At 69.7% G+C, this 110,550-nt stretch carries 113 protein-coding genes, 2 pseudogenes and 2 riboswitches (1 of these 117 only partly in view); of the genes and pseudogenes, 36 read left to right on the forward strand and 79 right to left on the reverse strand.

The window, feature by feature from the left end; translation table 11 throughout:
• The 5 genes and pseudogenes from ACQFZP_RS16435 to ACQFZP_RS16455 all read right to left on the reverse strand — a co-directional run.
• Positions 1-244 (reverse strand): annotated as a pseudogene (locus ACQFZP_RS16435) (sugar phosphate isomerase/epimerase); the annotation flags it as partial.
• Between the two features lie 3 nt (positions 245-247).
• Complete coding sequence (locus ACQFZP_RS16440; protein WP_249312678.1) at positions 248-1,480, reverse strand: Gfo/Idh/MocA family protein; 1,233 nt, start codon at positions 1,478-1,480, stop codon at positions 248-250.
• 86 nt (positions 1,481-1,566) lie between these two features.
• Positions 1,567-2,640, reverse strand: a complete 1,074-nt coding sequence (locus ACQFZP_RS16445) for a substrate-binding domain-containing protein (protein ID WP_211892106.1) — start codon at positions 2,638-2,640, stop codon at positions 1,567-1,569.
• Positions 2,641-2,733: 93 nt separating this feature from the next.
• Entirely contained in the window at positions 2,734-3,828 is a 1,095-nt protein-coding gene (locus ACQFZP_RS16450) for an ABC transporter permease (protein ID WP_211892107.1), read from the reverse strand.
• Positions 3,825-5,354 carry a sugar ABC transporter ATP-binding protein gene (locus ACQFZP_RS16455; protein ID WP_104310319.1) on the reverse strand — a complete coding sequence of 510 codons (1,530 nt, stop codon included), beginning with the start codon at positions 5,352-5,354 and terminating at the stop codon, positions 3,825-3,827. The genes ACQFZP_RS16450 and ACQFZP_RS16455 overlap by 4 nt, the downstream gene beginning before the upstream one ends.
• 174 nt (positions 5,355-5,528) lie before the next feature.
• Here ACQFZP_RS16455 and ACQFZP_RS16460 point away from each other — a divergent pair, with 174 nt between their 5' ends.
• The gene (locus ACQFZP_RS16460) at positions 5,529-6,716 is read left to right on the forward strand and encodes an ROK family protein (protein WP_179555910.1); all 1,188 of its coding nucleotides are present in this window, start codon (positions 5,529-5,531) and stop codon (positions 6,714-6,716) included.
• A gap of 21 nt (positions 6,717-6,737) precedes the next feature.
• On the opposite strand, the gene ACQFZP_RS16465 is transcribed toward ACQFZP_RS16460, so the two are convergent.
• The 12 genes from ACQFZP_RS16465 to ACQFZP_RS16520 all read right to left on the reverse strand — a co-directional run bounded on the left by ACQFZP_RS16465 (position 6,738) and on the right by ACQFZP_RS16520 (position 16,715).
• Positions 6,738-7,301: a pyridoxamine 5'-phosphate oxidase family protein gene (locus ACQFZP_RS16465; RefSeq protein ID WP_211892108.1), complete on the reverse strand. Its 564-nt coding sequence runs from the start codon at positions 7,299-7,301 to the stop codon at positions 6,738-6,740.
• A complete protein-coding gene (locus tag ACQFZP_RS16470; protein WP_179555908.1) occupies positions 7,298-8,092 on the reverse strand; it encodes an SDR family NAD(P)-dependent oxidoreductase in 795 nt (264 codons plus the stop codon). The genes ACQFZP_RS16465 and ACQFZP_RS16470 overlap by 4 nt, the downstream gene beginning before the upstream one ends.
• A 41-nt stretch (positions 8,093-8,133) precedes the next feature.
• Positions 8,134-9,714, reverse strand: a complete 1,581-nt coding sequence (locus ACQFZP_RS16475) for a CYTH and CHAD domain-containing protein (protein WP_211892109.1) — start codon at positions 9,712-9,714, stop codon at positions 8,134-8,136.
• Between the two features lie 48 nt (positions 9,715-9,762).
• On the reverse strand, positions 9,763-10,170 hold the full coding sequence (locus ACQFZP_RS16480) for a DoxX family protein (RefSeq protein ID WP_211892110.1): 408 nt from the start codon (positions 10,168-10,170) through the stop codon (positions 9,763-9,765).
• A 78-nt stretch (positions 10,171-10,248) separates the two neighbouring features.
• On the reverse strand, positions 10,249-11,052 hold the full coding sequence (locus ACQFZP_RS16485) for an alpha/beta fold hydrolase (RefSeq protein WP_307852947.1): 804 nt from the start codon (positions 11,050-11,052) through the stop codon (positions 10,249-10,251).
• 73 nt (positions 11,053-11,125) lie between these two features.
• Positions 11,126-12,412 (reverse strand): adenylosuccinate synthase, encoded by a 1,287-nt coding sequence (locus ACQFZP_RS16490; protein WP_104310313.1) that lies wholly within the window; start codon positions 12,410-12,412, stop codon positions 11,126-11,128.
• Between the two features lie 146 nt (positions 12,413-12,558).
• Entirely contained in the window at positions 12,559-12,996 is a 438-nt protein-coding gene (locus tag ACQFZP_RS16495; RefSeq protein ID WP_104310312.1) for a DUF3151 domain-containing protein, read from the reverse strand.
• Positions 12,997-13,088: 92 nt separating this feature from the next.
• On the reverse strand, positions 13,089-13,532 hold the full coding sequence (locus tag ACQFZP_RS16500) for a PaaI family thioesterase (RefSeq protein WP_249312679.1): 444 nt from the start codon (positions 13,530-13,532) through the stop codon (positions 13,089-13,091).
• Between the two features lie 131 nt (positions 13,533-13,663).
• Positions 13,664-13,849: a hypothetical protein gene (locus ACQFZP_RS16505; RefSeq protein ID WP_146080686.1), complete on the reverse strand. Its 186-nt coding sequence runs from the start codon at positions 13,847-13,849 to the stop codon at positions 13,664-13,666.
• Between the two features lie 77 nt (positions 13,850-13,926).
• Entirely contained in the window at positions 13,927-14,490 is a 564-nt protein-coding gene (locus ACQFZP_RS16510) for a MarR family winged helix-turn-helix transcriptional regulator (protein ID WP_211892111.1), read from the reverse strand.
• A gap of 165 nt (positions 14,491-14,655) precedes the next feature.
• Positions 14,656-15,042 carry a hypothetical protein gene (locus ACQFZP_RS16515; RefSeq protein WP_211892112.1) on the reverse strand — a complete coding sequence of 129 codons (387 nt, stop codon included), beginning with the start codon at positions 15,040-15,042 and terminating at the stop codon, positions 14,656-14,658.
• Positions 15,043-15,077: 35 nt separating this feature from the next.
• Positions 15,078-16,715, reverse strand: a complete 1,638-nt coding sequence (locus tag ACQFZP_RS16520; RefSeq protein ID WP_211892113.1) for an AAA family ATPase — start codon at positions 16,713-16,715, stop codon at positions 15,078-15,080.
• 223 nt (positions 16,716-16,938) lie between these two features.
• Here ACQFZP_RS16520 and ACQFZP_RS16525 point away from each other — a divergent pair, with 223 nt between their 5' ends.
• Entirely contained in the window at positions 16,939-18,309 is a 1,371-nt protein-coding gene (locus ACQFZP_RS16525; RefSeq protein WP_211892114.1) for an NAD-dependent succinate-semialdehyde dehydrogenase, read from the forward strand.
• Positions 18,310-18,412: 103 nt separating this feature from the next.
• Positions 18,413-19,579, forward strand: a complete 1,167-nt coding sequence (locus tag ACQFZP_RS16530) for an AAA family ATPase (protein ID WP_211892115.1) — start codon at positions 18,413-18,415, stop codon at positions 19,577-19,579.
• A gap of 18 nt (positions 19,580-19,597) precedes the next feature.
• Here ACQFZP_RS16530 and ACQFZP_RS16535 read toward each other — a convergent pair whose 3' ends face one another.
• Positions 19,598-21,232, reverse strand: coding sequence for a bifunctional 3'-5' exonuclease/DNA polymerase (locus ACQFZP_RS16535; protein ID WP_211892116.1), 1,635 nt, complete (start codon positions 21,230-21,232; stop codon positions 19,598-19,600).
• Positions 21,233-21,339: 107 nt separating this feature from the next.
• On the opposite strand from ACQFZP_RS16535, the gene ACQFZP_RS16540 reads away from it, so the two are divergent.
• The 3 genes from ACQFZP_RS16540 (at position 21,340) to ACQFZP_RS16550 (ending at position 23,446) form a co-directional block, all read left to right on the forward strand.
• Entirely contained in the window at positions 21,340-21,981 is a 642-nt protein-coding gene (locus ACQFZP_RS16540; RefSeq protein ID WP_211892117.1) for an SRPBCC domain-containing protein, read from the forward strand.
• Between the two features lie 74 nt (positions 21,982-22,055).
• Positions 22,056-23,069 (forward strand): LLM class flavin-dependent oxidoreductase, encoded by a 1,014-nt coding sequence (locus ACQFZP_RS16545; protein ID WP_211892118.1) that lies wholly within the window; start codon positions 22,056-22,058, stop codon positions 23,067-23,069.
• A 47-nt stretch (positions 23,070-23,116) separates the two neighbouring features.
• Complete coding sequence (locus tag ACQFZP_RS16550) at positions 23,117-23,446, forward strand: DHCW motif cupin fold protein (RefSeq protein WP_211892119.1); 330 nt, start codon at positions 23,117-23,119, stop codon at positions 23,444-23,446.
• Between the two features lie 33 nt (positions 23,447-23,479).
• On the opposite strand, the gene ACQFZP_RS16555 is transcribed toward ACQFZP_RS16550, so the two are convergent.
• Positions 23,480-23,764, reverse strand: coding sequence for a hypothetical protein (locus ACQFZP_RS16555; protein WP_104310301.1), 285 nt, complete (start codon positions 23,762-23,764; stop codon positions 23,480-23,482).
• A gap of 125 nt (positions 23,765-23,889) precedes the next feature.
• Here ACQFZP_RS16555 and ACQFZP_RS16560 point away from each other — a divergent pair, with 125 nt between their 5' ends.
• Positions 23,890-24,387: an SRPBCC family protein gene (locus ACQFZP_RS16560; RefSeq protein WP_104310300.1), complete on the forward strand. Its 498-nt coding sequence runs from the start codon at positions 23,890-23,892 to the stop codon at positions 24,385-24,387.
• 20 nt (positions 24,388-24,407) lie between these two features.
• On the opposite strand, the gene ACQFZP_RS16565 is transcribed toward ACQFZP_RS16560, so the two are convergent.
• Positions 24,408-25,346 carry a LysR family transcriptional regulator ArgP gene (locus tag ACQFZP_RS16565; protein WP_211892120.1) on the reverse strand — a complete coding sequence of 313 codons (939 nt, stop codon included), beginning with the start codon at positions 25,344-25,346 and terminating at the stop codon, positions 24,408-24,410.
• Positions 25,347-25,416: 70 nt separating this feature from the next.
• Between ACQFZP_RS16565 and ACQFZP_RS16570 the strand changes: the two genes are divergently transcribed.
• Complete coding sequence (locus tag ACQFZP_RS16570) at positions 25,417-26,031, forward strand: LysE/ArgO family amino acid transporter (RefSeq protein ID WP_211892121.1); 615 nt, start codon at positions 25,417-25,419, stop codon at positions 26,029-26,031.
• Here ACQFZP_RS16570 and ACQFZP_RS16575 read toward each other — a convergent pair.
• Positions 25,991-26,452, reverse strand: coding sequence for a GNAT family N-acetyltransferase (locus ACQFZP_RS16575; RefSeq protein ID WP_211892122.1), 462 nt, complete (start codon positions 26,450-26,452; stop codon positions 25,991-25,993). The two genes, ACQFZP_RS16570 and ACQFZP_RS16575, sit on opposite strands and share 41 nt — an antisense overlap.
• Positions 26,453-26,556: 104 nt before the next feature.
• Between ACQFZP_RS16575 and ACQFZP_RS16580 the strand changes: the two genes are divergently transcribed.
• Positions 26,557-26,703 (forward strand): hypothetical protein, encoded by a 147-nt coding sequence (locus ACQFZP_RS16580; protein WP_167516425.1) that lies wholly within the window; start codon positions 26,557-26,559, stop codon positions 26,701-26,703.
• A gap of 173 nt (positions 26,704-26,876) precedes the next feature.
• Entirely contained in the window at positions 26,877-27,182 is a 306-nt protein-coding gene (locus ACQFZP_RS16585) for a hypothetical protein (protein ID WP_179555886.1), read from the forward strand.
• On the opposite strand, the gene ACQFZP_RS16590 is transcribed toward ACQFZP_RS16585, so the two are convergent.
• From ACQFZP_RS16590 to ACQFZP_RS16620, 7 genes are all read right to left on the reverse strand, one after another.
• On the reverse strand, positions 27,179-27,880 hold the full coding sequence (locus ACQFZP_RS16590; RefSeq protein WP_179555885.1) for a response regulator: 702 nt from the start codon (positions 27,878-27,880) through the stop codon (positions 27,179-27,181). The two genes, ACQFZP_RS16585 and ACQFZP_RS16590, sit on opposite strands and share 4 nt — an antisense overlap.
• Positions 27,877-30,447 carry a sensor histidine kinase gene (locus ACQFZP_RS16595; RefSeq protein WP_211892123.1) on the reverse strand — a complete coding sequence of 857 codons (2,571 nt, stop codon included), beginning with the start codon at positions 30,445-30,447 and terminating at the stop codon, positions 27,877-27,879. Before ACQFZP_RS16595 ends, ACQFZP_RS16590 begins: the two co-directional genes overlap by 4 nt.
• 3 nt (positions 30,448-30,450) lie before the next feature.
• Positions 30,451-31,119 carry a potassium-transporting ATPase subunit KdpC gene (gene kdpC / locus ACQFZP_RS16600; RefSeq protein ID WP_211892124.1) on the reverse strand — a complete coding sequence of 223 codons (669 nt, stop codon included), beginning with the start codon at positions 31,117-31,119 and terminating at the stop codon, positions 30,451-30,453.
• A gap of 39 nt (positions 31,120-31,158) precedes the next feature.
• A complete protein-coding gene (gene kdpB / locus ACQFZP_RS16605; RefSeq protein ID WP_211892125.1) occupies positions 31,159-33,276 on the reverse strand; it encodes a potassium-transporting ATPase subunit KdpB in 2,118 nt (705 codons plus the stop codon).
• A gap of 2 nt (positions 33,277-33,278) precedes the next feature.
• The gene (kdpA, locus tag ACQFZP_RS16610) at positions 33,279-34,946 is read right to left on the reverse strand and encodes a potassium-transporting ATPase subunit KdpA (protein WP_374100775.1); all 1,668 of its coding nucleotides are present in this window, start codon (positions 34,944-34,946) and stop codon (positions 33,279-33,281) included.
• A 14-nt stretch (positions 34,947-34,960) separates the two neighbouring features.
• Positions 34,961-35,050: a potassium-transporting ATPase subunit F gene (locus ACQFZP_RS16615; RefSeq protein ID WP_104310291.1), complete on the reverse strand. Its 90-nt coding sequence runs from the start codon at positions 35,048-35,050 to the stop codon at positions 34,961-34,963.
• Positions 35,051-35,265: 215 nt separating this feature from the next.
• Complete coding sequence (locus ACQFZP_RS16620; RefSeq protein WP_211892127.1) at positions 35,266-36,510, reverse strand: MFS transporter; 1,245 nt, start codon at positions 36,508-36,510, stop codon at positions 35,266-35,268.
• A 22-nt stretch (positions 36,511-36,532) separates the two neighbouring features.
• Here ACQFZP_RS16620 and ACQFZP_RS16625 point away from each other — a divergent pair, with 22 nt between their 5' ends.
• The gene (locus ACQFZP_RS16625) at positions 36,533-37,123 is read left to right on the forward strand and encodes a TetR/AcrR family transcriptional regulator (RefSeq protein ID WP_211892128.1); all 591 of its coding nucleotides are present in this window, start codon (positions 36,533-36,535) and stop codon (positions 37,121-37,123) included.
• Positions 37,124-37,137: 14 nt separating this feature from the next.
• Here ACQFZP_RS16625 and ACQFZP_RS16630 read toward each other — a convergent pair whose 3' ends face one another.
• Complete coding sequence (locus ACQFZP_RS16630; RefSeq protein ID WP_211892129.1) at positions 37,138-37,764, reverse strand: biotin transporter BioY; 627 nt, start codon at positions 37,762-37,764, stop codon at positions 37,138-37,140.
• A 69-nt stretch (positions 37,765-37,833) separates the two neighbouring features.
• Here ACQFZP_RS16630 and ACQFZP_RS16635 point away from each other — a divergent pair, with 69 nt between their 5' ends.
• Positions 37,834-38,484, forward strand: coding sequence for a TetR family transcriptional regulator (locus ACQFZP_RS16635; RefSeq protein WP_211892130.1), 651 nt, complete (start codon positions 37,834-37,836; stop codon positions 38,482-38,484).
• Here the strand turns inward: ACQFZP_RS16635 and ACQFZP_RS16640 are convergent.
• Positions 38,481-39,128: a TrmH family RNA methyltransferase gene (locus ACQFZP_RS16640; RefSeq protein WP_211892131.1), complete on the reverse strand. Its 648-nt coding sequence runs from the start codon at positions 39,126-39,128 to the stop codon at positions 38,481-38,483. The genes ACQFZP_RS16635 and ACQFZP_RS16640 overlap by 4 nt on opposite strands.
• Positions 39,129-39,203: 75 nt before the next feature.
• Between ACQFZP_RS16640 and ACQFZP_RS16645 the strand changes: the two are divergent.
• The 6 genes and pseudogenes from ACQFZP_RS16645 to ACQFZP_RS16670 all read left to right on the forward strand — a co-directional run.
• Positions 39,204-39,845: pseudogene (locus ACQFZP_RS16645) on the forward strand (NUDIX hydrolase); the annotation flags it as partial.
• A 78-nt stretch (positions 39,846-39,923) separates the two neighbouring features.
• Positions 39,924-41,222, forward strand: coding sequence for a quinolinate synthase NadA (gene nadA / locus ACQFZP_RS16650; RefSeq protein WP_211892221.1), 1,299 nt, complete (start codon positions 39,924-39,926; stop codon positions 41,220-41,222).
• A gap of 1 nt (position 41,223) precedes the next feature.
• Positions 41,224-43,038 (forward strand): L-aspartate oxidase, encoded by a 1,815-nt coding sequence (locus tag ACQFZP_RS16655; protein ID WP_211892132.1) that lies wholly within the window; start codon positions 41,224-41,226, stop codon positions 43,036-43,038.
• Positions 43,038-43,925 carry a carboxylating nicotinate-nucleotide diphosphorylase gene (nadC, locus tag ACQFZP_RS16660; RefSeq protein WP_211892133.1) on the forward strand — a complete coding sequence of 296 codons (888 nt, stop codon included), beginning with the start codon at positions 43,038-43,040 and terminating at the stop codon, positions 43,923-43,925. Before ACQFZP_RS16655 ends, nadC begins: the two co-directional genes overlap by 1 nt.
• 1 nt (position 43,926) lies before the next feature.
• Positions 43,927-45,111, forward strand: coding sequence for a cysteine desulfurase family protein (locus tag ACQFZP_RS16665; RefSeq protein WP_211892134.1), 1,185 nt, complete (start codon positions 43,927-43,929; stop codon positions 45,109-45,111).
• A gap of 41 nt (positions 45,112-45,152) precedes the next feature.
• Positions 45,153-45,797, forward strand: coding sequence for a DUF805 domain-containing protein (locus ACQFZP_RS16670; RefSeq protein ID WP_211892135.1), 645 nt, complete (start codon positions 45,153-45,155; stop codon positions 45,795-45,797).
• A 44-nt stretch (positions 45,798-45,841) separates the two neighbouring features.
• On the opposite strand, the gene ACQFZP_RS16675 is transcribed toward ACQFZP_RS16670, so the two are convergent.
• On the reverse strand, positions 45,842-46,765 hold the full coding sequence (locus ACQFZP_RS16675) for a DNA-methyltransferase (protein ID WP_211892222.1): 924 nt from the start codon (positions 46,763-46,765) through the stop codon (positions 45,842-45,844).
• Between the two features lie 117 nt (positions 46,766-46,882).
• Between ACQFZP_RS16675 and ACQFZP_RS16680 the strand changes: the two genes are divergently transcribed.
• Entirely contained in the window at positions 46,883-47,461 is a 579-nt protein-coding gene (locus ACQFZP_RS16680) for a sugar O-acetyltransferase (protein ID WP_374100772.1), read from the forward strand.
• A gap of 17 nt (positions 47,462-47,478) precedes the next feature.
• Positions 47,479-48,129 (forward strand): TMEM175 family protein, encoded by a 651-nt coding sequence (locus ACQFZP_RS16685; protein ID WP_211892136.1) that lies wholly within the window; start codon positions 47,479-47,481, stop codon positions 48,127-48,129.
• Here ACQFZP_RS16685 and ACQFZP_RS16690 read toward each other — a convergent pair.
• The 3 genes from ACQFZP_RS16690 to ACQFZP_RS16700 are packed head-to-tail and all read right to left on the reverse strand — an operon-like array spanning position 48,126 to position 50,843.
• Positions 48,126-49,313 carry a mandelate racemase/muconate lactonizing enzyme family protein gene (locus tag ACQFZP_RS16690; RefSeq protein ID WP_307852952.1) on the reverse strand — a complete coding sequence of 396 codons (1,188 nt, stop codon included), beginning with the start codon at positions 49,311-49,313 and terminating at the stop codon, positions 48,126-48,128. The two genes, ACQFZP_RS16685 and ACQFZP_RS16690, sit on opposite strands and share 4 nt — an antisense overlap.
• Positions 49,259-50,188: a dihydrodipicolinate synthase family protein gene (locus ACQFZP_RS16695; protein WP_211892137.1), complete on the reverse strand. Its 930-nt coding sequence runs from the start codon at positions 50,186-50,188 to the stop codon at positions 49,259-49,261. The genes ACQFZP_RS16690 and ACQFZP_RS16695 overlap by 55 nt, the downstream gene beginning before the upstream one ends.
• On the reverse strand, positions 50,181-50,843 hold the full coding sequence (locus ACQFZP_RS16700; protein WP_104310278.1) for a GntR family transcriptional regulator: 663 nt from the start codon (positions 50,841-50,843) through the stop codon (positions 50,181-50,183). The genes ACQFZP_RS16695 and ACQFZP_RS16700 overlap by 8 nt, the downstream gene beginning before the upstream one ends.
• A gap of 121 nt (positions 50,844-50,964) precedes the next feature.
• Here ACQFZP_RS16700 and ACQFZP_RS16705 point away from each other — a divergent pair, with 121 nt between their 5' ends.
• The 4 genes from ACQFZP_RS16705 (at position 50,965) to ACQFZP_RS16720 (ending at position 55,571) form a co-directional block, all read left to right on the forward strand.
• Positions 50,965-52,290, forward strand: a complete 1,326-nt coding sequence (locus ACQFZP_RS16705) for an ABC transporter substrate-binding protein (protein ID WP_181026844.1) — start codon at positions 50,965-50,967, stop codon at positions 52,288-52,290.
• 101 nt (positions 52,291-52,391) lie between these two features.
• On the forward strand, positions 52,392-53,264 hold the full coding sequence (locus tag ACQFZP_RS16710) for a carbohydrate ABC transporter permease (protein WP_211892138.1): 873 nt from the start codon (positions 52,392-52,394) through the stop codon (positions 53,262-53,264).
• A 1-nt stretch (position 53,265) separates the two neighbouring features.
• A complete protein-coding gene (locus ACQFZP_RS16715; RefSeq protein ID WP_104310275.1) occupies positions 53,266-54,177 on the forward strand; it encodes a carbohydrate ABC transporter permease in 912 nt (303 codons plus the stop codon).
• The gene (locus ACQFZP_RS16720) at positions 54,174-55,571 is read left to right on the forward strand and encodes an aldehyde dehydrogenase family protein (RefSeq protein ID WP_211892139.1); all 1,398 of its coding nucleotides are present in this window, start codon (positions 54,174-54,176) and stop codon (positions 55,569-55,571) included. Before ACQFZP_RS16715 ends, ACQFZP_RS16720 begins: the two co-directional genes overlap by 4 nt.
• Before the next feature lie 347 nt (positions 55,572-55,918).
• Here ACQFZP_RS16720 and ACQFZP_RS16725 read toward each other — a convergent pair whose 3' ends face one another.
• The 11 genes from ACQFZP_RS16725 to ACQFZP_RS16775 all read right to left on the reverse strand — a co-directional run bounded on the left by ACQFZP_RS16725 (position 55,919) and on the right by ACQFZP_RS16775 (position 63,698).
• Positions 55,919-56,986 (reverse strand): ABC transporter substrate-binding protein, encoded by a 1,068-nt coding sequence (locus ACQFZP_RS16725; protein WP_211892140.1) that lies wholly within the window; start codon positions 56,984-56,986, stop codon positions 55,919-55,921.
• Positions 56,987-57,042: 56 nt separating this feature from the next.
• On the reverse strand, positions 57,043-57,852 hold the full coding sequence (locus ACQFZP_RS16730) for an ABC transporter permease (RefSeq protein ID WP_211892141.1): 810 nt from the start codon (positions 57,850-57,852) through the stop codon (positions 57,043-57,045).
• Positions 57,853-57,953: 101 nt separating this feature from the next.
• Positions 57,954-58,080: riboswitch (FMN riboswitch) on the reverse strand.
• Between the two features lie 75 nt (positions 58,081-58,155).
• Complete coding sequence (locus ACQFZP_RS16735) at positions 58,156-58,353, reverse strand: hypothetical protein (protein ID WP_104310271.1); 198 nt, start codon at positions 58,351-58,353, stop codon at positions 58,156-58,158.
• 43 nt (positions 58,354-58,396) lie between these two features.
• On the reverse strand, positions 58,397-58,585 hold the full coding sequence (locus tag ACQFZP_RS16740) for a hypothetical protein (protein ID WP_146080684.1): 189 nt from the start codon (positions 58,583-58,585) through the stop codon (positions 58,397-58,399).
• 98 nt (positions 58,586-58,683) lie between these two features.
• Positions 58,684-59,109, reverse strand: coding sequence for an SRPBCC family protein (locus ACQFZP_RS16745; protein WP_104251467.1), 426 nt, complete (start codon positions 59,107-59,109; stop codon positions 58,684-58,686).
• Between the two features lie 39 nt (positions 59,110-59,148).
• Positions 59,149-59,691, reverse strand: a complete 543-nt coding sequence (locus ACQFZP_RS16750; RefSeq protein ID WP_211892142.1) for a septum formation family protein — start codon at positions 59,689-59,691, stop codon at positions 59,149-59,151.
• 11 nt (positions 59,692-59,702) lie between these two features.
• Positions 59,703-60,251: an orotate phosphoribosyltransferase gene (pyrE, locus tag ACQFZP_RS16755; RefSeq protein ID WP_179555858.1), complete on the reverse strand. Its 549-nt coding sequence runs from the start codon at positions 60,249-60,251 to the stop codon at positions 59,703-59,705.
• A 29-nt stretch (positions 60,252-60,280) separates the two neighbouring features.
• On the reverse strand, positions 60,281-60,484 hold the full coding sequence (locus ACQFZP_RS16760) for a hypothetical protein (RefSeq protein WP_211892143.1): 204 nt from the start codon (positions 60,482-60,484) through the stop codon (positions 60,281-60,283).
• A 303-nt stretch (positions 60,485-60,787) separates the two neighbouring features.
• Entirely contained in the window at positions 60,788-61,624 is an 837-nt protein-coding gene (locus tag ACQFZP_RS16765; protein ID WP_211892144.1) for an alpha/beta fold hydrolase, read from the reverse strand.
• Between the two features lie 116 nt (positions 61,625-61,740).
• Positions 61,741-62,832 (reverse strand): GNAT family N-acetyltransferase, encoded by a 1,092-nt coding sequence (locus ACQFZP_RS16770; protein ID WP_211892145.1) that lies wholly within the window; start codon positions 62,830-62,832, stop codon positions 61,741-61,743.
• Complete coding sequence (locus ACQFZP_RS16775) at positions 62,829-63,698, reverse strand: DUF1684 domain-containing protein (protein WP_211892146.1); 870 nt, start codon at positions 63,696-63,698, stop codon at positions 62,829-62,831. Before ACQFZP_RS16775 ends, ACQFZP_RS16770 begins: the two co-directional genes overlap by 4 nt.
• 232 nt (positions 63,699-63,930) lie before the next feature.
• Here ACQFZP_RS16775 and ACQFZP_RS16780 point away from each other — a divergent pair, with 232 nt between their 5' ends.
• From ACQFZP_RS16780 to ACQFZP_RS16790, 3 genes are all read left to right on the forward strand, one after another.
• Positions 63,931-65,199 (forward strand): ammonium transporter, encoded by a 1,269-nt coding sequence (locus tag ACQFZP_RS16780; RefSeq protein ID WP_104310262.1) that lies wholly within the window; start codon positions 63,931-63,933, stop codon positions 65,197-65,199.
• Between the two features lie 141 nt (positions 65,200-65,340).
• Entirely contained in the window at positions 65,341-65,919 is a 579-nt protein-coding gene (locus ACQFZP_RS16785) for a hypothetical protein (protein ID WP_211892147.1), read from the forward strand.
• 70 nt (positions 65,920-65,989) lie between these two features.
• Positions 65,990-66,316, forward strand: a complete 327-nt coding sequence (locus tag ACQFZP_RS16790; RefSeq protein WP_249312680.1) for an ATP-dependent DNA ligase — start codon at positions 65,990-65,992, stop codon at positions 66,314-66,316.
• Here ACQFZP_RS16790 and ACQFZP_RS16795 read toward each other — a convergent pair.
• The 3 genes from ACQFZP_RS16795 to ACQFZP_RS16805 form a co-directional block, all read right to left on the reverse strand.
• Positions 66,313-66,975, reverse strand: a complete 663-nt coding sequence (locus ACQFZP_RS16795) for a lytic transglycosylase domain-containing protein (RefSeq protein ID WP_104310259.1) — start codon at positions 66,973-66,975, stop codon at positions 66,313-66,315. The genes ACQFZP_RS16790 and ACQFZP_RS16795 overlap by 4 nt on opposite strands.
• Positions 66,976-67,399: 424 nt before the next feature.
• Positions 67,400-67,762, reverse strand: a complete 363-nt coding sequence (locus tag ACQFZP_RS16800) for a DMT family transporter (RefSeq protein WP_211892148.1) — start codon at positions 67,760-67,762, stop codon at positions 67,400-67,402.
• Positions 67,763-67,764: 2 nt separating this feature from the next.
• Positions 67,765-68,079 carry a DMT family transporter gene (locus ACQFZP_RS16805; protein WP_211892149.1) on the reverse strand — a complete coding sequence of 105 codons (315 nt, stop codon included), beginning with the start codon at positions 68,077-68,079 and terminating at the stop codon, positions 67,765-67,767.
• Between the two features lie 10 nt (positions 68,080-68,089).
• Positions 68,090-68,156: riboswitch (guanidine-III (ykkC-III) riboswitch) on the reverse strand.
• A gap of 172 nt (positions 68,157-68,328) precedes the next feature.
• On the opposite strand from ACQFZP_RS16805, the gene ACQFZP_RS16810 reads away from it, so the two are divergent.
• Together ACQFZP_RS16810 and ACQFZP_RS16815 are read left to right on the forward strand one after the other, a co-directional pair.
• Complete coding sequence (locus ACQFZP_RS16810) at positions 68,329-69,669, forward strand: APC family permease (protein WP_211892150.1); 1,341 nt, start codon at positions 68,329-68,331, stop codon at positions 69,667-69,669.
• Between the two features lie 129 nt (positions 69,670-69,798).
• A complete protein-coding gene (locus ACQFZP_RS16815; protein WP_179555848.1) occupies positions 69,799-70,752 on the forward strand; it encodes a manganese catalase family protein in 954 nt (317 codons plus the stop codon).
• Positions 70,753-70,901: 149 nt separating this feature from the next.
• On the opposite strand, the gene ACQFZP_RS16820 is transcribed toward ACQFZP_RS16815, so the two are convergent.
• A complete protein-coding gene (locus tag ACQFZP_RS16820; protein ID WP_211892151.1) occupies positions 70,902-72,359 on the reverse strand; it encodes an HNH endonuclease signature motif containing protein in 1,458 nt (485 codons plus the stop codon).
• A gap of 113 nt (positions 72,360-72,472) precedes the next feature.
• Here ACQFZP_RS16820 and ACQFZP_RS16825 point away from each other — a divergent pair, with 113 nt between their 5' ends.
• Positions 72,473-72,973, forward strand: coding sequence for an MSMEG_6728 family protein (locus ACQFZP_RS16825; RefSeq protein ID WP_179555846.1), 501 nt, complete (start codon positions 72,473-72,475; stop codon positions 72,971-72,973).
• On the opposite strand, the gene ACQFZP_RS16830 is transcribed toward ACQFZP_RS16825, so the two are convergent.
• The 8 genes from ACQFZP_RS16830 to ACQFZP_RS16865 form a co-directional block, all read right to left on the reverse strand.
• Positions 72,909-74,459, reverse strand: coding sequence for a PepSY-associated TM helix domain-containing protein (locus ACQFZP_RS16830; RefSeq protein ID WP_211892152.1), 1,551 nt, complete (start codon positions 74,457-74,459; stop codon positions 72,909-72,911). The genes ACQFZP_RS16825 and ACQFZP_RS16830 overlap by 65 nt on opposite strands.
• Positions 74,456-75,721: a Dyp-type peroxidase gene (locus ACQFZP_RS16835; RefSeq protein ID WP_211892153.1), complete on the reverse strand. Its 1,266-nt coding sequence runs from the start codon at positions 75,719-75,721 to the stop codon at positions 74,456-74,458. The genes ACQFZP_RS16830 and ACQFZP_RS16835 overlap by 4 nt, the downstream gene beginning before the upstream one ends.
• Positions 75,721-76,326, reverse strand: a complete 606-nt coding sequence (locus tag ACQFZP_RS16840) for a copper chaperone PCu(A)C (RefSeq protein WP_211892154.1) — start codon at positions 76,324-76,326, stop codon at positions 75,721-75,723. Before ACQFZP_RS16840 ends, ACQFZP_RS16835 begins: the two co-directional genes overlap by 1 nt.
• A 117-nt stretch (positions 76,327-76,443) precedes the next feature.
• Positions 76,444-77,148: a copper resistance CopC family protein gene (locus ACQFZP_RS16845; protein ID WP_211892155.1), complete on the reverse strand. Its 705-nt coding sequence runs from the start codon at positions 77,146-77,148 to the stop codon at positions 76,444-76,446.
• A gap of 140 nt (positions 77,149-77,288) precedes the next feature.
• Positions 77,289-78,101, reverse strand: a complete 813-nt coding sequence (locus tag ACQFZP_RS16850) for a hypothetical protein (protein ID WP_211892156.1) — start codon at positions 78,099-78,101, stop codon at positions 77,289-77,291.
• A gap of 48 nt (positions 78,102-78,149) precedes the next feature.
• Positions 78,150-79,370 (reverse strand): glycosyltransferase, encoded by a 1,221-nt coding sequence (locus tag ACQFZP_RS16855; protein ID WP_211892157.1) that lies wholly within the window; start codon positions 79,368-79,370, stop codon positions 78,150-78,152.
• Complete coding sequence (locus tag ACQFZP_RS16860) at positions 79,367-80,068, reverse strand: lysophospholipid acyltransferase family protein (protein WP_211892158.1); 702 nt, start codon at positions 80,066-80,068, stop codon at positions 79,367-79,369. The genes ACQFZP_RS16855 and ACQFZP_RS16860 overlap by 4 nt, the downstream gene beginning before the upstream one ends.
• Before the next feature lie 54 nt (positions 80,069-80,122).
• Positions 80,123-80,656 carry a hypothetical protein gene (locus ACQFZP_RS16865; protein WP_211892159.1) on the reverse strand — a complete coding sequence of 178 codons (534 nt, stop codon included), beginning with the start codon at positions 80,654-80,656 and terminating at the stop codon, positions 80,123-80,125.
• A gap of 170 nt (positions 80,657-80,826) precedes the next feature.
• Here ACQFZP_RS16865 and ACQFZP_RS16870 point away from each other — a divergent pair, with 170 nt between their 5' ends.
• Positions 80,827-81,891, forward strand: a complete 1,065-nt coding sequence (locus tag ACQFZP_RS16870; RefSeq protein ID WP_307852956.1) for an alpha/beta hydrolase — start codon at positions 80,827-80,829, stop codon at positions 81,889-81,891.
• A 69-nt stretch (positions 81,892-81,960) separates the two neighbouring features.
• On the opposite strand, the gene ACQFZP_RS16875 is transcribed toward ACQFZP_RS16870, so the two are convergent.
• The 4 genes from ACQFZP_RS16875 to ACQFZP_RS16890 form a co-directional block, all read right to left on the reverse strand.
• Complete coding sequence (locus tag ACQFZP_RS16875; RefSeq protein ID WP_211892161.1) at positions 81,961-82,983, reverse strand: ABC transporter substrate-binding protein; 1,023 nt, start codon at positions 82,981-82,983, stop codon at positions 81,961-81,963.
• Positions 82,984-83,058: 75 nt separating this feature from the next.
• A complete protein-coding gene (locus tag ACQFZP_RS16880; protein ID WP_211892162.1) occupies positions 83,059-83,877 on the reverse strand; it encodes an amino acid ABC transporter ATP-binding protein in 819 nt (272 codons plus the stop codon).
• Positions 83,874-84,986, reverse strand: coding sequence for an amino acid ABC transporter permease (locus tag ACQFZP_RS16885; RefSeq protein ID WP_374100773.1), 1,113 nt, complete (start codon positions 84,984-84,986; stop codon positions 83,874-83,876). Before ACQFZP_RS16885 ends, ACQFZP_RS16880 begins: the two co-directional genes overlap by 4 nt.
• 232 nt (positions 84,987-85,218) lie before the next feature.
• Positions 85,219-86,709, reverse strand: a complete 1,491-nt coding sequence (locus ACQFZP_RS16890) for a hypothetical protein (RefSeq protein ID WP_211892163.1) — start codon at positions 86,707-86,709, stop codon at positions 85,219-85,221.
• Between the two features lie 136 nt (positions 86,710-86,845).
• Here ACQFZP_RS16890 and ACQFZP_RS16895 point away from each other — a divergent pair, with 136 nt between their 5' ends.
• A complete protein-coding gene (locus ACQFZP_RS16895) occupies positions 86,846-87,889 on the forward strand; it encodes a Gfo/Idh/MocA family protein (protein WP_211892164.1) in 1,044 nt (347 codons plus the stop codon).
• An 89-nt stretch (positions 87,890-87,978) separates the two neighbouring features.
• Positions 87,979-92,757 carry an NAD-glutamate dehydrogenase gene (locus ACQFZP_RS16900; RefSeq protein ID WP_211892165.1) on the forward strand — a complete coding sequence of 1,593 codons (4,779 nt, stop codon included), beginning with the start codon at positions 87,979-87,981 and terminating at the stop codon, positions 92,755-92,757.
• A gap of 171 nt (positions 92,758-92,928) precedes the next feature.
• Here the strand turns inward: ACQFZP_RS16900 and ACQFZP_RS16905 are convergent, their stop codons facing one another.
• The 11 genes from ACQFZP_RS16905 to ACQFZP_RS16955 all read right to left on the reverse strand — a co-directional run bounded on the left by ACQFZP_RS16905 (position 92,929) and on the right by ACQFZP_RS16955 (position 100,573).
• Complete coding sequence (locus ACQFZP_RS16905; RefSeq protein ID WP_104310231.1) at positions 92,929-93,690, reverse strand: GOLPH3/VPS74 family protein; 762 nt, start codon at positions 93,688-93,690, stop codon at positions 92,929-92,931.
• A gap of 45 nt (positions 93,691-93,735) precedes the next feature.
• The gene (locus ACQFZP_RS16910) at positions 93,736-94,374 is read right to left on the reverse strand and encodes a hypothetical protein (RefSeq protein ID WP_104310230.1); all 639 of its coding nucleotides are present in this window, start codon (positions 94,372-94,374) and stop codon (positions 93,736-93,738) included.
• An 85-nt stretch (positions 94,375-94,459) separates the two neighbouring features.
• On the reverse strand, positions 94,460-94,774 hold the full coding sequence (locus tag ACQFZP_RS16915; RefSeq protein ID WP_104310229.1) for a hypothetical protein: 315 nt from the start codon (positions 94,772-94,774) through the stop codon (positions 94,460-94,462).
• Between the two features lie 66 nt (positions 94,775-94,840).
• Entirely contained in the window at positions 94,841-95,791 is a 951-nt protein-coding gene (locus ACQFZP_RS16920) for a hypothetical protein (RefSeq protein WP_179555829.1), read from the reverse strand.
• Positions 95,792-95,922: 131 nt separating this feature from the next.
• Entirely contained in the window at positions 95,923-96,525 is a 603-nt protein-coding gene (locus ACQFZP_RS16925) for an ATP-binding cassette domain-containing protein (protein ID WP_179555828.1), read from the reverse strand.
• Positions 96,516-97,610 carry a peptidoglycan-binding domain-containing protein gene (locus tag ACQFZP_RS16930; protein WP_211892166.1) on the reverse strand — a complete coding sequence of 365 codons (1,095 nt, stop codon included), beginning with the start codon at positions 97,608-97,610 and terminating at the stop codon, positions 96,516-96,518. The genes ACQFZP_RS16925 and ACQFZP_RS16930 overlap by 10 nt, the downstream gene beginning before the upstream one ends.
• Before the next feature lie 175 nt (positions 97,611-97,785).
• Positions 97,786-98,538, reverse strand: a complete 753-nt coding sequence (locus tag ACQFZP_RS16935; protein WP_211892167.1) for an ABC transporter permease — start codon at positions 98,536-98,538, stop codon at positions 97,786-97,788.
• A 5-nt stretch (positions 98,539-98,543) separates the two neighbouring features.
• A complete protein-coding gene (locus ACQFZP_RS16940) occupies positions 98,544-98,828 on the reverse strand; it encodes a hypothetical protein (protein WP_307852958.1) in 285 nt (94 codons plus the stop codon).
• On the reverse strand, positions 98,777-99,544 hold the full coding sequence (locus ACQFZP_RS16945; protein ID WP_307852960.1) for an ABC transporter ATP-binding protein: 768 nt from the start codon (positions 99,542-99,544) through the stop codon (positions 98,777-98,779). Before ACQFZP_RS16945 ends, ACQFZP_RS16940 begins: the two co-directional genes overlap by 52 nt.
• A gap of 1 nt (position 99,545) precedes the next feature.
• A complete protein-coding gene (locus tag ACQFZP_RS16950) occupies positions 99,546-99,851 on the reverse strand; it encodes a winged helix-turn-helix domain-containing protein (RefSeq protein ID WP_211892168.1) in 306 nt (101 codons plus the stop codon).
• Positions 99,848-100,573 carry a hypothetical protein gene (locus ACQFZP_RS16955; RefSeq protein WP_211892169.1) on the reverse strand — a complete coding sequence of 242 codons (726 nt, stop codon included), beginning with the start codon at positions 100,571-100,573 and terminating at the stop codon, positions 99,848-99,850. Before ACQFZP_RS16955 ends, ACQFZP_RS16950 begins: the two co-directional genes overlap by 4 nt.
• A gap of 96 nt (positions 100,574-100,669) precedes the next feature.
• Here ACQFZP_RS16955 and ACQFZP_RS16960 point away from each other — a divergent pair, with 96 nt between their 5' ends.
• The gene (locus tag ACQFZP_RS16960) at positions 100,670-101,506 is read left to right on the forward strand and encodes an exodeoxyribonuclease III (RefSeq protein WP_211892170.1); all 837 of its coding nucleotides are present in this window, start codon (positions 100,670-100,672) and stop codon (positions 101,504-101,506) included.
• A 218-nt stretch (positions 101,507-101,724) separates the two neighbouring features.
• On the opposite strand, the gene ACQFZP_RS16965 is transcribed toward ACQFZP_RS16960, so the two are convergent.
• The 3 genes from ACQFZP_RS16965 to ACQFZP_RS16975 all read right to left on the reverse strand — a co-directional run bounded on the left by ACQFZP_RS16965 (position 101,725) and on the right by ACQFZP_RS16975 (position 103,773).
• Positions 101,725-102,444 carry an NUDIX hydrolase gene (locus ACQFZP_RS16965; protein WP_374100774.1) on the reverse strand — a complete coding sequence of 240 codons (720 nt, stop codon included), beginning with the start codon at positions 102,442-102,444 and terminating at the stop codon, positions 101,725-101,727.
• Positions 102,445-102,652: 208 nt separating this feature from the next.
• On the reverse strand, positions 102,653-103,186 hold the full coding sequence (locus ACQFZP_RS16970) for a ferritin (protein WP_104310218.1): 534 nt from the start codon (positions 103,184-103,186) through the stop codon (positions 102,653-102,655).
• Entirely contained in the window at positions 103,183-103,773 is a 591-nt protein-coding gene (locus tag ACQFZP_RS16975; RefSeq protein ID WP_211892172.1) for a hypothetical protein, read from the reverse strand. Before ACQFZP_RS16975 ends, ACQFZP_RS16970 begins: the two co-directional genes overlap by 4 nt.
• A gap of 101 nt (positions 103,774-103,874) precedes the next feature.
• Here ACQFZP_RS16975 and ACQFZP_RS16980 point away from each other — a divergent pair, with 101 nt between their 5' ends.
• Both ACQFZP_RS16980 and ACQFZP_RS16985 read left to right on the forward strand, forming a co-directional pair.
• A complete protein-coding gene (locus ACQFZP_RS16980; protein WP_179555821.1) occupies positions 103,875-104,534 on the forward strand; it encodes a helix-turn-helix domain-containing protein in 660 nt (219 codons plus the stop codon).
• Between the two features lie 77 nt (positions 104,535-104,611).
• The gene (locus tag ACQFZP_RS16985; RefSeq protein WP_211892173.1) at positions 104,612-105,349 is read left to right on the forward strand and encodes a GOLPH3/VPS74 family protein; all 738 of its coding nucleotides are present in this window, start codon (positions 104,612-104,614) and stop codon (positions 105,347-105,349) included.
• A gap of 1 nt (position 105,350) precedes the next feature.
• Here the strand turns inward: ACQFZP_RS16985 and ACQFZP_RS16990 are convergent, their stop codons facing one another.
• From ACQFZP_RS16990 to ACQFZP_RS17005, 4 genes are all read right to left on the reverse strand, one after another.
• The gene (locus tag ACQFZP_RS16990; protein WP_211892174.1) at positions 105,351-107,846 is read right to left on the reverse strand and encodes a YhgE/Pip domain-containing protein; all 2,496 of its coding nucleotides are present in this window, start codon (positions 107,844-107,846) and stop codon (positions 105,351-105,353) included.
• A 14-nt stretch (positions 107,847-107,860) separates the two neighbouring features.
• Positions 107,861-108,535, reverse strand: coding sequence for a TetR/AcrR family transcriptional regulator (locus tag ACQFZP_RS16995; protein ID WP_211892175.1), 675 nt, complete (start codon positions 108,533-108,535; stop codon positions 107,861-107,863).
• Positions 108,536-108,714: 179 nt separating this feature from the next.
• The gene (locus tag ACQFZP_RS17000; protein ID WP_211892176.1) at positions 108,715-109,959 is read right to left on the reverse strand and encodes an FAD-binding protein; all 1,245 of its coding nucleotides are present in this window, start codon (positions 109,957-109,959) and stop codon (positions 108,715-108,717) included.
• Between the two features lie 61 nt (positions 109,960-110,020).
• Positions 110,021-110,550: the end of an alpha-N-arabinofuranosidase gene (locus tag ACQFZP_RS17005; protein WP_104310211.1), read on the reverse strand. 985 nt of this gene lie beyond the right edge of the window; 530 of the gene's 1,515 nt are visible here — the last part of the coding sequence; the start codon falls outside the window, past its right edge; it ends in the stop codon at positions 110,021-110,023.

The raw sequence follows: 110,550 nt of genomic DNA on the forward strand, positions 1-110,550 counted from the left end.
GGTCGTCGCACACCACCTGCCCCTTGAGGTGGTTCGAGATCGTCCACACCTGCAGACCATTGCGCTCCAGCACTTCCAGCTTGGAAGCCACGTACTCGGCGTCATCCCACCGCCACGGATCCAGGTGATCACCCCAGCAGGCGATCTCCAGACCGTCATACCCCCACTCCCCCGCAAGACGCGCAACCTCCTCGAACGGCAGATCGGCCCACTGACCGGTGAACAACGTGACAGGACGAGACATGCGCTAGCTCCTCTGGAGTTCTGGTTCGACGGGTGTCGGTGCTGAGGTGGCAGACACGGGGATCGCGACCCACGAGCTGCCGTTCGCCGAGCTCTCCTCGACGGCCGCGAGCACTCGCTGCACGGCGAGGCCGTCCGCGAAGGAAGGCGCGGGTGCCCGGTCGGCCGCGATGTCCTCGACGAGCTCGACAGCCTGGTGCGTGAAGGCGTGCTCGTACCCGAGGCCGTGGCCGGCGGGCCACCAGGCCTTGATGAAGGGATGGTGGTCGGGTTCGGTGACGATGATGCGCGTGTAGCCGGCGGTCGCCTGGTCGCCGGTCGCGTCGAAGTACTCGAGCACGTTCATGTCCTCGAAGTCGAAGGCGAGCGAGCCCTTGGTGCCGTTGATCTCGAGGCGGATGGCGTTCTTCCGTCCGTACGCGAAGCGCGTCGCCTCGAACACGGCGATGGCTCCGCTCTGCAGGCGTCCGAAGAAGACCGCGGCGTCGTCGACGGTGACCGGTCCCCGCTCGCTGCCGCCAGTTCCGGAGAGACCGGCGAAGTCGTCGGCGATGGGCCGCTCGTTCACGAACGTCTCCACGAGCCCGGAGACTCCGCTGAGCTGCTGCCCCGTGATGAAGTGGGTGAGGTCGACGATGTGCGCGCCGATATCGCCGAGGGCTCCGGAACCGGCCTTCTCCTTGTCGAGGCGCCACGATAGCGGCGCGTTCTCGTCGGCGAGCCAGTCCTGCAGGTACTGCGCCCGCACCTGCCGGATGTCACCGATGCGGCCGTCCGCGACGAGCTGCTGCGCGAGGCGGATCGCCGGCACTCGGCGGTACGTGAAGCCGACCATGGCACGCACGCCGCGTGCCTCCGCGGCGATGGCCGCCGCGTTCATCCGCTCAGCCTCTTCGACCGTGTTGGCGAGCGGCTTCTCGCAGAGGACGTGCTTGCCCGCTTCGAGCGCTGCGATCGCGATCTCCGCGTGCGTGTCACCGGGCGAGCAGATGTCGACGAGCTGCACGTCGTCGCGTGTCAGCAGCTCACGCCAGTCGGTGGTGCTCGACGCCCAGCCGAGCTTGTCGGCTGCCTTGGCCGCTTTCTCGGCGTTGCGACCCGCGACGACACGCATCCGAGGTGCGAGCGGCAGGTCGAAGAACCGGGGCGCGTTGCGCCAGGCCTGCGAGTGTGCGGCACCCATGAAGGCGTAGCCGACCATCCCGATGCCCAGTTCCGGCTGTGCGTCTTGACTCATTGTTCACTCTTTCGTTCAGGAGGCCGACGCGGGGTGGAGTCAGAGAGGAGGAGAACTCCACCCGCGTGGACAGTGTGGGCGTCTGGTTACGACTCGAACGCCGCGTCGATGTACTCGTCGACGTTCTCGCTCGTCACGACGGGCGCGTAGAGCTGCACGAGGCGCGGAACGCTCTGCGACGTGAGGTCGCCGAGCGAGCGGTCGTGCGCGATGAGGCGGGCCAGCTTGATGCCGTCGGCCGCCTGCGTCGACGGGTAGATGACGGTCGCCTGGACGACGCTGTCGCCCTCCTGGATCTCGCGCATCACGTTTGCCGAGCCCGCGCCGCCGACGAGGAAGAACTCGTCGCGATTGGCGTTCTCGATGGCCGAGAGGACACCGACACCCTGGTCGTCGTCGTGGTTCCACATCGCGTCGATCTTCGGAGCGGCCTGGAGGAGGTTCGTGGCCGCCTGCTCGCCGCCCTGCACGGTGAAGTCAGCCGCGACACGGTTCGAGACCTCGAGACCGCAGTCGCCGAGTGCATCCGCGAAGCCCTGGCTGCGCTCCTGGGTGAGCGGCAGCGAGTCGATGCCCGCGATCTCAGCGACCACGGCGTCCGGCTTGTCGGCGAGCTCCTCGCACATGTAGGTGCCTGCGCTGACGCCCATGCCGTAGTTGTCGCCGAGCACCGTGGTGCGGGCGGCGAAGGGACTCGTGAACTCGCGGTCGACGTTGATGACCGGGATGCCGGCCTCCATCGCCTTCGTCGCGACCTCGGTGAGGGCGGCGCCGTCGAAGGGCAGCAGCACGATGGCGTCGACGCCGTCGTTGATGAAGCCCTCGATCTGGCTGATCTGCAGGTTCACGTCATTCGTGCCCTCTGCGACGCGCAGCTCGACGTCCTCGTACTTCGCGGCTTCCGCCTCGGCAGCCGAGGTGATGGCGCCCATCCAGCCGTGGTCGGCCGCGGGGGCCGAGAAGCCGATGACCAGCGGCTCGCCGGCCGCGTCGTTGTCGGACGCCGTGGCGTTGCCGCCGGCTGGCGCTTCGCCCTCCGCCGCCGGCGGGGTGTTCGAGAGGCAGCCGGTGAGCAGCAGCAGCGCCGAAGCGGCCGTTGCACCTGCTGCGAGGATCCGGCGCTTTCGGGAAGCTGTCTTCCTGAAGGAACTCGTGGACATGGGGATCTCCTTTGATGCTGTCCTACTGGTGGGGATTGGGTCTGGTGAGGTTCGGTGAGCTCGGGGATGCAGGGCTCGCGCCCGTCGCGGAGGCTAGGACGTCTTGGCCCGCGACGAGAAGCGCTGCTGGAGCAGGACGGCGATCACGATGATCGCGCCCTTGGCGATGGCCTGGACGGAGCTGTCGAGGTTCGCCTGGATGAAGATGTTCGTGAGGGTGGCGAAGATGAGGACGCCGAGGACGGTGCCGACGATCGTGCCACGGCCGCCGACGAGGAGGGTGCCGCCGACGACGACCGCCGCGATCGCGTCCAGCTCGTAGAGCATGCCGTTGGTGGAGGAGCCCGCCGTCGTGCGGGCGAGCATCATGATGGACGCGATGCCAGCGGTGAGGCCCACCAGCGCGTAGAGGTACATCGTGTGGCGCTTCACCTTGATGCCGGCGAGGCGCGCAGCCTCGGGGTTGCCGCCCACGGCGACCGTGCGGCGGCCGAACGTGGTGCGGTTGAGGAGGAACCATCCGCCGATGGCGACGAGCACGAAGATCCACACGATGACGGGGATGCCGAGGAGGTCGCCGCGGAACGTCTCGAGGAACGAGTCGACGTTGACGATCTGCGTGCGGCGGCCCGCGATGAGCTCGGCGAACCCGCGGGCGGCGACCATCATGGCGAGCGTGGCGATGAACGCGACGACCTTGCCGTAGGCGATGAGGACGCCGTTGACGACGCCGGCGCCGAGGCCGACGAGCAGCGAGGTGAGCACGATGACCCACCATCCCCAGGCTTCGGCGTAGGCCTGCGTGGAGAGCGTCGTCGCCCAGACCGACGCGAGCCCGAGCACCGAGCCCACCGACAGGTCGATGCCGCCCGCCGTGATGACGAAGGTCATGCCGATGGAGAGGACGCCGATGATGGAGGCCTGGCTCAGCACGACCATGAGGTTGTCGACGCTCGCGAACCGCTCTCCCGCCGAGACCGTGCCCGCGATGCAGAGCACGACGAGCGCCAGGATGAGGCCGAAGTTGCGGGCCGAGCTGCCCCGGAAGAAGCCGCCCCGCTTGGCGTTGTCGCTCGCGACCTCGTGCTCGACGCGGAGGCTCTCGTCGGCCGCCGGGGCAGCGATCGCTTCATCGTCGTACGGGGAGCCGCCGTTCGGGGCAGAGGACTGGGGAGTCTGAGTGCTCATGCTGCGCTGCTTTCCATAACCATGTCGAGTACTGCGTGCTCATCGAGAGCGGATGCTGGGCCCTGGTGCACGACCTGTCCTTCGGAGACGACGAGCACCCGGTCGGCGAGGCCGAGGACTTCCGGGATCTCGCTGGAGACGACGACAACCGCCGCCCCTTCGTCGGCGAGCTTGCGGATGAGGGCGTAGATCTCAGCCCTGGCCCCCACGTCGACACCTCGCGTCGGCTCGTCGAGCAGCAGCACGCGGCAGCCGTGCACGAGCCAGCGGGCGAGCATCGCCTTCTGCTGGTTGCCGCCGGACAGCGTGCGGATATCGCGCTCGACGCCAGCAGGCCGCAGGTCGAGGTACTCGGCCTGCTCTTTTGCCGCCCGGCGCTCGTCGCTCTCCTTCAGCCAGGAGAACGAGGCGAAGCGCTGGAAGGTCGAGAGGGTGATGTTGCGGTAGACGGGCTCGTCGAGCAGGAGCCCCTGGCTCTTGCGCTCCTCGGGGGCGAGGCCGATGCCCGCGTTCACCGCGGCGGTGACGGAGCCGCGCTTAAGCGCCTTCCCTTCCACCGTGACCGTGCCGCTCGTCGCTGTGCGAGCCCCGTAGATGGTCTCCATGATCTCGCTGCGCCCAGCCCCGACGAGCCCGGCGAAGCCCACGATCTCGCCGGCCGACACCGTGAAGGAGACGTCCGAGAAGGTGTCTGCGAGTGCAAGGTCACGCACATCGAGCAGCACGGGTGCATCCGCTGGCAGCTCAGGCGACTCCGGGAACAGGTACTCGACCTTGCGGCCGGTCATGAGCGTGATGAGCTCGGAGGTCGGCGTCTCGCTGACCGGGAGGTTCTGCGCGACCGTGCGGCCATCCTTGAGCACCGTGATGCGGTCGCCGATCGTGCGGATCTCCTCCAGACGGTGGGAGATGTAGATGATCGCGACGCCCGCCTTGGTGAGCTCCTCGACGACTCGGAAGAGGTTCGCGACCTCCTCGGAGTCGAGCACGGCGGAGGGCTCGTCCATGACGATGATGCGCGCGTCGTGCGAGAGCGCCCGAGCCATGGAGACGATCTGCTTGCCGGCGGCGGACAGCTCGCCGACCTCGGTCGACGGCGAGATCTCCGAGTGGCCGAGGCGCGCCAGGATCTCCCTGGTGCGCTGCTTCGCCTCGGCACGCCGCGAGACGCCCGCCGTGTCGAGCTCGTGCCCGAGGTAGACGTTCTCGGCGACGGTCAGGCCGTCGACGACGTCGAGCTCCTGGTACATCGTCGCGATGCCGAGGCCGAGGGCCGCGACGGGGTTCGGGATCGTGATGGGCTCGCCGTCGAGGAGCAGCTGCCCCTCGGTCGGCTGGTGGGCGCCGGCGAGCACCTTGATGAGGGTCGACTTGCCCGCGCCGTTCTGGCCGAGCAGGCAGTGGACTTCGCCGGGGAGCACGTCGAGGTCGACACCGTCGAGCGCCCGGGCACCGGGAAACTGCTTGACGATGCCGCGCATCTGCAGCAGGGGGGATGGACCCGAGATGGGGTCTTCGTTGACCATGTGTCGAAAGCTACGCGCACTTTTGTCGACGGTCAAGCAAAAGTCTCACGTCTGTTGCACAATTGAGATACGCCGCCACACAGAAGCGTCGCAGTCGACGTCGACTCGCCGCGGGGTAACGTGGCGAAGTCGGTTCGGTTCCCACCGGCCGCCGATTCGAGAAGGGAGACGCCGATGGTCATCGAGCAGCTGCCGAAGCCGGTGTCGCGCCAGCCAGGACCTGGGGAGCTCTTCCAGATGCTGCGAGACGGGGCGCCGCGCACACGTGCTGAGCTCGCATCCGTCACCGGACAAGCCCGTTCCACGGTTGCCACTCGCATCGACATGCTCATGACGGCAGGCCTCATCGTGACGGTCGGCGAGGCCCACTCGACAGGCGGCAGGCCGCCTGCGGTCTTCGCGTTCTCCCCCGAGAGCCGGGTTGTCCTCGCCATCGACCTGGGTGCCACCCACGCGCGGATGGCCCTCACCGATCTGGCCTCGAACATCATCGCCGACTCAGAGGACAAGCTGCCCATCGACCTCGGTCCGGACACAGTGCTCGCGTGGGTCTGCGAGAAGGGTGACGAGATGCTCGCCGCCTCCGGGCGTGGGCGACGCGAGCTCGTGAGCGTCGGCGTCGGCCTCCCCGGGCCAGTGGAGTTCAGCTCGGGCCGCCCCATCAACCCGCCCATCATGCCCGGGTGGGACGACGCCGATGTCGCGGGACGCCTCGGCGCCCACTTCGACGCGCCCGTGCTCGTCGACAACGACGTCAACATCATGGCCCTCGGCGAGCACCGCAGCGAGTGGCCGGACGTCTCCGACCTGCTCTTCGTGAAGGTCGCCACCGGCATCGGATCCGGCATCATCGCCGACGGCTCCCTGCGACGCGGAGCGAGAGGAGCCGCGGGTGACATCGGCCACATCGCGGTGCCAGGAGCAGAGGACACCCCCTGCCGGTGCGGCAACCTCGGCTGCCTCGAGGCCGTCGCCGGCAGCGACGCCATCGCCCGCCGGCTTCGCAGGGAGGGCGTCGAGGTGTCCGGCAGCGCCCAGATCGTGGCGCTCGTGCGCTCGGGCGACCTCGATGCTGCGCGCGCGCTGCGTCAGGCCGGTCGCGACGTCGGCACGGTCCTCGCGGCGTGCGTCAGCATGCTCAACCCGTCCATGATCGTCATCGGCGGCAGCATCGCCGAAGCCGGTGAGCAGCTCATGGCTGGCATCCGCGAGGTCGTCTACTCGCGCTCCCTTCCGCTCGCCACGCAGCACCTGCGAGTCGTGGCCTCGCGTGCCAGAGGCGAGGCCGCCATCCTGGGGGCCAGTGCCCTCGCCATCGACCACGTGCTCTCGGCGGAGGCCATCGACGCCGCGCTCGCCTAGCGCCCCTGCCCGTCGCGCCTGCTAGGGAACAAGCCGTGTGCTGACCCAGCGGTCCGAGCGCCGCGAGTGCAAAACGCGTGCGTGCTCGACCCCGGACAGGTCGATGGCGTCGACCGCGTCAATCACGACGCGGACCCACGCGAAGCGCTCGAACGCCGCCCCGTCACCCCCACCCAGGCCGTCGGAGACGACATCGGCGAGAGACGTGGCCGGCACCAGCGGCTTGTCGTACAGCCGCTTCGACCCCTCCCCGAGCCCGTCCCAGGCCGCACGCCGCGCGTCCGCATCTCGGACGACCTCCCCAGTGCCCTCGAGACGAAGCTGCACGTCGCGATCGGGGTCGTAGAAGGTGACGGCGACCCGAGGATCCCGCCCCAGCTCCCGCACCTTCGCGGTGCGAGCATCCGTCGCGAATGCCACCGTGCCCGCCCGCCCATCGACCTCGCGCAGGATCACCGCACGGACACGAGGCTCCCCCGCCGCCCCGACCGTCCCGAGGTAGCCGAGCGTGAACGGGGTACGCGTCTCAGTCGCCGCTTCGAGCACGCCCCACAGGTCTTCGACCGTTCCGATGTCGAGGCTCACGGCAGGATCGAATCCACGTAGCCGCCATCGGCGCGCAACGCCCCACCCGTCGTCGCCGAGGCGAACGGCGACGCCAGGTAGGTGACCAGGTGCGCGATCTCCTCGGGCTCGATGAGGCGCTCAAGCAGCGACTGCGGACGGTGACGACGCATGAACTCACGCTGCGCCTCATCCCAGGGGAGCTCATCCCCGACCATCTCGGCGACGAACCCCTCGACTCCCCCCGTGTGCGTGGGGCCGGCGATGACGGCGTTGACCGTCACGCCGGTGCCCTTCACCGCCTTCGCGTACCCGCGAGACACTGCGAGGAGCGCCGTCTTGCTCATGCCGTAGTGGATCATCTCCTCGGGAATCACCACCGCTGAATCGCTCGCGATGGAGATGACCCGACCCCAGCCGCGTGCCGTCATGCCCGGCAGGTACTCGCGCATGAGGCGCGCCGCCGACAGCACGTTCACCTCGAAGTAGCGACGCCATTCGTCGTCGCTGATCTCCAGGGCCGGCGTGCTGCCGAAGATGCCCAGGTTGTTGACGAGGATGTCGATGTCCGGAAACGCCGCCATGACGGTGGACGCGCCTTCCGCCGTCGCGAGGTCCGCGGCCACCCCCTCGATGGTCGCGTCCGGCAGGCGACCCCGAAGCTCGGCGACCGCGTCGGCCACCCCGTCCGCACCGCGCCCGTTCACGACGACGGTGGCGCCGGCGGCGGCGAGGTCCGCGGCTATCGCCAGTCCGATGCCCTGCGTTGAACCGGTCACGAGGGCGGTGCGATTCGACAGATCGATGTTCATGGCAGCGATCCTGGCACCACCGCCTGACCGCGTCATGCAGCTCAGGTCACGTCGTCGAGCGCGTCGCGAGCGGTGTCGAGGCCCTCGCCCCGGCGACGCCGGACACGCTCGCGCACCTCCTCGAGGACGGCGACCGTTTCCGCGCCGGCGTCGCCCTGCTCGCGTTCGTGATCGGCGTCGAGGTTCTGGATGATGACGGCGAGCTCCGCGTCGAGCATCGCGGCGTCCTGGGGCTCGCCGAACGCCTGCGCGAGGTGCTTCCACTCCTTGCGCTGCTTCTTCGCCTTCGCATCCGGCAGCTCGTCGATGGCCTCGTACCCGTAGCGAACCGACTTCACCGCCTTGCGGACGTCATGCCACCGCTCGAGCTTCCTCGGCTTCTTCCGCGCCCGCTCCGCACGCTGCTCGACCGTGACGATCGCCCCGCGGGTCAACCGCCGCATCGCGCCGAGGGCACGTCGATCGGCGTCATCCGTGAACGGCGGCGCCGTGATGAACGAGACCAGACGATCGTGGAGGGAATCCCAGCGGTCCGAGTCGACCTCGGCCCTGAACGACTCGAGGGCGGCGTCGTGGCGCTCCGCGAGCACCTGCTCGAGGCGAGTTCGAGCTCGCTCCACGGCCTCGAGCCCCGCGTCGAGATCATCCTCCGCGTCGAGCTCCGCCAGGACCAGCTCACGAAGCACCTCGGCATCGCGGGGCGCTCCGAGCACTCCGCCAGCCCATTTCAGCTCGGCGGCAAGCGGCTTGACCGCGTCAGCTTCGAAGAGGGAGCCGAAGACCTTCAGCAGGCTGCGCAGTCGACGCAGCGCGACCCGCGCCTGGTGGACCGCATCCGGGGCATCTCGCCGAGCCCCGTCCTCGTGGGCCTGGAACTCCCCGAAGCGGCCCGCGATCGCGAAGACCACGGCCTCCCCCGCTGTCGCCTGCCCCGTGGGCGCCTGCGCGGCCTCGACTCCGTCGAGCGTGCGCACGAGCTTCGACGTGTGCACGGACGGCGTCAGGCCGGCGTCGAAGAGCACCGCCTCGATCTCGTCGAAGACCCGAGTCGAGGCGCCCTCAGCCAGCTCGACCTCGAACTCCCGCCACTCCAGCGTTCGCTCATCGCCGATGCGAAGGACTCGCGCGCGCACGACGTCCTCGCAGATGAGGGCGGCGAGCGCGTCGTCGTCATCTCTGGCGCCTCCGGCGGACCATGCGCCTCCGCCGCGGACCTCGGTGGTCGTGCGAATCGTCGTCAACTCGACGAGCGGGAGCACGGGTCGCTCGCCGATGAGCTCGGCGAACTCGGCGCGGAGCTCAGGCGGGATGCGTCGCGGGGCACCGACGGGCGCGTGGACCTCGATGCGCTCGTCTCCGCTTCGCGGTCGCTTCAGATGCCAGCCCTCGTCGTCCCCGCCGGTCCGGCGCCGCAGCACGCAGCGGGCGCCGAGGATGGCGAGCTCTGGGGTGTCGACGTACTCGGCGACGAGCGTCTCGGTGCTGGCTCCACCCGCGCGCAGTCCAGCGCCGAGCTTCGACAGCTCAGGTTCGCCAGCCCCCTCGGGGATGTCGTACTTCCGCTCGATCTCCCGCTGCTCGGAGGGCGTCCTGACCCGCTCGCTCTGCGCTTCGATGCTCATTCGAAAAGGCTAGCGCGCTCAACTTGCGAGGAGTCGGACTCGAGCGCGTCAGCGCAGCGCGGCCTTGATCAGCGGGATCTGCAGTGGCAGGCGCGCGACGGAGATCGCGAACGCGGCGAACGAGGATGCGTTCCTCTTGCGGAGCGCGCGACGCCCGAGGTCGACGCTCATCTGCATGTTCGCGGGCCAGACCGCCAGCAGCACGGCCGCGCTCGCGAGGCCGGCGAGGGGTCGCGTCGAAGGATGCAGGAGCCCGGCCGCGCAGGCGAGCTCGGCGGCCCCCGATGCGACGACCAGCTCGCGTCCGCGCGCTCGCAGCGGCTCCGGGATGATCGGCTCGAAGACCGCGGGCTTCACGAGGTGGATGACACCGGAGATGGCGAAGGGCAGGACCACGATCCATGGGATCGACCTGTCAGGCCTGGTGGTGCGACGCGTGAGTGACGTGGGCGACATGCCCGCATCCTGCCCGCCACGGCCGAGAGGCATCCCAGACGCCGTGCGGCGCCGTCGGCTACGTGCCGCGGAGGGCGGTCAGCTCTCCTCTGCGAGGAAGGCGAGGGCCGCCGCCCGGAAGTCACGCGAGCCGGGTGCGTTGAAGTGGTGACGCTCGGGGATCTCGAAGAAGCGAGCCTGTGGCGTCGCGGCCGAGAGCGCCTTCGACCCCTCGATGATGCCGTCGAGCGATCCTGTCGCGAACAGGACCGGCTGCTGCGGGACGCGGCCGAGGTCCGGGTCTGCCTTGCCGGAAGCGCGCATCCCCTCGGCGATCGCGAGGAGCGCACGGAGGTCGTTGCCGCCGACCCGCTCCGTCAGGGCGAGGTAGTTCTGCGTCACCGGGTCCTGCACGGGGGTGCCGCTGTCGATGAGCTCGCGTACCTGGGTGATGTCGAGGCGCCCCAGTGGAACGCCGTCGGGAACCCCACCGAGGACGACCCGCGGGATACGGTCGGCGAAGTCCTGCGCGACCTCCCAGCCGACGCGCGCACCGAGCGAGTAGCCGACGTACAGGGCGGTGTCGACGAGGTAGGCGTCGAGCACTGCTTCGACGTCCGAGGCGAGCGTGCGGATGTCGTAGTCGCGGCCCTCGTGGGGCTTGTCGCTCTGCCCGTGCCCACGCTGGTCGAGGCCGAGCACCCGGTAGCCGGCGCGCAGCAGGTCCCGCACCCAGCCCGTCGCGACCCAGTTGTCCTTCGTGCTGGATGCGAAGCCGTGCACGACGATCACGGTCGGCGCATCCGTGTCACCCCACGTGTAGGTGGCGATGCGGTGGCCGTCGCCGACCATCACGAACTGGGGGTCAGGAAGCACGGTCAGGGCGGCGGGAACGCTAGTCACGTCGTCGATTGTCTCAGGCCGCGAGAGCCCCGCCGCGCACGCCCGCAACGTGGCGACTCGCCGCCGGCTGAGGTCAGTCGATGAGGTCGTGGATCTGGATGATCTCGTCGCGCTTCGGGCCGACGCCGATGGCGGAGATGCGGGCGCCGGAGAGACGCTCGAGCGCCTGTACGTACAGCTGAGCGTTCTGGGGCAGCTCGTCGAAGGTGCGGCAGCCGGAGAGGTCTTCGGTCCATCCGTCGAAGTACTCGTAGATGGGCTTCGCGTGGTGGATGTCCGACTGCGAGACGGGCATCTCGTCGAAGCGGACGCCGTCGACGTCGTAGGCGACGCAGACGGGGATGCGCTCGATGCCGCTGAGCACGTCGAGCTTCGTCATGACGAGGTCGGTGACGCCGTTGATGCGTGCCGTGTAGCGGGCGACGGGCACGTCGTACCATCCGGTGCGACGCGGGCGGCCCGTGGTGGTGCCGAACTCGCCGCCGCGAGTGCGGAGCAGCTCGCCCCACTCGTCGAACAGCTCGGTCGGGAAGGGGCCAGCGCCGACGCGCGTGATGTACGCCTTGACGATGCCGATGATGCGGTTGATCTGGGTCGGGCCGACGCCTGCACCCGTGGACGCACCTCCCGCGGTCGACGAGGACGACGTCACGTACGGGTACGTGCCGTGGTCGACGTCGAGCATCGTCGCCTGGCCGCCCTCGAAGACGACGTTGCGGCCCGCGTTGAGGGCGTCGTACAGCTCGAGCGACGTGTCGCCGACCATGGGGCGGAGGCGCTCGGCGTGGACGAGGAGCGCATCCACGATCTCGTCGACCGTGATCGCGCGGCGGTTGTAGACCTTGACGAGGAGGTGGTTCTTGCCGAAGAGCGCGGCTTCGACCTTCTGGCGGAGGATGTTCTCGTCGAAGAGGTCCTGCACGCGGATGCCGATGCGGTTGATCTTGTCAGCGTAGGCCGGGCCGATACCGCGGCCCGTCGTGCCGATCTGGCGCTTGCCGAGGAACCGCTCGGTGACCTTGTCGAGGGTCGTGTGGTACCCCGTGATGAGGTGCGCGTTCGCGGACACACGCAGCTTCGAGGTGTCGACACCTCGTGCCTCGAGGTGGTCGATCTCGTGGAAGAGCACGTCGAGGTCGATGACGACGCCGTTGCCGATGACCGGGGTCACACCCGGCGTGAGGATGCCAGAGGGCAGCAGGTGCAGCGCGTACTTCTCGTTGCCGATCACGACCGTGTGGCCGGCGTTGTTGCCGCCGTTGAACTTCACGACGTAGTCGATGCGGTCGCCGAGGAGGTCGGTCGCCTTGCCCTTGCCCTCGTCGCCCCACTGACCGCCGATAATCGCTACGCCTGGCATGTGTGCCCCTGTTCTCTGTCGGATCGGCGCAGCTCGCGCCTGTCGTGTGCGTGGCGTCAGCCACGCGGTCGGGATGACCGGCTCGACGGCCCCGCCCTGTTCCCTGCTGGTGTTGCCGTGACTCGAGCTGTCGCGCCGGTGGGCGCCTAGCTGGCCGCGTGCATCCGCTCGATCTCGGTGATCGCCTGAGGGTCGGCGTCGTGCAGCAGGTCGGCGAGCCGCTCTGGCTCACCTTCCTCCCCGATCTCCGCCGCGCTTCGCCGAAGCGCGTAGAACGCACGGAGGACTCCCCGGTTGGGCTCGTGCGACCACGGCACCGGGCCCTGCCCGCGCCAGCCCGCCTTGCGGAGGGCGTCGAGGCCGCGGTGGTAGCCGACCCGCGCATACGCGTAGGAGGCGATGGTGCTGCCGTCGGCGTGCGCCGCATCCGCGAGGGCCGCCCAGGCCAGCGAGGACGCCGGGTGCTTCTCGACGATGGCCGCGAGCGCGGCCTGGTCGTGAGGCAGGTTCGAGAGGTCGTCGACGACCTCTGGCTCAGCAGCGAGGCGTGTCTCGGGGATGCCGAGGAGATTCGTTCCGGTCACGGGCCCGATTCTATCCTGTGGATGTTTCGGGGCGCGGTCGGGGCGGATTGCTGTGGAGAGCGCGCTCCGCTCGCCCAGCGGATCGCCGCGTCTCAGCTCACCGGGAAGATCGCGCAGGTGCTGGTCGCGGTGGCGAGGAGCACGTCTGTCGAGTCTCGAAGCTCCGCCTCGACGAACGCCGCGCGCGCTCCGGACTTCACGACCCGACCGCGAACGCGCACGGGCCCGGTATCCGCCGTCATGGGCCGCAGGAAGCTGACCTTGATCTCCAGCGACGTGTAGGCCTGGCCTGGGCGGAGGGTCGTGTGGACAGCGGTGCCGCAGGCGGAGTCGAGCAAGGTGGCGGCGAAGCCGCCGTGCACGGTCCCGATCGGGTTGTAGTGCGTTCGGTCGGGCACCCCCTCGAAGACGACCTCGCCCGCGGCGAAGCTCACGACGGTCATGCCGAAGTGCTGGGCGATGGGAGCGATCTCCGCACCGCTGGCGAGGTGCGCCTGCAGCTGCTCGAGTCCGCTCAACGTTCTTGGGTCGGTCATGTCGCTCCTCTGCGCCATCGCACCCAGGCGGATGCACACAGGGAGCCTCGCACCGATCCGTCAGCCGAACCAGCCGATTGTGCCGAACATCCAAGCGGCCGGGAGCACGCTCACGACGGTCCTGCGCCTGGCTACCAGGGCATGAAGGCGAAGAAGGACACGGCGACGCCGATCGAGATCGTGGCGCCCACGAAGCAGAGGGCGAGGAGCTCACCTGGCATGACCGTCCGCTGGTAGACATCCCAGTAGCGGTCTTCAGCGCGTCGTCGAGCGTCGGCTACTGCAGTGCGGGTGAGCCTTCGTCGTTGTCCGAGCATATATGTAGCTTATTTAACTAAATAAGATCTGCTCAAGGGTTGACGCCCGCTCATGCGACGGGTATCCCGCGAGCCGATTAGGAGCGATGCACGACCATGACGGGCGCCGGATCCGCCACACCGTCGGCCGTCGGGGCATCGTGAGCGGCGGGCGCTTCGACCGACCCCACCATGCCAGAGAGGAACTTGGCGACACCATCGAGTTCCTCGGTGCTGAGGGAGTCGACCACCGCGATCATCCGCTGGTGCATGACCCCCAACGTCTCTCGGACTTCGCGGTCGGACTCGACTGTCGGGGCGATGATCGAGGCCCGACGGTCCGTGGGGTGCGGGCGACGCTCGACATGCCCGCTCTTCACGAGTCGGTCCACGAGACCGGTCACCGACGCAGAGGAGATGTTGAGGCGCTGCCCCAGGTCCTTCTGCACCACGACCTTGCCGTGGCGCTGCTGCTGGAGGAGGAAGCGGAGAGCCAGGAGGTCGTTCTCGTTCATGCGCATCGACGACCGCGTCCGCGCACGCATCTTCGCCTCAGCCTCACGGTATTCACGGAGCAGGTTCAGCACGTCGACCGACGTCGCGTGCTGCCCTCCCGTCGGGTACCAGTACCCGGACGAGTGCTCGGCTGGCTTCTGCGCCATGATCCTCCTCGTGCTGGCGCACCGAACGCCAGGAAGCTAGTTCATCAAACTAGCAAAGACCGACGCGCGACCGGAAGCAAAACAGCGTCCGGCCCGCACATCGGTGTTCTCGCAGGACACCAGCCGGCCGGAGCGGCCGCTCGAAGACGTCGCGGAGCAGCAGCATCAGTCGATGCAGGGGCCCTCATGATCGAAGTGGACCCCGCGCAACTGGCACGACGCCGCCTCCTGGTCGACACGGTCGATGCCCGTCTTGCCGGCGAAGTCCATCACGATGAAGTGCGACTGCGCGCCGTCGGCGAGCCCTTCGGCAAACTCGGTGGCCTCGTCTCGCGTCGCGAAGCGGTAGTAGTCAGCCTGGTCCGTCGACCATGCTTCGACGCAGTCGACCTCGTCGCCGCAGGCCGACTCCGTGATCTCCGCGGGGTTGCTGGCGTAGTCCGGGCCCGTGTACTCCGCGTCAATCACCGCTTGCCTGATCGTGAGCCCGTACTGCGGGATGAGGATCGAGCATCCGCTCATCGCGAGCAGCGCGCCGACGCCGACGCACACGGCTCCGACAGATCTGCCCCTGACGGCCACCGCGTTCACGCTCCGTCCGTCCGCTGCGTATCCGGATGCTTCGTGTCCGGATGCTCCGGCCCCGATGGCACGCTCGTCGCCCCTGGCTGGTAGCTGTCGCCCGAGGCGGGCACATGCGCGGTCCAGCCGAAGTCGGGCTGGACGCCGAGCGGAACGTACGTCGTCGAGTACCGCCCCGGCCCCGTGCCCTCGAACAGCGCCGCCCGCGCCTGAGCCGCTGCGACTGACATCCCACCCTCGTCGTCACTGCCGTCGCCGATTTCGTCAGGCTCGCTGCCGTCGCCGAGGAGCCGACGCGTGAGGGCGGACTGCGCCGACATGAGCTCGTCGAGTTCGTGGAGCAGGATGTCGTCGTCGACCTCGACACCCTTCCTCGCCGCGGTGAGCACTGCCCGCCGGACCAGCTCCTTCGAGAACGAGCCGGTGGTCTGCTCGGCGCGTTGCGCCGCCTCAGCCAGCGCCGCCTCGCTGAACGGCAGCCCCGCCGCGTACTTCTCGAGCAGGCGGAAGCGCTCCGGCCCGCCGGGCAGCGCGATCTCCACGGCGAGGTCGACGCGACCGGGCCGGGAGACGAGAGCACGCTCGAGCACCTGCACGCGGTTCGTCGTCATGATGAACGCGACGTCGGCGTCGCCGTCCAGCCCGTCAAGCGCGTCAAGCACTTCGAACAGCAGCGGCTGCGGCGAGGCGTGCCGTTCCATGGCGACGAGGTCGATGTCCTCGAGCACGACGATCGATGGTTGCAGGGTGCGGGCCAGTTCCGCGGCCGCGCTGATGTGCTGGATGCTCGACCCGGTCAACAGCACGGCGGTCACCCCCTCCGTGCGGCTGAGGAGGTGCCTGACGGTGAGCGTCTTGCCGGTGCCGGGCGGACCGTAGAGCAGCACGCCGCGTTTCAGGTGCTGGCCCGCGGCGAGCAGGACCTCGCGCTGGCGCCCGATTTCGATGACGTGTGCGACCACGGACTCGAGCACGCCGAACGGCAGGATGACATCGCCCTCGGCGACGTCCGGCCGCTCCAAGAACGTCGCACCGGCATCCATCCGGAAGTCGCTGCTCTCGAACGCCAGCACCTTGCCGCGAAGGACGCTGCGCTCGACCATGAGCGAGCGCACCTCACCGAGCAGCTCGGAGACGAGCGCCGGCTCGGCGGCGGTGAGCACCTCGAGCTGGCTCTGCGGCCGCCCCATGTCGGGACGGGATGCGCGCTGCATGATGACGACCCGCGCCCCGCGGTAGGAGAGGAGTCGGGCACCGAAGCTCACGACCTGCCTGGTGGTCTCCGGCCCGGTCGCCTTCTCGGCGAACTCGGCCGGGCCCGGCTTGAAGGGGAGGTGAGGGCTCGAGATGAGCTCGGCGAGTCCGGCGTGCGCGTGGGCCGAACCACCCGCGACACCGACGAGGCGGGCCTCCCCGCGGCCGGCGATCTCCTCGAGTGCGATGTCGGCGTCGACGATTCGGTAGCTCGCGAACTCCTCGACGACCACAGGGAGCGCCTCGGCATCCGCACCGAGGAAGTCGCTCAGCTCCTCGCCGAACGGCGTTCGCTGCACCCTCGCGTCTGGCGGCGTCTCGTTGACCCGCTCGAGGAACCGCTTGAAGGAGCGGTAGAACTGCTCATCGGCGACCTGCGTCTCGCTCATGTCATCCCCTCGCCGGCGGGCGCGTCCCGCCGATCGCGAGCCTAGGACGACGCCGCTGGAAAAGGCACGCTCGGCGCCGCTCCTCGGCGCTGACCATCCCACATCTCGTAAATGAACGAGATTCAGTTAATTCGGCGCGAACCCTGGGTTTCCAAGGCCACATCTCCTAGGCTTCACCCAATCGCGCGATGCTGCGCGCACGCATCCAATGTCTGGAGTGAGTTTGAGCACCTACGTAGTTGTGAACCCAGCGACCGGCGAGCAGGGAGAGGAATTCCCGCTCGTCACCGAGGACGGCATCGAGACTGCGCTGCAGAGCCTCGATACCGCGTACCGCACGTGGTCGAAGCCCAGCACCGTCGCAGAGCGCGCCGCCCTCATGCGCCGTGCCGCCGAGCTGCACCGCGAGCGCCGCGAGGAGCTCGCCCAGATCATCACCCGCGAGATGGGCAAGCCCATGGAGCAGTCCTACGGCGAGGTCGACTTCAGCGCCGACATCCTGCAGTACTACGCCGACAACGCGGAGAACTTCCTGAAGGACGCCCCGATCGAGCTGCTCGGCGGCGAGGGAACCGCCCTCATCCGGCGCTCCGCCATCGGGCCCCTCCTCGGCATCATGCCCTGGAACTTCCCCTACTACCAGGTCGCCCGCTTCGCCGGCCCGAACCTCGTGCTCGGCAACCCGATCCTGTTGAAGCACGCCGGGCAGTGCCCCGAGTCGGCAACCGCGCTCGAGCAGATCTTCGCGGACGCGGGCTTCCCGACGGGCGCGTACGTCAACATCTTCGCCACCAACGAGCAGATCGCCGACATCATCGCCGACGACCGCATCCACGGCGTCTCCCTGACCGGTTCCGAGCGTGCCGGGGCGGCCGTCGCCGAGATCGCAGGGCGCAACCTCAAGAAGGTCGTGCTCGAGCTCGGCGGGTCCGACCCGTTCATCCTGCTCAGCACCGACAGCGTCGACGAGGCCGTCGAGGCCGCGGTCGCCGCCCGCCTCGACAACTCCGGACAGGCCTGCAACGGCGCGAAGCGCATGATCGTCATCGACTCGCTCTACGACGAGTTCGCCGAGAAGTTCACGGCCGCGATGACCTCGGTGGCCCCCGTCGACCCGACCAAGGACGACGCCGAGCTCGGCCCGCTCTCCTCGGCGCCAGCCACGAAGAACCTCGCGGAGCAGGTCGAACGCGCGGTCGCTCAGGGCGCGCAGCTGCTCGCAGGCGGCGGTCACGACGGCAACTTCTTCGAGTCGACGGTGCTCGCCGGCGTCACGCCAGACAACGACGCCTACACGGAGGAGTTCTTCGGCCCCGTCGCGGCGCTCTACAAGGTCAGCAGCGAAGAGGAGGCCATCGAGCTCGCCAACGCGACCCCGTTCGGCCTCGGCTCGTACCTCTTCACGACCGACCAGGAGCAGGCACAGCGCGTTGCCGACGCCATCGAAGCCGGCATGGTCTACATCAACGGCGTCGGCCTCGACAGCCCGGAGCTGCCGTTCGGCGGCGTGAAGCGCTCGGGCTTCGGCCGCGAGCTCGGCTCGCTCGGCATCGAGGAGTTCGTCAACAAGAAGCTCATCCGCCAGGTCAAGTAGTCCTGGTCGATCGGGAGCCCCTCGGGCCGGAGCTCACCTCCGCCCGAGGGGCTCTTCCGCTCCCTCAAGCGACATTGTCGGTGGCACCTCCTAGCGTGTGAGCATGCTTGAACTCCTCGCCATCGAGAACTACCGGTCCATCAAGAGCGTCACGGTGGCACTCGAACGCCTCAACGTCATCACCGGCGCGAACGGCAGCGGCAAGTCGAACCTGTACCGAGCCCTGCGCCTGCTGCACGACATCATCCGCGAGGGCGCCCTGTCGTCGCTCGCGATGGAAGGCGGGCTGCGGGCAGCGCTGCACGCGGGCAAGCGCTCCCGTGGCACGCCCGTCACCCTCAAGCTCGGCCTCCGCACCTCGACCGCCTCGTACGCGACCGACCTCGGCATGCCGCCTCACGAGCGCCCCGACTCAAGGCCCCTCCAGAACTTCGCGATCGACCTGGGCATCCCTGTCCTCTCCGACTTCCCGTTCGATCCGGTCGTGAAGAGCGAGCTCGTCTGGTCGAGCGAGCTGCTGCGCCCCTCAACGACACTCGTCGAACGGCGCGGCAACCTCGTCAAGGTGCGCGACGCCGACTTCAAGCTGGTGCGCGCCGAGTGGAGCGTGCGCGAGGCCGAGTCGATGCTCGCCACCCTCGCCGACCCGTCGACGGCGCCCGAGCTCTACGCGCTCCGCGAGTCGGCGCGCGGCTGGCGCTTCCTCGACTACCTCCGCACCGACGCGGCAGCCCCGGCGAGGCTGCCGAGCCCAGCGACCTTCACCCCAGTGCTGCCGGATGACGGCTCGCGCCTCCCCGCGGCCCTCGCGACGGTGCAGCGGGTCGGCAACGCGAGAGCCTTCCACGCCGCCATCGATGCCGCCTTCCCCGGTTCCCGGGTGGGCATCGAGGAAGACGCGTCCGGCATGGCGCGGCTCGTCATGTCGCAGCCCGGCCTCGCAAGGCCGCTCGACGCCCGCGAGCTGTCCGACGGCACGCTGCGGATGATCCTCCTCGCCACCGCCCTGCTCTCGCCCCGCATGCCCGAGCTGCTGGTGCTCAACGAGCCAGAGGCAAGCCTCCATCCGAGCCTCCTCCCGACGCTCGCGGGCCTCATCCGCAGCGCATCCGAGCAGACGCAGGTCATCGTCGTCACGCACTCGCAGCCGCTCGTCGAGGGCCTCCGCGACGACGCGAACGTCATCGAGCTCGAGAAGGAGGCGGGCTCGACGAGCATCCGCGGCCAACTCCAGTTCGAGGGTCCGCAGTGGGTGTGGCCGAAGCGCTGAGCGCGCTCCTTCGCTCAGCTACTTCGCCTCGCCGTAGCTGTCGACGACGTGCGCCACCACGGGGAAGGTGACCTGGCTGCCCGAGAAGAGGAGTCGTCCGGCCTCGGCGGCTGCCGCGACGACCTCAGCCGCTGCACGGTCTGCCAGCTCGGCGGGCGCGTGCACCACTACCTCGTCGTGCAGGAAGTACGCGAGGTGCGGGCTGCGCTCGAGCGGCGCATCCACAACCGATCCAGCTCCGAGTCGGGCCAGCCGCTGCCGGATGCCTGCCATCCAGGTGAGCGCCCACTCGGCGGCCGTGCCCTGCACGATGAAGTTGCGGGTGAAGCGTCCGAAGTCGCGCGGCGAGAACTCGGCGGGCGGCCACGGAGACGTTCGTCCGAGCCAGGTGTGCACCTGCTGTCCCCGTTCCCCAGAGCGGGCGGCCGAGGCGACGAGCGCCATCGCGTGCGGGTAGGCGCGCTCGAGGCCCGGCAACAGGATCGCGCTCTGCCCGCTCGTCGCGCCGTACATCGCGCCGAGCATCGCCACCTTCGCACTGTCGCGGTCGGGTACGACGCCCCGATCGACGAACGCGGTGTACATGTCGCGCTGCGCGCCCGCTCTTGCCATGGCCTCATCGCCGGACATGGCTGCAAGGATGCGCGGCTCGAGCTGCGCCGCATCGGCCACGATGAGCTTCCAACCCGGGTCAGCCACGACCGCGCTGCGGATCTCCTTGGGGAGCTGCATGGCCCCGCCGCCGCTGGTCGCCCAGCGTCCCGTCACGACGCCACCCGGAACGTAGTCGGGCCGGAAGCGTCCGCCATGGATCCACTCGTCGCGCCAGGTCCATCCGTTCGCCGTGAACAGCCGATGCAGACGCTTGTAGTGCAGGAGCGCCTCGACAACCGGATGGTCCTTGCCCCACAGCTCCCACTTGCTGGTGCTTGCCACGTCGAGCCCGGCGCGGCGCAGCGCAGCGAGCAGGTCCTTGGGAGAATCGACGTTGAGGGTCGGCTCGTCCAGCGCGGAACGCACCACCGATGCCGCGGCCTCGAGCTTCGCGGGCCTGCCGCCAGCGCCCCGCGGCCCCAGCGCCTCCACGAGGACACGCTCGTGGCGCCCGACGCTGAACGGCATGCCAGCAGCCCGGAGCTCCGCCGCGACCAGAGCTCCCGCGCTCTCGACCCCGACGAGGAACGCGAGCGCACCCTTCCGGGATCCCCCGTGGTTCGCGGCCTCCAGGGCCGCGAGCTGCGCCTCGAAGAGCTCTCGGGTCGCGGCGGGCGTGCCCGGGTTCTCGGCGTCGAGGTCGAAGAGGCCCTCGCCCGGGTGAGACCCGCCTCGCGCGTCCGCCACATCGAGGCTCGCATCGAGATAGCCGGCTGTGATGAGGATGCGGCCCGCGAGCCGAAGGTCGTGGCACCGGCCCACCCGCACCCCGTGGGCGAGCAGCCGGGGCACGATGTCCTGGCTGTTCCACACCCAGCGAATCGGGTCGCCTGCTGGGGCCGACCGCTCGCACTCGGACACCAGCTGCGCGAGCCCGATGGCGTCAGGGACGATCCGCACGCGAGGGGCGTGCGAGGAAGCGGCGTCGGCGGTGGGTGCGGCGTCGCGTCGATCTTCGAGCGCGAAGCCGCGCTCGAGCGACGTGACCAGGATGTGCATCCGTTCATTGTGCGGCAGGCCACGGACAAGATCCGCCTCGAAGCCGGACCCTTGCGCAATTCCCCGGGTCTGCGCCATTCCACAACAACGCCAGGCACGCTGACCACATGGAAACGAAACCGGTGTCCCCCGCCGGAGCGTCGACCGAGAGCCTTAAGAACGTCACGCGCAGCGTCGCGCGAGACGGCACGAGCTACGTCGTCACGCTCGAGCGCACCTTCCCGAACTCGCCTGAAGCCGTGTGGACGTCGTGCACAACACCAGAGGGCCTCTCGCGCTGGTTCGAACCCGTCGACGGCGAGCTCGCCGAGGGCGGGAGGTACCGGCTGACCGCCAGCGGCACATCCGGCACCATCGAGCACTGCCAGCCGCACACGGAGCTCCGCGTGACGTGGGAGTACGACGGCGATGTCAGCCGAGTCCGCCTGACACTCGACCCCGCCGGACCGGGCACTCGCCTGACGCTGCACCACACGGTGCCGGACAACGAGCACTGGGCTCAATACGGCCCGGCCGCCACCGGCATCGGCTGGGACGGCGCCCTCCTCGCCCTCGCACTCGCTCTCGGCGACTCCGGCACCGACGTGCAGGTGGCTCTCTCCGCCTTCAACGACACTGCGGAGGGCAAGCGCTTCATCGAGTCCGCGGCCGACCGCTGGTGCACCGCCCACCTCAGCGCCGGTGCCGACCCCGACGACGCACACGACTCCGCGGCCCGCACCGCCTCCTTCTACCTGGGCGACGAATAGCCACACGGGCTGCGCACGACACGCGACCGCCCGCCGGTGGGAACACCTGACGGGGCTCGTCGGTTGCATCCAAGGTGACTGTTCCTCTCTCCATCCTTGACCTCGCCCCCATCGCCCCTGGCCAGACCGTCAGGGAGAGCTTCCAGGCGAGCGTCGAGCTCGCCCAGGCCGCCGAGCGATCCGGGTACCGCCGCGTCTGGTACGCCGAGCACCACAACATGCCCACGATCGCGTCGAGCGCGACGAGCGTCCTCATCGGGCACATCGCGTCGCAGACCTCCACGATCCGGCTCGGGGCCGGCGGCGTCATGCTCCCCAACCACTCCCCGCTGGTCATCGCCGAGCAGTTCGGCACCCTCGCGACCCTGTATCCGGACCGCATCGACCTCGGACTCGGGCGCGCCCCCGGCAGTGACCAGGCGACGTTCCGGGCCCTGCGCCGCTCCCCCGCGTCCGCGAACGAGTTCCCGCAGGACGTTCTCGAGCTGCAGGCCTTCCTCCGCGGTGAGTCGACCATCCCGGGTGTGCAGGCAGTGCCAAGTGGGGGCACGAACGTGCCCCTCTACATCCTCGGATCCAGCCTCTTCGGCGCGCAGCTCGCGGCGCAGCTCGGACTGCCGTACGCGTTCGCGTCGCACTTCGCGCCAGACCAGCTCTTCCAGGCCGTGGCCCTGTATCGCGAGCGCTTCCAGCCGTCGGAGCAGCTCGAGGCACCCCACCTGATCGTGGGCGTCAACGTCGTCGCGGCACTCGACGCAGCTGAAGCGCAGGAGCAGTTCACTCGCTCCAGGAGGTCCCGCCTTCGCAGCGTTCTCCTCCGAGGACCCAACTCCGACTTCACGGACGAGCAGATGGACCAGATCCTGGCGAGCCCCCAGGGGCAGCAGATCGCGAACATGATGCGCTACACGGCTGTCGGCACCGGGCCGGAGGTGCGGGACTATCTCACGGAGTTCGCCGAGACGACCGGGGCTGACGAGCTGATCATCGGACACGGCGCGCTGCAGAGCGCCGACCGCGTCCGGTCGCTCGAGATCACCGCGGAGGCGATGCGCGCATCCCAGCCGCTCGAGAACGCCGACAGGTAGCCCGACCGGCGGTGCGGGGCGGCTGCGCAGGGCGGTAGCGTCGAGCCATGGATCTTCTCGGGCACGCCTTCACCACCACCGACTGGGCCTCGCTGGAGCCGACCGTCCACACGGGCACCACGGGCGACGCGCGGTGGCGGACCCAGCAGATCGGTGAGACTCGCATCCGGATGGTCGACTACTCTCCCGGCTACCTCGCCGACCACTGGTGCTCACGCGGACACGTGCTATTCGTGCTCGACGGCACGCTGGTCACCGAGCTCGACGATGGCCGCCTGGTGACGCTGAGCGCTGGCCAGAGCTACCAGGTCGGGACCGACATGGAGGCCCACCGCTCGCGCACGGAGGCCGGCGCGCGGTTGTTCATCGTCGACTGATCGAAGACGGCCGGGCCTGACCCGTGCGACTCGTCAAGCCCCGGCGCGGCGCGCGCCGCCAGTGCCACCGGTGCCGTCGTCGTCAGGGTCCGACGGCAACGTGCCGTCGGCCGTCGCGGTCGCCGACGAGGCGTCGGAGAGCTTCCCGAACGCGAGCACGTTCGCGAGCTTGCCCACAGCCCCGAGCACGTCGCCCCTCTCACCGGCCGGCTCCGCGCCCGACTTCTCCTCGCTGGCAGTCAGGTCCGCGGGGTCTCCGATCGGATCTCCCTGGATCGAGTCCCCGAGTCGCTCGTCGCTGTGCTGGTTGTCCTTCATGGTTGCTCCCGCCGTTTGCGTCCGTCAGCCACCAGGCAAGCACGTCATCCTCCGCGAACCTGACAAGACGGCGCATCCGTGAGCGCCTCCGCACGTCCCGGGATGGCCCCGTGTGACGATGGGGCATGCCCGTCGTCGAGTCCCGCTGCGTTGTCCCCGTCGACCCCGCGACAGCCTTCGCCGTGTCCCAGACGACCGGCGACGTGCGACTGCGATGGGACCCGTTCATCCGCCGCCAGCGCTTCCTCGACGGAGCCGAGCGGCCGGCGAAAGGGGTGCGCACCTTCACCGTGCACCGTCTCGGGTTCCGAATGATCAGCGAGTACGTCTCCTACAAGCCGCCGTCGAACGTCGGCATGAAGATGACACGAGGATCCTGGTTCTTCGAACGACTCGGCGGGGGTTGGCGGTTCAGCCCCGCCGAGGACGAGTCCGGCGACGGCAGACCCGCGACACTCGCCGTCTGGCGGTACAACTTCGCCTGCAGGCCGAGATGGCTTGCCCCGCTCGCCGAGCGCATCGGCGGGGCGATCCTGCAACGCGACATCGACCGTCGCATCCGCGGATTCGCCCGAGGATGCGCGGACCCGGTGGTGCTCGCGGCGGTCGCAGCGGGCCGCTGACGTGGGCTGCCAGTGAGGCGTCAGACGGATGCCCGTAGGGCCACGCGTGCGGCGGCGGACACGGTTGCCGCCGTCCGCCCGAGCGCTTGCGTGTGCAGCTGCCACTGCTGCCAGAACAGGGGCACGTCGACCCAGCCCCGAGGGTCGATCCGCACCAACGAAGGTTCGTCCTCGAGCTGCTGCTCCGGGACGAGCCCCCAGCCGAAGCCGAGGCGGATGGCCGTGACGAAGTCGGCGGACGACGGCACGTAATGGCAGGGCGGGCTTCCGGGGTCGACCCCCACGGCCTGCAGGTAGCGGTCCTGCAGCGTGTCGGCTCGGTCGAAGACCACGACCGGGGCGCCATGCAGGGCATCCGTCAGCGTCTCCCCTGGAGCCTCGAACCAGCGCGCGGCGAAGCCGGGAGACGCCATGGGCACGTAGCGCATGGCGCCGAGCAGCACCGAGGTGCAGCCCTGGACGGGCGCCGGGTCGGCGGTGATGGCCGCCGTCACCGTTCCTCGCCGCAGCAGTTCCGTGGTCTGCGTCTCGTCGGCCCGGCGCAGCTCGAACGCGATCTCGTCGGCGAGCGGCGCGATCGCGGGCAGCAACCACGTGGCGAGCGAGTCGGCGTTGACGGCGATGGGGAGGCGCTCGAGGGCGGGTCTCGCGTGGTCCGCGACCGTGCCGGTTCCGGGACCGGCCCCCACGCGGCCGAGGATGCTCGATGCCTCCCGTCCGAGCGCATCGAGCTGCCTGGCGAGGCGCAGGAGCACCTCACCGGACTCGGTCGGCGCGACGGGTTTGCTGCGCTGCAGCAGCACCCGGCCCGTCTCGCTCTCGAGCGCCTTGATGCGCTGGCTGATCGCGGACGGGGTCACGCGCAGTTCGCGGGCGGCGGCTTCGAAGGTGCCCGTCTCGACGGCGGCGCGGAGCGCGGCGAGACGTTGGGGGTCGAACGCAGACGCAGCAATTGGCATGAAGCAATGCTAATGATTGCCAAGGAAAATGAGCTGGACCCGGATATTCAACGCGCCATATCGTCGCGGCATGACCCTGGACCTGCTCACCCCACTCGCCGGCTTCGGCTTCGGCCTGTCGCTCATCGTCGCGATCGGCGCGCAGAACGCGTTCGTGCTTCGGCAGGGGCTCCTGCGGAAGCACGTGCTCGCCGTCGTCGCCGTCTGCGCGCTCTCCGACGCGCTCCTGATCCTGCTCGGCGTAGGCGGAGCCGGCATCGTCTTCACCGCGCTCCCCTGGCTGACCACCGTCGTGCGCATCGCCGGGGCAGCGTTCCTGCTCGGCTACGCGCTGCTCGCGGCCCGCCGGGCGATGACGCCGAAGGCGATGGATGCGGACAGCCCCGCGGCATCCTCTGCCCTGCTGCCGACCGTGCTCACGTGCCTCGCGCTCACCTGGCTGAACCCGCACGTGTACCTCGACACGGTCGTGCTGCTCGGGTCGGTCGCGAACACACACGGCGAGGCGCGATGGCTGTTCGGTGCAGGCGCTGCTGTCGGAAGCGTCGTCTGGTTCGCCGCCCTCGGCTTCGGCGCGCGCCTCCTGCAGCCGGTGTTCGCGAAGCCCGTCGCCTGGCGTGTCCTCGACGCCATCATCGCCGTCGTCATGGTCGGCATCGCGGCGTCGCTGCTGCTCGGGCTGTGAGGTGGAGGATCGGGAAGGGCCGCCCCTCGCCATCGGTCTCGGAGCGACCGACCTCGACGAACCCCCGGCGCGCGTAGAACGCACGCCCCGCCGAGTTCTGTTCGTTCACGTCGACCCGGGTGAGAGCTCGCCCCGCGAGCACGGCGTCGAGCAGCGTGCTCCCGACACCGGTGCCCTGCGCATCCGCATCCACGAACAGCATCTCGATGACGTCACCCTCGAGTGCCACGAATCCGACGAGCCGCCCACCGCGTTCGGCGACGCGCAGGTCCGACATGCGAGGCAGGTAGCTCTCGACATCCAGCGCTATCGCGTCGACGTCTGCGGCGGAGAGGAACGCATGCGTCGCCTCGACCGAGCGCCGCCAGATGCCGAGCAGATCCTGCACATCCGCGGGTACAGCTCGCCGAATCGAGATCACACTTCATCGTAGGACGGTGACGCACGCGCGGATCCGGAAAACCCTTCAGCGTCGAGCGCTATCGTCGCCACAAGTCAGAGCAGACCCCGAACGGAAGGCCCACGATGAGCGACCAGAACATCTCCCACGACAGCGACGGCGACGAGAAGCCGAACGGCCTCGGCGAAGACGGCACGATCCCCGACTCCGACGACGGGGTCGCGGTCGGCTACGACCCGGACGCCTCCACGTTCGAGCCGGAAGAGGACTGACGAGAGCGAGGTCGACTCGCGACGAAGGGCCGGGCGCAGCAAACTGCGGCCCGGCCCTTTCGCCTGCGCGGGCGCCTGACGCGGGCACGCCTACCCCGGGACCCTCAGCGACTCACGGCCTCCGCACACGCACAATTGCGCGCGCACCCAGGACGAGACCGCAAGCTCGCACGATGAGCCATCAGATGCACGACAGCGAAGACAGCCTCCCCGAGAGCGACCAGCTCGAGAAGGACACGAGCTACTCCCCCGGCAGCGAGACGGAGACGCAGGAGAAGCAGGAGACGAGCACCGAGCGCGTGGATGAGGTCGACGGTGGCGTCGACAACGACATCGACGCCGACCAGGTGAACGTGCGCCCCGGCACGGGCGGCCCGGACGACGTGGGCGACATCGATGTCGACGTGGATGACATCAACTTCCCCAGCGCCGAGGAGGCGAGCCGGGCAGCCCCTTCGGACGACGCTGCGACGAACTAGGCGACGCCGTCCGGCTGGAGCACGAGCCGGTACCCCATGCCCGCCTCCGTCAGCAGGTGGCGCGGCGCCGACGGCACCGGCTCGAGCTTCCTGCGCAGCTGCGACAGGTACAGCCTCAGGTAGCCGGTGTCGTTGACGTGCTCCGACCCCCAGATGCTGGTGAGCAGCATCTGCCGGGTCACCAGACGCCCAGCGTTGCGCACGAGCAGCTCCAGCACCTGCCATTCCGTGGGCGTGAGGCGCACGTGCGTCGACTCCCCGCCGACGGTGCGAACGACGCTCTTCGCCGCCAGGTCGACCGACACGTCGCCGAACACGACGACCGGCTCACCGCCAGCCTGCGGGACTCGGCGCGACAACGCTCGGATGCGCGCGAGCAGCTCGTCGATGGAGAACGGCTTCGTGACGTAGTCATCCGCGCCCGCGTCAAGGGCATCCACCTTGTCGCCCGCCCCGCTGCGCCCCGAGACGACGAGGATCGGCGCCTCAGACCAACCCCGGATGGCCTCGATGACCTCGAGCCCGTCGAGCTCCGGCATGCCGAGGTCGAGGAGGTACAGGTCCGGGCGATGGTCGATCGCGACGGAGATGGCTTCCGCCCCGTTGCGGGCGATCAGCACCTTGTATCCCTTGGCGGTGAGGGTGATGCGCAGGGCGCGAAGCAGCTGCGGGTCGTCGTCCGCGATGAGGATCTTCATGCGCGCCTCCCCTCCCCTGTCTGTCGTCCGGCGGTCGCCGCCGCGTCAATCGGCAGTGTCACGACCATCGTGACCCCGCCCCCCGGGGTGTCCTCGGGAACCAGTGTGCCCTGCATTCCCTCGACGAAGCCCTTCGAGATGGCGAGCCCCAGCCCGAGGCCGGTCGTGTTGTCGGTGTCGCCGAGCCGCTGGAACGGCTCGAAGACCTCACCGCGTCGCTCGGCGGGGATCCCTGGCCCGTGATCGACGACTCGGATCTGCACGTCGCCCCCGAACTGGCTGGTCGCGAGCCGGACCGTTCGACTAGGCGGCGAGTGGCGGACCGCGTTGGCGAGGAGGTTGACCAGCACCCGCTGCAGCAGGGCCGGATCGGCGGCGACGGATGCGACCGCGGGGTCGAGCGCGAGCTCCACGTCGGCGGGGCCGAGCCCCAGCTCGTCCAGCGACGGGAGGATCGCATCGGCCGGGTCGATGCTCATGACGGAGACGGCGAGCGCCCCCGACTGGAGGCGGCTCACGTCGAGGAGATCGGTCACGAGCGTGGCGAGCGTGCCGAGGCTCTCGTCCGCGGTCTCCAGGAGCTCGTCACGGTCGTGGTCGTCGAGCTCGTCGCCCGCAACGCGAAGGCCGGTGACCGCAGCTGTCGCGGATGCCAGGGGACGCCGGAGGTCGTGACTGAGCGCGGACAGCAGCGCCCGCCTGACCTTGTCAGAGGCGGCGAGCGGGGCGACCTCGTCGGCCGCCTCCCGCAGCTCGCGGTGCTCGACGGCCGCGCCGAGCTGCGCGACGATGACGGTCAGCAGCCGGCGCTCCGAGGCGTCGAGCTCGCGACCGTGCAGCTCGAGGGCGACTCCCGAGCCACCGGACGACGGTGGGGCGACCGGAATCGAGGTGTGCCGGTCCCCGCGCACCGGCTCACCGCAGCTCGCGAGCACGCGCGGTTCGGTCTCGTCGCCCCGCGCATCCACGCCTCGCGCATCCACGAGCCGCACGCCCGCGAGGCCGAACGCCTCGCGCGTCCGCTCGACGAGGGCCTGCATCGCGTTCTGCCCACGGAGCACGCTGCCGGCGACGGTCTGCAGCAGCTGGGACTCCGCGGCCGCCCGACGGGCTTCGCGCGCCCTTCTCGCCGCCCGGTCGACGACGAAGCTCACGAGGGCGGCGATGACGAGATACAGCACGATCGCCGTGACATGGCTCGGGTCGGTGATGAGGACGGTGCCGAACGGGGCGACGAAGAAGAAGTCGAGGGTGACGCCAGACAGCACGGCCGCGAAGAGCGCTGGCCAGAGGCCGCCGACCAGGGCGACCGCCACGACCAGCACCTGGTAGCTGAGGGCGTGCGTCGTGAACGAGTCGACACTGCCGAGGGACGCGAGCAGCCAGGTGAGCAGCGGACCCGCGACGAGGGCCAGCACGAAGCCGGCGATCCGGCGACGCGGGGTCAGCGCCCCGCCGAGCCTCGGCAGCCTGAGCCGGCCGCCGGCATCCGCATGGTTGACGATGTGCACGTCGATGGTGCCGGCGTCCCGAGTGACGGCACTGCCCACGCTCGCGCCAGTGAGCAGCGCGGCAACCCGATTGCGACGACTGACGCCGATGACGAGCTGCGTCGCGTTCACCGACCTCGCGAACTCGATGAGGGCCGCCGGCACGTCCTCGCCGACCACCTGGTGGTAGGTGCCGCCCAGCTGCTCCGCAAGCGCCCGCTGCCGTGCAAGATGCCCAGGATCCCCGACGCGCAAGCCGTCCTGGCTCGTCACATGCAGCGCCAGCAGCTCGCCGCTGCCGGACCGCGCCGCGATGCGGGCGCCGCGCCGAAGCAGCGTCTCCCCCTCCGCTCCCCCGGTCAGCGCGACGACGACCCGCTCGCGCGCCTCCCACGTCGCGTCGATGCCGTGGTCGTCCCGGTAGCGCTTGAGGGACTGGTCGACGTCGTCGGCGAGCCACAGCAGCGCCAGCTCGCGCAGCGCCGTGAGGTTGCCGAGGCGGAAGTAGTTGGAGAGCGCCGCGTCGATGCGTTCAGCCGGGTACACGAGCCCGCCGGCGAGGCGGTCCCGGAGCGCCTGCGGGGACAGGTCGACGACCTCGACCTGATCGGCTCGCCGCAGCACGTCGTCCGGGATCGTCTCGCGCTGCGGCACCCCCGTGATCTGCTCGACCACATCGTTCAGGGACTCGATGTGCTGGATGTTCACGGTGGAGACCACGTCGATGCCCGCGTCGAGGAGCTCCTCCACGTCCTCCCAGCGCTTCAGGTTGCGCGCACCGGGCGCGTTCGTGTGCGCGAGCTCGTCGACGAGCGCCACCTCCGCACGCCGCCCGATCACCGCATCGAGGTCCATCTCCGTGAGCTCGACGCCGCGGTGCAGGTACGTCGCGCGTCCCACCACCTCGAGCCCGGCGGCCGCCTCGGCCGTCGCGGCCCGGCCGTGGGTCTCGACGACCGCGACCACCACGTCCTTGCCTGCTTCGCGCATCCTGGTGCCCTCGTGGAGCATCGCGAACGTCTTCCCGACGCCAGGGGCGGCGCCGAGCAGCACCCGCAGCCGTCCCCGCTTCGCCATGGGTCAGAGCTCCTTGCCTTCCTGGGTGGATGTGGGGGTGGATGTGGGGGCCGAGGGGTTCGCCTGCAGCTCCGCGAGCACCAGATTGAGCTCCAGCACGTTGACGGTGGGCTCCCCGAGGAACCCGAGCAGAGGGACGACGGTGTGCGCTGCGACCAGCGTACGGACCTGGGCGGCGTCGAGCGCGCGCGTCGCCGCGACGCGCTGCACCTGCAGGTCCGCGTACGCGGGGCTGATGTGAGGGTCGAGCCCTGAGGCCGACGCCGTCACCGCATCCACCGGCACGGCGTCAGGCGCGACCCCGTTGAACTCGGCGACCTGCGCTCGCCGCTCCTCGATGGCGGCCACGAGATCCGGGTTCTCCGGCCCCAGGTTCGAGCCGGAGGACCCGCCCGCGTCGTAGCCGTCCCCCGCCGCCGATGGGCGCGACTGGAAGTACTCGGGCAGCGGGTTGCCGTCGGCGTCGACGAACGACTGACCGATGAGGCTCGAGCCGACGACCGCACCGGTGCCGTCCCGCACCGCCGATCCGTTGGCCTGGGCGCCGAAGGCCGCCTGGCCGAGGCCGGTGATGACCAGGGTGTACCCGACGCCGAGGACGACGGTGAAGAGGAGCATCGCGCGGACGGCGACCCAGGCGGTGCGCGCCGTGGCGCGGGTTGCGGAGTTCATGGTGGGAGTCCCTTTCTGGGGCAGATGTCGGGTTGGGGTTCAGAAGCCCGGGATGAGGCGCACGACGAGGTCGATGAGCCAGATCCCCACGAATGGGGCGACGATGCCGCCGAGTCCATAGACGAGGAGGTTGCGGCCGAGCGTGCTCGAGGCGTTCGCGGGCCGGTACTTCACGCCCCGAAGCGCGAGCGGGACGAGCAGCACGATGACGATGGCGTTGAAGACGATCGCCGACAGCACCGCAGACGCCGGGGAGTGCAGCCCCATGATGTTGAGGACGCCGAGCCCCGGGAAGACGCCCATGAACATGGCCGGGATGATCGCGAAGTACTTGGCGATGTCGTTCGAGATGGAGAACGTCGTGAGCGCTCCCCGCGTGATGAGGAGCTGCTTGCCGATGCGCACCACGTCGATGAGCTTCGTGGGGTCGGAGTCGAGGTCGACCATGTTGCCCGCCTCCTTCGCCGCGGACGTGCCCGTGTTCATGGCGACACCCACATCGGCCTGTGCGAGCGCGGGAGCGTCGTTGGTGCCATCCCCCGTCATCGCGACGAGGTTGCCGCCCTCCTGCTCGCGGCGGATGTAGGCGAGCTTCTGCTCCGGCGTCGCCTCGGCGAGGAAGTCGTCGACTCCGGCCTCTCTGGCGATCGCGGCGGCCGTGAGCGGGTTGTCGCCCGTCACCATGACGGTGCGGATCCCCATGGCGCGAAGCTCGGCGAAGCGGTCGCTGAGCCCTTCCTTCACGACGTCCTTGAGGTGCACGACCCCGAGGACACTGCCGGCCGGCCGTCCCCGCTCAGGGCTGGGCGCATCCATCACTGCCACGACGAGCGGGGTGCCGCCGCTCTGCGAGACGCGACCCGTCGCATCCTCCAGCTCGGCGAGCTGCGCTGGGCTCACGGGTGCGCCCTGGTCACCGAGCCAGGCGGTGACCGCTGAGCCTGCCCCCTTGCGGATGCGCGCGCCGTCCGCCAGATCGAGTCCGGACATGCGGGTCTGGGCCGTGAACGGCACGATCTCGCCGCGCCTCGAATCGGCTGCCTGGGCTTCGACGTCGACGCCCTCCAGACGCGCGAGCTCGACGATCGAGACCCCCTCTGGGGTCGGGTCGGCGAGCGACGACAGTGCGGCGGCCCGGATCAGGTCCTGGTCGCGCACCCCGGCCATCCGCACGAACTCGGACGCCCGACGGTTGCCGTACGTGATGGTTCCGGTCTTGTCGAGGAGCAGCGTCGTCACGTCCCCGGCGGCCTCGACCGCGCGGCCGGACATGGCGAGCACGTTGTGCTGCACGAGGCGGTCCATGCCCGCGATGCCGATGGCCGACAGCAGCGCCCCGATGGTGGTCGGGATGAGGCACACGAGCAGCGCGATGAGCACGGTGATGCTGACCGGCTTCGCCGCGTAGGAGGCGATCGGGTTGAGGGTGAGGGCGACCACGACGAACACGATCGAGAGCGACGCGAGGAGGATCGAGAGCGCGATCTCATTCGGCGTCTTCTGCCTGGAGGCCCCCTCGACGAGCGCGATCATCCGGTCGACGAACGTCTCCCCCGGCTTCGAGGTGATGCGCACGACGATCCGGTCGGAGAGCACGCGCGTGCCGCCCGTGACGGCGCTGCGGTCACCGCCGGACTCGCGGATGACGGGGGCTGATTCGCCGGTGATGGCCGACTCGTCGACGGAGGCGATACCCGAGACGATGTCGCCGTCGCCGGGGATGAGCTCGCCCGCCGCCACCGTGACGACGTCGCCGAGGGTCAGGTCGGCCGAGGAGACGTCGGTGCTGCCGACGCGCTCGGCCGCGGGGTCGGTCCCGGCGTCGTAGGTGTCGACGCGGTGCGCGACCGTGCTCGTGCGCGTCTGGCGGAGCGTCTCCGCCTGCGCCTTCCCGCGGCCCTCGGCGACCGCCTCTGCGAGGTTCGCGAACAGCACCGTCAGCCAGAGCCAGACCGCGATGGCCCACGTGAAGGAGGCGGGGATGACCGTGCCGCCCGAGTCGGCGGGCCCACCGAGGAACGGCTCGGCGATGGCAAGCGCGGTCGTGAACGCCGCGCCGACCCACACGATGAACATGACGGGGTTCCGCCACTGCTGACGCGGGTCGAGCTTGCGGATCGCACCGGTCATCGAGGCTGCGAATGGGATGCTCTGCATGGTCAGGAGAGTCCTTCTGCGAGGGGTCCCAGTGCGAGCACGGGGAAGTAGGTGAGCGCGGTGATGAGCACGCTGACGCCGGCGAGGAGCGCGACGAACTGCGGTCGGTGGGTGGGGAGCGTGCCGACCGTCGACGGCACCTTGTCCTGGGCTGCGAGCGACCCGGCGAGGGCCAGCACGAGCACGATGGGGACGAATCTGCCGAGCAGCATGGCGACCCCGAGCGAGGTGTTCAGCCATGGAGTGTTCGCGGTGAGGCCGGCGAAGGCCGAGCCGTTGTTGTTGGCGGCCGAGGTGAAGGCGTAGAGCACTTCGGAGAGGCCGTGCATGCCCGGGTTCCAGATGGAGGTCGCCGCCAGCTCGTCGCGGACGCCGGGGATCGCGAAGCTGAGGGCGACGCCCGTGAGCACGAGCGCCGGGGTGACGAGGATGAAGAGGCTGGCGAGCTTGATCTCCCGCGGCCCGATCTTCTTGCCCAGGTACTCGGGGGTGCGCCCGATGAGGAGGCCTGCGATGAAGACGGCGATGATCGCGAGCACCAGCATGGCGTACAGGCCGGAGCCGACCCCACCCGGCGCGATCTCGCCGAGCATCATGTTGAGCATCGGCAGGAGCCCACCGAGCGCCGTGTAGGAGTCGTGCATGGAGTTGACGGCGCCCGTGGACGTGCCGGTGCTGGCGGTCGCGAAGAGCGTCGACCCGACGATGCCGAACCGCTGCTCCTTGCCCTCCATGGCGCCGCCCGCCGCATCCGGTGCCGAGCCCATGCCAGCGGACTCGACGGCGGTGAGGATGGCGAACGACACGGTGAAGAGCGTCGCCATGACGGCGAGCACCGCGTAGCCCTGACGGCGGTCTCCCACCATGACCCCGAAGGTGCGGGGCAGGGAGAACGGGATCGCCAGCATGAGGATGACCTCGAGCAGGTTCGTGGTGGCGCTGGGGTTCTCGAAGGGGTGCGCGGAGTTCGTGTTGAAGAAGCCGCCGCCGTTGGTGCCGACGAGCTTGATCGCCTCCTGCGAGGCGACGGGGCCACCCGGTATCGACTGGGTCGCGCCGGTGAGGGTGCTCACCTCGGTGAAGCCGTTGAAGTTCTGGATGACGCCACCCGCGAGGAGCGCGAGCGCGGCGAGGGCCGAGAGGGGCAGCAGCAGGCGGAGGGTGCCCCTGATGAGGTCGACCCAGAAGTTGCCGAGCGTGCCCGAGCGGCGGGCTGCGAGGCCCCGCACGAGGGCGATCGCGACGGCGAGTCCCACCGCGGCGGAGACGAAGTTCTGGACCGTGAGCGCCGAGAGCTGGACGGCGTACCCGAGGGTCACCTCTGGCGAGTACGACTGCCAGTTGGTGTTCGCGACGAACGAGGCGGCCGTGTTGAACGAGAGGTGCTCCGAGGGGGCCGGCAGCCCGAGCGAGTACGGCAGCCACTGCTGCGTGCGCTGCAGGAGGTAGACGAGCAGCACTCCGACGGTGGAGAACATGAGCACTCCGCGCAGGTAGGCCTGCCAGGTCTGCGCCGACGACGGGTCGACGCCGATGAGCCGGTAGGCGCCCCGTTCGATCCTCCAGTCGTCGGTGGATGAGTACACGCGTGCGATCCAGTCGCCGAGCGGGCGGTGGAGGGCGGCGAGGATGAGCGCGACCGTGAGGAACGCGAGGCTGGCGTGGAGCATGGTGGGCGCGTCCATCAGAACCGCTCGGGATGCACGAGGGCCACCACGAGGTAGGCGATCGCGGCGACGCCGAGGGCGGCGGCGATGATTTCGAAGACGATCACAGCTTGTCGACCGCCTTGCCGAGGAGGCCGATGGCGGTGAAGAGGGCGATTATGCCCGCGACGAAGACGAGGTCGAGCACTGAGACTCCGTTCGGAGGTGTGCAGCCAGCGGTGAGCGTGGCTGCGCGCCGTTCAGGCGCAGTCCCCGATACAACTCCTCGCGGGGCGCCGCTGTGCTCGCCCTCACGGAACCCATACGGGCCGCGTGCAACTCCTCACGGAACGCGAACGATCGAGGCCACCGGTCGGGCCGGCACGATCGCCGCTGCCGACAGTGCCGCCGCCACCACGAACACCAGCCCGGGTGTCGCAGCGGCGAGCCCCCAGCCTGCCAGTGCGGCGCCGAGGCCCTGACCGAGTACCAGGACGACGAAGAGCAGCGCGGTGCCCGCGGATGCGCGCCGCTCGTCGATCTCGGAGGTCCATGTGATGAGGGCCCCGGTCGCCGCCGTGTAGCCCCAGCCGAAGGCGACGCACGCGAGGAGGGCGAGGGGCCGCACGCCCGGGAAGAGCCCGATCAGTGCCGTCGACGCTGCGACGACGAGCGCGGTGAGCATCCACGCCCGCGTGGAACCGAGGCGGCGCACGGCGGCCGAGAGCGGCAGGACGAGAGCCCCGCCGAGCCCCAGGCACATCCATGCGAGCGCCGAGAAGTCGCCGGAGGCGCCCCCGTCCACGAGCACCGTGCGCCCGAACGTCCACACGGCGGCCGAGCCTGCCCCGAGGAGCAACGCTGCGCAGATCACACGCAGGTGCTGCCCGAACCAGGCGCGCGGCGGAACTGCTGCCGACGCGTCCCGGTGCCGCGCTCGACCCGACGACGGCAGCGCGGTCGAGGGCAGCGCGGTCGAGGGCAGCGCGGTCGACGTGAGCACGGCGAACGCGGAGAGGAACGTGACGACCGCCGCGGCCGCCCATGCCAGGCGCCAGTCGGGCAGCAGGAGCATCGCGAGTGCTCCTGCCAGCACGAGGCCCGGTCCGGTGCCCGCGTTGACGACGACCTGGAGGCGTTGCCCGCGGTCTCCGCTCACGGCCCGCCTGAGGAGCTCGACCAGGGCGGGGGACGCGAGGCCGGCCCCGGCTGAGCTGACGATGGCGAAAGCGGCGAAGCCCTCGACCTGTGACGCGAGTGCCATGCCGAGGGCACCGCCACCGGCCGTCGACGCGGCGCCTGCCACGAGGATGCGCGGCATGCGGCCTGCCAGGAAGAACCCCGCAATCGCGGCAGCGCAGTACATCGCGGACGCGCCGCCCGAGACCACGCCGGCCATCGAGGCGTCGAGGCCGAGCTCGGCCTCCACATCCGGCAGGTAGAGCCCGTACGCGAGGCGCACGAGGCCGTAGCAGGCGGCGATCAGGCCGACGCCGCCCACCACGAGGAGTCGCTGCGAGCGCCGCTGCCGGGTGCCCTGCCCCCGGCTCTGCTGGAAGATATCCCCAAACGAAAACGTACGTTTCATATTTGGAGCTTAGGGTGTGTACATGAGCATCCGCACATCGAGCGCGACGAAGCTCCTCGATGCCGCCGAGGAGCTGTTCTTCACGCGGGGCATCCACGCGACCCCGGTGGATGCCGTCATCGAGCGCGCGGGAGTGTCGGCGGCGACCATGTACCGCGGGTATGCGAGCAAGGAGTCACTCCTGGCGGCGACGCTGGCTCGTCGGCACGCGGAGTGGCTCGTGGCCTGGGATGCGGCGATCGCCCGCCAGGACTCGTGGGAGGGACGCGTCCTCGCCGTGTTCGACGCCCTCGACGCGTTCCGCGAGCATCCCGTGCGCGCCCAGTGGTGCGCGTTCCTCGGCTCTGCCGCCGAGTACGCAGACGCACCGGCAGAGGTGCGCGCGGCCGTCGACACCGACACCGATTCGCTGCGACGGCGACTCACTGCATCCATCACCGACGACGCGCTGAACGCGACCAGCCGCGATCGAGAGCTCGCCGACGAGCTGCTGCTGGTCGTCTCCGGCGACCTCGCGATGCGACTCCGCGACCCGGGACACACGACCGCCTCAGCCCGGCGCATCGCGGCGGCACTCCTCCGCGAGCACGCAGCCGCGGACTCAGACGCCTAGCGATCCACCGGTGCTCAGCGCTTGAGCAGCTTCCAGGCGGAGGGCAGCAGGGCACTCACGGCCGCGATCTTGATGGCGTCGCCGATGAGGAACGGCACGACCCCGAGCGCAAGCGCGGTGCCGAGGTCCACGCCGAGCGAGAGGGCGAGCCAGGGGACGCCGGCCGCGTAGACGAGGAGCGTCCCGAGCACCGAGGCACCGACGGTGGAAAGGACGTGGCGGTCAGCTCGGCGACGGGCGAGCGCCCCGACGGCGACCGCGGCGAGCACGTAGCCGACGATGTAGCCGAACGACGGGAACAGGACCCCGGATGCGCCGTCGGCGAAGATCGGCGCCCCCAGCGCACCGAGCGCGAGGTACAGGCCAGCACTCGCGGCGGCACGGACGGGGCCGAGGGAAGCCCCGGTCAGCAGCACCGCGAAGGTCGCGAGGGAGACGGGCACGGGCGTGAACGGCAGCGGGACGACGATGAAGCCGGCGGCGATGAGGAAGAGGGTGCCACCCAGCACGAGTGCGGCGTTCCGGAGAGCCCCGCCTCGAGCGCGGGCATGGGTGCCGGCCCCGGCCACGAGGTCAGCAAGAACACGGGGCACGGCGCGGCCGGCGGGACGCCCGGCGGCGGTGATCGAATCGGCACTCATAGGGGGTGGGACCTTTCTCTGGAATTTCCTGAACGGTGTTCAGTGAACAGTGTTCAGTAGATTAGCGGCATGACACCCCGCGGTCCAGCCGGAGGCTCCGGCCTCGAGAAGCTCAGCCGGACAGAGATCGTCACGACCGCCCTCGAGGTGCTCGACGAGCACGGCCTGCCGAACCTCTCGATGCGACGCATCAGCGACTACCTCGAGGTGCAGCCGAGCGCGCTCTACTGGCACTTCCCCAACAAGCAGTCGCTGCTCGCGGCCGTGAGCGACCGCATCCTGCATCCCCTCACCGCCGAGACGTGGCTGCCCCCAGGGGCCGGGGTCGAGCCCGGCACCCGCCAGACCCGCACCCTCGCGATACAGCTCCGCACCGCGCTCCTCTCCCGCAGGGATGGCGCCGAACTCGTTTCGAGCTCATTCGCGCTCGACCTGCTGACGGTCGACCTCGTGCGGATGATCTCCGGCGCCGCGCACAGCGACTTCGCCCTCGGCCATGCAGGCAGCCGCACCTGTGCGGACGCGGTCGTGCACTACACGATCGGGCAGGTCTTCCACGAGCAGCAGCAGGCGCACGCCGCCGCGGTCGGCGCACTCCAGGCCCGCACCCCTGACCCGCTCAGCCGGCAGGACCCCACGGATCGCTTCACGGCAGGCCTGGATCTGATCCTCGCCGGCGCCGCGGGACTGGCGACGGACGAGCCGAGCACCACCCCTTAGGCGAAGTCGACGTGCTGCAGCACCCACGTGTGCATCGCGACGGCCGCCGCCGCAGACGCGTTGATCGAGCGGGTCGAGCCGAACTGGGAGATCTCGAGCACCGCATCCGAGACCTCGACCGCCTCCTCCGAGACCCCTGGCCCCTCCTGTCCGAAGAGCAGCACGCACCGCTCCGGCAGCTCGTAGGTCTCGATGGGCACGCAGCCGGGCACGTTGTCGATGGCGAGGACCGGCATCTCCTCGCTCCGCGCCCAGTCGATGAACGCTGCGACGGTCTCGTGGTGCACGACGTGCTGGTAGCGGTCCGTGACCATCGCGCCGCGCTTGTTCCAGCGGCGCTTGCCCACGATGTGCACGGTGTCGGCCGCGAACGCGTTCGCACTGCGCACGATCGAGCCGATGTTCATGTCGTGCTGCCAGTTCTCGATGGCGACGTGGAAGGCGTGGCGCTTCGTGTCGAGGTCGGCGACGATCGCATCCATCGACCAGTACCGGTAGCGGTCGATGACGTTGCGCCGGTCGCCGCTCTCGAGCAGCTCCGCGTCGTACCAGGGCCCCTCCGGCCACGCGCCGCGGCCACCGGGCCAGGGGCCGACCCCGTGCGGGGCGTCGTCTTCGCTGCCGAACTGCTGCTGATCGCTCACCGCCACAGCCTAGGCGTGCGTGGCGTACACTGCACTTAAAGTCGAACTGACTCTAAGTCGGAGAGGAGGTGGAGGATGCCATCCGACAACGCGACCCTCGCCGTCTCCACGGTGATCTTCGCGCTGCGCCCGTCACCTCCCTCGTCGCACCGCGCTCCCGCGCCCACGATCTGGGTGCCGCTGGTACGACGGCAGCGGCAGCCGTTCATCGACCTCCTCGCCCTGCCAGGCGGGCCGCTCGGCGACGAGGACCTCGCCGCCGCAGCGTCACGCACCCTCTTCGAGACGATGCGACTCGCCCCCAAGTACCTCGAGCAGCTCTACGCCTTCGGCGATGCCGACCGCGTCTTCGGGGCCGACCCGCGGGTCGTGTCCGTCGTCTACTGGGCGCTCGTCGGCAACGAGGAAGCGAGCTCGGCGCGCCTCGGCGACAACGTCCGCTGGCACCCCGTCGACGACCTCCCACCCCTCGCCTTCGACCACCGCCGCATCATCGACTACGCCCTCTGGCGCCTGCGGAACAAGGTCGAGTACAGCTCCATCGCGCACAGCTTCCTCGGCGAATCCTTCACCATCGCCCAGCTCCGCGAGGTCTACGAAGCCGTCCTCGACCGCCCCATCGACGCCGCGAACTTCCGCCGCGACATGCTCGCCTCGAAGTCGCTCGCCGAGACCGGCGAGACCCTCGCCGGCACCAGGCACCGACCCCCGAAGCTCTACAGGTACATCGAGGCCCCAGCCCCGTCCGAGCAGAGCCCCTCCTCACGACCTCCCCCGCCGCGAAGGGCAGCCCCCATGACCACAACCGCCTCAGTGCACACCACGATCACGCGCATCCAGACCGGGAAGCAGGCCGGCGAGAGCTGCTCGCCGGAGCTCGTGAAGTCGCCGTGGGCGTTCGACCTGCAAGCGCCGTCCTACGGGCCTGGGGCGTCAATGGCCGACCGGCTCCCGCCGACGGCGCCAAGGCAGGAGCTCCTGCCCGAGGAGTACCGGACCGCGACTGACGCGGACATCCACGCCCGCATCCTCGCCGCCAAGGCGACCCTCGGCGACCGCGTCGTGACCCTCGGCCACTTCTACCAGCGCGACGAGGTCGTGCAGTACGCCGACTTCATCGGCGACTCCTTCCAGCTCGCCAACGCCGCGAAAGCGAAGCCGGAGGCAGAGGCCATCGTGTTCTGCGGGGTGCACTTCATGGCCGAGACAGCCGACATCGTGTCCGCCCCCGAGCAGGCGGTGATCCTCCCGAACCTCGCCGCCGGATGCTCAATGGCAGACATGGCCGACAGCGACTCCGTCGAAGAGTGCTGGGAGCAGCTCGCCGACCTCTACGGAACGGAACCGGACGCCGCTGGGCGCGTGCCCGTCATCCCCGTCACCTACATGAACTCCTCCGCCGAGCTCAAGGCGTTCTGCGGGCGCAACGGGGGCATCGTCTGCACCTCCTCCAACGCCGAGACCGTGCTGCAGTGGGCCTTCGAGCGCGGGCAGCGGGTGCTGTTCTTCCCCGACCAGCACCTCGGCCGCAACACCGCGAAGGCCATGGGCGTGACGCTCGAGGAGATGCCGCTCTGGAACTCGCGCCGCCCCCTCGGCGGCCAGACCCCCGAGACGCTCGACGCCGCCAAGGTGATCCTCTGGAACGGCTTCTGCTCCGTGCACAAGCGCTTCACCGTCGCCCAGATCGAGAAGGCCCGCGCCGAGTACCCGGAGGTGCGCGTCATCGTGCACCCAGAGTGCCCCATGGCGATCGTCGACGCCGCCGACGAGTACGGCTCCACCGACTACATCACGAAGGCCATCGCAGCCGCCCCGGACGGCTCGGTCTTCGCGATCGGCACCGAGATCAACCTCGTCCAGCGCCTCGCCGCCGAGTACCCCCAGCACACGATCTTCTGCCTCGACCCGGTCGTGTGCCCGTGCTCGACGATGTACCGCATCCACCCCAGCTACATCGCCTGGGTGCTCGAAAGACTCGTGGCCGGCGAGGTGCGCAACCAGATCAGCGTGCCGGCGAGCGTCGCCGAGCCCGCCAGGGTCGCGGTCGAGCGGATGCTCGCGGCCCGGCCGGACACGACGATGGCGTCCTGAGATGGCCGCGGGCGCTGATGCTCGGAGCGCTGACGCTCGGCTGCGGGTGCTGGTCGTCGGCAGCGGCATCGCGGGGCTGACCGCAGCACTGGCGGCGGCCGCCGACGGGCACGACGTGATGGTCGCAACGAAGGCGACGCTCGGCAATACCGCCACCTCGCATGCTCAGGGCGGAATCGCGGCAGTGCTCGCGGCTGGCGCTGATGCTGGTGCTGATGCTGATGCGAGCGCTGGTGACAGCGTCGAGTCGCACGTGCGCGACACGCTCGCAGCTGGCGCGGGGCTCGGCGACCGGCGCGCGATCGAGGTGCTATGCGGCTCGGCGGATGCGCGCATCCGCGACCTGGTCGCTCTCGGCGCGCGCTTCGACGCTGGCACGAGTGGTGCCCTCTCGCGCGGGCTCGAGGCCGCGCACTCGCGTCCGCGCATCCTGCACGCCTTCGGAGACGGCACCGGTCGCGAGATCCAACGAGCGCTGAGCGACGCCGCCCGCGCGGCGGCCGAACGCGGCGAGCTCCGGCTGCTGGAGCACACCTTCCTCGTGGACCTCGCCGTGAGCACCGCAGCAGACGACGTCGATCCAGCAGCCACGCGTGTGGTCGGCGCGTGGCTGCTCGGCCCGGATGACAGTACGCCCGGCTTCTTCGAGGCCGACGCGGTTGTGCTCGCGACGGGCGGCGCCGGCCAGCTCTTCGCGCACACGAGCAACCCCGCGGTCGCGACGGGCGACGGCATCGCCGCCGCCGCCCGAGCCGGAGCCGAGATCGCCGACCTGGAGTTCGTGCAGTTCCACCCGACCGTGCTCGCCGGATCAGGGGGTGCGCTCATCTCCGAGGCGGTGCGCGGCGAGGGCGCCCTGCTGCTCAACGACGCGGGTGAGCGGTTCCTGGTCGGCGTGCACCCCGACGCCGAGCTCGCCCCGCGAGACGTCGTGGCTCGCGGCATCGCCGACGAGATGGCGAAGCAGGGCGGGCGGCCAGTGCGGCTCGACGCGCGGCACCTGGGCCGGGGCTTCCTCGAGCACCGGTTCCCGAGCATCACGGCCCGCCTCCACGAGGCCGGGCTCGACTGGTCGCGCGAGACGGTGCCCGTCACGCCCGCGGCGCACTACCTGATGGGCGGCGTCGTCACCGACCTGCTCGGGCGGACGAGCGTCCCCGGCCTCTACGCCGCGGGCGAGACCGCCCGCACGGGCGTGCACGGCGCGAACCGCCTCGCGTCGAACTCGCTCCTCGAGGGCGCCGTCTTCGGGCACCGCGTCGCGGAGGGGCTCCGCGAGCAGGCGCCGCACGGCCAGGCGCTGCTCGGCCAGGCCCAGCTTGACCGCGTCTCGGACGTCGCGGTCTCCCCCACTCCTGACCAACATCAGTGCGATTTCGCCCCGATTCCGCCGAACGGGCCCGATTCGGGCCGAAATCGCACTGATGTTGGACAGCGAACGGCGGGCCATGTAGCTCCCGCATTCTCGCGGCCGGCACTGCAGACGCTGATGTGGGCGTCCGCGGGCCTGCATCGCAGCGGCCCCGCACTCGACGACGCCGCGCGGACCCTCGCGTCCTGGGCCGCTGACCGAGACGCGGCCGGGCCGGACTCGTCGGTCGCCGCGCGCGAGGACACCAATCTGCTCACGCTCGCCCAGCTCACCGTGGCGGCCGCCCGGGCCCGCGGCGAGTCGGCGGGCGCCCACTTCCGAGCTGACCGTCCCAGCGCCCGCGAGCCTCACGCCCAGGCACCGCCCTTGTCCCCGAGCCTGTTCCCACACCCACACCCACACCCACGCCCACTCCCTCTCAAGCCGAAGGCCATGGCGCACTGATGCTCACTCCTGCCCACATCATGACCACCGTGAGCGCCGCCCTGCTCGAGGACGCCCCCTGGGGTGACATCTCGGCCTCGACGCTCATCCCGCACGACGCCACCGCGAGCGCCACCTTCGTCGCGCGCGAGGCGGGTGTGCTGTCGGGGATGGAGGTGTTCGCGGCGGCCTTCCGGCTGACGGACGCGCGCATCCAGGTCGATCTGCACGCCGACGACGGTGACGAGTTCGCCCCAGGGGATGTGCTGGCGGCCGTCGCGGGACCCGCGCGGTCGGTGCTCACGGCGGAACGGGTGGCGTTGAACTTCGCGCAGCGCATGAGCGGCATCGCGACGCTCACTCGCAGCTACGTCGACGCGGTCGCGCACACGTCGGCGCGCATCACGGACACGCGCAAGACGACGCCGGGTCTGCGTGCCTTCGAGCGGCACGCCGTCGCGAACGGTGGAGGCCGCAACCACCGCTTCTCGCTGTCGGACGCGGTGATGGCGAAGGACAATCACCTCGCCGTGCTCCTGCAGCAGTCCGGCCTCGGGTTGACGCAAGCGCTGCGGGCGGCGAAGGACAAGCTGGGCCACACGACGCACTTCGAGGTGGAGGTCGACCGGCTCGACCAGGTCGCTCCGGTGCTCGCGGCCGGGGTGGACACGATCATGCTCGACAACTTCTCGCTGGCCGAGCTGCGCGAGGGCGTCGCGCTCATCAACGGGCGGGCGGTCGTCGAGGCGAGTGGCGGAGTGAACCTCGACACGGTCGCGGCGATCGCGGAGACGGGCGTCGATGTCATCTCGGTCGGCGCCCTCACCCATAGCGCGCGGGCCATCGACCTGGGCCTCGACATGGCGCTCGAGCCCGCGGCCGATCCCGCACCTGAGGCCAGGCGCTGACATGCTCCACCTCGATGCGGCCGCGACGTCCCCGGTCCGGGAGGAGGCGCTCGCCGCGGCCTGGCCGTTCCTGACGGCGTCGTTCGGCAACCCGTCGAGCACGCACGGGCTCGGCGAGCAGGCTTCTGCGGCCCTCGCCGACGCTCACAAGGCGGTGGCCGGTGTCCTCGGCTGCCGGTCCGCCGAGGTGGTCGTCACGTCGGGTGGCACCGAGGCGAACAACCTCGCGATCAAGGGCATCGCCCTGGGGAATCCGCGCGGGCGGCACCTCGTGACGAGCCGCCTCGAGCACGAGTCCGTGCTCGCATCCGCCGACTACCTCGCGCGTCTCCACGGTTTCGAGGTGACGTTCGTCGACGTGGATGCGTCTGGCCTGGTCAGCGGGGAATCGCTCGCCTCGGCCCTCCGCGAGGACACGACTCTCGTGTCGCTCGCGACGGCGAACAACGAGGTCGGCACGGTGCAGGACATCACCGCGCTGGCCGCCGTCGCCCACGCCCGCGGCGTGCCGTTCCACACCGACGCCATCCAGGCGGCCGGCTCGCTCGACGTGTCCTTGACCGCGACGGGCGTGGATGCGGTGAGCCTGTCGGGTCACAAGCTCGGCGCCCCGAAGGGCGTCGGCGTGCTCGCGGTGCGCTCGCGGCTCCCGCTCGAGCCCCTCATCCACGGCGGCGGGCAGGAGCGAGGGCGCCGATCCGGCACGGAGAATGTGGCGTTCGCGGTGGCGTTCGCCGTCGCGCTTCAGCTCGCCGATGCTGACCGGCGTGCGGAAGCCGAGCAGCGGCCGCCTGCGAGCACCCGTGACCTGCCCGCGCGCCCACGAGACGCGTTTGTCGCCGACGTGCTCTCGCGCATCCCGGACGCACGGCTCACGGGCCACGCATCGGCTCGCCTCCCCCGCCACGCGTCGTTTGTGCTGCCGGGGGTCAACGGCGAGACGGTGCTGCTGGAGCTCGGGCGGCGAGGCGTGCTCGCGTCGGCGGGGGCGGCCTGCGCGGCGGGGCACGACGAGCCGTCGCACGTGCTGCTCGCGTTGGGGATCCCCGAGGACGACGCCCGCACCGCCCTGCGGTTCACGTGGGGAGCATCCACCACCTCGGACGACCTCCGCGGCGTCGCGGAGACCCTCGCTGCCGTGTACGAGACGGTCACCGCCCTGAGCCGCTGGTCCACGCTGCACTAGGGTGTGGCGTTGCAGTACTCGCGCGACCACCGAGGAACGACATGACCTACGGACACGCTCCAGCCGGCCAGCCGGCTCTTGACCAGCCCTACTACGGGGCTCCGTTCCCCGAAGCGATCACGCGCTTCGTGAAGAAGACGTTCGTCTACCGCGGGCGCGCGAGTCGCAGCGAGTACTGGTGGGTCGCGCTGGCCCTCGCGGGAGTCACGATCGCCTTCAACGCGATCTCGATGGGCTTCGACTTCAGCAGCGGCTCGACCCGCACCTGGGTCGCGATCGGCGGTGGCCTGTTCGGCCTCTTCAGCCTCCTCGTCAACCTCGCGCTGCTGCTGCCCACGATCTCCATCACGGTGCGCCGCCTCCACGACGCGAACTTCTCCGGCTTCTTCGCGTTCATCGGGCTCTTCCCATTCCTCGGCCCGATCGCGCTCGTCGTGTTCGCCTGCCTGCCGTCCGTGCCGGCCGGCGCTCGCTTCGACGGGACCGGCCAGTACCCCGCGCCCAACCAGGGGTACTACCCGAGTCAGCAGTACCCGGGGCAGTTCCCGAACCAGCCGTACCAGGCTCCAGTGCAGGGGTACGGCCAGCAGCCGAACCAGTACCCGTCAGCGCCGCAGTCTGACCCGTACTCAGCTCCGGATACCTGGAACGGCCCGTCCTCAACGGACCCAGACCAGGCACGCTAGCCCCGCAAACCGGGCCAACCTGCCAGGCTCAACAGCTGCCAGGCTCAGCGGCTTCGCTTGGCGCGCTTCGGTGCGGCCGACAGCAGGCGCGTGCCGTCTTTCGTGAGCTTGCGGTACTCGACGCCCTCCGGGCCGAGGCGTCTGCGCATGGTGCGGAGCGCATCCACTGAGACGTCGACCGTCACGACTCTGCGGCCGCACTCGCGCGCGACCGCAGCTGTCGTCCCGGAGCCGCCGAAGAAGTCGGCCACCCAGTCGCCCTCGCGGCTGGATGCGCGGATCATGCGCCGCAGCAGCCCGGCGGGTTTCTGCGTCGCGTAGCCGGTGCGCTCCTTGCCGGTCGGCGACACGATGGTGTGCCACCACACGTCGGTCGGCAGCTTGCCGCGCTCGCGCTTCGCCTCGGTCACGAGGCCGGGTGCCATGTAGGGTTCCCGGTCGACCTCGGCGGCGTCGAAGTGGTACCGCTTCGGGTTCTTCACGTAGACGAGGATCGTGTCGTGCTTCGCTGGCCAGCGCTTCGAGGTGCGGGCCCCGTAGTCGTAGGCCCAGATGATCTCGTTGAGGAACTTGTCGCGCCCGACGAGCGCGTCGAGCACGACCTTCGCGTAGTGCGACTCCCGGAAGTCGAGGTGCAGGTAGAGGGTGCCGGTCTCGTCGAGCAGCCGCCATGCCTCGACGAGCCGCGGTTCGAGGAAGCCCCAGTAGTCGGCGAACTCGTCGTTGAACGCCGACAGCTCGCCGAGGGTGTGCTCGTAGCTGCGCCCCTGGAACCCGGTGCGGGTCAGCGGGGTGGATGCTGGGGCCTCGTCGTGTGCGAGCGCCTCGCCGAGTTCGGCGGCCTCGACGGCTTCCTCAGCCGGGGACTGCCGCTTCACCTTGATCGACTGGCGCCTCTGCTGCTTGCCGGTGTTGAAGGGCGGGTCGAGGTAGATGACCTGGAAGGCGCCGTCGGGGAGGCGGCGCATGGCGTCGAGGTTGTCGCCGTGCACCACGAGGTCGGGGCCGGCGGCGTTCCACAGCGAGGTCACCTGTCGAGATTAACGTCATTCGTTGCCCCGAGCGCGCACGCTAGTGTTCTCGCCATGATGCTGAACCTCGACGATGGCCGCACGATGAAGCAGCGGATGCTCGCCGGTGAGCTGTACCACGCGGACGACCCCGAGCTGGCGGCGGGTGCGGAACGCGCCACCCGGCTGCAGGCTGACTACAACGCGACGTTCCCGGTCGACGGGGAGCGCGCGTCCGAGATCCTCGCGGAGCTCATCGGCAGCCTCGGCGAGGGGGTTGCCGTGAAGGCGCCCCTGTACGTCGACTACGGCTCGAACATCACGATCGGCGCCGGCACGTTCGTGAACGTGGGTCTCGTCGCCCTCGACGTGACACCGATCACGATCGGGGCGCACTGTCAGATCGGGCCGAACGTGCAGCTGCTGACGCCGACGCATCCGCTCGACCCGGAGCCCCGGCGCGCCGGCTACGAAGCGGGCGAGCCGATCACGCTGGGCGACAACGTCTGGCTCGGCGGGGGCGTCATCGTCTGCCCGGGCGTCACGATCGGCGAGAACACGGTCGTGGGTGCAGGAGCCGTCGTCACGAAGGACCTGCCGTCGAACGTCGTCGCCGTCGGCAACCCGGCGCGGGTCATCCGCACCCTCGATTAGCACGGAGCATCCCCCACATGGTTTCACGCAGCTACGCACGCGGCACCATCGAGTTCGACCGAGGGCTGACCTTCTTCGACGCCATCTACGCGGTCGCGATCACCCTGCTGATCGTCGACATCAAGCCGCCGACGGCCGAGCACTGGACGAGCTGGGATGCCTTCGCCGGCTCCGGTGTGCTCGACCAGCTGCTGGCGTTCACGATCAGCTTCTTCGTGATCGCGAACTTCTGGAAGGTCAACCACCGCCTCATGGGGCAGGTCGACGCGCTCGACGGCGCGGTGCTGAACGCCAACATCGTGGCCATGTTCTTCATCGTGGTGCTGCCGTTCACGACGGCGTCGATGAGCGAGTCGACGGTCGACTCGCAGCCGTTGCCCGTCGTGGTCTACGCCATCAGCATCATCTGCGCGTCCCTCGCGCAGCACGTGATCTGGGTCATCGCGGTGCGCCGCGGCCTCACGGAGGACTCGGTCGCGGCGCGCCGCCGCTCGGCCTTCACGTTCGTCGTGCCGGCCGTGTTCGCCCTGTCCATCCCGGTCGCGTTCCTGTTCGGGCCAGACCCGGCGCGCTACACGTGGCTGCTGCTGCTCCTGACCGGCCCCGTCACGTCCGCCATCCAGAAGCGGATGGCCGAACGCGACGGGGATGGCACAGCGAACAGCTAGGCCCAGCCCCAGGCCCCATCAGGCCTGATGTCGAGGCGCCGGTGCCACACCGTGGTGTCGGACGCCCGCAGAGCGTCTTCGTCGATCGTCACACCCCAGCCCGGTCGGTCGTCCCGCAGCTCGAGGTAGCCGCCCTCCGGAACATAGGGATCCGGGCACCACGTGGTCTCGTCGAACTTGTACTCGAGCGTCAGGAAGTTGCTGCAGGCCGCCGCGAAGTGCACGTTGTGCGCGGTCGCCAGCGGACCCATCGGGTTGTGAGGCGCGAGCATGACGTTGTGCAGCTCCGCGACCGTCGCGATGCGACGCATCTGCGACAGGCCGCCGACGACGGCGATGTCGGGCTGCGCGATGTCGACGCCGCCCGCGTTGAACAGCGAGAGGAACTCGTGCGCGGAGTAGAGGCTCTCGCCAGTCGCGAGGGGAACGTCGAGCCGGTCCCGGAGGTGCCCCCACGAGGCGAAGTGCTCTGGCCGCAGCGGCTCCTCGAGGAACATGGGCTGGAACGGCGCGAGCGCATTGCCGAGCTCGATGGCCTTGTACGGCTCGAAGACCTGCGCGTGGGCGTCGAACCCGAACTCCCACCGCGGGTCCGCGTGCTCACGGATGGCGCCGAAGTAGGACGCGACCTCGTTGACGACGAGCCCCCACCTGCGGTCGTGGATGTCGGTCCGCCACGGGCTGAGCTTGAACGACGTGAAACCGTAGGTCTCGTTGAGCTCCGCGGTGCGGTCGCGCACATCCTCCGGGTCCGGGGCCGAGTACAGCCCGCAGTACACGCCGACCCTGTCCCTCACCCGTCCCCCGAGGAGCCGGTAGACGGGCACCCCGAGCGAGACGGCGCTGATCTCCCACATCGCGTGGTCGAGCGCCGCGATCGCGGCGAGCCCGATCGCGCCAGGGGGGAAGCGGGCGAGCCGAAGCAGCTTCTGGGTGACGTGCTCCACCCGCGTCGGGTCCTCGTTCCGGATCTGCTCGAGCAGGAACTGGAAGATGGGGAACAGCGCCTCGTCCGGCCCGTGGTTGTAGGCCTCACCCCAGCCCGAGATGCCCTCGTCCGTGTCGAGACGGACAAGCACGCGCGGCCGGTCGCCGACCCGGGCGAGGAAGGCCTCCAGCCCGACGATCTTCATGCGCTCGCCGCGAGGTCCGCGTGCGAGTGCAGCTCGTGGTTGGCCGACCACGCGGTGAGGATGCGCGACACGTGGGCCGCCGTCGCAGCGTCGACCTCCGCGCTCGGCGGGCGGACGGCTCGTGAGCCGACGCCGAGCTGGAAGAGCGCCTCCTTGATGACGCTCACGTTGTTGGCGTTGGAGTCGAGGGCACGGAGCTCCTCGAACTCGCGGATGGATTCCGTGAGCCGACGCGCGGTCGCCGTGTCGCCATCCCGCAACGCGTCCAGCAGCTCGAGGGAGAGGCCCGGGTTGACGCAGACGAGGCCGGAGGTGAAGCCGGTCGCCCCGTGCGCGAAGTAGGAGAGCGCGTACGGCTCGGCGAGGCCGGCGATCCAGGCGAGCTGCGGGGCTGCGCTGCGCACCCGGGCGAACATGACCGGGTCGGCGATGGCGTACTTGACACCGACGACGTTTGGGCTCCGGGCCGCCAGCTCCGCGATCATCGAGCCGTCCACCCACGGGTTCCGGACGTAGAGCACGACCCCCAGCTCGGGGAGCGCGTCCGCGATCGTCGCGTGGTAGTCGATCCACCCCGTGCGGGAGATGTAGGGATGCACGGGCTGGTGGATCATGACCATCTCGGCGCCGACCTCCGCCGCCGCCCGGCCATCCGCGATCGCCGTGTCGGTGTCGAAGCCGATGCCGGCGACGATGAGCGCCCTGCCGCTCGCGTGGGTCGAGACGGCACGCACGATGTCGAGGCGCTCGTCGGGGCGGAGCGCGTAGAACTCGCCAGTGTTCCCGTTGGGGGTGAGGACCCGAACGCCCGCGTCGAGCATCCGGTCGAGCACTGATCTCAGGGTCTGGAAGTCGATGGCGCCGTCGGCGAACGGCGTCACCGGGATCGCCACGACGTCCGAGAGGCGGGCTGCTTGCTCATGCATGGTGTTCCTCCAGGAGAGTGAGGGCGTGTTCGGTGAAGCGTCGGATGTGGAGGTCGACGAGGTGCTTGGCCTCTTCGGCGTCGCCTCGCGCGGCGGCCTCGAGGATCGCGACGTGCTCGTGCGCCTCGTGGACCCAGGTGATCCCGTTCTGCCAGGCCGTCACGCTGATGAGCGCCGTCTGGTCGCGCAGGTCGTCGAGCATGGAGAGCAGGAGGGGGTTGCCGCAGCTCGCGTAGGTCAGCCGGTGGAAGTCGCGGTTGGCGATGCTCCGCTCGGCGCTGTCCTTCGCGGCTTCGGAGCGCTCGAGAGCGTGCTGCGCCGCGGTCAGATCGATGCCGTTGCCGACCGCGAGCCTGACAGCCTCCGGCTCGAGCAGACAGCGCACCTCGAAGACGGCACGCGCCATCTCGTAGTCGACGGAGCGGACCACGGCGCCGCGGTACTCCATCATCGTGACCAAGCCGAGTCCCGCCAGCGTCTTCAGCGCTTCGCGCACGGGGGTCTTCGACACCCCGAAGCTCGCGGCGAGCTCTGACTCGACCAGGGGCTGCCCCGCTCGAAGTGCTCCAGAGAGGATCGATTTCCTCAACGATTCAACTACATGCCCAGTACGCGACAACGGCGTCGCCATCGGGGCCAAGGGTTCAAAGCTCATGTGGCCCTCCTTCGAAATGGACACTAGCACGATCTGATAGAGCATGTATGGTGTCTAGTATATGATCGACCGCATCGCCGCTCGACGGTGCAACGGCAACGAGGCCACGAAAGGAATCGCAATGACGCGTTCTCACCCCCGGAGACGGAAGCTCACGACCGCAGCGCTTGCCGGCGCACTCACCGCGACACTCGCGCTGACAGCCTGCGCGGGCGGAGGCGACGTCGCGGAGGACGGCGTCGTCACGCTGCAGCTGTGGGATACGGACACCAGGCCGGAGCGGACGGAGAGCCTCCAAGAGCTCATCTCCATGTTCGAGGCCGAGAACCCGGACATCAAGATCGAGTACCTCGGGCTCCCGACCGACTCCTACATGCAGAAGATCGGCACCGCGATCGCGACAAACTCGACCCCTGACCTCGTCACCCCGAAGGCTTCCGACCTCTCCGGCCTCGTCGCCCAGGGCGCGCTCGCCCCCATCGACGACCTCATCGAGGCGGGCGGATGGGAGGAGCAGCTCGACCCCGGCCTCGTCGACAGCACGCGCAAGGCCGTCCCAGACGGGGCCCTCTACATGACACCGGCCACGGCGATCGCCGACACCATCTACTACCGGGCCGACTGGCTCGCGGATGCGGGCCTCGGCGTGCCGGAGAACTGGGACGAGTTCGACGCGGCAGCGGCCGCGCTGACCGACCAGTCGTCCGGACAGTTCGGGTACACCATCCGCGGTGGCAACGGCTTCTTCCCGCAGTTCATGCAGATGGTCTACACGCGAGCAGGCATCGCCGAGATCTTCGACGAGAGCGGCAAGGCGACCCTCGACGACCCGGCGGTCATCGAGGCCGCCCAGAAGTACGTCGACCTCTACAAGACGACGACCGCCGAGAGCGACCTGACGGCCGACTTCAAGGTGATGATCGCGCAGTTCACCGGCGGCGGTGCCGGCATGCTCAGCCACTCGATCGGCTCGTACCCGACCATGCTGCAGACTCTCGAGCCCGAGCAGATCGCCGTCAACACCCCGTACGAGGCGGACAACGGCGTCGAGGTGATCGGACGCCTCACGACCGGCTTCGCGATGTTCGAGCAGAGCGAGAAGAAGGAGGCCGCCTCCAAGTTCCTCGAGTTCACGATGGGCCAGGAGGGCAACAGCTTCTGGGCCGAGGCCTCCGGCTACATCCCCGGCAACACCGCGGTGTTCGAGGACCAGTGGGTGCAGGACAACCCAGCCATCTCAGCAGCCATCGCGTCGAGCCAGAACCCCGACGCCGTGTCCATGAACGTGCCCTACTACCTGCCCGAGTGGACGTCCATCACCGGCACCGACATGCTCCCCGACTGGCAGCGCGTCCTCCAGGGGCAGATGACGGTCACCGAGTTCTGCACCAAGTGGGCGGACTCCCTCACCGAGGCCAACGAACGGTACCAAGAACTCACATCTTGATCCTGCGATCAAGCCGCGCCGTGGCGGGAGCTCTCTCCCGCCACGGTGGAAAGGAAATGATGACGAAAACGGTCCCCCAGACGAAGCCGCCAAGGCCGAAGATGAACCGCACGAAGTGGTACCCGTACGCACTGATCGCCCCGGCCGCCGCGCTGGTCCTGATCTTCCTCGTCTACCCCGTAGGCAGCGTCTTCTACTACAGCCTCCAGCAGTACAACCCGACGTTCCCGATCTACAACGGCTTCGTGGGGCTCGGCAACTTCGCCGACATCGCCTCGGACGAGAAGTTCTGGCGCAGTCTCGGCTTCACGTTCCAGTGGGTGATCGTCGAGGTCGGCCTCCAGTTCATCTTCGGGATGATCCTGGCCCTCCTCATCAACCAGGCGTTCAAGGGCCGAGGCATCGTGCGCTCGCTGGTCTTCACGCCGTGGGCGGTCGCCGGCATCCTCACCACCACGATCTGGCTGCTCATCTACAACCCGACGACGGGCCTCGGGCGCTACCTGGCCGACATGGGCCTCGTCCAGTACGGCACCTCGCTGCTGTCCGGCGAGGGAACGGCGTTCTGGGCGGCGGTCCTCGCCGAGCTCTGGAAGGGCGCGCCCTTCTTCGCGATCCTCATCCTCGCCGACCTGCAGTCGGTCCCGCAGGACCTCTACGAGTCCGCCGAGATGGACGGTGCGGGTCGCATCCGCAAGTTCGTGTCGATCACCTGGCCGCACGTGCGCCAGGCCGTGGTCATCGCGACCCTGCTCAGGGCGGTGTGGGAGTTCAACAACGTCGACCTCCTCTTCACGCTGACGGGCGGTGGGCCCGCCGGCTCGACGACCACGCTTCCCCTCTACGTCGCCCAGACCGCGATCTTCGACCGCGAGTTCGGCTACGGGTCGGCGCTGACCGTCATCGCCTTCATCATCCTCATCGTGTTCACCGTGATCTATCTCCGAGCGAACCGCTTCGGACGGGAGAACTGACATGTCCCTCACCACACTCGCGCAGCCGCAGGGCCTTCCGGCGCCCACAGAGCCCGAAACGCCCACGAGCAAGAAGGAGGCTCCGCTCAACAAGCCGCGGCCGAAGTCGCTGCTCGACCGGCTCCTGCTCGCCGTGCCGCTGACGATCGCGCTGATCTTCACGCTCGTGCCGTTCTACTGGATGCTGCTGTTCGCCTTCCGCCCAGCCGGCTCGACATCGCTGGTGCCATGGCCCATCACCTTCGACCACTTCATCAAGGTGTGGAACGGGAACGGCTTCGGCGTCTTTTTCCTCAACAGCCTGTACGTGGCCGGCGTGAGCCTTGTCATCTCCACCGTCATCGGCCTCCTCGGCGGCTACGCGCTCGCCCGGTTCGCCTTCAAGGGCAAGTCGGCGTTCGTGCTGATCATGCTCTGCACGCAGTTCATCCCAGGTGCGATGCTGCTGATCCCCCTGTTCCAGGTCTTCAACGGGCTCGGCCTGACGAACTCGCTCTGGGCGCTCATCATCTCCGACACGGTCTTCCAGCTGCCACTCTCGCTGGTCTTGATGGCCGGGTTCATACGCAACGTGCCCATCGACCTGGAGGAGCAGGCGTGGGTCGACGGATGCTCTCGGTTCAGAGCCTTCATCACCGTCGTCCTGCCGCTGCTCAAGCCGGGCATCGTCGCCGTCGGCTCGTTCGCCTTCATCAGCGCGTGGAACAACTTCCTCTTCGCGATCATGTTCATCACCTCGCAGGACCAGTTCACGATCCCGGTCGGGCTGAGCTACCTGCTCGGCGAGTTCGGGACCGACTTCGGCGCGCTGGCAGCCGGCGGCGTCGTCGCGGTCGTGCCCGTCGTCGCGGTCTTCGCCTACGTGCAGAAGTACCTGGTTCAGGGCCTCAGCGCTGGGGCGGTCAAGGGGTGAGCGTCGACGCCTGGACCCTCCTCCGGAACACGGAACGCGGTGTTCGCGCCCGTGGGCTCCGCGCCGCGGCGGCCGCCATCCGGGAGGATGCATCGGAGCTGGTCGCGATCGCGGCCGCCGAGACGAGCCTCAGCGCAGCCCGCCTCGGTGGGGAGATCGAACGCACGGCCTCGCAGGCCGAGCTGTTCGCCGACCTCATCGACGAGGGCAGGTACCTCGACGCGGCGATCGACCACGAGGCGCCTGGCGCGCCGGAGCTGCGCCGAATGCGCGTGCCGATCGGGCCGGTTGCCGTCTTCGCGGCGGGCAACTTCCCATTCGCCTTCGGCGTCTTCGGTGGGGACACGGTTTCCGCCCTCGCCGCGGGTTGCCCCGTGGTCGTGAAGACGCATCCCGATCTCCCCGAGACGAGCAGCGCGACCCACCTGGTGGTGCGCGACGCGCTCGAGTCGAACGGCTTCCCCGTCGGTGCCCTCCGGATCGTGACCGAACGGGATGCGGGCCGCGCACTCGTCGAGGATCCCTCCGTGGCGGCCGTCGGCTTCACCGGCTCGGTGTCAGGCGGGCGGGCGCTCTTCGACTTCGCTGCGGCGAGGGAGACCCCGATCCCGGTGTTCGCGGAGATGAGCAGCACCAATCCGACGGTCGTCGCGCCAGAGGCCGCCGAGACCGATGCCGAGGAGCTCGCCGAGCAGCTGGCCGCCGCCGTCACCGCGAGCGCCGGACAGCTCTGCACGAAGCCGGGGCTGATCTTCATCCCGGAGTCGGCGGAGACGCTCATCGCCACCATCTCCGGGCGCATCGCCGACGTCGAGCCGCAGCCGCTCCTCTCCCCCGGCATCACGGAGCGATACGAGCACCGTCTCGATGACTGGCGGCGGGCGGGAGTGCGGACCCTCGTCGACGGCCGGGCGACGTCGCAGGGCCAGACGCCGATGCTCGGGATCACCTCGCTGGGCGAGCTCGCGGGCACGCTGGAGGAGGAGGTCTTCGGCCCGGCAGCGCTGCTGGTCACCTACGGGTCGCTTGACGAGGTCCCCGGAACGCTCCGTGCGCTCGGGGGTCAGCTCACGACGACCGTTCGCGCGACAGGCCAGGACCTCGACGCGATCGACGAACTGCTCGACGCGGCCGCATCGACGAGCGGCCGGGTCATCGTCAACGGCGTGCCGACGGGTGTCCGCGTGGCCTGGGCGACGACGCACGGAGGCCCGTACCCGGCATCGACGAACGCCTCCAGCACCTCCGTCGGGGCATCGGCCATCGACAGGTGGATGCGAGCAGTGACCTGGCAGAGCACGCCGGACAGGTTCCTGCCGGACGAGCTCAGGGAGGATCCGCGGTCGCGCGTGCCCCGTCGAGTCGACGGCGTGTGGGAGGGGGCGGACGCGTGAGCGCGGCGCAGAGCGGCAACGCCTGGACCGGCTCCGCTCGCGGCAGGATCGGGTCGTCGCCGCGCAGCGCTTCGGCATCCCGGCCATCGCACACGAGGAATGCCTGACCGGCTTCGCGCCCCTGCGAGCCGCCATCGCCTTCGGCCACGGGCTCGGGTACGGGTCCACCGACTGGGCCTCGGTCGGGCCGCGCGAGCTGACCGTCGCCGTCGACGGAACGATCGACATCGGCGTCCGCGTCACGAAAACGGGCGGGTGGTCACGCCCGGCCCCGTGCGGCTCGGCTTCGAGCGGCACCATCTGGCCCGCGTGACCGAGCGGCCGCAGGGCCCGGAGGCGCGCGCCTCCTAGCCCTGCGGCACGTACGCGTTCGTGAAGGCGTCGCCCTTGAGGGGCTTCTCGAGCAGGTCCTGCTCGCTCATGAACGTCGCCATCGTGGCCCATACCTCGGCGTCGTTCGTGAAGAGCGGCTGCCCGTCCTGCGCGGACAGGAACGGGATGGTCGCCTCGAGCGTCGCGAGCGCGTCGCTCTTCGCCTCGTCCGTGTAGAGGGTCGGGATGTACTCGGCGGCGATGTCGATGGACTCGTCCGGGTTGTCGATCACGTACTGCGTCGCGAGGGCAAGCGCCTCGAGCACGGGTCTGATCGTGGCGTCGTCCCCCTCGATGATCGAGTCGGCGACGCCGAGCGACGGCCCGACGAGGGTCGGCGCGTCCGCCGGCGCGATCTCGATCGTGCGCACCGGGAAGCCGGCCTTCTCGAACTGCACCGCGTCGTTGTTGACGTAGCCCATGACCCCGTCGACGGCGCCGGTCGTGAGCGCCGCCTGCTGCGTGTAGCCGATGTGCTCGATCTTCACGTCGTCCGCCGTCAGCCCGTTGCTCTGGAGCAGCGAAAGCAGCGCGAAGTACGTCTGCCCGTAGGGTCCTGGCGTGCCGATCGTCTTGCCGCGTGCATCCGCTGCCGTCTTGATGTCGGAGTCCTCCGGCACGATGAGCGTCGCCGGGTACGTGTTGTAGAGCGTCGCGACCGAGGTGACGGGGATGTCTGCGGCACGGGCCTGCGTGATCTCGTCGCCGCCCGCGTACACGAAGTCCTCGGTGCCGTTCGCGAGAGCCCCGAAGAGGTCCTCGCCTTCACCGTGATGGCGCAGCTCGACATCGACGCCCTCATCCTCGAAGAAGCCCTTCGCCTCGGCCACGTAGAACGGCACGAACTGGATGTTCGGGGTGTACGTGAGGCCGATGGTGGCGGCTCCCGCGGGGTCTGCCGTCACGTCTGTGGCGTTGCCATCGGGGGAGGTCGAGCATCCGACGAGCACGGCCATGGCCGCCACAGCACCCGCAGCGACCAGGGAGTGCAGTACCCGAGGGCCGCGAGCAGCGTGGCCTGCGGTGGTGAGGTGAAGGTTCATGAGCGTCTCCTGGTCGAGATGGGCGGGGTCAGGCGGTTTTGGTCAGAGGGTTCGGGTCAGGCGGGGAGGGGTTCGTCGGCGAGCACGCGGGCTCGTCGTTTCGTCTTGGGCTCGTCGTCGTTCCAGGTGACGGCGTTCTGGAACAGGCGCATGAGGATGTAGAGCGCGACTGCCAGCAGGACGAGCATGAGGAGCGTGGAGAAGATGCCAGGGATGTCGTTGGCGTCGCGGTTGAGGGTGAGGAGCATCCCGAGGCCCCGGCCGCCCATCGTGAACTCGCCGACGACGGCACCCGTGATCGACAGCGTCACGCCGGCACGGATTCCGGCGAGCACGCTGGGCAGCGCGAGCGGGCCCTCGACCCACCACAGCAGCTGGTACCAGTTGGCGCCGTCGATGCGGCCGGCCTCGATGACGTCCTGCGGGAGCTGCCGCACCCCGAGCACCGTGGTGACGATCATCGGGAAGAACGACATGATGGCGCACAGCACGACCGTGGGCGCGAGGCCGTAGCCGATCCACAGCACGAGCAGCGGGGCCAGCGCGATGGCCGGCACGGCCTGCGACGCGGCGACGTACGGGGTGATCGCGACGTCGACCCAGGGCAAGCGCGCGATGAGGTAGCCGAGCGGGACAGCGACGAGGATCGCGAGGAGGCTGCCGAGCAGGGCCGCGGACAGCGTCACCCAGGCGTGGGAGAGCATGGGCCCCTGCGTCACGTCGAGCCAGAAGCGCTCGGCGAGCTGTCCCGGCGCGGGGAGGAACTGCGGCGAGATGAGACCGGCGGCCGTGACGGCCCACCACACAGCGAGCACCGCGACCGCCACCGAGATCGGTGCGGAGATGCGTGCTGACGTCGTGTTCATCTACCCGGCTTTCGTGGAAAGCTCCGGGGATGACGAGGCGCGTGGGTTCGCCGAACAGGTCAGCGGATTCCACGAGCTGACGGTACGCCGAGGCGTGCCGTCACGTGCACCTCCCTTCCGGACTTTCACCGTCGGTTCCGGAATTTCACCAGATCAGCCACTCCCTTGCGGGAACAGGTCGCGGACTATAACCGCCGGCTCGGAATTACACCGACCCCGGAGCACGTGGACTCTGCTGTCAGAGTACGACAGGTCCCTGCGAAGCGCGACCTCGTGACGCTCCGCGTCAAGCGAACAGCTGGGTCAGGCCTCAGTCGAGTGGTCGCCCCGCGCCACCTTGATGGCGTAGTCGACGGGGCTGTCCGGCGCGTCGACGCCCTCAGCGGAGTCCGGCTTGTCGTCGATGACCGTGTCCGAGTCGACCGCGTCCGGCTCTGCGGGCTCGGGGTCGTTCCGGTCGGGCATCGTGCTCGGGTTCGAGAACTCGTTGGTGTCGCTCATGATTCCTCCGTCTCGGCTGCGGTCGTTCAGCGGTTGCTGTCGTTCAGCGGTTGATGTCGTCGTCGAGGCCCGCGTCTTCGATGGCCTGCTCCTCAGGGTCGGGCGGCGGCAGGACGTCGGGCTGCTGGGCTGGAGGCTCGGCTCCGGCGGCACCGGGCGCACCTGGGCCAGGCTCGAAGGCGGCGGGCATCTCGCGCTGCTCGTGGGGGCGGGGGATGAATGGTTCTGCCATGGACATGCGTCCATCGTGGGCAGATGACGCTCGACCCTTCAAGGGTCTTCAGCGGAGGCTCACCGGGCTATCCGCTCCCGCCCAGCTTCCCGCACGCGCTACTGTGCGGCCTGCGCCTCCGCGCTCTTCTTCGCGTTGCGGAGCTCGCTGGCGATGGCGGCGGCGGCGATGGGCTTCGCGAGGCCGAGGCGCTCGGCGATGCCGCCGGCGTCGAACTCAGCGTCGACGGTCACTCGGGTGCTCGCGGGCGTGATCGCCTCGGTGCGCACCTCAGCCGCGAACGACGCGCGCCCCTCGACCGACTCCCAGCGCAGGCGCTCCCCTGGCTCGTTGACGACGACCTTTGCGTCGATGGACCGACGCTGGCCGACGAGCTCCACATCCCAGCGGATGAGGTCGGGGCCGAGCACCTCGACGTGCTTGACGATGCTGAGGACGCTGGGGAGCGACTCCGGCTCCGCGTACAGGCTGAACAGCACGTCGACGGGCACATCGATGTCGATGGATTCACTCACGAAGGTCATGCGATCAGGGTAGTCGTCGCGCCCTGGGCTGCCGCCGGACTACTCGCTGGCAGTGAGCGAGCCAGTCGTGGATGCTCCCGGTGTGGAGGCGAAGCAGCGGTAGCTGCGGTGCCCTGCGTCCCAGTCGTCCTGGCTCAGCGGGTAGCTGGCCTCGATGACGAGTCCGGGGACGGTCGCCGCGACGGTCGTGTCGAGGACGTCCGTCGCCTGGCAGGTGATCTGGGCGCGGTCGCGCAGCGCTTCCTCGCCCGGGTACTCGTCGCTCTCGGAGAGGGGTGTCGCCTCGACCTCGGCGAGCAGCTGTCCGGAGTGCTCGAGGGCGCAGTCGACGACCTCGAAGCGTGGCTCCCACGCCGACACGAAGTCCTGGATGCACTGGCCGGGCTCGAGCAGGGAGGCATCGACGCCGGCGAGCGGCACCGTCGTCGTGGGCGGGCCGGCGGTCTCTTCTGGCGGCACTGTCCCGTCGCCGAACGGCTGGAGCCAGACTCCGAGCGCGACCCCGCCGAGGACGAGCACGCCGAGTAGCGCCGCCAGCACGCCGCGGTTGCGGCGCCCAGCTGCTCCACGGATGTTGGTCACGCCGCGAGCGCCTAGGCGAGGCCCAGGTCTTCGAGGCCGATGGCGGCGCGGTACGGGTAGCCCGCGGCCTCGATGATGCCCTGCGCTTCCGTGGCGCGGTCGACGATGACGGCGACGCCGACGACGTTCGCTCCGACCTTCTCGAGGGCCTCGATGGCCTTCAGCGGCGAGCCGCCCGTCGTGGAGGTGTCCTCGAGCACGACAACTCGTTTGCCCTCGAGGTCGGGGCCCTCGACCTGGCGGCCGCGGCCGTGGTCCTTCGGCTCCTTGCGCACGACGAACGCGTCGACGACCTTCCCCTGGGCGAGCCCCTGGTGCATGACGGCGCTCGCGAGCGGGTCGGCGCCCATCGTGAGGCCACCCACAGCGTCCACGGGCCCGAACTCCTCGATGAGGTCGAGCAGCACGCGGCCCATGAGCGGAGACGCGCGGTGGTCGAGGCTCAGCTTGCGGAGGTCGATGTAGTACGTCGCCTTCTTCCCGCTCGTGAGGGTGAAGTCACCGTGGAACACGGCTTCGTCGCGGATGAGTTCGATGAGGGCGTCGCGGTCTGTCGTCACGGGCCAAGCCTAATCGCCCGCCGCGCCCGTCAGTGCGCGGCGATGGCGTCCGCGATCGTGGCCCTCGGATGCGCGCGACGCCACTCCCGCAGGGCGGCCCCCGTTGGCAGGCCGTGGGCGTCGCGGCTCGGGGCCGGGCCGCCACGGTGCGCTGCGGCGGGCCGGGTCTCGTCGGCGCCGCTCGACGTCGTCGAGTCGAGCTCCTTGGTCTCCATCACGCTGTTCGTCTTCATCACGCCTCCTCCGGCCGGCGCCTGCCTGGCCTTCGTTGTCTCGGGATGCTTCCGGTCCTGCGAGTCGATCTGAGGCCAGCCCAGCAAGCCGGTCGACCTGCTGTCAAACGGACCGGGGGCTCATCGGCGTCTGCGGGGCACGATCCGCGATTCCCAGCGAATCCTGCGAGCCCTGCGATGACGGCGATGTCGGTGCATTCGCTGTCACCGGGCGCACGCCCACTGTGAGGTGCCCGTGAGACGCCGAAGACCCGCCCGCCAGGAGGTGGCGAGCGGGTCTCGGGGTCAGCACGGGGGCGAGGGTCAGCGGCTCAGGAACTCTAGCACGACCCGATTCCACTCTTCGGCGTGACTGACGTTGACGCCGTGGGGCGCATCCGCCACGACGTGCAGCTCAGAGCCGGCGACGGCTTCGTTGGTGCGGGCCCCGGAGCCCTCGAACGGCACGGTCGCGTCGCTGTCTCCGTGGATGACGAGCGTCGGCACCTTCACCGCCTGCAGGTCGTCGCGGAAGTCGGTGTTCGCGAACGCCGCCATGGCCTGCAGTGCGGCTGGCTTGAACGCCTGCTCCGTGAGCTCGACAGCTGCCCGCCGCTCGGCCTCGGAGACGACGAGGGTGCCGTCGACCGAGTAGAACGTGGTGATGAAGTCGTCGTAGAACGACTCCTGGTTCGCGGTGAGCGCGGCCGTCATCTTCGCGGCTTCCCCGGCCTCGAGGGGACCGTCGGGGTTGGCGGGCGTCTTCAGCAGGTACGGCGGCACGGCGGATGCGAAGACCACGCTGTGCACGCGCTCGTCACCGAACTTGGCGAGGTAGCGTGCGACCTCGCCGCCTCCCATGGAGAACCCGACGAGCGTCACGTCGCGCAGGTCGAGGGCCTCGAGGACGGCCTGCAGGTCGTCCGCGAAGTCGTCGTAGCTGTATCCGGTCAGCGGCTTGTCGCTGCGGCCGAAGCCGCGGCGGTCGTAGGTCACCACGCGGTGGCCGGCCGCCTCGAATGCCGGCACCTGGTGATTCCAGGCCTCTCCCGAGAGGGGCCAGCCGTGGATGAGCACAACAGGGCGGCCAGTCCCGCCCGTGTCGTCGACGTGGAGCTTCGTGTCGGTGAGCAGGCCGTGGTGAGCGAGGATCTCAGTCATTGGTTGCCTTCCCGCGCCGCACCCTGCGACGCTTCCACCATCATTCGGAACCGACCTCCGCGTCGGATCGGTGGCTCCTGGGCAACGTCCAGACTCGCGCGGGGCGGCTCGCTAGGTCACACGTCGATCGAGAACGCGAGCAGCTGGAACGGCGCGCGGCCGTCACCCGGATCGACGGTGCGCACGCGCGACTCGAGGATCGAGAACCCGAGGCGCTCGTACAGGCGGTGAGCGCGCACCATCTGCGGGCCGCTGTTCATGACGACTCGACGCAGACCCCGCAACCGTGCGAGCTCGATCACGAGCGTCGTGAGCGCGGCCCCGACACCGCGTCCGCGGGCGCTCGGGTCGACCGCCAAGAGCCGGAAGTCGAGCTCGTCCTCACGCTGCGGCAACGAGGTGAGGTGCTCCCCCGGCTTCGGCGTCGCGACGGATCCGAGCAGCTCGCCGCTCTGCGGATCCACCGCCACCCACACCTGATGGGCCGCCGCCCGCTCGCCGACGGAGATGATGTCGTCGCGGTAGCTGCCGGAGATGCTGTACTCGAGGTCGTAGGCGCGCAGCGACAGCTCGGCGACCGCGTCGACCTCGCTGGGTCGCACGAGCCGCACGACGACGCCAGGGGCGGGTTGCAGCTGCAGCCGGTAGTCGACGTGCGGGATGCGTCCCTCGCTCGCGACGCCGGGCTGGCCGGGCTCGTTGGTGCGCCGGTAGCCGAGCCCCTCGTAGAGCGCCTGCGCCGCGAAGTTGCGGTCACCCGTGTCGAGCACGAGCGCGGACGCACCCCAGCCGAGGGCGGTCTCGCTCGCCGCGAGCATGAGGCGCCTCGCGACGCCGAGCCGCTGGGCGGTCGGCGAGACGGCGAGGAGCCGAACCTCCGCCTCGTCGGCGACCGCGAGCCGCGACGGGCCCGTGCCCGCCCGGGCGATGCTGAGCGTGCCGAGGATCTCGCTGGCCTGCTCTGCCCGACGCTCAGTCAGACGCTCCGCCACGAGCACGCTGCCCGCCGCGGCCCGGCCTTCGACGTCGCGCACGAGGCGCTGTCGCTCCTCGCCGACGGGCAAGTGACCGTACGGCCCGGCCGCGAAGGCCGCCTCGCTGACCCGGACCACCTCTGACCAGTCGGCGGGCCGCGCCTCGCGGACGCGCACAACCGCGGGCAGTGTCGCACGTGCATCCTGCGTCGCGACGGGTGCGGTCTGCGTCATGCGGCGGGCTCACTCCCCGCGTCGTCGCCGGCCTTGGACAGCGGCGTCTTCTCGCCAGCCTCGATGCCCACCGGCAGCCGGTTCTCGGCGGGAGGCAGCGGGCACGTCGCGAAGACCGTGTACGCGCACGGCAGGTTCACGGCGCGGTTGAAGTCGACCGTGACGCGGCCGTCCGCATCCGGGGCCGACACCGACAGGGCGCGGTTCGCGGCGTACGTCGTGAGGCCGCTCGTCGCATCCGTGAACAGCACGAGCAGTGAGCCAGACTCGTGACCGTTGAACGCCGTGAGCGAGAACCGCTCCCCGCGCAGCTCGAAGGTGACCTTGCCCGGAGAGGAGTACACGTGCTCGAGCCCCTCGACGGCCGCGCCGACCGTGACGTCGCGGGGCTCGTCGAACGCCTCGAAGCTGCCCTCGGCGCGCCAGCGCAGGTTGGGCAGGTACGTGGGGGTGCCCGAGTAGGAGGCCAGATAGTCGTAGTCGGGGTCGCGGGGGCGCACGATCGTGAAGCCGCCGCGCTTGGCGATCTCGATGAGCACCTTCCCGGCGCGGGCGCTGACCCCGTCGCGCTCGGCGATGCACGGGAAGCGGTGAAGGCGCGGACCCTGCAAGAGCAGCCCGTCGGCCTCGAGGGTCTCGCCGTCTGCGAGGTCGACAACCGCCTGACCATCCTCAAGCGACCAGGCACCTGGGATGCCCTCGATGGCCTGCGGTTCCTCCGAGAGGAACGTGAGGCTCGTCACTGCGAGGAACCCGTGCCCGTCGGTGCGCCGCTTCTCGTGCTCGACGTGCCACGCCTCCCAGTCTCGGTTGAACTGGGCGCGATCGACGGATGCGTCTTGGACGAGGGAGGCCGAGGTGCTCATGCGGGGATGGTAGGCAGAGCCCACCCGCAACCGTAAGACCGCAGCTACGCCGGACTACTCAGGGCGTCACATTGCGCAAGGCGACACCGCGGTTCGTGCGACACCGCGGAAACACGCCGGACATGAACTTCATTCGTTCGCGTAACACCACGGTCGCACAGGCGAAACAGCCTGAGCGCAAGCTGAGTGCACCCCGACGCCCACGGCGTCCCTTGCAGAGAGGTCTACAACGATGGATCAAGGAAATACCGCATTCATCCTCTTCGCGGCGGCGCTCGTGCTGCTGATGACACCTGGACTCGCCTTCTTCTACGGCGGCCTCGTGAAGGCGAAGAGCGTGATCAGCATGATGATGATGAGCTTCGGCGCGATCGGCCTGATCGGCGTGCTGTGGGTGCTCTACGGCTACTCGATCGCCTTCCCGGCAGCTGACGGCCTGAGCCCGCTCTTCGCGATCGACCCGTCCGCGATGGGGCTCTCCAGCCTCCTCGAGGTCCCGGAAGACGCCGCCTACCCGCCGCTCGCGTTCGCCGCCTTCCAGGCGACCTTCGCGATCATCACCGTCGCCCTCGTGTCCGGCGCCATCGCCGACCGCGCGAAGTTCGGCTCGTGGATGATCTTCGCCGGCATCTGGGCGACCGTCGTCTACTTCCCCGTCGCCAGCTGGGTCTTCAACTTCGGCCTCGCCGACGACGGCTCCTTCGCCTACGGCGGCTGGATCACCTACGGGCTGCAGGAGACGTTCGGCGTCGGCGTCATCGACTTCGCCGGTGGCACGGCAGTGCACATCTGCGCCGGTGCGGCGGCCCTCGCCCTCGCCCTCGTCCTCGGGCGTCGCGTTGGCTTCGGCAAGGGAGCGCACGTCCCCCACAACCCGCCCTTCGTCCTCCTGGGCGCCGGCCTCCTCTGGTTCGGCTGGTTCGGCTTCAACGCCGGCTCCGAGCTCGCCGCTGACGGCGTCGCCGCCCTCGCCGTCGTCAACACCATCGCGGCCCCCGCGGCGGCGCTCCTCGCCTGGCTCGTCGTCGAGAAAATCCGCGACGGCAAGCCAACCTCGGTCGGTGCCGCGTCCGGTGCCGTCGCCGGTCTCGTCGCCATCACCCCGGCCTGCGCATCCCTCGACCCGGTCTGGGCGATCCTCCTCGGCGTCATCGCCGGTGCGGTCTGCGCCCTCGCGATCGACTTCAAGTTCAAGCTGGGCCTCGACGACTCGCTCGACGTGGTCGGCATCCACCTCGTCGGCGGCCTCATCGGAACCCTCTACCTGGGCTTCTTCGCCAACGGAACCGGCCTCTTCCTCGGCGGTGACGGCACGCAGCTCCTCGTGCAGGCCATCGCAGCCTTCGCGGTCATGGCCTACTCCTTCGTCGGCGCGTTCATCATCGGGTTCGTCATCCACAAGACGATCGGCTTCCGCGTGAAGGACGAGGACGAGATCGCAGGCCTCGACACCGTCTCGCACGGTGAGGCCGGCTACGTGCTCGAGGATGCCCGCGTCTAGCATCCGCCCCGCACGACGAGCATCCGCTCACTGACCATGAAGGTGGCGGCACAGTCTGCAGACTGGCCGCCACCTTCTGGCCTCTCCCCCCTGACAACGGGGTTCCCCAGCAACCGAGCTTCGTAGATTGGATGCCGTTCGATGAAGATCGTCACGCCGCAGTCGCTGCCACGGGAACGGCTCGGCACCGACCTTCGCTCCGGGAGCGTGCACGAGATCTGGCGCGACCCGGACGACGAGGTCGATCCGAGGTGGAGCCTGTCGCTCGTCGACGTGAAACGCAACGTGAAGTCGCTGCACCGGCCCGAGGGAACCGTCGACCACTGGCTCGGCATCAGCGGCCCGCAGCTGCGACTCGTGGATGGCACCCGGCAGGAGAAGGTGCGGGCCGACCACCAGATCGTCGTCGAGTCGACGACCCCGCTCCTCTTGCTGCGCAGCTCCATCGGGCGCGCGAAGAGCACCAGGCTGCTGCGGGTGACCCGCAAGTCGGAGATGCAGCCCATCATCCTCGGCCGGGTCTTCGTGAGCGACCCCATCGAGTTCGACCCCGACGTTCGAGCCATCTACCTCATCAGCGGCCGCCTGAGCCTCGGCGGCACCGAGCTCGCCGAGGGCGAGGCCGCGATCTTCGACGAGTCCGCCCCACCGGTGATGCACTCGGACGGGGCGTTCGTCGCGACCATGGCGATTCCCTGCGTCGAGATTGGCCCTGACTAGAGGAAACTCTATGATTTGTCAAGAGATTCGGCGCTAACTGCCAGGTTCAATAGCGTCGTCTGGCGCGGAAATGCTCACTGCATCCGCGCCAGACAACACTATGGGCACCTTCATCTATGACAACACACCAACCGAGTTCGACGACCGAGTGCTCGCGCACCTCGAAGCCGTCGTCGGAACGAAACTCAGGCGCGGCGAGTCGTTCCTGTTGAGCTGGCGCAACGACGCGCTCACCGGCGGCGGCCGCGACGCCGTCTGGATGAGCGCCAACGTCCCGGTCCTGTTCAACTACCGAGGCGAGCGGCCGACCGACCTCGACCGTCGAGTCCTCGCGCACCTGCTTCGCATGGCCAACAGCCCGGGCGGCGTCGTGGCGCCGAGCGCAGAGGACCTCTAGCTCGCGTAGAGCTCCGCGTACCCCGCGACTTCGCGCGCGTACTCGGCCGGCAGGTTGTACGCCGAGATCGCCGTGTTCCACCCGTCGTCGGTGGTGAGGTCGCCGCCCCGCTCGCACAGGTAGGCGGCCGCCGTCTGCACGGCGTCGTCGATGTGGTGGGGGTCGGCGACCCCGTCGAAGTTCGCGTCCTGCCCGTGCTTCGCCCACGTCTCCGGGATGAACTGCATCGGGCCGACTGCCCGGTCCCATTCGGTATCACCGTCGAGGGCGCCGCCGTCGGTGTCAGGAATCGCGAGGAATCCCTCGCTGCCGTCGAGGGGCACCCCGATGATGGGCGGCTCGACCTGGCCGGAGTCCAGCACCTGCGACCCGCCGTAGGTGCCGTGCTTGGACTCGACCGCACCGATACCGGCGAGCGTGTTCCAGCCGATGCCGCACTCCGGCCGCGTCTCCGCGACCCGGATCGCGGCCCCCGCGTACGCCGAGAGGGCGCGGACCGGGATGCCCGTCGCATCGGACGTCGCCTGCACCCAGGCGGGCGAAGCGAGCTCCGCAACCGGCACATCCCAGATGCCGAACCCGGCCGACTCGGGCAGCTGCTGCGGCGGCGCCACCGGGTATCCCTCAGCGGCAGGGTCGAGGTAGGGTTCCGTCTGCACCTGCGGCTCCTGCGCCCCACTCCCCACCTCGTCCTCGCCGTACGCGGGCGAGAAGAACGACCCGGCGCATCCCGTCAGCAACGAGGCCGACGCGACGCCGGCACCGAGAGCCGTGAGGAGACGGGCGCGAGCGGGGGAGCTTGCGGACGAGACGATGATGCGGGCCCTTCCTGGGGTCGGGACGTGGGGGTGCCTGGGGTCGAAAGGGACAGCGTACGTGCGGCCACGGACGCTCGACTGGATGCGCGCCGAGGGCCGCCACGATCGCGGTTCGCAATTCCGGTCGCCGACACGACCAGCAAACTTCGGTGACGACGGGGGCGTTCGCGTCCGTTGAGCGTCCGTCAGGCGCGAGTTGTCGCCGAAGTTTGCCGCACAGCTGTCCGCCAGGAGGAGGTGGGCTGCGATCAGCGCGCGGCACAGGTCAGAGCGCCGGAGGCGCCACGGGCTCAGCGATCGCTTCCTTCTTCTTGTCTGGCACGAGCTTCAGTCCGATGACGGCGAGGATGATGCCGGAGATGAAGACGGCCTTCCACGGGGAGAACGCTTCGTCGCCGGTCGCCATCGCGTAGATGACGGTGAGGGCCGCCCCGATGCCGACCCAGACGGCGTAGGCGGTGCCGATCGGGATGCGCGCCGCCGCCCAGCCGAGGCCGAGCATGCTGAGCACGACCCCGACGAAGAAGACGATCGTGGGGAGGGGCTGCGTGAACCCCTCCGACTGGCCGAGGGCGGTGGCCCAGACGGCTTCGAGGATGCCGCTGATGACGAGTGCGATCCACGCCATGGTCAGCTCACCACCTTGAGGCCGATGACCGAGCCGACGAGCAGCACGAGCAACAGGACCCGTGCGACGGAAACCCGCTCCTGCTTGGTGACCATCGCCCAGATGACGGTGAGCGTCGCGCCGATGCCCACCCAGACCGCGTATGCGGTGCCGGTCGGCAGCTGCGTCATCGCCCACGCGAGGCCGGCCATGCTGATGGTGAGCGACACCAGGAAGACGACGACGGGGACGGGCCTCTTGAAGCCCTTCGAGGCGGAGAGCGCTGAGGCCCAGACGGCCTCCAGCATTCCAGACAGAATCAACACGAACCAAGCCACGACGGCTCCTCCTGAGTCAGTCTTGTCGTGGTGCGGGTACTGCTCCCTCGTCCGCAAGCCCGATTCCGGGGCTTCAAGGTTCAACGGTAGCAACGGGCCGCTCCATTGGCCAGGCCGGAGTCGCGTGCAGTGCGGATGCACAGGGCCGCGGGTACTCAGGGCCGCGGGTGCACGGCCGGCGCCGTTGCATACGGCGACGTACCTGACAAGGGCGAGGACTACCCTCCGGATGCGCGCGACAATCGGGGCATGTCCCCCACATCTTCCCCGTCGTCGACCCCGGCCCTCAAGCGCGACGTCACTGGGCTGCTCCTGTTCGTGTTCATCCTCGGCGACGTGCTCGGGGCTGGCATCTACGCTCTCGTCGGCACCATCTCCGGCGAAGTGGGCGGCGTCACCTGGTTGCCCCTGCTGGTGGCGCTCGGCATGGCACTGCTGACGGCCGCGTCCTACGCCGAGCTCGTCACGAAGTACCCGAAGGCGGGTGGTTCGGCGGTGTTCGCGCAGCGCGCGTACCGCTCCGAGTTCGTGTCGTTCATGGTGGGATTCTGCATGCTCGCGGCAGGTGTCGTCAGCGCGGCCAGCCTTGCTCTCGCGTTCAGCGGCGACTACCTCGCCACGTTCATCGACCTGCCGCCGGTCGTCGGCGCATCCCTCCTGCTGGTGCTCATCGCGCTCGTCAACCTGCGCGGCATCAAGGAGTCCCTGCGCTCGAACATCGTCATGACCTGCATCGAGCTGACGGGCCTCGTCCTGGTGGTGGTGCTCGTCGGGGTGCTCGTCGGGAACGGCGGCGGTGACATCGGCCGGGCTGTGTCGTTCGGCGACGACATCAACCCGTTCCCCGCCGTGCTCGGCGCGGCCCTCCTCGCCTACTACTCCTACGTCGGCTTCGAGACGAGCGCGAACCTCATTGAGGAGGTGCGCGAGCCGTCGAAGGTCTACCCGAAGGCGCTGTTCTTCTCACTGCTCACGGCGGGCTTCATGTACATGCTCGTCGGCACAGCAGCATCCATCGCCGTGCCCTCCGACGAGCTCGCCGAGTCCACCGGTCCGCTCCTCAACGTCATCGAGGCGACCGGGGTGCCCGTGCCGGCCTGGCTGTTCAGCGCGATCGCCCTCATCGCGGTCGCCAACGGCGCGCTGCTGACCATGATCATGGCCAGCCGCCTCACCTACGGCATGGCGGGCCAGGGGCTGCTGCCTCGCATGCTGGGGCGCGTGCTCCCCGGGCGACGCACCCCGTGGGTCGCGATCGTCGTCACCACGGTCTTCGCGATCGTGCTCACCGCGACGGGCGGCATCGCCGTGCTCGCCGAGACCGTCGTCATCCTGCTGCTCATCGTGTTCCTCAGCACGAACCTCGCCGTGCTCGTGCTGCGCCGAGACAAGGTCGAGCACGCGCACTTCAAGGCCTGGACCGTGCTCCCCGTGCTCGCGATCATCTCCTGCATCGTGCTCCTCACCCAGCAGAGCGGCGAGGTGTGGCTGCGCGGCGGCATCATCGTGGCCGTCGGGGTCGTCACGTACGTCGTGCTGCGCGCCATCCGGCGCTCGAAGAACTCGCGAGCGGCGACGCCCGTGGAGTAGCCGGTATCGCGCGTTCTACACCTTCGGGCCCGGTTCGCGGTACCCCTCTTGAAAACACAGGCGCGGTTGATGGTCTCTCGGTACCGGCGCATCCGCGTCGAACCGGAACGATGACGAGGAGACTCCCCCATGTACTTCCACGCACAGACCTGGATCAACGACATCGCCGACGGCGAGCCAGACCCCGCGGCCGCGAATGCCCTGCAGGAGGGGCTCGGCGGGCAGTTCGGCGAGATGCGCACCATGATGCAGTACCTCTTCCAGGCGATGAACTTCCGCGGCCCGACGGCGAAGCCGTACCGTGACCTCATCCAGGGCATCGGCACCGAGGAGATCAGCCACGTCGAGCTGATCGGCACGACCATCTCCCGGCTGCTCGATGGGTCGCCCGAGTACACGGGCAAGCTCACGGACCCGCTCGACAAGCCGGGTGCCGGCGGCGCGACGCCCTTGAAGATCGCCCTCGACACGAGCAACATTCACCACTACCTGGTCGGCGCGCAGGGTGCTCTGCCCGTGGATGCGGCGGGCAACCCGTGGAGCGGCAGCTACGTCTACAACTCCGGGAACCTGCCCCTCGACCTGCTCTACAACCTCATGCTCGAGTCGACGGGGCGGCTGCAGAAGTGCCGCATCTACGAGATGACCGACAACCCGACGGCGCGTGGCACGATCGCCTACCTGATCGTGCGCGACCAGGCGCACGAGAATGCGTACGCGAAGGCCCTCGAGACGCTCGGCGTGAACTGGAAGTCGCTGCTGCCCATCCCGAAGACGAACGCCGAGTCGTTCCCCGAGGTGAAGGAGCTGCTCGACCTGGGCCTGCAGAGCAAGCAGTACTCGTTCGACCTCGACGGCAAGTCGGAGGCAGGGAAGATCTTCCAGGGCGACTCGCCTTCGAAGGACGGCACGACGTTGGACGCTTCGGAGCAGGCCCCCGCCGGAGCTCCGTCGTTCATCGCCCACGAGCGTCTGGAGGAGTTCGCGCCTGGCCTCGACACCGACCTGCTCGCCCTCATCCAGGCGACCGCAGAGCTCGAGCTCTCCGAGATCAACGGGTTCTACGGGCCGACGACGGCGTAAGTCCAGGGCACAGGCCGGGGCACAGGCCGGGGCAGGGCAGCCCAGCTCCTCACCGCAGCTCGTCCGCTCTGCAGCTCCTTGTCGCCGCACCGCGCGGCGGCGGGGAGCTGCGGGCGTTCACGAGAGTCGGGGAACGAATCGGAGCCCGGTCAAAACGGTGGAGGGTCGAGGCCCGGCATGATGCCCGGCTCCTCGCCGGCCCTCGGTCCAAGCCCGGGCCCGGGCTGCTGCGCCCGGTAGGCAGTTCCTCCGATCTCGAGGCCCGGTTCGCCGGGCGGGGAGGGTCCGAAGGTGACGCCCCTCGGTTCGGGAACATCCTTCAGCGGGATGCCCGTGGGCGATGTCCATTCCATGACTCCGCCGGGCAGCTGGCAGACCTCCCAACCGGTGTTGCCTTTGACCGTGTGGTTCCAGCGACAGAGGTCAGCGAGGTTGACGAGGCTCGTCGGCCCGCCTTCAGCTGCCGGGATCGTGTGGTCGAGGTCGCAACGCTCTGCAGGGAGCCGGCATCCCGGGAACCTGCAGTGCACATCCCGAGCCCGCAGCCACGCGCGCATCGCCTCCGTCGGCCGGTAGCGGTCGACCTCGACGACCGTTCCAGTGATCGGGTGGGTCAGGATGCGCTCGAAGGCCGGTGCGTTGGCTGCGAGCGCCTTCGCGACGCTCATCGGGATGGGCGTGACGCCGTCGAGGAGCGCGGGCGTCGTATCGAGCGCGCGGCCGTCGCCGTCGCCGTCGCCGTGCTGAGCGTGGAGCATCGCGAGCGCCGGCAAGGTGATGGACACCTTCGCGGTGATGCCCGCCGCTTCCGGAGAGGTCGTCAGCCTGCCCGTGAGCAGCAGCTCGGCAAACACGTCGGCCCGCACCTGGTGGAAGGTCCGCGGGTCGTCGGAATCAGAGCCCCGCGCCGCGATGATGGCCTTCGCGATCTCGGACAACCGCCCATCGATCGCCGTGAGCACCGGCAGCGAGTGCCGCGCGCCGAGCGACCCCATGCCATCCGCCTCACTCGAGACGAGCACGGCCCGGGACGTCATCGACTGCTCGTAGCGTTCCTCGAGCGACGACGCCGTCAGCCGCTCCGCCTGCTTGATGGCGAAGTCCTTCAGCCTGCCCGGTGACGTCGAACGCGCCTTCTCGAGCGCGAGCTGCACGAACAGCTCGCGACGCGCGGCCTGTTCCGCGGGGTCCTCGTGCACGACGATCGTTCCCGCCTCGCACACGATGCGGGCATGCGCCATCGACACCTCGCCCGCCGCGAGCGCGGCATGAACGAGCGGGAAGTCCTCAGTGAGGATCGCCGAGCGGCCCATGATGCCAGACACCGCCTGCCTCGAGGTCTTCGTGACCGCGGCGATCTCCGCCTTCCACGAGCGAAGCGCCCACTCCTGCTCGAGTGTGCCCTCGCGCTCGTCCTCTGCGAGGGCCGTCCGAGCCGCGAGTGCGTAGACGCGCGCCTGCTCAGCCTGGGCACGGGCGAGATCAGCGTCGGCATCGACGATCGACCGGACCACCAGGAAGCGCTCGAGCATTCGCACGCGCTCCACCAGCGAGTCGGGTGGCCTCCACCCCTCCGGGATTCTCGTCGCGAGTGCTTCATCGATCATGCGATCAGCTTCCACCCGACCACCGACATTCTTGGTCCGGTCCGAGAAGATCGTTCGGGAAGCTGCCGACACCCTCCCCGCGTCCGCGGATCCCCGCACGGTAGAACGGATCGATGCAGACGTTCCTCCCCTATGCAGACTTCGCAGAATCCGCGCGGGTGCTCGACCGGCAGCGCCTCGGCAAGCAGCGCGTCGAGACCCTGCAGGTCATGAAGGCGCTGACCGTGCCCGGTTACGGGTGGCAGCAGCATCCCGTCGTGAAGATGTGGATCGGCTACGAACGGGCCCTCCTCGACTACCAGGGCGCGTTCTGCGCGGAATGGGTGGGACGCGGTTACGCCGACACCTGCGCCGAGAAGACGCTTGCCGTCTTCGAGGAGGCGGCGACCAGCAGAGGGCCGGACTTCAGGGTGTCCGACCCTCCACCTTGGCTGGGCGACGAGGCACTCCACGAGTCGCACCGCTCGAAGCTCATCGCCAAGGACGAGGAGTTCTACGGCGCTCTGTTCCCCGATGCGGAACGCGGCCTCGACTACGTGTGGCCCGGCGTCACCTCGAGTCCAAGCTCGAACCCACGCTCCGACCCGCACTCGAGCCATCGCTCGCGGGACTGACCCCGCCGGCCCGCTGACCGCGCGGCAGGTCGGACGGCCGCGCCCCGGATCGCGATCGCCGACGAGCGAGCATCCCGACCGTGACGTCGATGGCCAGGAAAACGATCAGGCTCACGCCCATCAGCGGCAGGAACATGCCAAGCGCCACGGCCACGGCGAGCGCGAGCAGCACGCCCCACCACGGCGCGCGGCGCAGCGCTCCACGAGGCGGAGCGGCACCGACCAACCGCGACGGGTCGTGCCTCGGCCGACGCTGCCACCACATCACGTACCCCCACACGACCATCGCCGCCATACCCACCGCAACCGCGAAGAGGACCAGCTGATTGGCGAGGCCGAACAGCGAACCCATGTGCAGGTCGATGCCCCAGCGGCTGAGCTTCGCGACCGGCCCGAACTCTGCGAAGTCGACCCGGTCGACCACCTGCATGGTCGTGCCGTCGATGGCAACCGCATCCACCTCCGTCGGGAAGCTGCGCTGGATCTCCTGCACGACCCACGCCGTGCCGGGTTCCGCCGGCGGCCGGATCTCGACGAGCCCGGTGTTCACGTTCACCTCGCGCGCGATGGAGAGCACCGAGTCGTAGGCGCCCGGGCTCAGCTCGCCAGCATCGAGGCTCGGTGTCACACCCCCGTGCCCGTGGCCAGCATGCTCTGCGTGCTCATCTGCGGCCGCGGCGCCGGCGCCGTCGAGGCTCGTGCTCAGCGCGGGCGTCGTCCATCCCACCGCGGCTCGCAGCTCCGTGAAGTTCGCTCCCCCGTACTGCGACCACGTGATGCCCGTGGCCGACAGGAACAGCGCCCCGGCCAGCACCCAGATGCCGGTGGATGCATGCAGGCTGCGGGTGCGCGCGAACCCCGTAGCGAGCAGGTTCGGCCGCAGCAGGTTGCGCTGCTGCGTCGCCCGTTTCGCCGTTCGCGCCCGCCGGTACCTGGTGGCCCAGAGCCCTGCCCCTGCAAGCGCGACGACCCCGAGCCAGGATGCCGCGAGCTCGCTGTAGAGCCGTCCAGCATCGCCGAGGTGCAGGCTTCGGTGAAGCTCGGAGATCCAGGTGCGCAGCGGCAGCGAACCGGACGTGCCGTAGACGGGCAGGTCACCGCGCACCTCTGCCGTCGCGGGGTCGAGGAACACCGCCCGTGTCGTGCTCTCCCCGAGCGTCGCATCCGCGTACATGACCCGCGTCGTATCGCCCGGGTTCGGGGCCGGACGCACGGCGACGATCGTCTCGTCCTGCCCGACGTGCGCGTCTGCGGCCTTGATCTGCTCTCCGAGCGGCAGGGCGCTCTCGGAGACCGGCGCATGCAGCTCGTGGTCGTAGACCAGCTGCTCGAGTTGCGGGGTCAGCGCGTAGAGTGCGCCGCTCAGCGCCGCCACGAGGATGAACGGGCCGACGAAGACGCCCGCGAGGAAGTGGAGGCGCATCAGCAGCTGCCCGAGCCACCCAGTGCTCGAGACGCGCCGGGCGCGCGGTCTTGGTCCGCTCATCCGAGGATCCCCTCGCCGACGTAACCGCCTTCCGCGCATCCGGGCGGCACGACGAACACGGCAGACCCGATGGGCGTCGTCCACTCGTTGAGCAGGTCGAGCTCGTCGAGGCGCTGCTGGATGGGCACGAATTGCGCATCCACGTCCGCGTGGAAGGCGATGAAGAGCAGCCCCGAGTTCGAGATCTCCTCCCCCGTGGGCGCATCGTCGTAGTTGTAGGCGCGACGGAAGAACCGCTCCGACGTGTCCTCGGATCGCGCCCGCCGGATGTGCGAGAACTCGGCGATGACGGGAAACCCGGCCGCGTTCTCGGCCGAGAAGTCCGGCTCGTCGTGCTCGTCCGTGCCGGTCAGCGGGGCGCCGTTCGCGAGCGTGCGGCCAACCGACTGCTCGCGACCGCTGCGGTCGAGCCTGTCCCACTTGTCGAGGTCCATGCGGATGCGCCGCACGACCATGCCCGTCCCGCCCGCGAACGCGCCCTCGCGAATCCAGACGAGCTGCTCGAAGTCGAGCGTCGGAGGCGCCGGGTTGACGGTCCCGTCGACCTGCCCGAACAGGTTCCGCATCGTGGTGCCCGGGGCCTCCGACCCGCGCGCCCGGCGGAACCCGGGCTGCGTCCACCGCACCGTCGCGAAACTGCGCGTGTCCTTCAGCAGCATCCGCAACGCGTGGGCGACCGTGAACGGGTCGTCGGACGCGACCTGCAGCAGCAGGTCGCCGTCGCTCCACGCCGCCTCGAGCCGATCGATGCCGAACGGCGGCAGCGGGCGCAGCCAGGCGGGCGCCTGCATTGCAGTGGTGGATGCGCGCCGCACGAACTCGGGACCGAACCCGAATGTCACCGTCAGGTTGGCCGGCAGGTGCGCGAGCTCGGGTTCGGAGTCGGCCAGTGCCGGCTCACCGCGGGTGAGGCGCGCCGCATCGTCGGTCAGGAGCTGCATGAGTCGCCGCAGCCCAGCGCGGTCGATGCCGTCTCGCAGATCGAGGGCGACGAGGGTCGCGTGCGCCTGCGGCACGGTCGCGATGCCCGCCTGGTGCGGCCCGTAGAACGGGACGACGCCTGACCCGGTCAGCTCGCCGGCACCGCCCGGGCTCGCGTCGGCAGCCGCATCCGCCGCTCCCGCTGGCTCTTGGCGTCCCGCGAGACGGAGCGCCTGGTCGGCGCCCACGGCCGCGACCGCGCCGAACCCGGCGACAGCACCCCCGAAGAGGAGCTGTCGCCGAGTCGGGCGGGGGCGACCAGGGCTCTGGTCGCCGGGCACTAGCTGTTGTCCGCGTCGTCGCCGTGCTCGGCGTGGTCCATGTCGGAGTGGTCCATCTCCATGTCGCCGCCCATGTCGCCGTCTTCGTAGTTCTCGTTGGCCCCGGCGTAGTCCTTGGCCGGGGCAGTGAAATCGAGGGTCGACTCGTCCGAGAACGTGAGCGTGAAGCTCAGCTCGTCCCCCGCGACAACGGGCTCGGGCAGGTCCATGAGCATGATGTGGTTGCCCCCGGGTTCGAGCGTCAGCGTCTCGCCGGGGGCGATCGTGAACCCGCCACCCTTCTCACGCATCGTCATCTCGCCCGTCTCGTTCTCGACGGTCTCGTGCAGTTCGAGCGCGGTGGATGCGGGGCTCGCGACCGACACGATCGTCACGTCCCCCGCACCCGTGTTCTCGATCTCGCCGAACGCCGCTGACATGCCGGAGTCGGCGGCCTTCACCCAGGCGTTCTCGACGGTGACGGATTCGGCGGCGGGACCCGCCGAGGCGGCGTCGGGGGTGGCCGTCGACCCGGCGGCCGTGCATCCGGTGAGGACGAGCGCAGCAGCAGCGAGGAGGGCGGCCGCTGCGAGGGGGCGAGGGAGGTTCGTGGTGGTACGGGTCATGAGCGTGGTTCCTTTGCGGAGAGAGAAGAGAGAAGGAGTGGCGGCGGCGTCAGCGCGCATCGGTGTCGGCCTCAGCCGATTCAGGCTGCGCCTGACCGCCCTTGCGTGCGCGGACGATCAGCCAGGCGACACCGAGCGCGACGAGCGCCCCGAGCGCGCCGATGAGCAGCATCCGCGGCACGTCGAACGCCGCTTGCGAGGTGATCTCGGACGTCGGCTGGGTCGTCGCGCCGGAGGGTGACTCGGACTCGGAGGGCGCCGCCTCAGCGGGGGCGGGGGCGGGGTCGGGTCGCGGTCAGCGGTGGCCGGGTCCGAGGGTGCCGGTGCCGCGGGCGCGTCCGCCGCCGTGGGATCGCCGACCGTGAACGGGATGGTGCCCGTGATCGGGTGCCCATCCGAGGAGACGACCCGCCAGTTGACGGTGTACGCGCCGTCGGGCAGGGTGTCGTCGACGGCGCTCGTGACCGTCGTCCCGTCGATGACGGGCTCGCCGGTCGCCCAGTCGCGGCCCGCGGCGTCCTGCAGCACGATCATCGGGCCGATCTCCATGATGTTCGCGGAGTAGCTGAGGGTGATGTCCGGCGGTGACGTGTCGAGCGACGCGTCCGGCGATGGCGAGCTCGCGATGAGCTGGTCGTGCGCCCGCGCTGGGGTCGCACCGGCGAACCCCAGGAGACAGGCCATGAGCAGCGCGATGGCCGTGACGGCGAGTCTCCTCGGTGCTGTCGGGGCAGCTGTGGTCGGTGTGCTGCCGGTCGTGGATGTTCTGCGCGCCGGGGGTGTCCGGCGCGTCGTGGATGTTGGTGCTGAGTCGAAAGACATCTCGAGAGTTCCTCGGGTCTGTCCGCCCGCGCACGAAGGCGTCGCGCGGAAGGCGCGCGAGCGTCGCGGACGGAGAATGATCGACGCCGACCGGCACCAGACAGCACCTCAGCAGGGAAGCTGAGACGAGAGCTGTGGCGCTAGTTCGAGGTCGCGAATGCTGGGAGCATCGCGACCGCGGGCGGGCCTCGGCGCCGCAGGGTGCGCGCAGCGCGCACCGGCAGCGCGGGCACCCAGGGCAACTCGAGCGGCGCCGAGTCGATCACCGCGGCGGGGCGCACGGCGCGAACGAGGAGCAGGAAGATGCCGCGAACGAGCGGCCGAAGCAGCTCGACGGCGGCGTGCCTCACGCGCGCGAGACTCGCGAGGAGGGCCTCCCCGAAGTACAGGGCAAGCGCCGTGAGCACCGCGGCGAACGCGTGCATCGCCCACATGAGCGGGCCGTCGTGTCCGAGGTGCAGGGCGGTGGTCGGGGAGCTGACGCCCGAGCCCGACGCGAAGTCCGCCATCGCCGACGAGGCCGCGAGCTGGCCGTGACCCGCGTGCCCGGCATGCGCATCCGCTGCGCTCGCCGAACCGCTGGCGGCCGGCGGCGTGCCGAGCACGAACAGCGTGTGGAAGAGGAACTGGCTCGCGCCGACAGACAGGGCGAGGCGAAGCGAGTCGGTGCGGATGCGAGCCAGCAGCAGGCAAGCGAGCACGGCCAGCGCAAACGGCAACGCGACGCCGAGCAGGCCGGGCATGCCGCCGCCGGCGAAGACGTGCGAGGCGAGCGCGATGAACGTGGAGACCGATGCTGCGACGAACGCGAGCCGAACTCGGCGCACCCGTGCGGCGTCTCGTGGCCGCGCATCCACGGGCGGGGCCAGGGCGGGGTCTCGGTCGAGGTCGAGGTCGAGGTCTAGCGGGTCCACTTCCCCCACGGCGGGGGTCAGCAGGCCGGCGGAGGTCACGCCAGAAGTCTACGCACGTCTTCTACTGCTCGTAGACGCGGTGCGTGGTCATGCCTCGTAGGCGCGGCCCTTCCAGGCGACGCTGCGGCGCCCCGCCAACGCGTACACGGGCAGCACGAGCAGCGGGCTCATCGGGCCGAGCAGCCCTTCGGCGAGGTCGAGGGGGCGTCGCCGCCCCGCGATGAGGTTGGAGACCGTGCGATCGAGCAGGCCCATGAACCGCACGAGGCGAAGGATGCGCCCGGTTGCGCGCGACTCCCCCGCACCGGGCAAGAAGGGCAGGACCCACGGCAGCGAGTAGACGCAGACCGTCAGGAGACTCGTCGCCAGCATGAGCGCCCGCGACCCGTGATGGAGGCCGAGGAGCGACTTCGCGAAGCCGCGCACCGAGCTCCGGTACCCGTCGTACATGCGCACACCGATCGCGCTCCCACCCCGCACGGTCACGACTCGGCCGCCAGCGGCGCGCATCCGTTCGGCGAGACGCATGTCTTCCACGAGCTCACCGCTCACCGCCACGTGGCCTCCGACGCGGGCGTAGGCGGCGCGCGTGAACGCCATGACCTGGCCGTTCGCAACGACCGGCGCCCTGCGCCCGTGCAGGGCCATCGGCACCGACCCGAGCACGACCGCGTCGTTGAGGGGCGTGATGAGCCGCTCGCCGAGGGTCCGCGTCTCCTGATGTGGGAAGACCGTGAGGAGGTCGGCCCGGGATGCACGCATGGTCACCAGCAGCGCGTCAAGCGCACCGGGGTTCCAGCGCACGTCGGCATCGGTGAAGACGAGCACATCGTCGGGCCTCGGCGGCTCGGGCGCCTCGCCGGCGGCGGCGAGCTGCGCGCACGCCCAGTTCTTGCCCGTCCACCCCTCGGGGCGCGGCGCACCCCGAAGCACGCGGGCACCCGCGGCCTCGGCGACCGCGCGGGTCGCGTCGGCCGACTCGTCGTCGAGCACGACCACCTCGTCGGCTCCCTGACCCAGGAATCCGGGCAGCGTCTCCCGCAGCGTCGGTTCCTCATCGCGGGCAGGGATGAGCAGCGCGACCCGCGGCGCGGATGCGTGGCCCGAGCGCTCAGCCGGAGCTGGTGAGGCCGACGATCCAGGCCCGGTCCCAGCACGGGCACGGGCGCGGCTGGTCCCGGTTGCCGTCGCGGCCGCCGCCCGCAGGCTCGGCTGCGTCAGCGCGTTCGCGAGCAGCACGATCGCCCTCGCGCCGAGGTACGCGAGGGAGACTCCGGCGACCACGCGGCTCACGAGCGACCGGTTCACTCGCGGCCCCGCTCGCCCTGACGACCAGGACGAGCCCTGAAGCCCTCCGGCCTGGTCAGGAACGCGAGCATCCGTCCGGCGAAGCCGACTCTGTCTCGGCGAAATCGTTGCGCGTCGAACACGATGCGGTAGCCCGGCAGGGGCCGTGCGGGGTCGGCGGCGTCGAGGGCCCGGTCGAGCTCCTCGAGCATCGACCCGAGCGCGGCGGCGAGCTGCTCGGGGCGCACGGGCGCGCCGAAGCGGATGAACGCCTCGGGTTTGGCCGCCCCGCGCATGACGACACGGATGGCGACGGGGACCAGCGGAACCTCGGCGCGCGCCGCAACCCATTCGGCGCCCGGGTGCAGCGACGCGAGCCCGCGCCCCGCGCGCAGCTCGCCCTCCGGGAAGATGAGCGCCCAGTCGCCGGCGCGCGCACGGTCGGCGAGCGTGCGGACCGCCCGCGGGGGCACTGCCCCGACGAGGCGCAGGAATGGGAAGCGGCGCAGCTGCTCGTCGCCCATCATGACGGCCACGTCGAACCCGGTGTTCCTGGCGTAGAGGCCGATCAGGTAGGCGTCCCACCATGAGCCGTGGTTGGCGGCGAGCACCGCGCCGCCGCTCGGAGGCCGGCCGGTGACCGCGATCGACAGCAGGCCCGTCCGCACGTCGCGCACCGCGCTGCGCACGAGCAGCGCGCGAGCCAGGCGAAGCATCATGGTGTGCTCGACGCTATCGCAGCACGCGACGCGACAAGCCGGGAAGCGGGTCGTTCACCAGCCGCGGAGGGCGGCCGCGACGACGCCGCCCACGACGATCACGAAGACGAGCAGGTCGGTCCAGGTCGCGACGAGCTCGTTGGTGCTCTTGCCGCGCTTCGCGAGGTGCCGGATGCCGGCGAGGCCCAGGTAGATCGCGCCGGGAAGCGCGCCCACGAGTCCCCAACCGGGGACCAGCGAGGAGACCAGTGCGACGGTGCCCAGGCTGAGGTTCGCGAGCCCGAGTTCCTGCACCACCTGCGCGGTCGCGGCGCCGGTCGCGTTGAGCGTCTGCATGCGCGTACCGGCAGCGTGTTCCTCAGGCTCATCGCTCTCGTCGGCGGCGGCGGCCCCGAGGATGGTCTGCGTGGTTCGCAGGGGGTTCGTGAGCTGACTGATGCCCGCGACGATGAGGCGCGACCCGACGCCCCAGAACGCGAACCAGATCCCGAAGACGAGCGCTGGATTGCCGCCCGCGACACCCAGGTGCACGCCCCCGAAGAGCAGCGGGAGCACCACCGTCTGGAGGATCACGAGGAGGGCGTACATGCATGGGCCGTTCGGCGTCGGGATGCTCGCAGGAGCGCCACCGATCTGGGCGGTCGGCGCTGCATCGCTGCATCGAGGAGGGGGTGATCTGCAACATATTGCATACCCGGGCTCGCGGACAACACGGCGGTGTGCGTCTGCATGGATCGCGGTACTGGAAGAATGCGAGGGTGAGCATCCCCCCGAGTGTCACGCCGAGACCAGCCAGGAACGCAGCGAAGCCCTGGTACCGCCGCAAGAGCAGGACGGTGCCGCTCGGCGTGCTGTCCGCCGGCCTTGTCGGCGCGATCATCTGGGTGTCGACGCCCTGGCCCGCTGCCATGGTCATCCGCGGCCTGTTCGAGCTGGATGCGAAGCGCACCGTCACCGAGATGGAGGCCTTCGCGCCGACCGCTGACAGCCTGCAGTCGCAGCTCGATGTGCCGTACGGCGGCGGCGGTTCGGACACGACCTTCAACCTGTACTCACCCGCCGGCACGACCGAGGCGCTGCCGACGGTCGTGTGGATCCACGGGGGCGCGTGGATCTCGGGTGGCAAGCAGAACGTCGACCCGTATGTGCAGATCCTCGCCGCGGAGGGGTTCACGACGGTCGCCGTCAACTACACGGTCGCGCCGGAGGCCACCTATCCGACGGCGCTCACGCAGCTCAACGAGGCGCTCGCGCACCTGACGGCGAACGCGGCCGAGTACAACATCGACCCGAACCAGATCATCCTCGCGGGCGATTCCGCGGGCGCGCAGCTCGCGAGCCAGCTCGCGGCCCTCGCCACGAACCCCGAGTACGCGGAGCTCGTCGGCCTCGCCCCGGCGCTCGCCGCCGACCAGCTCGCTGGGATGGTGCTGAACTGCGGCATCTACGACGTGAGCGGCATCCCGAGCGCGCCTGGCCTCGGCGGCTACGGCTTCCGCGTGGCGCTGTGGGCGTACCAGGGCGACAAGGACTGGGCTGACACCCCCGCAGGGCAGGAGATGTCGACCCTCGACTACGTGACCGCCGACTTCCCGCAGACCTGGATCTCGGGCGGCAACGCCGACCCGCTGACCGCGAACCAGTCGCAGCCGTTCGCGACGAAGCTGCAGGGCCTCGGCGTGCCGGTCACCGCGGTCTTCTACCCGGAGGACCACGAGCCGGCGCTGCAGCACGAGTACCAGTTCAAGCTCGAGGGGGCGGATGCGCAGAGCGCGCTCGCGTCGACCATCGACTTCCTGAAGTCGGTCACGTCTTCCGACTGATCGCGAAACCCGCCGCGCCCTCGGGCTTCGAGGACGCGGCGGGTTCCGTCACTGACGAGTGGGAGATGGCTACTCCTCGCGCGGCAGGCCCGCCGGGTTCACCTCGGAGACGTCGATGCGCTCTTCCTGCAGGCCCCAGCGGTCGAGGATCGCGTCGTACTGGCCGTTCTCGATGGCGTGGTTGAGGACGATCTCGACGGCTTCGATGAGGCCGTTGTCCTTCGCCGTGCCCGCGGCGATCTGCGCGTTGGCCGGGAAGCCGCCGTTGATGGTGCCGACGAGCTTCGTCTCGCCGTCGCTCGCCGCCTTGAACGCGGCCGTCGCATTCGGACCGAAGGTCGCATCCACTCGTCCGGACTGCAGGGCGAGCGTGCCCGCCGCGTCGTCCTCGTAGTACTGGAAGTCGACCGGTTCGAGCCCGGCTGCCTGGTTCTCCTCGTCCCAGGCGACGAGGATCTTCTCCTGGTTCGTGCCGGCGCCGACGATGACCGACAGTCCCGCGACGTCCTTGGCCTCGGTGATCGACTCGATCTCGCTGTCGGCCTTCACGTAGAAGCCCAGCACGTCCTCACGGTACGTGGCGAAGTCGAAGAGGTCCTTGCGCTCCTCCGTGACGGTGACGTTCGAGGTGATCAGGTCGTACTTGCCGGACTGCACACCGAGAGGCCAGTCAGCCCACGCGGCGACCTCGCCCTTGAGCTCGAGGCCGAGCCCGTCGGCGATGAGCTGCGCGAAGTCGGCCTCGCTGCCCAGGCGCGTCACGTTGTCGTCCTCGGCGAGGAAGCTGAGCGGCGGGATGTACGCGCTGCCGACGACCGTGAGCTTGCCGGCCTCAGCGGGCTGCCAGCCGGACGCCTCGAGCGCGGCGATGGCCTCTGGCACCGGGTCGATCTGCGGGCGGCCGTCGACGTTGGCGCTGGTCAGGTCGAACTCGATGAGCCCGCTTGCCGGCTGGGCACCGTCGGGCTCGGCTGCCGTGACCGGGGCCGACTGGCCATTGACGATAAGGGTCGTGGCGACGACCCCGATGACGGCGAGTGCCGCCACACCGCCGGCGATGACGCCGACCTTCTTCTTGTTGAGCTTTGCCATGAGAGGCACCTTTCGGAGTGGATGCGTTGCTGAAGTTCTGAAGAGGAATGCGGGCAGGGATCGGCCCGCTGCGAGCTAGAGCACCTTGCGGATGAAGTCCTGCGTCCGGGGGTGCCGCGGGTTCGTGAGCACCTGCTCCGGCGTGCCCTGCTCGATGATGCGACCCGCATCGAGGAACACGATGCGGTCTGCGACCTCACGTGCGAAGCCGATCTCGTGCGTCACGATGACGAGCGTCGTGCCGCCGTGCGCGAGCTCGCGGATCACGTCGAGCACCTCGCCGACCAGTTCCGGGTCGAGCGCGCTCGTCGGCTCGTCGAAGAGGAGCACGTCAGGCTTGAGGGCAAGCGCCCTCGCGATCGCGACGCGCTGCTGCTGCCCGCCGGAGAGCTGACGCGGGTAGTGGTGCTCCTTGCCCTCGAGGCCCACGCGCTTGAGCAGTCCCCGCGCCTGCGCGTCCGCATCCGCTTTGGAGGCCCGCTGCAGCGCGACCGGAGCGGCCGTGATGTTCTGCAGCGCGGTGAGGTGCGGGAACAGGTTGAAGTTCTGGAAGACCATGCCAACCCTCGTCCGGCGGCGAAGCGTTTCAGCTTCGCGCAGCTCGAAGAGGCGGTCTCCCTTCCTGACGTAGCCGATGTACTCGCCATCGATGAGGATCGATCCGCCGTCGACGGACTCGAGGTGGTTGATGGTGCGCAGGAGCGTCGACTTGCCGGAGCCGGACGGGCCGAGGAGCGCGACGACCTCGCCCGGTTCGATCTCGAGGTCGATGTCGTGCAGCACCTCATGCGCGCCGTACGACTTGCTCACGCCGCACACGCTGACCTGCCCGGATGCTGCGCTGCTGCGCTCGAGTTCGGCCTCGGCGTTCCGGGTGATGGTTGCCTGGCTCATGCTGGGATCCCGTTCTTCTTCCGGTCGGCCTTGGTGTCAGCGGCTGCGCGCCCGTCGGGTTGTTCGGGCTTCTCGCGCTGTTTCTCTCTGCCTCCGCTTTGCTCACCGTCGTCGAGCAGCGCCCACTTCTCGGAGATCCAGGCCCTCGCCTTCTGGATGGGCGTCGGCGGCAGCTCTCGGTGCGCGCCTCTCGAGAAGTGGCGCTCGATGTAGTACTGCGCGATCGAGAGGAGCGTGGTGATGATGGCGTACCAGACGACCGCGACGAGCAGCAGCGGGATGATGCGCTGGTTGCGGTTGTAGATGACCTGCACCGTGTAGAACAGCTCGGGCAGCGCGACGACGAACACCACCGAGGTGCCCTTCACGAGGCCGATGATCTCGTTGAACGCGTTCGGCGTGATGGCGCGTGCCGCCTGCGGCAGGATGATGCGGAAGAAGCGGTACCGGCGCGGGAGGCCGAGCGCGGCGGATGCTTCCAGCTGGCCCTGGTCGACCGAGAGGATGCCGGCGCGGATGATCTCCGCCGAATAGGCCGCCTGGTGCAGGGAGAGGCCGAGCGTCGCGGCGGCGAACGAGGAGATGAGCTGCACGGTCGGGAACTCGACGAGCCAGAAGTCCGTCGTGAACGGCGTCCCGAGGCCGAGCGTCGGGTACAGGTAGCCGAGGTTGTACCAGACCACGAGCTGCACGACGAGCGGTACGGAGCGGAAGAACCAGATGAAGCTCCACGAGAGGGAGTTCAGCAGCGGCGACTTCGAGAGGCGGGCGACGGCGAGGAGGGCGCCGAGGATGAACCCGATCGCCCCGGAGAGCACCGTCAGCTGCAGGGTCAGGATGAGCGCATTGACGACGATCGGGCTGAAGAAGTACTCGCCGAAGACGTTCCACTCGTAGCGCTGGTTCGTGACGAGCGACCACGCGAACTGGGCGACCGCGAACACGGCGACGGCGGAGAGGATCCAGAGCACCCAGTGCTTGGGGTGCACGACCTTGAGGTGCTCACCGGGCCCGAGCGTCTGCATCCGGCGGCTCGCCAAGGGTGTGGCGTCGTCCGGCGGCGTCGACGGCGGGCTGTCGGTGGTCGGTGCGGTGTCGATCTGTGACATCGCGTTCTCCTCTCGGCGGACCCTCCGGCGGAGGGGCTGACCCTCAGATGCGAGGGCATGTCGAGAAGGTATTGGCGAACGGATGCCCGTCAGCAGGGGCCGGTACGCGGGAGTTCCGAGAGGGTCGCGCGGCGCAGTGCTGCGTCACAGAAGGTCACGCCGTCACCGGGTGGAGAGTCAGCGAGGCCCGTCTGGGCGCCTCGAAGCGCACGCGGTGGGGTCTTGGCTGGAACTAGGGGCTTGCGACCTGGATGCTCCAGGGCAGCGGTGTGCCGTCGATCTTGGTCGCCTCGACGACCTCGATGACGAAGGGGCCCGCCGGCCAGGTCCTCGCCTGGACCTCAGGGATCTCGGCGGTGATGTAGTCGAACTCCGAGCCGTGCACGGTCATCGCGAAGTTGCCGTAGTCGCTCGATGTGATCGAGGCCTCGCCGCCCGCACCCGTGTAGAGGTAGAGCCCCGGGCCGACCCCGTCGAGCGCCACGTCGAACGGAGGGAGCACCGAGACCGGCAGGATCTCGGCCGTCCACTCCCCCTCGCTCATGATCGTGATGCGGTCGACGACCAGCGACGTCGGGTCGTCGCCGAACGACTGCTCGAAGGCCGCCTGGGTGTTGATGAGCCATTGTGCCGTTCCGCCGGTCGCCCGCTCCAGGTACTGGAACTCGACAACCTGATCGCCGCTGTACATGGACGCGCTGAGGCCACCGACCTTGTCGTCGACCTGCAGCACCGCCAGCTGTCCGGCGCCTTCGGGCAGCACGACATCGAGGTTGGCCTCGCCGAATCCTCCGACGGGGTTTCCGGCCTGCAACGTGAACTCGGGGAGAGTTCCGGACTCGATGGGGTCGCCCTCGAGCTCCACGGGCGTCGACTCGGTGCTGACCTCGGTCTCGTCGCTTCCGAAGGCGCCTGGCAGCACCTGCACGACCTGGACGAAGGCGGCGGATGCGAGCAGCAGGATCGCGAGGATCGCGGCCGCGATGCCCTTGGCACCCGACGCGAAGCCGCGCTTGATGGGCGCCATCGAGAACAGGATCGCGATGACGACCGGGATCCAGTAGCCGAGGAACGCCGCGACGATGGCCGCGAGCCCGGCGAAGACCGCGGCCCCAGGCCCGAGGCCCGGCTGTCCGAGATGTGCGGCGTTCTTCGCGGCGGGGCCCTTGGCCGCTCGGCTCTTGGGGACGGCGGGAGTCGGATGCACGCCCGGCGTGGTCGGCTGCGAAGCAGATGGAGAGGTCGGGGCCGGACCTGGGGTGGACACCTGGCCAGCAGGCGGAGCCGGGGCCGACGACGGCGCCTGCGCCTGCGCCTGCGTCGGCAGCTGCGCGCGACGACGCAGCAGCGCGTCGTTGGCGGAGCCGTGCGAGTAGGCCAGTCCACGCTGCGCACCCTCCCCGCTGCGGTCGAGGTCGTACGTGGCGCGCGCGGCGGTGCTCGTGGCGGCCCGCCCCTCATCGCGTGCGAGCTGCTCGGCCGCGCGCTGCGCGTCCCGAGCTGCCTGACCGGCGGCTCGCTGCGCGTCCTGCGAGCTCTGCTCGAGCGCACGCTGCCCGTCCTGGGCGCGCTGAGCGGCATCGCGCTCGCCGTCTCTCGTGCGCTGCTCGCGTTCCTGCTCGATGCGATCGGCACCTCGCGTCGCGGAGTCCGACCACTGCCGCACGAAGTCGGGTGCCCGGTAGTCCGCCGGCGGCGTGTATCCGTTCTTGCCTTCAACCACGGTCGCACCCCCTTGTTTCCTGTCTGCGCTCATTCAACACCACACCTCCGACAGTCGAGCCGTTGCCGCCCGGCCACCCAGGCCCTAGCCTTGTCCTGTCATTAGCACCAAGTGCCCGCGCAGAAGAGAGAGCCCCATGAGCGCATCCACACCGTCCCGCATCGGCGTCGTCGGCTACGGGGCTGGCGGCCACCGCTTCCACGTGCCGTATATCCAGGCCGTGGCGGGCTGGGAGCTGGCCGGGGTGGTGACCCGCTCACCAGCGCGGCGCGCGATCCTCACGACCGAAGCCCCGGGAGTCCCCGCGTTCGACTCCCTGGATGCGCTCCTCGACGCCGGTGTGGACGCGGTTGTCATCACCACCCCGCCCGACACACGCCGCGAGCTCGTGCTGCACGCCCTCGAGCGGGGAGTCCACGTCGTCGCGGACAAGCCGTTCGCGCCGACGGTCAAAGGCGCGCGCGAGCTGCAGGCCGCCGCCGAGCGCAGCGGGCGCATCCTCACCGCCTACCAGAACCGCCGCTGGGACACCGACCTCGTCACGCTCAAGCAGGTCATCGACGAGGGGAGGCTCGGCGAGATCTGGCGCGTCTCCTCGCGCATGGACCAGGACGATTCCGGCACCCTCGAGACCGGGCCGGCTCACGGCCTCCTGCGGGACCTCGGCAGCCACCTCGTCGACCAGATGGCGTTCCTCTTCGGTCCCGTCGAGCGCGTGAGCGCCCACCTCGACATCACCACGGCCGGTGGCGTCGACGTCGACTGCGGCTTCGACGTCGCCCTCCACCACGCGAGCGGCGTCTTCTCCCGTGTCGCGTCCAGCAAGATCAACCACCTCGAAGGCCGCGAGCTCATCGCCTACGGCGACCTCGGCTCGTACGAGTCGCGCATGGACGACGTGCAGACCTCGCAGATCGACGCCGGCTTGCGACCCGCATCCGCCGACGCCGCCGACTGGGGCGTCGAGACCGAGGAACGCTGGGGCGTGCTGCACACCGCGGAGGGCAGCACGCCCGTGCCCTCGGCGCGCGGCGACTACTCCGAGTTCTACCGCCAGCTGCTCGCCGCCGTCCGAGGCGAAGCCGCTCCCCCGGTGCTGCTCGAGCAGGCCGTGCACACGGTCGAGATCCTGGATGCGGCCCGCGAGAGCGCTCGCACGGGACTCACCGTCACCCTCTGAGCGGCACCCGAGCCCTCCCACCCCGGCTACCATCGAGGCACGGGGTGCGACGGCGGGCCAATGACGGCCCGCCTGTAAAGGGGTAGGGCATGATCCACGGAACTGAATTCACCGGACTGCGCGAGGCGCTCGACGACGTCGAGCCGAGCATCCGCGCAGGCCTCGAGCGGCTGATCGACGACGTCGACGCCGACGACATCGCGACTCGCGAACCGCGCGACATCGTCGGAGCCGCCGCCACCATGCGGAGGCTCGCGTCGCGCCGCCGCAGCGACGAGACCCTCATCGCCGTCTTCACGCCGACCCTCAAGGAGGACGGCTGGAGCTCGCGACGCACCATCGTCGACATCTGCACGGCCGACGCCCCGTTCCTCGTCGACTCCGTCACGGCCGCCGTCGCGCGACAGGGGCTCGCCGTGCACCTCCTCGCGCATCCCGTCGTCTCGGTGCGCCGCGACGACGACGGCGAGCTGCTCGAAATGCACACGCACGGCGGCGAGCTCGAGTCGTGGATCCACCTCGAAATCGACCGCGTCGCCACCGATGAGGGCCGCGAAGAGCTCGCCGAGCGACTGCGCAACGTGCTCGCCGACGTGCACGCGGCGGTCGCCGACTGGCGCCCCATGCGCCGCGCCTGCCTCGACCTCGTCACCGACCTGCGCACCGAGCCGCCGACGAGCGTCACGCAGGAGGAGATCGCCTCAGCCGTCGAGTTCCTGACCTGGCTCGCCGAAGACAACTTCACATTCCTCGGCTACCGCGAATACGCCCTCGAGACGGACGAGGAGGGCCAGGAGGTGCTGCGCCCGCTCCCCCACACCGGGCTCGGCATCCTGCGCAGGCCCTCGACCGCGAGCACCCGCCTCACCCCAGAGGCGCAGCGCACCGCACGAGAACCGCGCCTCCTCACGATCACGAAGGCCAACTCGCGAGCCACCGTGCACCGCGACGTGTACCTCGACTACATCGGCATCCGCAGCTTCGACGAGGCAGGCAACGTCACGGGCGAGCTGCGCTTCCTCGGGATGTTCACGTCGGTCGCCTACGCGGCGTCCGTGCTCACGCTGCCGATCGTCGGCGCGAAGGTGCGGGCCGTGCTCCGCGCGTCCGGGCACGCCCCGAACTCGCACTCCGGCAAGGACCTCCTGCAGACCCTCGAGCAGTACCCGCGCGACGAGCTCTTCCAGGACAGCGTCGAGCACCTGCACGCCGTTGCCTCCGAGGTGAGCCGCCTGCGCGAGCGGCGCCGCTACCGCATCTTCCTGCGCCGCGACGAGTTCGGCCGCTTCGCGTCGGCCCTCATCTACCTGCCGCGCGACCGCTACAACACGACGGTTCGCCTCCGCATCGAGGAGCTCCTGCGCACGACCTTCAACGCGAGCCAGGTCGACCACGCCACCCGGGTCGGCGAATCCCCGCTCGCCCAGCTGCACTTCGTCGTGCGCGCGCCCAAGGGCATCCCGCTGCCCGACGTCAGCGAGCAGGACCTGCAGCCCCGCATCGAGCGCGCCATCCGCGGCTGGGATGAGGAGCTCGTGGATGGCCTGCACCGCATCTACGACGAGGAGCGTGCGGCGGAGATCCTCGGCCGGTACGCGTCAGCATTCCCCGAGGGGTACAAGGAGAACATCCCACCCGAGGACGCGGTCCACGACATCGCCCTGCTCGAGCAGCTCGACGCGGAGACACCCTTCGCCGTGCACCTCTACGCCCCCGAACGCGACGAACCGGGGAAGCGCTACTTCACGTTCGCCTCCCACCACGTGTACCCCATCACGAGAGTGCTCCCCGCCCTCACCGACCTCGGGGTCGACGTCGTCGACGAGCACCCGTACGTCATCACCCTGCCGGACGGCACGAACCTGCACATCTCCGACTTCGGGCTGACAGCCCCTGCCGCAGAGGTCTGGAACGACGCCGACTGGGGCGCGGAGCTCGAGTCGGTGTTCAGCGCCGTCTGGTCGGGAGAGTCCGAGACCGACCGGCTGAACTCGCTTGTGCTGCTCGGCGGCCTGCGCTGGCGCCAGATCGTGATCCTGCGCGCCATCAGCATGTACCTGCGCCAGATCGGCGCGACCTTCTCCGTCGAGTACATCGAGCAGGCGCTCACCGGGAACCCCGCCATCGCGGCCGACATCGTGCGGCTCTTCGAGACGAAGTTCGACCCCGAGCTGGGCGGCGACCGAGACGCCGAGCTCGCCACGGTGGCGGCACGGCTCGAGGCGGCGCTCGACGACGTCGCCAGCCTGGACCAGGACCGCATCCTTCGCTCGATGATCGGCATCATCGACGCGACCTGGCGCACCAACTTCTACCAGGTGGATGCGGAGGGCAAGCCGAAGCACTGGGTCTCCATGAAGCTCAACTGCACGCGTGTCCCCGGGCTCCCGAAGCCGCATCCCATGGCGGAGATCTGGGTGTACTCGCCCGAGGTCGAGGGCGTGCACCTGCGCTTCGGCCGCGTCGCCCGAGGAGGGCTGCGCTGGAGCGACCGCCGCGAGGACTTCCGCACCGAGGTGCTCGGGCTCGTGAAGGCGCAGATGGTGAAGAACGCCGTCATCGTGCCGACCGGGTCGAAGGGCGGTTTCTTCGCGAAGCGGCTGCCCTCCCCGAGCGACCGAGGCGCGTGGCTCGAGGCCGGGAAGTCGGCCTACCGCACCTTCATCCGCGGCCTCCTCGACATCACCGACAACCGCGTCGGCACCGACATCGTGCCGCCGACCGACGTGGTCCGCCACGACGGCGACGACCCGTACCTCGTCGTCGCAGCCGACAAGGGCACCGCCTCGTTCTCGGACATCGCCAACGGCATCTCCGAGAGCTACGACTTCTGGCTGGCGGATGCGTTCGCGTCCGGCGGCTCAGCCGGCTACGACCACAAGGGCATGGGCATCACCGCGCGAGGCGCGTGGGAGTCGGTCAAGCGGCACTTCCGGGAGCTGGGCCACGACACGCAGACCGAGGACTTCACGGTCGTCGGCGTCGGCGACATGTCGGGTGACGTCTTCGGCAACGGCATGCTGCGCTCCGAGCACATCCGCCTCGTCGCGGCGTTCGACCACCGGCACGTGTTCATCGACCCGACACCGGATGCCGCGGCCACGTTCGTCGAACGCCAGCGACTCTTCGACCTCCCCGGCTCGTCATGGGACGACTTCGACCGCACCGTCATGTCGGAAGGCGGCGGGGTCTTCCCGCTCACGCAGAAGTCCATCCCCGTGACCCCGCAGATGCGGGAGGCGCTCGGCCTCGAAGCCGACGTGCAGCGGGTCACCCCGCTCGAGCTCAAGAGGGCCGTCCTCCTGGCCCCGGTCGACCTGCTCTGGAACGGCGCCATCGGCACCTACATCAAGGCGAGCGACGAGACGAACGCGGAGATCGGCGACCGCGGCAACGACGCGATCCGCGTCGACGGCCGCGAGCTGCGGCTCAGGGTCGTCGGCGAAGGCGGCAACCTCGGAGTCAGCCAGCGCGGCCGCATCGAAGCCGCCATGGCCGGGGTCAGCCTCAACACCGACGCCATCGACAACTCCGCGGGCGTCGGCACCTCCGACCGCGAGGTGAACATCAAGATCCTCCTCGGCGCCGTCGAGCGCGACGGGCGGCTCGACCGTGAGGCCCGCAACGAGGTGCTGCGCGCGATGACGGATGAGGTCGCAACCCAGGTGCTGCGCGACAACTACGAGCAGAACGTGCTCCTCGGCAACTCGCGCTCGAACGCCGCATCCATGCTGCCATCGCACAAGCGCCTCATCACGTGGCTGGAGGAGCGCGACGAGCTCGACCGCGAGCTCGAGTTCCTGCCGTCGAACGCCGAGATCAAGCGCCGCATCGAGGATGGCCGCGGCCTCACCAGGCCAGAGTTCTCGGTGCTTGTCGCCTACGCCAAGCTCGCCCTCAAGAGCGACCTCGCCACGACCGAGCTCGCCGACGACCCCTGGTTCTCGCACACCCTGGCCGAGTACTTCCCGGCCGAGGTGCGCGAGCAGTACGGGCCCGATCTGCACGCGCATCCGCTGCGGCAGGAGATCGTCGTCAACTCCGTCGTGAACTCCATGGTCAACCGGGGCGGCATCACGTTCGCCTACCGCGCCGCCGACGAGACGGGCGCCACGAGCGAGGAGATCGCACGCGCCTACGTCGCAGCCCGCGAGATCTTCGACCTGCGCGGGTTCGTCGTCGAAGTCGAGGCGACCGACAACCTCGTCTCGACCTCCACGCAGACCGAGCTGTACCTCGGCTTCCGCCGACTCCTCGACCGCGCCACCCGCTGGTTCGTGCAGCACAGGCCAGACCGCATCGACATCGGCGAGGAGATCACCCGCTTCACGGAGCCGGTCGCCCAGTTCGCGTCGCGGATCGGCGAGCTGCAGCAGGGCGTGGAACGCGAGCGCTTCGCGGACCGTGTGAGCGAGTTCGAGGCGGCCGGGGTACCGCGGGAGCTCGCGCTGCGCGGAGCCGGCCTGCTCGAGCTCATGCCGCTGCTCGACATCATCGAGCGCGCCGGGAACGAGGGGTGGGCCCTAGAGGAGTTCGCGGGCGTCTACTACTCGCTGTCGGCCCGCGTCAGCTTCGACGACATGCTCACGCGCGTCACCGCGCTGCCGCAGGACGACCGCTGGGGGTCCATGGCGCGCGCCGCGATGCGCGACGACCTGTACGCCGTCATGGTCGAGCTCGCCGCATCCGTCATCGCCCAGACCGAGCAGGCCGAGGCCGACTCACGCGTCGACGCGTGGATCGCCGGGCTCGGCCCCACCGCCACGCGCGCGCTCGACGAGGCATCGGATGCGGTGCACGCCGGCGACGACACGGGCCTCGCCACGCTGTCCGTCGCGCTGCGCCGCCTCCGCTCGCTCGTCCGCTAGGGGGGCGCGCGCGGCCGGTCGCGCTCCCGTCCGGGTCCGCCCGCCCGGCGATCCGTCTCGGGATGGGAAAGTCGCTTCGTTGAGGAAAACTTCCCAACACGAAGCGACTTTGTCATCCCGAGTTTCAGAGGTGAGGGCCCGAGGCAGCAAGCGTCGGCGGCTCGGGAGCTGTCAATCTCGCGTCGTGATGACCAGCGTCGCGACGGTCGTCATCATCACGAGCTGCGCCTCCCTGATCATCTTCCCGAGCTCACCCGCGACGGCGGCCGAGTCGATGAGCTCCTCGGCGCGCTTCGAGATGGATGCACGGTCGAGGTCCGGGAAGACGCGCGGCAGAACGCGGACCGCGTGGAGGAGCGCGAGGGCCGCGGCAACCCGGTCGGTCTCTCGCGGCTCGACCTCACCTGTGAGCAGTGCCCTGGCCTCAGCCTGGATGGAGTCCTCGAGCTGCGCGTTCTCCCCGCGCGGCCAGCGTTCCGAGAACGTGCCGCCGAGGAACTTCTTCTCCTCGTGGCCGAGCACGCCCGCGTCCACGAACTCCTCGGCGATGCCCTCCTTGAGCTTCGTCGCCTCCGACTTGGGTCCGCCGAAGCCGACGATGAGCTTCACCGCCGAGTCCGGCTTGCGACCGACGGCAGTCTCGACGAGCGCCTCGAGGTCGGCGTCAGCACCAGCCGGGTCGAGCGGCTGACCGACCGCCACGAACGTGCCGGGCTTGGCGTCAGCATCCACCCCCGACTCGGTCTTTGTCGGGCCCGCGATGCGGAGCCTCCCGAGCATGATCAGCTCGACGAGACCCGCCGCCGACAGCACCTGCGCCAGCGCAGACCTGTCGACGAGCGGCCTCCCCGTCTCATCGTCGAGGGCCAGCAGGAACACGGCCTGTGGCACGGTCACGGCAGCGGTTACAGTCTCTTCCCCAGTAGCGTCCATGACCTGACGCTAGGGAACGAGGCTGGAGGTCGCCGCCGAACGCACCTAGGAGTTCTCCATCCAGCAGGCCGCGACGGGGTCGTTCGCTTCGGTGCTCTGCGGCGAGTACTGCTTTCCCTCGTTCTGCTCGAGGTCGGCAACGAACTCCTCGTACGTGGTGTCGGCCGGCACGAGCTCACGGTCGATGAGGCACTGCAGTACGGCACGCTGCATCTCGTCTGGATCCACCGAAGATTGGCCGCCGTTGATGAGTGAGTATGCCTCGTTGATGAACGCACTGGTCTTCTCGTAACAGTCCAGATCCGCAGCCTGCAGCTCAGAATCCCCTTCGTCGGGGCTTGCTGCCCCTGGATCGGCATCCGTCTGCAAGTAGACCTCGGCACCTTCATACAGCAGTTCGGCGTCGAAACCCTTCTCCTGAAGGCACTGGAGTCTCAGGTTGTTTCCCTCCTTCCAATCTGCCTCGGAGATCTCCCCGGACTCACGAGCGGCCGTGAGCACCTCCGTCTGGAAATCCGATTTCGAGTTCGCCAGGCCCTCATCAAGGAGTTGCTCCAGTGTGAGGGACCCGCCCGTCTGTGTCATGCCCTCGTCAGAGGTGTCCGCCTGCGCGCAACCGGTCAGTGCGACCGCCGCGAGCAGGGCAACCGACGTACACATCAATCGTGCGTGTGAAATGACCATCTGTCTCTCCCCGTCAATGGATGTTCGGAAGCGGGGCCCCGCGTTGAGGTCGCGGGGCCCCGCCTGCACTAGACCGCCCTCGGCGCTACCAGACCTTGCCCTGCGAGTACCAGTGCGAACCGGCCTTGTACGACACCGAGACCCAGCCGCGGTACTTGGTCGCCGTCACCGACTTCCCCTTTCCGCTGACGATGCGTCCGACAGAGGCCTGCGCATAGCCGCAGCCGTTGCTCGCGTAGGCGTAACCGGGCCGCGCCGAGACCGACCCGCAGACCGCCGCTTCTGCTTCCGGTGCAGCTGCGACCTGCGCTACCGCGACCCCTCCGGTTGCGAGCGCTCCGGCGAGCAGCAGCGTGCCGAGCTTGCGTCCGACCTTGTTCTTCAGTGTGATGGTGGACATCTTCGTCCCCTTTCTGTGTTCCGACGCCTCCCCCTTGGCGGCGCCGACCCGCGCTGACCGGTACCGTCAACGACCCTTGAAGTACGAGAACAGCCGTCGTTCTCGCACCAGCAGGGCCGCCGCCAGCGTTCCGAGGATCGCCCCGGAGACGGTCAGCGCGGGAGTCAAAGCGGCGGTCGCGGCGACCGGAATGAGGTCACTCGCCGCCAGGTTCTGTGTCAGCAGGGCGATCGCAGGGAATGCCACCAATGCCCCGGCACACGACCACGCGAGCGCCTCAAGCAGGAGCGTCACCGTCTGGTCGCTTCGTTGCACCCCGACGTGAAAGGCCGAAGCGATCTCGAGCCGCCGCAGCCAGACGGCCCCGAAGCCGACCATCGCGCCGATGCCGAAGCCCGCGAGCGGGAACGCGCCAGTCGACCTACCGGCGAACGCAGACTCCGGGTTGACCGGCTTCCCCAGCTGCAGGTTGTGCTGGCTCAGCTGCGGCCCCGTGTCAGGCAGATTCGAGTCGGCCGCGATGGCCGTGTAGAGCAGGTCGGTGGTTGCCTGCGAGACCGGGAAGGCGTCGATCCAGCACTCATCGAACTTGGAGTCAGGCGCGATCGGCGCGATCGCCGCGTACCCCATTCCGGTCGTGCGCCCGTCGTCCGGGTACTCGTACGTCCCGCCGAGGGTCGTTGGCCCGTCGGCTGTCTGGATCGGGTCACCCAAGGTCAGCCCGAGGGTCTCGACGACCGCGATCGGCATGAGCAGCCCCGGCTCCGTGCCTCCCGTCGCGGCGGGGAGCATCGTCGCGAAGCCCGGTGACGACTCGAAGTAGGTGAGCGGGTTCTGCGGGATGCTCGCCACGCGGAGCGGCGTTTCGCGCTCGGCCAGCGCGCCCGCCGCGCGCACCCCGTCCACCCGGCCGAGTGCGTCGCACGCGCGCCCGTCAATGCTGTCCTCAGCCACCAGGATTGTGATCGATGCGCCACGAGCGCGGAAGTCCTCCGCGGCCCGGATGACGCCGGTCATCTCGGCAGTGTCCAACGCCGCGAGCGTGGCTGAGCCGGCGGCGACAAGCAGCATCAGCAACACCGCGCGACTCGCTCCGGACGACAGGTTTCGGCCAGCCTCCCGCCGCACTTCGCGGAACCGCATCGCGCTCATTGGAACACCCCCAGGTCGATGACGTCCGTGCAGGCGTCTCTCGTGCGGGCGTCGTGCGTGGCGACGACAATGATCGTGCCGTCGGTGGCGATGCGCCCGAGGGCGTCGCTGACGGAAGCTGCCGTGCGCAGGTCGAGCTGCGCCGTCGGCTCGTCGACCAGGAGCAGGTCGGGGGCGGCGGCGATGCCGCGTGCGAGCATGAGCCGCTGCCCCTCACCTCCGGAGAGAGCCCTGAACTGGCGATCGGCCGCGTGTCCCAGGCCGAAGCGTTCGAGCAGTTCCCGAGCGCGAACATCCGCACGTGTTCTTGTCTCCCCCCGTGCGACGAACGCAAGCGCCACGTGGTCGAGCGCCGTCCTCCGCGCAACGCCGTGCGGGTTCTGAAACACCCAGCCGATCCGCTCCACGCCGACACGCGTGATGTTGCCGAGCACGGGTGGGATCCAGCCGGCGAGCATCCCGAGCAGCGTCGACTTCCCTGATCCGGACGGGCCCGTGAGCGCGTAGACATGGCCAGGGTCGAGGCGCGCGGAGACGTTCTCGAAGAGCAGCGGATGGCCGGGGTAACGATGTCCGACGTCGGCGAGCGTCACGAACATGCCAGGTCCTTCTTCGCGACGGCCTTGACGGCTGCGGCTGTCGGCGGCTCCGGGAACGAGACGTAGGTGCGACCGAGCTTCGAGGACACGACGGCCACCTGGAGCGACCCGCCGTCCGGCGTCGCGACGCATCCACCTGTTTCGCTGGTCATCGCGACCGCGGCCGGGGGGACCGCGTAGACGGTGGTCGCACCGACCAGCACGAGCTCGGCTTGAATGCTCGCATCGTCAGGGCTCGCCGCGTACTTCGCCAACGCATTCGTGCCGGCCAGCACGGAGAGCCCTTCAGGCGTCACGGCTCCCGCCTCGTCGATCGCGACGTCGACGCCCTCAAGCGTCAGCTTTCGCGCACCGGGCACGAGGTCTGTCGGGTAGCTCTTCACGGAGGCCGATAGGAGTGGGTTCGCGAGGTCGACAAGAGCCTCGCCCTGCGCGGCTGTCTGTCCGAGCGGGACCGGGCAGGACTGCACCGAGATCGTCGCCGAGGGGAGCCAGAGCACCTGTGCGAGTGCCAGCTCGCCTTGCTTGGTGTCGCCGTACACCGACTCGACGAGGTCGTCCCAGGCAGACCACGTCTGCCAGTCGAAGGTGTCAGTCTCGGACACGTCATAGCCGAGGCCCGCAAGCGCCACCTGCAGTGCGGTGACGTCGGGACCCTTGAGGCCATAGCTGAGGTCCCGCCAGAGCGGCGTGGACGTGTGGAGGCTCACGAGCGGAGTCTCGCCGACCTTGAAGGAGCTCCCCCCTGAGACGAGGTCGCCGCCTGCAGTGCAGGACGAGTCGGTCAGCGTGCCGCTCGTCGGTGACGGCAAGGAGGCGTCGTCACCCAGCTGTGCAGTCAGCTCCACGGCTCGTGCGTCGGTCAGTTCCTCGGCCACGAGTTGCACTTCTGAAGGCACGGAGGCGGTTGTGAGTCCGGGCGGGGTGGGGCGGAAGACGGAGAAGGCGACGAGGGATGCGGCTACCGCCAGCGTGGCGACGATGACCAGCGCGACGGTGGCAGAGAAGCCCCGGCGCCGGGCAGGTCGGTCGCTGTCCGACACGACGCTGACCACGTCTTCGTTGCCAGGCTGCGCGTGCTTCACCCTGCCACCCCTCGATCCGAGTCGGGCCCCTTTGCGCCGACGCGGATCAATGTAGCGGTGATTCTGGACCGCAACAAACGAAGAAGATCCATTCTCATGGATTCCGTCTAAGTGGCGTTCCCTCGGCCAGATTGATGGAGATTTTCAGCGTTCATAGCCAGGTTGTCCACGGCCCCTACGAGAACTTCCGGCCCTCGTCTCGCTTGTAGAAGAACACCGCGAGGAAGCCGAGGACGGCCGTCCACGCCAGGAGGCCGAAGAGCGCCCACATCGGGAACTGCCCGCCGGAGACCACCGCGATGACCACCTCGCGCGCCTGCCGCACGGGCAGCACCTTCGAGGCGGCATCCAGCCAGCCGGGGAACATCATGGGCGGCAGGAACAGGCCACCTCCGAAGGCGAGCAGGAACATGAGCACCTGCGTGATCGCGATCGCCGCCTTCGGCCCCGCGGTCGTGCCGACGATCGCGCCGATGAGGGCGGACGGAACCGCCGTGAGCACCACCGCGATGAGGCCGAACACCACCTGCATGAGGGTCGGGGCGGCCGCTGTGAAGAGCCCGCCGACGATGAGCAGCGGCACGATCGAGACGACCGCCATCACGAGCGTCCCGATGACAAGCCCCGCGATGCGCGCGGACGGCTTCCCCGGCAGTGTGCGCAGGTACGGCACCCACGGCTTCGAGCGCTGTTCGGCCAGGTCGAGGCCGAGGCTGAAGAGCCCGTTGGTCATGAAGGCGAACACGATCATGGACGCGACGGCCTGCGTGGCGATCACCGGATCCTCGGTGATCGCGCGCTGCGGCAGCACGAAGAAGCAGAACGCGAGCGTCGGGAAGACGAGCGACCCGATGACGGCGATCGGCACGCGCGCCGTCTCGATGAGCGAGTACTTCACGTGCGTGGCGATGAGTGCTGCAGTGGACATGGTCCTCAGCTCCCGTTCTGTGCGTTCTTGACGGCGGGCGAGGCCTCGTCGTTCTGCGTCATGGCGAGGAAGGCTTCCTCGAGCGTCGCCCCGCGCACCGTCAGGTCCGTGAAGGGCGCGCCGGATGCGACGAGCGAGCGGATGAACGCGTCCGAGTCGCGCACGAGCGCGGTCACGAACCCCGCATCCGCTGCCCGCCCCGAACCCGCTGAACCGCCCGGACCCTCGACCGTCTCGGTCAGCGCGTCGGCGTCGATGGCCTGGATGCGGGCCGCATCGACGCCCCGCATCGTGACCTGCGGCGGGAGACGCTGCCGACCACCGAGGCGAGGCTGCCGTCCGTGATGACGCTGCCATGGTCGATGACGACGACCCGCTCGGCGAGCTGCTCGATCTCCTCGAGGTGGTGGCTCGTGACGATGACGGCGCAGCCGGCGCGGTGCTTGGCGCGGAGCGCGTCCCAGAGGCTGCGACGCGCGTCGACGTCGAGGCCCGTCGTCGGCTCGTCGAGGAGCACGAGGTCGGGGTCGCCGACGAACGAGAGCGCCACGGCGAGACGCCGCTGCTGCCCGCCGGAGAGCGAGCCGCACTGCTTGCCGAGCAGCGGGCCCAGGTCGAACGCATCCACCAGCTCGTTCCTGGCCGCGGGCTGCGGGTAGTGGGCCGCAACGTAGTCGAGCACCTCCGCAACCTTGAGCGCCTCCGGCAGCGCGCTGGCCTGCGGCGTCGACCCCACTCGGATGCGCGTGCGGACGTCGAGCGGGTCGCCGCCGAAGAGTCGCACCGTGCCGGTCGTCGGCGAGCGCAGGCCGAGCAGGAGCGACAGCAGTGTCGTCTTGCCGGCGCCGTTCGGCCCGAGCAGGCCGACGCACTCACCGGCGGTGACGTTCAGCGAGATCCCGTCGAGGGCCGTGTGCTGGCCGAATCGTTTGACCACTTCGTCGACCTCGACGATCGTGGAAGGCCGCGCGCTGGCGGGCTGGGCGTTGGCGGGCTGGGCGTTCATGTCATCTCCCGAGGAGTTTCAGGAGCGCCGTCCGGTAGCTGCGAAACGCGGCTCGACCGGCGGGGCTGATGGTCAGATACGTGACGGGCTTGCGGCCCGCGAAGGCCTTGTCGATGACGACGTAGCCGGCGTCCTCGAGCTTCGAGAGGTGCGTCGTGAGGTTGCCCGCCGTCATGTCGAGGAGGCTGCGCAGCTTCGAGAACGTCATCTCGTCGCCGTCGTCGAGGCTCTCGGCGAGGGTCGTCATGATGCGCAGTCGGGCGGGCGCGTGGATGATCGGGTCGAACTCGGCGCTCGGGTCGCTCATGCGTGCACCTCGCCCCGCGGAGTGGTCTCGCGCAGGGGCGGCTCGCTCGAGATGACCCCCGTGCGTAGCAGCACGATGAAGGCGATGAAGATGAGCGGGCCCGCCGTGCCGTAGACGAGGTAGTGGGTGGGCGCGCCCAGCGCGGTGGCGACGACGGCGAGCACGATGACGGCGACCCCGAGCGCGAACTGGGCCCCGGAGCGGGACATCGCGGCGCCCGCCATGTAGAGCACGCCGATCGTGACGACGAAGATGCCGGGCATGAGCAGCGGCGCGAGGGCCGGGTCCGGGACCTGACGCAGCAGCGACGCCGCGAAGAACCAGGCGCCCATCATCGAGATCGACCACGAGAAGCCGTAGAGCGTGCCCGCGGTGTTGCTGCGGCCGCGCATCCCACGCCCCATCGAGACGCCACAGACGGCTGACACGATGACGCCGACGATCATCGCCACGCCGAAAATGATGAAGGCCGTGGCGGTGGGGATGCGAACGATTGGGCTCGCTCCCCCATCCTCGGCACTCCACAGCGCCTGGAAGCCGACGAACCAGGCGACCGCCCAGGTGCCGAGGAGGATGTACAGCGCCCGGTCGAGCCGGGTGCGCGTCGTGCGCTGCTGGTCACGCATGAGGGCGAGCATCTCGCTCGGCGCGAGGGCACGGTCGTCGTCGCTCGCCTGCGGGATGCTGCCATCGGCGCGGGTCCGGCGTTCATTGGTGTCCATGCAAACCAGTTTGCTTTACAAACTACTTTGCGTCAATGTCGGCGCCGGCGTGTGCGTGCGAGTTCCCTGAGAGCGCCGGGCGATAGCCTTGACCCCATGCGCATCGCCACCTGGAACGTCAACTCCATCCGCGCCCGCTCGGGACGAGTCATCGACTGGATGGTGCGCGCCGACATCGACGTGCTCGCGATGCAGGAGATCAAGTGCAAGCCCGAGCAGTTCCCCCGCGAGGTGTTCGAAGAAGCCGGCTACGAGCTCGAGATCCACGGCCTCAGCCAGTGGAACGGCGTCGCCTTCGCGAGCCGCCTCCCCATGAGCGACCCCGAGATCACGTTCGCCGACATGCCAGGCTTCGGCAAGCCCACGCCGGAGGGCACGCTTCCGCTCGAAGCCCGCGCCCTCGGCGTCACCGTCGAAGACGTGCGCCTGTGGTCGCTCTACGTGCCGAACGGCCGCGAGCTCACCAACGACCACTACCCGTACAAGCTCGCCTGGCTGAAGGCGCTGCTCGCAGACATGACCAGGTGGCGGCAGGCGCATCCAGACACCCCGCTTGCGCTCATGGGCGACTTCAACATCGCTCCCCTCGACATCGACGTCTGGGACCTGGCCGCATTCGTCGACTCGACCCACGTGTCGGCACCCGAGCGTGCCGCGTTCGAGGCGTTCCTCGAGGCCGGCTTCGTCGACACCGTGCGCTCGCGCGGCGTCGAGGGCTACACCTACTGGGACTACAAGTCGCTCCGATTCCCCCGCAACGAGGGCATGCGCATCGACTTCATCCTCGGCACCCCGGAGTTCGACGACCTCGTCGTGGATGCGTCCATCGAACGCGACGAGCGCAAGGGCGACGGCCCGAGCGACCACGTGCCCGTCGTCGTGGAGCTCGACCTCGAGACCTCCCTCGACGACGACCGCCCGATGATCTTCTAGGCGTCGACGAAGCGGATGCGACAGCACCTCGCATCCACCACCCCCGGATTCTGACCGACCGCGCTCCGACTTCGGGATGGCAACCTCACTTCGTTGCGGGAAACTTCCCAGCACGAAGCGAGTTCTCCATCCCGAGAATGCGGGCGGATGCGGCGGCAGCCCGATCCGCGCCCGCTCTCGGACACGCGTGCCGCGTGGGCAGGAGCATGCGAGGGCGCTCAGCCCTCCGGGAGCTCGAACTCCTGCGCCTCGTCCCACGGCTCGGTCCAGCCGAGGCGGTCGAAGATGCCGTCGAGCAGCATCGCCGTGAAACCCCAGACGAGGTGCTGGCCACTGTCATCGCGCACCAGGAAGCCGGGGCCGCGCCACTCCTCGCCGTCGCGGCGCAGCACGGTGACGCCGCGGTTCGCGGGGTTCAGCAGGTCGGCGACGGGGGCGCGGAACACCGCAGCTGACTCCGCCTCGTCGACGACCCCGACGGCAGAGGTGCGCCGCCACCAGGCGAGCACCGGCGTCACGAGGTGGCGGGAGTACGTGAGTGGCACGGGCTCGAGGGGGCCGAGCACGTCGATGCCGTCGGCGTCGAGCCCCGTCTCTTCGACGGCTTCGCGGATGGCCGCGGCAACCGCGTCGCGGTCCTCCGGGTCGACGCGTCCGCCCGGGAACGCGACCTGTCCAGGATGCGAGCGCAGCGTCGACGCGCGCGCGAGCAGCAGCACGTCGAGGTCACGAGACACGGCCCCCGACTGGGCGTCGCGGTCGCTGGGGAGCGAGTCGAGCATCCCGAAGAGGATGAGCACAGCCGCAGATCGCGAGACGCGCACGAGCCGCTCATCCACGGGCGACAGCGGCACGGCGGGCTCGAGGCCCGCAGCCGCGCACTCTGCGAGCTCGGTCAGCTGCGCACGCGCGGCCTTCGTCGTCGGTTCGAGATGCACCGCTCCAGCGTACGTGACGCGTCCAGTGCGATCCCAGAGTTCGCTCGTGCCTCGTTCGGGCCGTGCCTCCCCCAACCGTCGCTTCGTCTCCGGATGGCTTTCGCGCTTTGGGATGGCTTGCAAGCCATCCACGTGCGTGGAAGCCATCCGGAGACGGCCGGGCCGCGGGGGTGACTGACGACTGCGCGATCTGCCCCGCGGCGAGCGCCTAGAGCGCCCCGCCGGCCGCGGCAGGAGCATCCGCGTCCTGGCCGCTGTCGCCGACGGTCTCGCGGGCGATGAAGTTCTCGATGTCGAAGAGGTTGTCGCCGGCGCGCTTCGCGATCGTGACGAGCGTCGACATGGAGGCGACCTCCTCGACCTGCTCCTTCAGGAACCAGAGCATCGCCTGCTCGCCGATCGCGTCGCCATCCGCACGTGCCGCGCGGAACAGCGCCTCGATCTGCGACGTCACCTCCCGCTCCTGCTCGAGCGCGAGCTCGATGGGCTCGACGACGTTCGCGAACTCGGTCCTGGGGGCGGCGACGCCGGGAATCGTGACGCCGAGGTCGCGGTCGAGGCGGTACTGCACGAGCATCATCGCGTGATTGCGCTCCTCGACCGACTGCTGGTAGAAGTGCGCCGCCAGCTGCGGGAGGTCGTGGTTGTCGAACCACACGGCGATCGCGATGTACTGCTGCGATGCCGAGAACTCGTTGCCGATCTGGGCGGTCAGAAGGTCATTGAACGAAGAAGAAGTCACGCCGCAACGCTACTCCCGGCGTGTTTCGCGTGGCGGTCAAGTTTTGTTGCCGCGCGGATCGTCCACGTGACCAGCGCGACACCGGTCGCGACCACGAACGGGATGCAGGCTGCACCGAACGCGTCCCCGATGATCGCGCCGGTGCTCCCCCAGTACTTGGTCTGATCCGCATCCACGCCGATGCCGGCGACGATGCTGTCCACGATGACGGCGACGCTGAGCGTCGCACAGCCCACCGCGACCAGCACCGCGAGCGCGGCGACCCACGGCAGCGACGCTCGCAGCCGCATCCGCTCACCCCTCGACACCGCGCGCCGGAAGCTGAGGCTGATCGCCCGAGCAACGTCGAGCGTCAGCCAGACCCCCAGCACCAGCGCGGCAGCGATGCTCGCCACGGCGATCGGGATGAGCGTCCCCGCGAGTCGGGCGCCCTCGGCCGAGTCGCGATCGACGCTGGATGAGGCCGCCGCCCCTGGGAAGATCAGCAGCATGTAGGCAAGGAACCCGGCGATGACCGCGAGCAGGCCGGCCCTCATCGCCGCGCGCAGAACCCAGCCACGCTCTGCCCCTGCGCTCGCGCTCGTCATGCCGCAACGCTAGGGGCAAGGGACTCCCAACACCAAACGATGCCAGGCGTCCGGCTCGCGAACGCTCGAAAGCTAGGCTTGAGCGGAACCCCGGAGGCTGCATGAGCGACGCACACGACCACGACGAGATCGGCGTGGGTTCGGTGGACCGCGAGGTCGATCCGGCCACGGTCGGCCCGCAGCCGGGCGACCTCGAGCGGGCCATCGCAGCCCAGGTGCGCGCGTACCGGCTCGCGACCGGCCTGTCCGTCGCCGAGATGGCCGAGAAGGTGGGCATCTCGAAGGCCATGCTGTCGAAGATCGAGAACGCCCTCACCTCCTGCAGCCTCACCACGCTCGGCCGCCTCGCGCACGGCCTCGACGTGCCCGTCACGGCGCTCTTCCGCGGCGTCGACTCCGACCGCGAAGCCGTCTACGTGCCAGCAGGCCACGGCGCGCAGATCGTGCGCCGCGGCTCCCGATCCGGGCACCTCTACGAGCTCCTCGGCGCCCTGCGCGGCCAGCACAAGCGCATGGAGGCTGTGCTCGTGACCCTCACCGAGGCGAGCGAGGTCTTCCCGCTGTTCCAGCATCCAGGCACCGAGCTGCTCTACATGCTCGAAGGCCGCATGGCCTACGGACACGGGGATGCGCGCTACGAGATGGGCCCGGGCGACACCCTCCAGTTCGACGGCGAAGGCCCACACGGGCCGGAAGAGCTCATCGAGCTGCCCGCCCGCTTCCTGTCGGTCACCGCGTACGGAGACCGCGCCGAAGGCTGAGGCGCGCCAGGAATCGGCCTGAGGCGCGGATGCTAGCTTGGCGCGCACGACGACTCGCGCACCAGCCAGGGGGATCCATGGAACAGCCCGACCGCATCCACGACGCCGACGACACCGGCGCCGACCACGCCAGTGAGCCGCAGCCGCTGCTCGCAGAAGACCTCTTGCTGCTGCTCTTCAACCCGGACGACGGCACCATCGGCGGCGAAGGCACCCTCTTCTACGTGCTCGGCGGGGCGGTGCTCACTGAGTTGGCCTTGAACGACCAGATCGGAATCGAGCAGGCAGGGCTTCGCGGCACGCTTGTGCTCTCGGTCGGTGATGAGGCGCCCGAGGACGAGATTCTGCGGTCGGCCTGGGAGTACTCGCGGGAGAAGCGGCGCGAGGTGCAGGGCATGCTCGCCGCCATCGGGCCGAACCTCCGCGGGCAGCTGCTCGAGAGCCTCATCTTCCGCGGCGACCTCACCCGCGAGCAGGGCAAGACGTTCGGGTTCATCCCGAAGACAACGCTCAGCCTGGGCGATACGGGACGCCGCGCCACGCTCATGAGCCGCGTGCAGGCCGTGCTCATCGACGGCGCGGAACCCGACGCGCGAACCGCTGCCCTCGCGGCGCTCATCTCCGCCAGCGGCTCGATGCCGACGCTGCACCGGGAGATCCCCTGGGAGACCGACGTCATCAACCGCGCCAAGGCCCTCGAGGCAGGTGACTGGGGAGCCACCGCGGCCAGTTCGGCCGTCGCCCGCACCATGAACGCCATCACGATCAACGCTGCAGTCGCGGCGAGCGTCGCCGCCAATGCGGCGAACAACTAGGTCACGGACGCCGCGGCCCGCCTGACAGCGCTTTCGGGGTGCGCGCAGGAGCGGGTGCTGCGGCCGGCTTCAGGCGTTCCCGGCGGCGCTTGATGACGATCGACAGCGTCGTGAGGGCGAGGGCCGCGACGAGCCAGACGGTGAGCATCCCGTACGCCTCCCCGATGCCGATCGACCCGCCGGCGACGAGCGAGCGGAACGCCGTGACGGCGTAGTTCAGCGGCAGCCACGAGTGGATGAGCTGGAAGAACGCGGGTGCCGTCTCGACCGGGTAGGTGCCGCCGGCTGAGGAGAGCTGGAGCACGATCATGATGAGCGCGAGGAAGCGTCCGGGAGGGCCGAGGAGCGCGTTGAAGGCCTGGTTGACGGCGACGAACGTGACGCTTGTGAGCAGCGCCAGCGCGATGAGGCCGAGCATGTCGGCGGGTTCGAGGCCGAGTCCGAAGCGGACGATCGTGAGCATGAGCAGGCTCTGCGCGGCGCCGAGCATCGCGCCGGGCGCGAAGCTGCGCAGCGCCACGACGATCGCGGGCTGACGGCCGAGCACAAGACGCTCGCGCAGCGGCGGAAACATGAGGTAGAAGGCGAGCGCGCCGACCCAGAGGCCGAGCGTCATGAAGTAGGGCGCGAGACCGTAGCCGTACGCGGGCACCTCGTTGAGGCGGGTCTTCGTGATCTCCACTGGCGTCGACGTGACGCCGGCGAGGTGGTCGGCCTGCGCGTCCGTGTAGCTCGGGATGTCGGAGACCCCGTCGTCGAGGCCATCCGCGAGCGTCTTGCTGCCGTCGGCGAGCTGCGTGATGCCGTCGTTCAGCTCGGCGCCGCCCGACTCGGCGTCGGCGGTTCCGTCAGCGAGGGTTGTCGCGCCCGACGAGAGCTCGGATGCACCCGACGCGAGCTTCGGCGTCGACTGCGCGAGGGTGGATGCGCCGTCCGCGAGTGTCTGCGTGCCCGTCGCGAGCGAGGATGCGCCGTCCGCGAGCGACTTGGTCCCGGTCGCCAGCGTCGACGTTCCGTCGGCGAGCGACTGGGTGCCCGTCGCGAGCGTGGAAGCGCCGGTGGAGAGCTGCTGGGTTCCGGAGGCGAGTTCCGCCGACTTCGTCGAAACAGTCGAGACCGCTGCAACGAGCTCGTCGACCTTGCCGCTGAGCGGTGAGACGCCGTCGGAGAGCTGGGTGGCGCCAGCGGCGAGTTCGGTCGACTTCGCTTGGAGGTAGCTCAGCCCGGTCCCCGCGGCGGCGTCACCGACGAGCGCGGATGTCCCGGCGCTCAGTTCGCCGGCCTTCGCGCCGAGGGACTGTCCAGCAGTGGAGAGCTGCGTCAGCAGTTCCTTGCGTTGGGCATCGGACAGCGAGTCGTAGTCGGCAAGCAGCGAATCGATGCCGCCTGAGAGGTCCCCGGCACCGGCGGCGAGGGCAGTGGTGCCGTCGTCGAGGCCCCTGCTCGCTCCAAGGGCCGTCTCGAGGCCACCGGCGAGAGCCGTCGCTCCAGCGTCGAGAGTCGTCGCCCCTTCCGTGAGCGTCGTGACGCTCGCAGGCAGGTCGCTCGTCTTGGAGTTCAACTCCGCGAGCCCAGCGCTAAGGAGCTGCGCACCGGAGCTCGCCTCTGTGAGCTTCGCGCTCAACTCCTGTGCACCCGTGTTCGCGGTCGCAGCGCCCGCGCTGAGCTGCTGCGCGCCCGCGTTGGCGTCCGCGGCGCCGGAGCTGAGCGTCTGTGCACCCGAGTTGGCGGTGACGAGACCGGCGTTGAGCTGCTGCACGCCCGCATCCACCTGAGCCGCGCCGTCGGCGAGCGTCGCGCTGCCGTCGGCGAGGGTGAGCCCGCCCTCGCGCAGCTGGCCGAGCCCGACGACGAGCTGGCCAGAGCCGGTGCGCGCCTGCTCGGCGCCGTCGTTGAGCTCGGTCGCGCCGTCGGCAGCCTCGGAGACGCTCTCGTGGATGTCGGTGAAGCCCACGTAGACGTTGCGGAGGTACTCGTCGGAGACCTCTGTCGCCAGCTCGTCGGCGACCGTCGTGCCGACCGTCGACGCGATGTTGCCGACGATGATGTTCGCCCCGTCGTTGGTCGTGATGGAGAGGCGAGCGATGGCCGCGTCCAGCGGGTCGTCACCACCCGCCGAGACGGCCGCCGCCGAGAAACCCGCCGGGATCTCGAGCACGGCGAGCACCTTGCCCGACTCGAGCTCGCTCTGCGCCTCATCCGCCGACATCTCGTGCCAGCTGAAGTTGTTCGACTCGGTGCTGTCGACGAGCTTCTCGGTGAGCGTCGCGCCGAGATCGACGGGTTCGGCCGGCTCCCCCTCGGCGGTCGTCGCGGGGGTCGCCGCCTGGTCGCTGTTCACGATGGCCGCGTTGATGTGGTCGAGGCGGTGCGTCGGGTCCTCGTTCGACCAGATCAGCGATCCCGCGTAGATGAGGGGAATGAGCGCGATGCCGACGATGACGATGAGCGTCCGCCGGTGCGAGCGCACGAAGGCGGGAAGTGAGAAGGAACGCATGTGGGTGTGAAGTCCTATGAGCGAACGTGCTCGGCGCGGAGGGCGTCAAGCTCGGCGACAGTCGCGCCGGAGGATGCGAGGAGCAGGGAGGAGAGGCGCTCGACGAGTTCATCGGTGGATGCGCGAGCAGCGGCCGAGGAGTCGGCGGTCGGGTTCGTGTCCGCTTCGACTGGGACATTAACGTCAGCGAAGAGCCACCGCGTGACGTGCCACATGGCGCCGGCCGCGAGGAACTCGGCGCGGTCCCGCGGGGTGTCGGGGCCCGGGCGCCGTCGGATGACGGGTCCGAGCGGTGACGATTCGAGGAGCCTCGTGGCGAGGTATGCGATGACGTCGCCCGTGAGGAGGCCGAAGCTGCTCTCGAGGGCCGCCCGGTAGAAGGGGGCGTCTGCGTCGAGTTCGTGGAGGAGCGCGCGGAGCGTGCCGCGCACGAAGGTCGGCCAAGAGGGGTCGTCGCCGACGCTCGGAATCCGATCGAAGGCCGATTGCAGGCGGCGGAGGGCGGCCTCGCGGATGAGCGCGGCGGTGTCGTCGAAGTGCTTGTAGAACGTGGGACGACTGACTCCGGCCCGGCCGACGATGTCGGTGATGCTCAGCTGGGCTGCGTCGCGCCCTTCATCGAGCAGTTCGACGACGGCAGCGATGAGCGCCGCCCGCGAACGGACGAACCTCGCATCTTCCTGGATCACGGCACTCCTCGCTCGGAACTAATTTACATATGTAAATTAGCACGATCGTGCGAGATCACAACAGGGTCAGTTCGAGGCGCAGTGGGGCGCGGCCGCTCAGCGAACTCCCCCGTGACCAACATCAGTGCAGAAACGTGCCGTTCCGCGCGCCAGGGCTCGAAACGCGTCCAGCCCCAGGCCTACCGCAGCACGCGTCGCGTGAAGTCGTTCGCGAAGACGCCGTTCGAGTCGTAGCGCCCGACGAGCTTCCGGAAGTCGCCGATGCGCGGGTACCGCTCGGCGACGTCGATCCGCTCGTCGAAGACCTTGCCCCAGTGCGGGCGACCGCCGAGTGGCTCGAAGATCTCGTCGAGCAGCGGCAGCAGCTCGGCGACCTCCGGGTCCTGCTTCCATGTGAAGTGCAGGCCGACGACGTCGTTGCCGTGCATGGGGCTCAGCCAGAGAGAGTCGCGCGCGACCGTGCGCACCTCGTTGACGAGCAGGTGGGGGCGGATGCGGTCGGCGATGCCCGCGAGCGCGAGCAGCGCATCCTGCGCCCGGAGCCGCGGGATGAGGTACTCGCTCTGCAGCTCGGCCCCGTTGGACGGCTGGAACTCGAGCTTGAAGTGCGGGAGCCGCTCGTACCAGGGGCCGGCGACGCCGAACTGCTCGCTGCAGGCCACGGCGGAGATGCCACGAATGGGGTGCAGGGCCTCAGTCGCGGGCGTGGCCCCGTAGAAGTCGCCAGGCGCGAGCTCGCTCGCGAGCTGCTTCACCCACACCTGGTCGATGACCTCGGGTTCGGCCCACGTCGTGAAGGCGCTCACGCTGTACCCGGTGCCGGTGATCTCGTCGAAGTTCTCGAGCAGCGCCGCGAACGGCAGGTTCTCGAAGACCCGCTGCCGCACCTCGAAGTGGGGCACGACGTCGAGGCGGATGCGCGTCACGATTCCGAGGGCCCCCAGCGAGACGACGGCCCCGTCGAAGCCCTCGTCGCCCCGCTCGAGCACGACCACTTCCCCGTCGCCCGCGACGAACTCGATGGCGGCGACGGCGGCGGCGAGGCTCCGGTTGGTGTTCCCGGAACCGTGGGTGCCCGTCGCGACCGCTCCGGCGATGGAGATGTGCGGGAGGGAGGCGAGGTTCGCGAGCGCCAGGCCGTGCTCGGCGAGGTCGATCGCGAGCTCCCCGTAGCGGGTGCCAGCGCCGATCGACACCCACCGCCGGTCCTCGTCGATACGGAGCGGGCTGCGCAGCCCCCGCGTCGACACCTGCACTCCGCTCGTGTCGGCGATCCGGTTGAACGAGTGCCCGCTGCCGAGCGCCCGCACCGACTGTCCGGCAGCCACCGCGGCGCGCACCACCTCGCTGACCTCGGCCGTGCTCGTCGGGGCGGCGACGCGCTCCGCCTCGAAGGTGATGTTGCCAGCCCAGTTGGAGGTCACTGCTGTCCTGCTTTCTGCGACGTTGCGAAGTGGATGCACCCGGCGGGGCTCGGCCAGGTTGTCAGGCTCGGAGCTCTACCGCCGTCCACGATACGGGGGGCAGGGTGACCGTCAGCATTCCGTCTTCGACACGGGCGGTGTCGTTGGCAACGAGTCCGACCCGCTCCGGGTCCTCGAGCGTGTTCTTGGCGTACACGTCGTCGTCGGCGAGCGTCTGCGCATCCACGACCCTTGCCCCGCCCAGCGCGGCGATGTCGATCGTGACGACCGCCTCCTCGTCGCGGCTGCGGTTGACGAGGAACAGCGCCGTCGAGCCGGTCTCGGCATCGTGGGTGGCAACGGCGTCCAGGGTCGCGACGGTGCCGTAGACCTCGGTCGTGTGGGTGGGGCTCTCGAGGCGAACCTCGAGCGCCTGCCCCTTGGCGAGGCGCGAGGTGAGGGCGAACGGGAAGTAGGTCGTCTGCTTCCAGGCCGGACCGCCCGGCTCGGTCATGATGGGCGCGATGACGTTGACGAGCTGCGCGAGGGAGGCGCTGGTCACCCGGTCGGCGCGCTTGAGGAGCGAGATCATGAGGTTGCCGAAGACGACCG

The sequence above is a fragment of the Pseudoclavibacter sp. Marseille-Q434 genome (assembly GCF_050315415.1).
Classification (GTDB): Bacteria; Actinomycetota; Actinomycetes; order Actinomycetales; family Microbacteriaceae; genus Pseudoclavibacter.

Excerpts from the sequence above, each read along its gene's own strand:
- ACQFZP_RS16440 (WP_249312678.1), bottom strand. The coding sequence starts at position 1,480 with ATGAGTCAAGACGCACAGCCGGAACTGGGCATCGGGATGGTCGGCTAC.
- ACQFZP_RS16445 (WP_211892106.1), bottom strand. The coding sequence starts at position 2,640 with ATGTCCACGAGTTCCTTCAGGAAGACAGCTTCCCGAAAGCGCCGGATC.
- ACQFZP_RS16450 (WP_211892107.1), bottom strand. The coding sequence starts at position 3,828 with ATGAGCACTCAGACTCCCCAGTCCTCTGCCCCGAACGGCGGCTCCCCG.
- ACQFZP_RS16455 (WP_104310319.1), bottom strand. The coding sequence starts at position 5,354 with ATGGTCAACGAAGACCCCATCTCGGGTCCATCCCCCCTGCTGCAGATG.
- ACQFZP_RS16460 (WP_179555910.1), top strand. The coding sequence starts at position 5,529 with ATGGTCATCGAGCAGCTGCCGAAGCCGGTGTCGCGCCAGCCAGGACCT.
- ACQFZP_RS16470 (WP_179555908.1), bottom strand. The coding sequence starts at position 8,092 with ATGAACATCGATCTGTCGAATCGCACCGCCCTCGTGACCGGTTCAACG.
- ACQFZP_RS16475 (WP_211892109.1), bottom strand. The coding sequence starts at position 9,714 with ATGAGCATCGAAGCGCAGAGCGAGCGGGTCAGGACGCCCTCCGAGCAG.
- ACQFZP_RS16480 (WP_211892110.1), bottom strand. The coding sequence starts at position 10,170 with ATGTCGCCCACGTCACTCACGCGTCGCACCACCAGGCCTGACAGGTCG.
- ACQFZP_RS16490 (WP_104310313.1), bottom strand. The coding sequence starts at position 12,412 with ATGCCAGGCGTAGCGATTATCGGCGGTCAGTGGGGCGACGAGGGCAAG.
- ACQFZP_RS16500 (WP_249312679.1), bottom strand. The coding sequence starts at position 13,532 with ATGACCGACCCAAGAACGTTGAGCGGACTCGAGCAGCTGCAGGCGCAC.
- ACQFZP_RS16505 (WP_146080686.1), bottom strand. The coding sequence starts at position 13,849 with ATGCTCGGACAACGACGAAGGCTCACCCGCACTGCAGTAGCCGACGCT.
- ACQFZP_RS16510 (WP_211892111.1), bottom strand. The coding sequence starts at position 14,490 with ATGGCGCAGAAGCCAGCCGAGCACTCGTCCGGGTACTGGTACCCGACG.
- ACQFZP_RS16520 (WP_211892113.1), bottom strand. The coding sequence starts at position 16,715 with ATGAGCGAGACGCAGGTCGCCGATGAGCAGTTCTACCGCTCCTTCAAG.
- ACQFZP_RS16530 (WP_211892115.1), top strand. The coding sequence starts at position 18,413 with ATGCTTGAACTCCTCGCCATCGAGAACTACCGGTCCATCAAGAGCGTC.
- ACQFZP_RS16535 (WP_211892116.1), bottom strand. The coding sequence starts at position 21,232 with ATGCACATCCTGGTCACGTCGCTCGAGCGCGGCTTCGCGCTCGAAGAT.
- ACQFZP_RS16540 (WP_211892117.1), top strand. The coding sequence starts at position 21,340 with ATGGAAACGAAACCGGTGTCCCCCGCCGGAGCGTCGACCGAGAGCCTT.
- ACQFZP_RS16550 (WP_211892119.1), top strand. The coding sequence starts at position 23,117 with ATGGATCTTCTCGGGCACGCCTTCACCACCACCGACTGGGCCTCGCTG.
- ACQFZP_RS16555 (WP_104310301.1), bottom strand. The coding sequence starts at position 23,764 with ATGAAGGACAACCAGCACAGCGACGAGCGACTCGGGGACTCGATCCAG.
- ACQFZP_RS16560 (WP_104310300.1), top strand. The coding sequence starts at position 23,890 with ATGCCCGTCGTCGAGTCCCGCTGCGTTGTCCCCGTCGACCCCGCGACA.
- ACQFZP_RS16565 (WP_211892120.1), bottom strand. The coding sequence starts at position 25,346 with ATGCCAATTGCTGCGTCTGCGTTCGACCCCCAACGTCTCGCCGCGCTC.
- ACQFZP_RS16570 (WP_211892121.1), top strand. The coding sequence starts at position 25,417 with ATGACCCTGGACCTGCTCACCCCACTCGCCGGCTTCGGCTTCGGCCTG.
- ACQFZP_RS16580 (WP_167516425.1), top strand. The coding sequence starts at position 26,557 with ATGAGCGACCAGAACATCTCCCACGACAGCGACGGCGACGAGAAGCCG.
- ACQFZP_RS16585 (WP_179555886.1), top strand. The coding sequence starts at position 26,877 with ATGAGCCATCAGATGCACGACAGCGAAGACAGCCTCCCCGAGAGCGAC.
- ACQFZP_RS16590 (WP_179555885.1), bottom strand. The coding sequence starts at position 27,880 with ATGAAGATCCTCATCGCGGACGACGACCCGCAGCTGCTTCGCGCCCTG.
- ACQFZP_RS16595 (WP_211892123.1), bottom strand. The coding sequence starts at position 30,447 with ATGGCGAAGCGGGGACGGCTGCGGGTGCTGCTCGGCGCCGCCCCTGGC.
- kdpC (WP_211892124.1), bottom strand. The coding sequence starts at position 31,119 with ATGAACTCCGCAACCCGCGCCACGGCGCGCACCGCCTGGGTCGCCGTC.
- kdpB (WP_211892125.1), bottom strand. The coding sequence starts at position 33,276 with ATGCAGAGCATCCCATTCGCAGCCTCGATGACCGGTGCGATCCGCAAG.
- kdpA (WP_374100775.1), bottom strand. The coding sequence starts at position 34,946 with ATGCTCCACGCCAGCCTCGCGTTCCTCACGGTCGCGCTCATCCTCGCC.
- ACQFZP_RS16620 (WP_211892127.1), bottom strand. The coding sequence starts at position 36,510 with ATGAAACGTACGTTTTCGTTTGGGGATATCTTCCAGCAGAGCCGGGGG.
- ACQFZP_RS16625 (WP_211892128.1), top strand. The coding sequence starts at position 36,533 with ATGAGCATCCGCACATCGAGCGCGACGAAGCTCCTCGATGCCGCCGAG.
- ACQFZP_RS16630 (WP_211892129.1), bottom strand. The coding sequence starts at position 37,764 with ATGAGTGCCGATTCGATCACCGCCGCCGGGCGTCCCGCCGGCCGCGCC.
- ACQFZP_RS16635 (WP_211892130.1), top strand. The coding sequence starts at position 37,834 with ATGACACCCCGCGGTCCAGCCGGAGGCTCCGGCCTCGAGAAGCTCAGC.
- nadA (WP_211892221.1), top strand. The coding sequence starts at position 39,924 with ATGACCACAACCGCCTCAGTGCACACCACGATCACGCGCATCCAGACC.
- ACQFZP_RS16655 (WP_211892132.1), top strand. The coding sequence starts at position 41,224 with ATGGCCGCGGGCGCTGATGCTCGGAGCGCTGACGCTCGGCTGCGGGTG.
- nadC (WP_211892133.1), top strand. The coding sequence starts at position 43,038 with ATGCTCACTCCTGCCCACATCATGACCACCGTGAGCGCCGCCCTGCTC.
- ACQFZP_RS16665 (WP_211892134.1), top strand. The coding sequence starts at position 43,927 with ATGCTCCACCTCGATGCGGCCGCGACGTCCCCGGTCCGGGAGGAGGCG.
- ACQFZP_RS16670 (WP_211892135.1), top strand. The coding sequence starts at position 45,153 with ATGACCTACGGACACGCTCCAGCCGGCCAGCCGGCTCTTGACCAGCCC.
- ACQFZP_RS16675 (WP_211892222.1), bottom strand. The coding sequence starts at position 46,765 with ATGCGCCGCCTCCCCGACGGCGCCTTCCAGGTCATCTACCTCGACCCG.
- ACQFZP_RS16680 (WP_374100772.1), top strand. The coding sequence starts at position 46,883 with ATGATGCTGAACCTCGACGATGGCCGCACGATGAAGCAGCGGATGCTC.
- ACQFZP_RS16685 (WP_211892136.1), top strand. The coding sequence starts at position 47,479 with ATGGTTTCACGCAGCTACGCACGCGGCACCATCGAGTTCGACCGAGGG.
- ACQFZP_RS16695 (WP_211892137.1), bottom strand. The coding sequence starts at position 50,188 with ATGCATGAGCAAGCAGCCCGCCTCTCGGACGTCGTGGCGATCCCGGTG.
- ACQFZP_RS16700 (WP_104310278.1), bottom strand. The coding sequence starts at position 50,843 with ATGAGCTTTGAACCCTTGGCCCCGATGGCGACGCCGTTGTCGCGTACT.
- ACQFZP_RS16705 (WP_181026844.1), top strand. The coding sequence starts at position 50,965 with ATGACGCGTTCTCACCCCCGGAGACGGAAGCTCACGACCGCAGCGCTT.
- ACQFZP_RS16710 (WP_211892138.1), top strand. The coding sequence starts at position 52,392 with ATGAACCGCACGAAGTGGTACCCGTACGCACTGATCGCCCCGGCCGCC.
- ACQFZP_RS16715 (WP_104310275.1), top strand. The coding sequence starts at position 53,266 with ATGTCCCTCACCACACTCGCGCAGCCGCAGGGCCTTCCGGCGCCCACA.
- ACQFZP_RS16725 (WP_211892140.1), bottom strand. The coding sequence starts at position 56,986 with ATGAACCTTCACCTCACCACCGCAGGCCACGCTGCTCGCGGCCCTCGG.
- ACQFZP_RS16730 (WP_211892141.1), bottom strand. The coding sequence starts at position 57,852 with ATGAACACGACGTCAGCACGCATCTCCGCACCGATCTCGGTGGCGGTC.
- ACQFZP_RS16735 (WP_104310271.1), bottom strand. The coding sequence starts at position 58,353 with ATGAGCGACACCAACGAGTTCTCGAACCCGAGCACGATGCCCGACCGG.
- ACQFZP_RS16740 (WP_146080684.1), bottom strand. The coding sequence starts at position 58,585 with ATGGCAGAACCATTCATCCCCCGCCCCCACGAGCAGCGCGAGATGCCC.
- ACQFZP_RS16745 (WP_104251467.1), bottom strand. The coding sequence starts at position 59,109 with ATGACCTTCGTGAGTGAATCCATCGACATCGATGTGCCCGTCGACGTG.
- ACQFZP_RS16760 (WP_211892143.1), bottom strand. The coding sequence starts at position 60,484 with ATGAAGACGAACAGCGTGATGGAGACCAAGGAGCTCGACTCGACGACG.
- ACQFZP_RS16765 (WP_211892144.1), bottom strand. The coding sequence starts at position 61,624 with ATGACTGAGATCCTCGCTCACCACGGCCTGCTCACCGACACGAAGCTC.
- ACQFZP_RS16770 (WP_211892145.1), bottom strand. The coding sequence starts at position 62,832 with ATGACGCAGACCGCACCCGTCGCGACGCAGGATGCACGTGCGACACTG.
- ACQFZP_RS16775 (WP_211892146.1), bottom strand. The coding sequence starts at position 63,698 with ATGAGCACCTCGGCCTCCCTCGTCCAAGACGCATCCGTCGATCGCGCC.
- ACQFZP_RS16780 (WP_104310262.1), top strand. The coding sequence starts at position 63,931 with ATGGATCAAGGAAATACCGCATTCATCCTCTTCGCGGCGGCGCTCGTG.
- ACQFZP_RS16785 (WP_211892147.1), top strand. The coding sequence starts at position 65,341 with ATGAAGATCGTCACGCCGCAGTCGCTGCCACGGGAACGGCTCGGCACC.
- ACQFZP_RS16790 (WP_249312680.1), top strand. The coding sequence starts at position 65,990 with ATGCTCACTGCATCCGCGCCAGACAACACTATGGGCACCTTCATCTAT.
- ACQFZP_RS16800 (WP_211892148.1), bottom strand. The coding sequence starts at position 67,762 with ATGGCGTGGATCGCACTCGTCATCAGCGGCATCCTCGAAGCCGTCTGG.
- ACQFZP_RS16810 (WP_211892150.1), top strand. The coding sequence starts at position 68,329 with ATGTCCCCCACATCTTCCCCGTCGTCGACCCCGGCCCTCAAGCGCGAC.
- ACQFZP_RS16815 (WP_179555848.1), top strand. The coding sequence starts at position 69,799 with ATGTACTTCCACGCACAGACCTGGATCAACGACATCGCCGACGGCGAG.
- ACQFZP_RS16820 (WP_211892151.1), bottom strand. The coding sequence starts at position 72,359 with ATGATCGATGAAGCACTCGCGACGAGAATCCCGGAGGGGTGGAGGCCA.
- ACQFZP_RS16825 (WP_179555846.1), top strand. The coding sequence starts at position 72,473 with ATGCAGACGTTCCTCCCCTATGCAGACTTCGCAGAATCCGCGCGGGTG.
- ACQFZP_RS16830 (WP_211892152.1), bottom strand. The coding sequence starts at position 74,459 with ATGAGCGGACCAAGACCGCGCGCCCGGCGCGTCTCGAGCACTGGGTGG.
- ACQFZP_RS16840 (WP_211892154.1), bottom strand. The coding sequence starts at position 76,326 with ATGACCCGTACCACCACGAACCTCCCTCGCCCCCTCGCAGCGGCCGCC.
- ACQFZP_RS16845 (WP_211892155.1), bottom strand. The coding sequence starts at position 77,148 with ATGTCTTTCGACTCAGCACCAACATCCACGACGCGCCGGACACCCCCG.
- ACQFZP_RS16860 (WP_211892158.1), bottom strand. The coding sequence starts at position 80,068 with ATGATGCTTCGCCTGGCTCGCGCGCTGCTCGTGCGCAGCGCGGTGCGC.
- ACQFZP_RS16865 (WP_211892159.1), bottom strand. The coding sequence starts at position 80,656 with ATGTACGCCCTCCTCGTGATCCTCCAGACGGTGGTGCTCCCGCTGCTC.
- ACQFZP_RS16875 (WP_211892161.1), bottom strand. The coding sequence starts at position 82,983 with ATGGCAAAGCTCAACAAGAAGAAGGTCGGCGTCATCGCCGGCGGTGTG.
- ACQFZP_RS16880 (WP_211892162.1), bottom strand. The coding sequence starts at position 83,877 with ATGAGCCAGGCAACCATCACCCGGAACGCCGAGGCCGAACTCGAGCGC.
- ACQFZP_RS16885 (WP_374100773.1), bottom strand. The coding sequence starts at position 84,986 with ATGTCACAGATCGACACCGCACCGACCACCGACAGCCCGCCGTCGACG.
- ACQFZP_RS16895 (WP_211892164.1), top strand. The coding sequence starts at position 86,846 with ATGAGCGCATCCACACCGTCCCGCATCGGCGTCGTCGGCTACGGGGCT.
- ACQFZP_RS16900 (WP_211892165.1), top strand. The coding sequence starts at position 87,979 with ATGATCCACGGAACTGAATTCACCGGACTGCGCGAGGCGCTCGACGAC.
- ACQFZP_RS16905 (WP_104310231.1), bottom strand. The coding sequence starts at position 93,690 with ATGGACGCTACTGGGGAAGAGACTGTAACCGCTGCCGTGACCGTGCCA.
- ACQFZP_RS16910 (WP_104310230.1), bottom strand. The coding sequence starts at position 94,374 with ATGGTCATTTCACACGCACGATTGATGTGTACGTCGGTTGCCCTGCTC.
- ACQFZP_RS16915 (WP_104310229.1), bottom strand. The coding sequence starts at position 94,774 with ATGTCCACCATCACACTGAAGAACAAGGTCGGACGCAAGCTCGGCACG.
- ACQFZP_RS16920 (WP_179555829.1), bottom strand. The coding sequence starts at position 95,791 with ATGACCGGCGTCATCCGGGCCGCGGAGGACTTCCGCGCTCGTGGCGCA.
- ACQFZP_RS16925 (WP_179555828.1), bottom strand. The coding sequence starts at position 96,525 with ATGTTCGTGACGCTCGCCGACGTCGGACATCGTTACCCCGGCCATCCG.
- ACQFZP_RS16935 (WP_211892167.1), bottom strand. The coding sequence starts at position 98,538 with ATGTCCACTGCAGCACTCATCGCCACGCACGTGAAGTACTCGCTCATC.
- ACQFZP_RS16940 (WP_307852958.1), bottom strand. The coding sequence starts at position 98,828 with ATGCGGGGCGTCGATGCGGCCCGCATCCAGGCCATCGACGCCGACGCG.
- ACQFZP_RS16945 (WP_307852960.1), bottom strand. The coding sequence starts at position 99,544 with ATGAACGCCCAGCCCGCCAACGCCCAGCCCGCCAGCGCGCGGCCTTCC.
- ACQFZP_RS16950 (WP_211892168.1), bottom strand. The coding sequence starts at position 99,851 with ATGAGCGACCCGAGCGCCGAGTTCGACCCGATCATCCACGCGCCCGCC.
- ACQFZP_RS16955 (WP_211892169.1), bottom strand. The coding sequence starts at position 100,573 with ATGGACACCAATGAACGCCGGACCCGCGCCGATGGCAGCATCCCGCAG.
- ACQFZP_RS16960 (WP_211892170.1), top strand. The coding sequence starts at position 100,670 with ATGCGCATCGCCACCTGGAACGTCAACTCCATCCGCGCCCGCTCGGGA.
- ACQFZP_RS16975 (WP_211892172.1), bottom strand. The coding sequence starts at position 103,773 with ATGACGAGCGCGAGCGCAGGGGCAGAGCGTGGCTGGGTTCTGCGCGCG.
- ACQFZP_RS16980 (WP_179555821.1), top strand. The coding sequence starts at position 103,875 with ATGAGCGACGCACACGACCACGACGAGATCGGCGTGGGTTCGGTGGAC.
- ACQFZP_RS16985 (WP_211892173.1), top strand. The coding sequence starts at position 104,612 with ATGGAACAGCCCGACCGCATCCACGACGCCGACGACACCGGCGCCGAC.
- ACQFZP_RS16990 (WP_211892174.1), bottom strand. The coding sequence starts at position 107,846 with ATGCGTTCCTTCTCACTTCCCGCCTTCGTGCGCTCGCACCGGCGGACG.